Raw genomic sequence first — 115343 nt, 5'->3', positions numbered from 1 at the left:
CGAGCTGCAAAACCGTGTAGATGCCGGGTTTAGTGTACGTATGGGTGCTGGCTGACGTTACGTTGTCTTCGCGCTTACCGTCGTATTCATAGACGTACCGAACGTTTTGCACACCCACCAGGTCGCTGCTAGTGGTAATGGTCAGCGGTACGCAGTTCGTCGTGTTCTTTACCTGAAGCGCCCCAAGGAACGTAGTCGACGTAGTACACTGCGCCCAGACAGCGGTTGATTGAAATGCCACGCGCCCACTCAGCAGTAGCCAAAAAACTACCCAGCCTGTGGGCCTGCACGGTGGCATTCCAATTCTCCGCAGTACCATGATGGGCGAATGCTTCTTCGTTATGTACAAACTTATCGAAGAAGCACCACAATTAACGCGTTTTCGCTTTTTTCGGTTTAGCGTCAACCGACACGGGGTCGGGGGCCGTTGGGATAACCGGGGTCGGTTCTACCGGTACGGGCTCAGGCTGGCGGTTACGTCCTTCCCGAAACAGCACAAAGCCAATCAAGGCGATCAGCAGCACGTTGCAGATCAAATCTATCGTGTCACCCGTTCTCGCCAGGGGTGGGTCAAATTTAAACTCAATTGTGTGCTTCCCGGCCGGGATTCGCATAGCCCGCAAGACGTAGTTCGCCCGAAGATGTTCAGCCGGTTTGCCATCAATAAACGCCTGCCAGTCCTCATTCCCCCGGTAATAAATCTCCGAGAATACAGCCAGGCCGTCACGGGTCGCATTGGCCTGATACGTCAGGCGGTCCGGGCGGTAGCTCGTGAGTTGAATGGTACTGCCGGTATGATCCATCGTGGCGGGCAACGTACCGAGTTGAGCCGCAAACCGCTTGTCAACAACCGCTGAATCGCGTGGATTGAGCGACTTTACAGCGGCAAGCTCTTCATCGGCTGAATTCACCTGCTGCACATGGCCGACGAACCAGGCCGCTCCCAATACGTCTGGATTGGGTACTACGATAGGGCCAGCGGGTTGCTGCGGATTAGCCGGGTCGGGCTGACCTTGCTGAATGACGTACTTGGCATTCAGCATGTTCAGGATATTGAGCGTATTCGACTGAAAGGCGTAGTTAATCAGCTCATTGTACCGCCGTAGTTTGGCCGCATGGTACCCACCAATCGACCGGTGGAAGTACGATGTCCGGTTGCTGCTCATAAAGTCACCGTTCGACTCGAATACACGGTATCCCAGTGACTTATCCTGAAGAATCTGCTGATCGGCCGGTGTGGGCTCAAAAATTTGACTTACCTGTGATTTTGGGACAAAGTCCGAGTTGTTCAGATACCGTTTATCAACTCCGAATAAATCAAACACAACTACGGCCAGCACGAGTGGGTAGAAAACAGCCGGTTTCAGTTTGTTCGTAATGAACGCCCACAACGCACCGGCTACCAGCAGAATCAGAATAAACGAGCGAAACGCATCACTTCGCATCAGACTCTGCCGATCGCTGATCAGCGCCGACTGAAATTCTTTACCGGCCTCCCCAAAATAACTAGCCAGGATGCTGGCGTCTTTGGCCGACTGAAACGAGAAGATTGTGGTACCCAGCACGGCAAACACCAGCGCCAGACCGGCAGTCAGCCCAAAGCTGATAAGCAGCGGTTGCTGTAACTGAGCCCAGGTCAGCTTCCGGCTCACAATGGTCTGAATAGCCAACGCAGCGCCAAGGCCAATGAACAACTGCGCCAAGCCTACCGCCATAGTCATCGCCCGGAACTTGTTCAGATAAGGCAGGTAGTCGAATAAGAAGTAATTGACAGAAGGCAGGTATTTACCCAAGGCTAGAATAAGCATCAGGCCCGTAGCACTTAGCAGCCACCACCGAAACGGTTTCTGAATGATAAACAGGCCCAGCACAAACAGGAACAGCAAGGCCGCCCCCGCATAGGCCGGTCCGCCCACAATGGGCAAATCCCCCCAGTACGTAGGGGCCCCCAGTTCAGCAAACTGTTTCGCCTGGCTTGGGTCGAGTCCCCGGTTGACTAAGGCCTTATAAAACTCAGAGTCCGTAGTTAATCCACCACCGGGACCACCCCCATACAGGTTTGGCACGAGCAGCGTAAACATCTCAGCGACGCTGTAGCTGTAGGTAAAGGCATATTCTTTATCCAACCCGCTAGTCGACTCGTTATTGACCGATTTCCCATCCGGGTTTGTCGTCTTCGCGGTCAGTTCGGAGGTGCCGCGAATGGTCTCTTTGGTGTACTGGTTCAGCACCAGCAAGCGTTTACCAAAGCTGCCAGCGGCCAGCACACTCACAACAGCTAACGTAGCCAGTCCAATCGCCAACTGCCGGGTCTGGCCTTTCCGGAACATCGAAATTCCTTCGATCAGTACGTACAGGCCGACGGTCATGAACAGGTAATACGTAATCTGGATGTGGTTAGCCCCGAACTCCAGGCACATGAATAAACCGGTCAGAGCCGCGCCAACCCAGTAGCGCCCTCGTAACGTCAGGACAATACCCGCCAGTAATCCAGCACCGAATCCCATGGCGTAGAGCTTCGACATGTGACCAGCTTCAAGACTGACCATACCGAACGTACCGAATCCGTAGGCTACGGCACCAAGCGCTGCCAACCAGGCATTACACCCCAGCACAACCAGCAGTAGGTAAGCCCCGAACATGATGGCAAACAGCACCGCAACCGTGGCCGGTACAAGACCCAGCACCGCCATTACGGCTTTATAAACAAAAATATAGGGGTAAACAAAGTCGATCATGTAGCTTGGCATGCCGCTGAACACAGCGTCCGTCCAAAGCGGCTTTTCGCCCGTCTGCTGGGCTATTTCGCGGATTTCCCGAGCCGAAGCGCCAGCCTGCTGCACATCGTACATAGACAGCGTTTTACCGGATAATACGGGCGATAAATAGAGGAATGCCAGCGCGAGAAGTCCCAGCACAGCAATTAGGTGAGGGCGTAGCCGGTGAAAGAGAGTTGGTTGGTTCATAAAGTCTACGGGAACGTAGTCCAAAGATACGGCTTTAGACCAAAACGGATGGGATGGTACGTGGATTGTTCATCTCGTTAAAAGGCATCGCTATTCGCCCCTTTATACAGGCCACATTATTGATGGTTATTATAAATCAGAGCAACCGCAGGAATTGAAACGGGTAGGCAATCAACTAAAAACATAAGAGGGCTGATTAAGACTAGTCTTAATCAGCCCTCCCGCTTTATGCATAATCGTTTATAAATTGACAAACTATACCGACAGAATGTCTTTTTCCTTCGCGACGAACGTCTCGTCGATGCGGGCGATGAAGGCGTCGGTAAGTTTTTGAACGCGCTCTTCACCTTGTTTGACGAGGTCTTCCGATACGCCTTCTTTGGTCAGTTTGCGAATGTCTTCGTTGGTGTCTTTGCGGATGTTACGTACGTTGACCTTCGCGACTTCAACTTCCTGCTTTACTTTCTTGACCAGGTCGCGCCGGCGCTCTTCGGTCAGGGGCGGAACGCTTAACCGGATCAGTTCGCCATCGTTGTTGGGCGCCAAACCGACGTTCGAGTTGCGAATGGCTTTCTCTACTTCGCCGATCAGCTTCTTTTCGAAAGGCTTTACGACAATGGTTCGGGCGTCGGGTGTATTGACGGACGCTACCTGATTCAATGGTGTCATCGTGCCGTAATATTCCACCTGAATACCGTCCAGCATCTGAGCGCTGGCTTTACCAGCCCGAATTTTAGTTAGTTCAATGGACAGGTGCTTGAGTGCCTTTTCCATCGTATCTTTTGCATCGTCGAGGTATAGCTCGATCTCTTCCATTTTTTTATGAAGTTGTTAGTTCCATAGTCATAGCGTTGTACAGGTAACTCCGCTGTCATCCGACAACTTTGCCCTGCTGAACCCTATAACCGCTCCGGCGGCCCCGCCAATAACTCATCGAATAAATGTACCTGTGCTATCGTCACCCTGCACAACCCGCAGTAAACTCCCCGGCTGGTTCATGTTGAACACGATGATGGGCAGGTTGTTTTCCTGACAAAGCGTAAACGCCGTCAGGTCCATTACGTTCAGTTTCTTTTCGTAAACGTCCTGGAAGCTGATGGTCGTATAGCGCGTAGCGGTTTTATCCTTCATCGGGTCGGCCGTATACACCCCATCGACTTTGGTGCCTTTCAGGACTACGTCGGCTTCGACCTCAATGGCCCGCAGACTGGCCGTTGTGTCGGTGGTGAAGTACGGACTGCCGGTACCGGCTCCAAAAATAACGACGCGCCCCTTTTCAAGATGGCGCACCGCCCGACGACGGACGTAGGGTTCGCAGACCTGTTCCATTTTGATGGCCGACATAACACGGGTGTACATCCCTTGCTTTTCGAGTGCACTCTGGATGGCCATGGCGTTGATGACCGTAGCGAGCATACCCATGTAGTCGCCCTGTACCCGGTCGATGCCTGACCGTTCGCCCGATACGCCCCGGAAGATGTTACCTCCACCGATAACGATGGCCACCTGAACGCCCATATCTACGATTTGTTTGACTTCCAGACTGTACTGTTCCAGCACAGCGGGGTCAATATTGTAGCCGGATGGACCAGCCAATGCCTCCCCGCTCAGCTTGAGCAGGATTCGTTTGTACTTGGGTTCTGGTGTCATGAAGTGAAATTTGCGCGGGCAAAGATAGGAAAAAAGGGTTAGGAGAGAGAAGCTAGGAGCTAGGAGTGAGCATAGTTCGACGATAAAGTTTAGTTCAACTCTCGCTCCTCACGCCTATCTCCTCGCTTCTCTTTACATAAATTCCACCAGCACCTGCCCTTTCTCAACCCGGTCACCTTTGGTTACGCGAATGGCTTTCAGCGTACCGTTGCCCGGTGCTTTCAGTACGTTCTCCATTTTCATCGCTTCCAGAATCAACAGGCTATCGCCTTTGGTTACCTCGTCGCCCGGTTGCACGTTAATACCCACAATTAAGCCCGGCATGGGTGCTTTGAGGTCATTTACTTTAGCACCGGCTGCCTGGGACATGCCCATTTTTTCGAGCAGCAAATCGAAGCGGTCCTTGAGCTGAACCTGATGAATATGCCCGTTTATTTTTAAACTTACCGTTTTTTCGGCGGCATTCAATTCCAGCACTTCGGCGGTATAGGAGCGGTCCTGATGAAGAATATGAAACGTCTGGTCCGACAATCGGACGAGATCCCACGCAAAAGGTTCGCCGTTGAGAAGAGGATTGCCAGCTACAAAGTCGATGGTAACAGCAGTTTGTTCGTTGACGGTCGTTTGGTACATGCGATAGCCGTTAAAGTCCGAGGTTATTTTCGGTTCACCAAATATACGCCCAGCAGGCAAACGGCCATGCCAAGGTACTGAACGAAATAAATCCGTTCGTGATCGAACAGCCCCCAGAGTAAGGCTACCATCGGCATCAGGTACGTAACGGATGAAGCAAAAACAGGCGATGTCAGCTGCACTAGCCGGTTGAAGAGTATGGTCATTACGCCCGACCCGAATACGCCCAGCATAACGAGGGTAGCCACGGATGGCCCGGCCCCTGACTGCACAGCGCGCCCGGCAAAATCGGTGGGCAGGAGCGTCAGTAGCGCCAGCGGCCCAATCAGCATGAAAATCCAGCTGCTCGACACCAAAGACGGGAAATGGCTCAGGTAACGACCAATCAGATTAATGTTAATACCGTAACAAAGCGTCGCCAGCACCACGAGCAGCGCGTAGCCGTTGATGGCAAATGTGCCTGTAGCACTGTAGAAAACCAGCAGTAACGACCCACCTAACCCGAGCAGAATGCCAGCCAGCTGGCGTACGTAAATTTGTTTTCCGAAGAAAGCAGTACCAATGAGCAGGGTGAATAAAGGACTCAGCGAGTTGAGTGCTCCTGATAGCGAACTATTGAGGTGCGCCCCGGCAACCGCAAACAGAAAGGCTGGAATCAGATTACCCAGCAGGCCCGCGGCCAGCAGCGCAATCCACCGTTGACGTACCGACGAGCGAATATCCGCCTTCCGGCTCTGGTGCGCGATAAACGGCGAGAAAAACAACCAAGCCAGCACAATGCGGCCAGCCGCAACCTGCTCCGCTGGGAAGACCGCCAGACTGTGCTTCATCAAAATGAAGGAGCTTCCCCATACTAAGGCTAACGTTGCCAGCAGCACCCAGGCTAACAATGGGCGTTTCTGAGTTAGTCCAATAGATTCTGTAGGGCTAGCCGTCATAAGGCAAACAAGGGGTAGACGTACTGAAATATCAGCAAACTGGTCAGGACGTGTAGGTCGCCCGTTACCGGTCGGTGTACTTATACGTATTCTTCCGAATACCGTTCTGCCACTTCGTCCAGTACCGCACTCGTTTCCGCGTAGGAATCCAGGGTTACCAGGCGCATCCGATAGGGTTTAAAGTCGGGCAGTCCCCGGAAATAGTTGGCGTAGTGACGGCGCATCTCGAACAGGCCTGTAATCTCCCCTTTCCAGCGAATCGAAAAATCGAGGTGCTGACGACAGACCGCAACCCGGTCGGCGATGGTCGGTGGGGCCAGGTGCTCACCAGTCTTGACAAAGTGCTTGATCTCGTTAAAAATCCAGGGGTAACCGATGCTGGCACGACCAATCATGACCCCGTCGACTCCGTACCGGTTTTTATATTCCAACGCCTTCTCGGGCGAGTCGATATCGCCGTTACCAAAAATAGGAATCTGAATGCGCTGATTTTCTTTAACCCGCCCAATCAGCGTCCAGTCGGCTTCGCCTTTGTACATCTGCACCCTCGTACGTCCGTGAACCGTTAACGCTTTGATGCCAATATCCTGAAGCCGCTCGGCCACTTCCTCAATATTTTTGGTGCTATCGTCCCAGCCCAGGCGCGTTTTCACCGTAACGGACAGATGCGTAGCTTTTACAACGGCTTCGGTCATCCGCACCATTTTCGGAATATCCTGCAACAAGGCAGCTCCGGCTCCGCGACAGGCTACATTTTTAACCGGGCAGCCGTAATTAATATCAATCAGGTCAGGATTGGCGCGGGTAGCAATCCGGGCGCATTCGCCCATGGTATCAACATCGGAGCCGAATAACTGGATGCCTATGGGCCGCTCGTATTCAAAGATATCAAGCTTCTGGACACTCTTGGCCGCGTCACGAATCAGCCCTTCCGAAGAGATAAATTCGGTGTACATCAAATCGGCACCGTTTGCTTTACAAACCGCCCGAAAAGGAGGATCACTGACATCCTCCATGGGAGCCAGCAGCAGCGGAAAATCCGAGAGTTGTATGTTACCAATTGTGACCATAGTTGAAAATGTCATTTATTAGTCATTACTCGTCAGCACTAACGAATGACAACGTAATGATTCATAAGGGCGATTTAATGACTTAGCCTAAAGTTTTAGCACAATCCGAAGGTGGAAATGGTTCCCGTTAACGGATTATAGTAATGAGTCAGTAAATTTACAGGAAAATGGAGTCAACCTATACATCAAATCGTCCTCTTTCACGGCCACCCACGCTCGGCGGGCTGATTACGCTTGTTGGTTTTGTGCTACTGGGGGGCGTTGTCAGTACGTTGCTGCTCTTTGGGATCTTCATCATTCTGAAAGGGTTTGGCCCCACCGAAGCCCAGGCTTACCTGATTGAGCTGGCCGAGAAACCAACCGCCGTAGCCAATGGCTGGTACGAGCTAATGGCCCTGCAGGCGATAAACCATCTGGGTACGTTCCTCCTTCCCTCGCTCCTGTACTGGTATGCAATCGAACACCGGACGTGGCAACAGTTCAGCGCCCGGCCAACCTGGGCGGTAGCGGGTATAGGTCTGGTCGGGCTGATCGTGATTGCCTTCATGCCGTTCGATGGCCTCATCATCGAGTGGAATCAGGGCATTCATCTGCCTCAGACGCTGGCTCCACTCGAACAGTGGATTCGGGACAAAGAAAAAAGCCTGGAAGGCGTCACCAAGTACCTGACGACGTTCAACACCCTCGACCGACTTCTGCTGGCCATTGTTGTGATTGCTATTATTCCGGGTATTGGCGAAGAGGTGTTGTTTCGGGGTATTCTGCAACGGAACCTGAGCTACTGGACCGGCAATGTCCACGTCGGTATCTGGCTGGCCGCGGCCCTGTTCAGCGCCATTCATGTGCAGTTTCTGGGCTTCTTTCCGCGTATGCTGCTAGGGGCGTTGTTTGGCTACCTGTATCTCTGGTCGGGCAACATCTGGGTACCCATTCTGGCGCATTTCGTCAACAATGGCTTCACCGTACTGATGGTGTATCTGTACCAGCGAAAGCTGACGACGATGGATGTCGAACGTACAGAGTCTGTTTCGGCCGCTGCTGCCTTAGCCTCCCTGGCCTTGACCGTAGGGCTGCTGTATTATTTCAAAAAAAGGAATCAGGCGTCAATTGATACCCGCGAACGGTGAACGCACATGGGTATCTATTAACGTTTATCTGTTTTACTAGAGTTATGACCGAAACCTGGAAAAGTATCTATACCACGCCCATAGCCCACCGGGCTGAGCTGGCTAAAGCCATATTATTGGAGCATGACATTCCGGCCGTGGTCGTGAATCGGCAGAGCAGCAGTTATCCGACCATTGGTTCGGGAAAGAGCGAAGTACACGTGCTCATTAAAGACGAAATTCTGGCTAAAGTAATTCTGGAGAATGAAGCAACATTTAGCTAAGATGTCGAACCTCCAGCAACGGATCATCGCGGCCGTGGTGGGGGTTCCGATTATCATCTTCATGATCTGGTACCAGCCCTGGACATTTGCGTTGCTGTTCTGCGTCATCAGTGCCCTTACCCAGCGCGAGTTTTATCGACTGCTTGGCCTCGACGGCTTTGAGCCCCTGACGGCGTATGGGACGCTGGTCGGAACGATGGTCTGCGTGCTGGCTTATTTTATTGAAACAGGCATGATGGGCACCGGCAATTATTTTCTGATCTGCCCGGCTTCGTCGATGATTTTTCTGATCAAGCTGTACAAAAAGCGAGATATGAAGCCGTTTACTAATATCGGGTTCACGTTCCTGGGCATTATCTACGTAGCAATGCCTTTCGCGTTACTGATTATCCTGGCGTTGCGGGGCGGAACGTATCACCCGATCATTATCACGGGCTGCCTGCTCTTGCTGTGGGCCAGCGACATCGGTGCTTATTTTGCCGGTACGTATTTCGGCCGCCGGAAACTCTTCGAGCGCGTATCACCCAAAAAATCGTGGGAAGGGGCTATTGGAGGGGCCTTCGCAGCCGGGCTGATTGCTATGGGGCTGGCCTCTTTCTCCGATGAACTGCGTCCCTGGCAATGGTACTGCGTGGGCGGTATCATTGTGGTGACGGGTACATACGGGGATCTGGTCGAATCCTTGTTCAAGCGCAGCATCGCGATCAAAGATTCGGGAACGAGCATTCCCGGTCATGGCGGTTTTCTGGATCGTTTCGACGGTCTTCTGCTGGCGGCTCCCTTTATCATTACGTTCTTAAAGCTTTTTGCTTGATGGTATTTACCCCTCCCGGCCTCCCCTTGTAGGGGAGGAGTTAAAGATGATTGCTTACAAAAGCTCCTCCCCTCATAGGAGAGGTTGGGAGGGGTACAGAATACTTAATCTTTCTTAAAATTCCTCGCGGAGAAACCATATCGTACCCTTTACTCGTTTACTTTGTAGTATAGTAAGTATGCCTATGAAAAAGTCATTGACGTTATTGGTGTTGGTTCTGGCGTTGTTTGTGCTGGCAGGTCTGTCTACGACCGTACGAGCACAGGGACAAGACCGGCAGGTGACGTTCACGGGCTTCATCACGGGTGGTAAATCCAACGAACCGCTGCCAGGTGCTTATATCTACATTCCGAAAGCGGGAAAAGGAGTTCTGTCAGCTCCGAACGGCTATTTTGCCTTGCCTGTCTTTCCCGGCGACAGTATTATTTTCAGTTACGTTGGTTTCAGAACGCAGTACCATATTATCCCGAGCCGACTTGCTGACCTGACATATTCAGCGGTGGTGGCCTTGCAGGAGGACGTAAAGACGCTGGCCGAAGTAAAAGTGTATCCGTACGCTACCGAGCAACTGTTTAAAGAAGCGTTTGTCAACCTGAAGCTGCCGGACGAAAAAGAGCGGGAAAATCTGGCGAAAAATACCGATCCGGCTGCGCTGATGCGTTTAGCGGCTACCATGCCGATGGGCGCTGTGGCCAATCACCAGAACTTTGTTAACCAGCAGTTTTTCGGGCGCGAATCCATCACCGGACGTAGCAATATGACTACGTTTGCCTTCACCAATCCCTTTGCCTGGGCTAACTTCATTCGGTCCGTTAAGAAGGGCGATTTCAAGAATAAAGAGTGGCGCAATGAACTCAATAAAGCGCCCCGCGAAAACATCTCGCGTAAAGATATTCTTCAGGAAAATTGATCTTAGCTGTTCTTTGCGGGCGGTTGTTTACTACGTAATAGTCCGCTTGTCTCAGTTAACTGGCCCGTAGTGACTAAGCTGACGACGTTCCCGACCATACATCCAGCTTTAGATCGGTGCCGTCGAAAACGGCGTAGGTTTTGGCCGAGACCCACTCGCCGAGGTTAACGTAACGACTGTCCGTTGAAACGGCTAAATCGAGTGGCAGGTGCCGGTGACCAAATACGTAGTAGTCGTGATGTTGTCTGGCCTCTACCTCGCGGCAGTATTGCATGAGCCATTCGCGGTCTTCGCCCAGAAACTCCTCTCCTTTTTCCTGATTGCTGATCCGGCTCCGACGCGACCACGCATGCGCGAGGCCAATGCCCACATCGGGATGCACCCAACGGAACAGCCGTCGGGCCAGGCCATTTTCAAAAACGGTTTTCAATCGTTTATATACGAAGTCGCCCGGTCCTAATCCATCGCCGTGGCCAATGTAAAACCGTTTGTCGCCAATAACGTAACGCCGTGGCTCCCGATAAACCGGTATGCCCATCTCCTGCGTGAAGTAATCGCTCATCCACATATCGTGGTTTCCCGTGAACAGCACCACGCGCGTTCCGGCATCAGTCAGTTCGGCCAGTTTACCCTGTAGGCGAATGAATCCCTTAGGAATACTGCGCTTGTACTCGAACCAGAAATCGAATATATCGCCGACCAGAAAAACGACTTCAGCATCGGCCCGAATGCGATCAAGCCAGTTAACAACGGCCTGTTCGCGCAGGCGGCTTTGTTGGGGAGAGGGTGTGCCGAGGTGAAAATCAGAAGCAAAATAAGCTTTGCGGCTGGCGGTAAGCGGAATGGTTTCGACGTCAGACATGAATACGACTTATGCAGGCACAAAAGTACACAAGCTTTTGGAGCGGCCCGCACCCTCAAGTCAATCCGACAAATTAACCGTTCAATCAAGAGGCTGTCTGCTGTGTTTTCATTTGTGCTAACTTCCATGACTGTAGCATGACAACTGAACATTCTTTATGAGCAAGCAATGTCTTTTAGGAATAGTAATCGGCCTACTGCCCCTGGCATCCGTGATGGCGCAGGTGCGCATTTATGACCCAGGTCGGGTTGTGGAACGGAATGTAGAATACCGGGCCAACAGTAAAATTGATCAGGGCATTAACAAAGGACTCGATAAGGTCGAGGAAGGCGTCATCGGCATTTTCAAGAAAAAAGAGAAGCCGAAACTCAGTCAGAATAAGCCACAAACCGAGTCAGCTGAAAACGCGGCCGAGGCTGCCCCCACTGGGGAACAGCCCCAGCCAAACCGTCCGGTGACTACCAGGCCAGCAAACGACGGTCCCGTTACGTTGAAATCCTACAGCAAATTCGACTTTGTACCCGGCGACAAAGTTGTGGCAACAGAAGATTTTATGCAGGATGCTGTGGGCGACTTTCCGGCGAAGTGGAACTCCAGCGGCACCGGTGAGGTCGTGACCATCGACGGCAAAACGGGGCATTGGCTCATGCTCGGCAAAAAAGGTGAATACCTGCCCGAATACATCACTAAACTGCCCGACAACGCTACGCTCCAGTTTGATCTGGCGTCTACGACTAATTTTAACTTCTACTCGACCGAGTTATTCATCAACCTGGTTGCGCTGAACAACCCCGCCAAAGACTTCACGAACTGGAGCCGCTTCCCTACGCCAACGGAGGGGGTTCGGGTGTCCCTACACCCAAAAGATGCCGGTGACAAAGCTGGTCGCACTGCGTTCGTGAGTTATACCGCTGGCGATGAACTCGTCAAAAATGAAGCGGTACTGAATCAGTTTTACAGCGAAGGCCGCAACTACGTCCGCGTATCGATGTGGCGGCAAAAACAACGGCTGCGGGTTTATGTCAACGAAGAGAAAATCTGGGACATTCCGCGCGCCTTTCAGCCCAATATCAACTACAACTCGGTCGTATTATCGATGGGTGATATGGAACAGGAGCAGGATCGGTACTACATCAGCAACATCCGCCTGGCCGTTGGCGCCCCCGATACCCGGAACAAATTAATCACCGAGGGCAAATTCGTGACGACGGGCATCTTGTTTGATACCAACTCGGACAAGATCAAACCCGAATCGTACGGCGCGTTGAAAGACATCGCCAACGTCCTCACCGAGAATGCCAGCGTAACGGTTCGGATTATCGGCCATACGGACTCGGATGGCGACGATGCATCGAATCTGGCTTTATCTAAAAAGCGAGCAGCAGCGGTTAAGGCGGCCCTCAGTAGTACGTTCGGTATTGGTGAGAGCCGGATGGAGATCGACGGTAAAGGCGAATCGCAACCGGCAGCGCCGAATACTACCGCTGAAGGCAAGGCCAATAACCGACGCGTAGAGTTTGTCAAATTATAAATCCACCAAACAACTCGACCCGTAATTTGGTATTACAGGAAACCGCTATTCTGTATTTATGAAAACCAAATTGCTCATACTGGCTTTTCCACTTCTCTGTCTGACCTCGTGCTTTACCGGCGACGACTCTACTAATACTGACAACACGAACAATGCCGCCGGTACGGGTGATCCTGATTTAGCCCGTGAGGTGTCGGGGGTGTGGATGCTCAGCGAAGACCACCGCTTTGGCTACGATGAGCCCTGCAACTCGTTAAGCGAAGGGTATATTGAAGACGCATTTGAGATTAAACCGACCGATAAATTCGAAGCGCTCGATAGCCAGGAAGGCTGTCAGTTCCGGTGGGCCAATGGCTCGGTCAGTATCTCGTTTGGAGGACCAAAACCGTATCAGTCGATGTACCAGGCTGAGTACGTATTCAATAAGATGTTCCAGAACAATGCGGGGCCCGTATCTGGTCAGATGGGCGCTACGCAACAGAAGCCTACGTACACCGGCCCTGAACCGGAAGGAACTGGAGCCGAGCGGCCAGCCATTGAACCCAAAGGTGGCGCTACCGCCGACGTTGATGACGACGCGACACCAGCAAACGACTCATCGGAATCAGTATCAGGCATACCACCCGTTGCGGCTCAGTTCACAAAACCCGCCGTTAGCACCGGTCGGTTCGTAGCAATGCCTGGTGTTGGCGACAAAGCCGTTTGGGAACCCGCCAAAAACATGCTGCATGTGCTTTTCAACAATCATATTGTAAACGTCGGCGTGCAGATGAAAGGGACAACAGCACAACGGCAGCAGAAGGCAACGAGTCTCGCCGAAGTTATTCTGGATCGCTTTAGCCACGGTGAAGCTAACTGGAACTAACGGCTAATCAGCTAATTCTTCATGTATTAAAAAAGCCACCGAACTGGTGGCTTTTTTAATGATTATCGTAACTCCATACGCTCTATAAAGGAATTTGCTCAAAGACAACACTAGGCTGATCCTGATTCTTGAAAGCCTTCCGAGGGCGAATGTTTAAAGTCTGGAACAATTGCTGGTCAGCATCTTCGTCAGGGTTAGGCGTTGTCAGCAGCTTATCACCCGCAAAGATTGAGTTAGCGCCTGCCAGAAAGCACAGCGCCTGCTCTTCGGTGTTCATCCGAACGCGCCCGGCCGACAAGCGTACCATCGCCTTTGGCATGATGATACGTGCCGTAGCAATCATCCGGACCATCTCCCAAATCGACACCCGAGGCTGGTCTTCGAGCGGGGTTCCTTCTACCGGCACCAGCGCATTGACGGGTACAGATTCGGGGTGCTCGGGCAGGGTTGCTAGCGTGTGCAGCATACCAATGCGGTCCACCTCCGTTTCACCCATACCGATAATACCGCCGGAACAAACTGAGATACCCGCTTTACGAGCGTGCCCAATGGTACTTAACCGGTCGTCGTAGGTTCGGGTGCTGATAATGTCTCCGTAGTATTCTTCGCTTGTATCGAGGTTATGATTATAGGCGTATAAACCGGCGTCTTTCAACTTCTGCGCCTGACTTTCAGTAAGCATACCCAGCGTGCAGCACACCTCCAGCCCCATTTCGTTAACGCCCTGTACCATTTCCAGCACTTTGTCGAAATCGCGGTTATCGCGCACTTCCCGCCAGGCAGCACCCATACAGAAGCGCGTACTTCCGGTGTCTTTAGCACGTTGGGCGGCCGTCAGCACCTCATCGACTTCCATAAGTTTGTGCACCTTTACGTTGGTGTGGTAACGAGCGGCCTGCGGGCAGTAGGCACAATCTTCGGGGCAGCCGCCCGTCTTCACCGACAAAAGTGTGCACACCTGTACTTCCTGCGGGTCGTGGTGCTGGCGATGAACAGTAGCCGCCTGATAGATCAACTCCAGAACAGGCGAATTATAAATCTCCGCGATTTCAGCGCGTGTCCAGTCGGTACGAATCATATTCCTATACTATATAGCTTAATGAAAGCAGGCAGCACTCGGTCAGTCTGCCTCGTGAACGGGTAAAGTTAAGGGGTCAGGGGGATATGGACAATAAAAATTGGCCAGACTGCTTCGGTTTGCTATTTACGGATGAACTGCAGTCAATTGGCGACGGAGATAGCTGCTTACTGAAAAAGACGCAGCCCCTCCTACTCCAACCTTTTCAGCCTGCATAGGGTCATGCCATAAATGTTATCTGTGTATGAAAATTGGTAGCCAAGTTACTCCGTTTTTGCTGCTGATGGGATTGGTAGCAAGCGCCTGCCGCGAAGAACCTTTCCAAACCGAGCAACGCTACAAACATGATCTGGTGAGCGAAGCCGATTGCCAGAAACGTCAATCCGTTAATCAGGAACTTAACTGTGTGGAATGGATTATGTTTTCAGCCAATGGCCAGGTCAATTTGTTACTGGGTGGTGGAGACATTATCGTGCGCAGTACGTACACTCGGACCAATAACCAGATTAAAATACAACCTGCATCCGGTCTGCCCACACTCGTTAGATTCAAGGTTATCAGCAGCACTGAATTGATTAGAACTGACAACGGCACGAGGTGGATAACATATTAGGTTCGGTAGATGAGCTAGCTCGTTTTACTGGATTAGTAGCCAATAAAAACCGCAGGCCGACGGGTGAGCGTCATGCCTGCGGCAAACCATTATAGGTTGATACATGCCCACTGCGGGCACATCGTCCATACGTAACCCGTGGCGCGATGGTTGCGTTACGTCCTTATTTTACGCCGAAAAACAAGCGGGTTACTTTGAACGGACGAATCAACAGCAGATACAGAGCGACACAAACCACCAGGGTAGAAAAGCTAACAACGAGAAATCCATCGTACACCCCTAAGCTGGTTCTGGTCAGCACGAAATAACCAATGATGACAATAACGGTCTGGTGCAGGATGTAAAACGGGTACACCGCTTCGTTCAGATGACGCAAAATGGGCCGGTTAACGTTTAAATAACGGTATCCATACCCAATCGTAGCCAGTACGGACGCCACCATCAGGCACAACCCATTGGTGAAATACGTAAAGTCAACCCAGAAGATGGTGTCGATTTCCTGGTACGTGAATACGATCCTCATACCGTATAAAACGACAGTAAACACGAGGGTAGCCGCTAAAAAATACCGGCGCTGATCGGTCAAAAGCTGCCAGAACTCCTGACGACTAATCAACACGTAACCGAACCAGAACAGCAGTAAGTTTTCGACAAAATAAGCCCAGTCGTTTATCAGCGCATGAGTCTCGTCAGGATAAAACGGACGTAACATATACTGACTAAGCGCAATTACTACGATCATCAGCCACATGGCTCCTCCCGGTTTGGCAATCAGGCGGCCAATTCGGTCTATGCATCGTTGACCACTCGACTGCTTAAGCCAGCGAAAGACGGTAATGCTAATCAGGGCATACAGAAACAGATACGCGACAAACCAGAGGTGGTGCCAGCTAAACGCGCCACCGGTGCCCCCGTCATGATAAGGCTGAAATTTGAAAACTTCGGGGTAGAACTCACCATAGCTACCCGTAAACCTCCGGGATGCCGTACCACCCCGAAATAGCCACTCGACGTAAATCTGGGGAGGCACAACCACGAATATACCAAACACCAGCGGCAGGAATAAGCGCCGAACGCGCTCACCTGCGTAAGCACCATACGACCGTTTACGCAGGGCAAAAAATGTGCCCGCGCCCGAAATGAAAAAGAGTAATGGCATCCGCCAGCGGTGCAGCCACTGCATCACCCACTCAAACGGCCTGCTGATTTCAGCGCTTTGAATATGCCAGCCCCACGATACGTAGATCATGCCCGTATGGTAAAAGAGCAGGGTCAGAATCGCGATAATTCGCAGCCAGTCGAGATCGTACCGGCGTCCGGTCAGCTGCCGCTCGGCCGGTGTGATACGGGTTAAATCAGCGGTATTGTTCGCTAAGGAGGTTACATTCGGATTCGGTTGCACAGGAAGAGCCATTAGAAACACAGGGTTGGTTCGATGACCCAAAAGTGGGCTCGAAACTCACCGAATGGCCTATTTGCCGACGATTACGAAGTTCATGCCGACCGGGACGAAGTCGCCGTGGCCCGAAATTGGGCCGGTGTCTGGTTGGTCAGGCGCTTAAAAGCGGTGTGAAAGGCGGAGGATGAGTTATAACCAACTCGCTCGGCGATCTCGTCAATTTTCAAATAGGACGTAGCGGGGTCCTGTAAAATCGCCTGAGCTTCGCGAACGCGGTACGTAGCGAGCAGATCAAAAAAACTCTGCTCCAGTCGGTCGTTCAGTAACTGGGATAGATGATGCGGAGTGGTGTTTAACCGACTGGCTAATTTTGGCAGCGATAAATCGCTTTGCAGATACGGCTTTTCAACCGCCATGAGTCGGGTTAGCTTTTGCAGAACAACTTCTTCGACTTCTTCCGACAAGGATGATTTTTCGTATTTCTTTCTGGGTTCGGTCACAGGCTGAGGCAGCTCGACCGGATCGGCTATACTCACTACTGGCTCAACGCTCAGAAAATCAGATCCCCGCATCACCAGAAAACTTATGGCGTAAATAGTGACAGATATGTACGTAGCCAGCAGGTAGTCGCCAAGGTCGTTGTAGAACTGCGGTTTTACCAGCACAATCAGAAAGGGCACCAGGGCGAACAGCCAACTGAGGATACGTAGTACGTTGAGCTTGCCCGACGACCGCAGCGCGGGATTCCGGCGAATTGCGTTTCGAATGGTCAGCAGCGCCAATCCGGAATAAATCAGGCAGCTCAGCAAGGTCATCTCATTGATATACCCGCGCAGGCCCGTGAAATCTTCGTGCAGGTACGGCTTTACGGGTATAAACGGAAGTTCGGGATGCCAGGAATGCAAGTAGGAGTTGTATCTGAACTCAATGGGCTGATAGAACCACGTAACGGCGTTGGCCAGCCAGATACCAAAGGGCAGCAAATGCCAGGCCCAATACTGGGGAGGCCGCTGGTGGATTCGGCTGAACACGTAGAAGTACAACAGCGGGGCCAGCGTGAAGTTGAACGGCTCGGCAAAATCGACCGTCCACAACGCCCGAAACGTGTAGTTGGTGTAGTTGAGGAAGATCTCGCCCTCTACGGCCGATACAGCCAGCGTAAACAAACCCAGACAGCGATTGGCGACGCTTTGGGCTCGCTTGCCCGTCAGGAAGAACACACCCAGGAAAATCGCCTGCGCTACGCCCAGCAGCATGACCAGCGCAAACAGATCGAGATGAACGGGGAGGGTCTGCATCGAACAGGCGTTATGGGTTGCAAGGTAAAAAAAGCCGACAGGCAAAAAAAGACCTACAAGAGTCGTACGTCTTGTAGGTCTAACGATTAGGCAAACCAAACTTACTATCGAATGTCCATTTCAAACGGCAACCGGGCCTGAATGCCCTGCATCGTCTTCAATTTCTTCAGGTATTTTACGTACGGAGCCAACTCACCGAGCTGCGCCTGAACCTGCGTATCTTCGCTGTCGCCGAACGACCGCATCAACTGCTCAAAGAAATCTTTCTTGCGGGGTTGGTACTTCAGCCGGTAGTCACCCTCGTTCAGCTTTGCGGTCTGGGCCGCTAGTTTTATCGCATCATCCAAGCCCCCGAGCTGGTCTACTAACCCAATGGCTTTCCCTTGTGTTCCGGTCCAAACACGACCACCCGCAATGGCCCGCACGCTATCGACCGGAATTTTGCGGCCAGCGGCTACCTTACTGGTAAAGATGGTATAGAACCGGTCGGCACCTTTCTGAATCACCTGCTTCTGAAACGGCGTCATTTCGTGCGTAACCGACGGAAAATCGGAGTTAGCGTTGGTTTTCACCCGGTCATACGTAACGCCGAGCTTTTCTTTAAAAAACCCTTCGGTATTGAACAGCAGCGAGAAGACGCCAATGGAACCCGTAATGGTATTGGGCTGAGCCACAATCTTATTACAGCCCATCAGCATGTAATATCCGCCCGAAGCAGCGTAATCAGACATCGAGCCAATAACGGGCTTCACCTTACGGGCCAGTTCCACCTCCCGGTACATGACGTCCGAAGCGGTACCATCTCCCCCACCTGAGTTGACACGTAACACAATCGCTTTCACTTTGTCGTCGAGCCGGGCCTTCCGAATCTCTTCGGCAATAGTTTCCGAGCCAATACTGTTGTCATCGCCCTTGCCTGAGTTAATATCGCCCGATGCCACGATGACCGCTATACGGTTTTTGCCGCTGCCTTCGCTGCTTCCGTCATCACCTTTTTCCGCTTTCTGGTATTTGCTGAACGAGATGTAGTTGATCTTCTTTTTCTCATCGATACCCAGTTGCTTCTTAATCACGCTTTCGAGTTCATCCTGATAGCCGACGTTCGTCACCAGCTTGGTCCGTAAGGCATCCTGAGGTGTCTGAATGGTCAGGTTATCGGCATACCGTTTCAGGGAGTCGACGCGCAGGCCACGGCTCTGGGCTACTCGTACCAGCATGTGGTCGTTGATTGAACTCAGGAACGACGTCACCTGCCGCTTATTCGGCTCGCTCATGTCCTCACGGATAAACGGCTCGATGGCACTTTTGAATTCGCCCACGCGGAAGATCTCCGCTTTAATTCCCAGCTTATCGAGCGTTCCTTTAAAGAACGTAAGCTCCGCATTCAGGCCATTCCATTCCAGGTCGCCCGTTGGATTGAGGTAGATTTTATCGGCAACCGACGCGAGGTAATAGCCTTTTTCGGTCATCCGCTCGGCGTAGGTATACACAAACTTCTTCGATTGCTTGAAATCGATCAGCGCGTTACGTACCTCTTCGAGCGTGGCCCAGCCCGCATTCGGATTTTCGGTTTGCAGATAAATGCCTTCGATGTTATCGTCTTCTTTGGCTTCCTTCAACGCCTGCTTGATCTCAATCAGGCCCAGCGCATCGCCAGAACTGCCAAATGCTCCATCAAACGGATTATCGGCACCCCGTTCCTGAATAGGCTTGTCGAGGTCAATTTTCAACACAGAATTTTCCTTCACGTCGGTTTTGGAGTCAGCCGATGATGACACAGCCGCCGTAAAACCGATGAGCAGCAAAAAGCCGATGAACGAAAACAATAAAAGCCCAATAATGGTGGCTAGAACGTATTTAAGAAACTGTCGCATGAATCATAAACGAGTTGTGTGCTTACTACACATAATGAACAAAAATACGCCAGGATTTACCCAGTTCGCAGGAAAAATGTTAAGTGTGCCATTGGGCGGATAAGTGGTCGAAAAACAGAAAAAGCCTATGCTTCCGCACAGGCTATCCATGAGTCAGGTTCTTGTCCAGTCGACTAAGCTGGCATCTCGGCGTAATCCTGCATCGAGGTGCGGATCACTTCGAGCGCTTCCTCCCGGCCGTAGATATTGGCCAGTTCCATAACGGCGGGCTCACCAGGCAGGTTTTTATACGTCAGGAAGTAGTGACGAAGGCGTTTTACAACCGCTTCGGGTAAGTCGCTCAGGTCGTCGTACTGACCAAACATCGCATCACCTTTCAGGACCGCAATGATTTTATCGTCCGCTTCACCTTTGTCGATCAGGCGGAATCCACCGATCGGGATGGCTTGCAGCAGAATATCGCCGTGCGTAATCTCGCGCTCGGTCAAAACGCAAATATCCAGTGGGTCACCATCGCCCATCTCAACCAGACGACCCGACCGCTCGGACGCTAAACGAGCAATGCGGTCGCCACAGAAGGTGCGGGGTACAAAGCCGTACAGCGCCGGGATAATGTTGGAATACTGCTGAGGGCGGTCGATCTTGAGATAGCCCGATTCTTTATCAATTTCATATTTAACCGTATCCGTCGGTACGATTTCAATAAAGGCCGTAATGATGTCCGGAGCGTTTTCACCGGGCGAAATACCATGCCAGGGATGTGCTTTTGAAGGAGTTTTTGCCATCGGGTCGAGTTGTGTCGGCTCAAAAAATGCTTGCATACGATTTTAAGAAAAAACTGGAATAATCTGTGTTTGTTGGAGAGCAAAAACAAACATTCCGCCCGCTTTACGTCCTGAATGGCCACTATGGCCTGACATAAAGCGGGCGGAATGCCCTGAATGCGCACAAAAGTACGAAGGGAAACGGATAAGCCGCGTTTTTTCGTTTAAACGGGCCATTCTTTTCCAGGCGGCATCACCTGTTAACTAGACCGGCATTGTCTCCAGAAAGCCAACCCGTTCGGCAACCTGATACTCTCCGGACCGGTTCAGGCTTTGCCGGACCAGCATCTCGCCCAGAAACCCAGCCAGAAATAGTTGAACGCCAAGGATAATGGCGACCAGGCCAAAATAAAACAGCGGATTGTCGGTCGCATTTCGAAACTTCACGCCCTGCGCAATATTGATCAGTTTGTCGACAATAAGCCAGAGCGCGAGTACGGTTCCGATAAAGAACGATAAGGTACCAAACGTACCGAAAAAGTGCATGGGTCGCTTACTAAAACGATGCACGAAGGCAATGACCAGTACGTCCAGAAAGCCGTTCACAAAGCGTTCGAGACCAAACTTGGTGGTTCCGTACTTACGAGCGCGGTGCTGAACAACCTTCTCGCCGATGCGGCTAAACCCGTTCCATTTGGCTACGATGGGCAGATTTCGGTGCATATCGCCGTACAGCGTGGGTGCTATCGACTTCACCACGTTCTGCTTATAGGCTTTCAGGCCGCAGTTAAAATCATGGAGCTGCACCCCCGAAATCCAGCGCGAAACCGCATTGAACAGTTTGGTAGGTAAGGTCTTAGTCAGCGGGTCGTAGCGTTTTTGCTTCCAGCCCGACACCAGATCGTATTTATCGGCAGTAATCATTCGGTACAGCTCCGGAATTTCGTCGGGACTGTCCTGTAAATCGGCATCCATCGTAATAACGACCTGCCCACGAACGGCCTGAAAGCCGGTTTGCAGGGCGGCTGTCTTCCCGTAATTGCGGTTAAAGCGAATGCCGCGCACGTTCGCATTGACGCTCGCCAGCCGCTCGACAACGGCCCATGAATCGTCGGTACTCCCGTCGTCGACAAATAAAATTTCGTACGTATAATTCTGCTCCGTTACTACCCGCACGATCCAGTCGTGTAATTCTGGCAACGATTCCTCTTCGTTGTAGAGCGGAATGAGAACGGTAAGTTGAAGCGATTGGGTCATGTACTGATTTTCGAACGATGCGCCAAAAACGGGTATTGGCGACTGATTTACTCTATAAACGCAAATTACAGCGCATCAATTCACTGGTAAAGGTCGGAAAGAGATTTAAAAAATCAGGTAAAAATCGCGCAGGAGTTCACGAAAGTCGGCCGTGTAGGTTCGCCCGTCCGGTTCGTAAATAGTCAGTGCGTCTTGCGTTACCTGTTGCTGCGCCAATGAGAAGCCCGTAATCACCCGAAAAACAGGCTTTGTTGCTTGGTGACGTAACGACAACTGCAGGTGAGGGCTTAACCCATGAGCCTGGGCTAGCTCCGTCAGCTTTCCGGTCTCGTATGGCGGCAGCAAAACCCACCATTGCCCATCGGTTCGTAGCAGTTGAACAACCGCTTCGAGCAAGTCTGAAAACGGCAATTCGTCGGTATGTAAGGCCCGATTAACGGCGGCATCAGGAGAGCGGAGGTGGTTGGTGTAGAACGGTGGATTGGTCAGGATGCAATCGTAACGCTCATACATATCGGAAAGGGCGAAATCCTGTATTCGGCTGTGCGTTACGTGTATCCGATCTGCAAACGGGCTATTCGTTACGTTCTCGACAGCCTGTCCGTAGGCTGACTCATCGACCTCAACGGCATCAACGACTGCCGTCGTGTTTCGCTGTGCCGCCATCAGCGCCAGCAAGCCAGTTCCCGCACCAATGTCCAGAACACGGGTTCCGGTTACGTTCGCGTAGGCACCCAGTACACAGGCATCGGTGCACACCTTCATGGCCGTGCGATCTTGCTGAATGGTAAATTGCTTGAAGCGAAACACAATCAGATTATTTGCGACCGAAATCAGCCGGATTTTCTCCCCAAACGGTTGTTTCCCACTTCAGCACCGGATTGGCGTACCGATGGGTTTGCAGCCAGGTTTCAGCCCGATCGAGCAGTTCAAACAGTTCGGCGTTACGTGGCGTTTCTTCCAGCTTCGTGTTGGCTTTCTTTTTCTTTACCCAGCCAATGGCCGTTCTGGAATCGGAGTAAACCGGGATGTTACTGCCTTTCTGGTGAAGCAAAGCGAGGGCATGCACAATCGCCAGAAACTCGCCGATGTTATTGGTCCCATCGGAATAAGGGCCTTTCAGAAAGACTTTCTGCTTCGTGGCTAAATAAATGCCCTGATATTCCATATCCCCCGTAGCGGTATTCCAGGCGGCATCTACCACCAGGCTATCTTCGATCGGGTTGCCTACCAAACCCGGAATTTTCTGGCTTGTTGAGCCACCCGCCTTCACCTGGCCGATGTGTACATGGGGCTTCTCTTTATAGGCTTTAAGCGCAGCGGCTTTGGTATCAAATGATTTAAACAGAGCTCCATCGAAGCCCGCGGTTTGTTTCTGACACGCTTCCCACGTATCAAACACGCCAGTCTCCCGACCACGCCAGACAACGTAAAACTTAGGCTTTTTCTGAGCCATATTCACATCAACTTAATCCTACAAAAGTAATGACAAGCCGGTGTTTGTTCTGTTCTATTTACTTAAATTATAGTTTACCAGTTATTACATAAACCAGAAGCAGTTCAACTACGTAGTTGAACTGCTTCTGGTTTATGCCTATTTTACTTTTTTCTAATCGTCGTCTTCGTCGTCCTGGCTACCGCCCGGCCAGAACGTATAGAGCAATAACCCAGCAACAAATCCCCAGCCGAGTGCCCTCGCTACGTTGTACGAGATTGGCGACGGCATATCGACGATACCATTCTCGTCGGTCACCGCGGGTTGTTTTACGTACCGCCCCTCCGAGGGGATCGACATCTCTTCAAAGCTATGTACCAGCCGATTCAGACCCAACTCTAAATCGAGGCCCCGAACGGACACACCATGACCTGTTCCGGCAGCGCGTGGATTCAGCGCAGCCAATTTCTGCACCGACTGTTTCGCGGCCTGCCAGTCGCAGGTAAAGTAAGCAGGTGGGCCGTGAAACTCTTCGCGTTGCGTCGCCACCGCCGAAGCCGCATTCTGATTTGTCGTAACAAAGGCATCGCCGACAATCAGCGTGCGGTCCTTATCTCGAAATAGCGAAATGTGCCCCGGTGCGTGACCTGGTGTGTGAATCACGCGCCAATCTGGCAACTCTGGAATTGTCCCGTTTTCGGGTAAAGGTTTAACTTTATCTCCGTAATCATCGGGGCCAATCGGGAAGATGAAGGAGGTATACGACATCATTCCACCACCAATGGCCGGATCTGGCGGTGGGTAGCTTGACTTACCCGTCAGGTACGGCATTTCCAATGGATGCGCATACACCGGTACGTCCCATTCTTTCAGTAAAGATTTCAGCGAGCCCGTGTGGTCGAAATGTCCATGCGTGAGCACAATGGCATCAGGCTTCGCATTAGGCCCGAATAACTGTTCGGCTTTTTTCTTGATCTGACCGGTATAGCCCGGCAAACCAGCGTCTACCAGCACCCATGGATTACCAGCACCCGGCTGGCCAATAAAGAAGACGTTGACAAACAAGGTTTTCAGACCATGAACGTCGGTTGTTACGTCATAAGGCGACGGTGCACTCGCATCAGCTGGTACATCGAGTTCGACTTGGCTTTCCATATACGTTAAGATTGGTTAGACGTATCAACCCAGTCACTTACTAGATTGTTCAGCTAACTAGGTTACTGGCCCCAGTCTACTTAGATTCTAGCTATAACGGACTGCGAAGGTCGCCTGCAATGGGCGGATGTTACCTCTACCGATACTCCCTATTACCTGCCCGACCGTATCCTTATACGTAACGGATACGATTAAACGCAGTAATCAATTATGATGCCGTAGCGGAATGCTCAGTTTATGCGAAACGGTCAATCCAGCTACTTATCTTCGTCTCGATAATTAGCTTTTGCTAAATCTACCATCAGCTTCCCTTTCAGCCTCAGATAATCCCAAATGAGAATCCTTCTTCTTACCATTGTCAGTCTCCTGACCATACTCGCACAAGCCTTAGCCCAACCAGCTCAGTCGTCTAGCCTTAAGTCTACCTACACAAATCCAGTCATTGCGGGCGACTTTGCCGATCCTTCCGTCATTCGGGTTGGCGACACGTATTTCGCCGTTGGAACCTCCTCGGAGTGGGCACCAGCCTACCCTATTTACACCTCAAAAGATCTTGTGAATTGGAGCTACGTTGGCCCCGTGTTTAATGAGCTTCCCCAGTGGACAATGGGCAGCTACTGGGCTCCAGAGCTGTTCTACCGGAATGGCACGTATTCCGTGTATTACACGGCTCGGCGGAAAAGTGACCAGCGTTCATTTATCGGCGTTGCGACGAGCCGCGACCTGACGAAAGGATTTACTGATCACGGCCTGTTACTGGAATGGACGAGCGAAGCGATTGATCCGTTTATTATCGACGAGGCCGGTAAACTTTTCATTACCTGGAAAGCCTATGGTTTAGATAAAGGCAGGTCCATTGAACTTCTGGGTGCGGAACTGTCGGCCGACGGACTCAAGGTTACGGGTCAGGCGTTTACCCTCATCAAGGCGGAGGCAGACAACTGGGAAAAAGGAGGAGCTGAAGGCCAGGCGATTTTTAAACGGGGTAGCTACTACTACATGCTCTATTCGGGCAACGCCTGTTGCGGAGCGCAATGTAACTATCAGGTTGGTGTAGCCCGCGCCCAGACACTACGTGGACCTTGGGAGAAATACATTAACAACCCGTTATTAATCAGTGACGACGCCTGGAAATGCCCCGGACACGGAACTGTTGTAGTAACGCCCGATCAGCGCTACTTTTACCTACACCACGCCTACGATGGCGTCGATTTTACCTTTACCGGCCGTCAGGGCGTGCTGAGTGAGTTGATCTGGGATGACAAAAGTCAATGGCCCACGTTTCAGTATGGGCACTCAACGCCTACCCAGGCAGCGTCACCGCTGCAGACGATGCAGAAGCGTCAATCAGACCTATCAGTTAACTTTAGCCAGGCTAGGAACGATGTTCCCTGGGTGTGGGATGTGAGTCTTCCCAAGCCAACCTATAGCATCAAGCAGGGTCAGTTGCAACTGGTCAACAAGGGCACAGGCCAGGCTGGCACTTTTCTGGGCCTTGTCATTAAAAAAGGAACCTATACCCTGTCGGCCGACATCGTTCCCCAGGCCGACTTACTCCAAAGCGTGTGCTTATACGGTGATGCCCAGAACCAATTAGGACTCGGTATTCGGCAGGGATCGCTTGAACTCTGGCAGATTAAGGCGGGAACACGTAACGTATTAAAGACACAGCCGTTACCGGAAGGTACCTCTTCGATTACGCTGGAAATTCGGAGTCAACGGGGTCAGTTTTATGAGTTTGGCTGGCGCAATAAAGAAGGCAAGTATACTCGGATAACCGATGCTGCGTTAGATGGATCGTTTCTGCCCCGCTGGGACCGGGCACCCCGTGTAGGTATCGGTCTTAGTGGCAAAGACCAGGCGAATAGCCAGATTAGTGCAATGTCGATTCACTATGACGAGTCCTAAATTAGCTTGTCAGCCAAATATGCTAACACCTGTCCATTGCTTACGCTACAGTCTGGCTACCTTACCTCCTCAGTTTTTATAATCTATCGTTCGTCCTTGCGTCAGCAAACGCCGGTGGTAATCAATCTGGCCGAGGTGATAGTTCAGATGGCCCGCCAGGTGTACCAGGAAGTAGTGAATGGTCATAGGGTAGCCTAGCACCTCATCTGGAAATGGATTTCCCAGCTGGTCGTCAGTAAGTTTCTCTAGACTTGTTGTGATTCGTGTTTTTGTGTCTTGCAGACTGCTCAGAAGCGTCACTTTAAGGATGTGCTTGTCGGAAAACTCGGCGGGCCGGTCCCGTATGTAGCGTATGTTACCCAGGTTATCACCGATGTACGTGTTCAGGTTTCCGATCAGGTGCAGACAGAGGTTACCCGCCGAATTATTGATACCCGGCGCAACCTCCCATAGCATACGCTCGTCTTCATAAGCCTCTATCTGCTGCATGAGACGATTTAAATCCCGTGCGTACAGTGTCACGAACGATTGGGATAGTGATTTAAAGTCGGTTTCCATCTTACGCTTTTTCTTCCCAAACCTGCGCCAGATTGACAATGACGTCAACTGCCTTCTGCATATCCTGTACCGACACCCATTCTAACCGGGAATGGAACGCATGTTCACCCGCGAAGATATTTGGGCACGGCAGTCCCATGAACGACAGCCGCGATCCGTCCGTACCACCCCGAATGCTACGTCGTTCGGCCGATAAACCCGTGCGTCGAATGGCCTCCAGAGCGTTTTCGACCACGGCCGGGTGCTGGTCAAGCACTTCTTTCATGTTGCGGTACTGCTCCTTCACCACAAACTGCGCCGACGAGCCAGCGTAGTGGACTAGTACCTGGTCGAGCTTGCCTTTCAGATACTCTTCCTTTTCATGCAATCCTGCTACGCTAAAATCACGGATGATAAATTCCACAACTGCCGTATCCTGGTTACCCTCAAATCGGGTTGGATGCACAAAGCCTTCTTTTGCTTCGGTTGTTTCAGGTGAAAGCGTATCCTTCGGCAAAGATGCTAACAGGTCGGCGGCAATTTTCAGAGCATTCTCGAGCTTGCCCTTTGCAAAGCCGGGGTGCGTGCTTACGCCCTGGATAGTAATGGTTACTGCGTCGGCAGAGAACGTTTCATCCTCAAGCGTACCCAACGCTTCGCCATCGATGGTATAGCCAAAGTCGGCTCCCAACTTTTGAATATTCACCTTTTCCGTACCCCGACCCACTTCTTCGTCGGGCGTAAACAGCAAGCGAATACGACCGTGCTTTATTTCTGGATGCGAGATTAAATAATGTGCAGCATCCATGATTTCGGCTACTCCCGCCTTATTATCAGCCCCGAGCAACGTAGTGCCACTGGCCGTAATGATGTCGTTACCGATCTGCTGCTCTAAATCGGGATGGTCAGCTATTCGGATTACCTGGGCCGAGTCATCAGGTAACGTAATGCCGGAACCATTCCAGTTGCGGTGAATAATGGGTTTTACACCCGCCCCCGTTACGTCGGGCGAAGTATCGACGTGTGAGCAGAAACAAATCACCGGTACGTTGGCCTTATCGGTACTGGCCGGAATGGTGGCATAGACGTAGCCCCACTCATCAAGTTCAGCATCGGTGACGCCCATGTCCAGCAGCTCCTGCACCAGAACGCGGCTCAGGTCTTTCTGCTTTTCGGTGCTCGGATTCGTCGTTGATTGCGGGTCCGACTGCGTATCGATCTGAGCGTAACGCAGAAACCGGTCAACAACAGTGTATTGATAGTTGTTCATGGTCATTAGTAGTTAACGCGAATTAGGAATGTTGAGTATACTAAATATCTGTACGTCAAATAGATAAATAGAGGCTTTTATCATCCCGACCAAAGGAGGGATCTTCGGACGAGGCTGCTATTTCCTCCGGCTCCCGAAGATCCCTCCTTTGGTCGGGATGACAAAAGTCGTTCATTTGAGGTCAGAGGAGAATCCACAATTCACGTTAGTCAGTGATCATTAGCGGTTATTGGTTATTAAGTCATTGAGAGTTATTCATTCGGTTGACGAAATAACTCTCAATGACTTAATGGTCAACGACAATCAATGACCTTCTACAATCATCTTTAGATCGGCAGGTGAATAGTTTACGCTTTTCAGGGTTTTGTGATCGGCGTCGCGATAGACCAGGAATTTGCCGTCTGACTCAACGTAATGACAGTCGACGCCCTTGGCCTGATACTGGGCAACCGTAGCTTCCGCTTCTTCGACCGTCAAACAGGCTTTGCTCATGTTTGAACGCTGAACCTCATCGAACAACGCTTTGAATTTATCCCCCAGGCCAAACTCCAGAACGGCCCCCGACAATACGTATTGTAAATCGCAAAGGGCATCCGCAGCGGCTACAATATCGCCCTCAGCAATGGCTTCGCGAAATTCGTCGAGTTCTTCCGCCAATAGCGACACCCGCAGTTGAGCTCTGGCCGGTGATGGGATCTGAGGTGTCTCTAAGATTGGTGCGTGAAAGGTACGGTGAAACTCCGCCACCTGGTTCAAAGAATCCGGTTGCTGCATGGTCAGGTTCTGTTGATTCGAGAGATGCTTGTGCCCGCAAAAATAAGCCCGCAAGCCAGATCAACAGAATCTGTCAAGGAATAAAGGTGATTTTCGGATTCTTCAGGCATTTCATCGCCTGCTCCAGGCCATTGAGCGTTAAGGGGAACATGCGATTACCCGACCATTCACGAATGAGCTGGGTGCTGTGCGTATATTCCCAATACGCGGCTATGTTCGGATTAAGCCAGACGATGTGCGGATACTGCGCTTTGAAGCGATCGAGCCAGACAATTCCTGCTTCTTCATTATAGTGCTCAACGCTGCCCTTAGCCATCGTAATCTCGTAAGACGCCATTGCGGCATCGCCCACAAAAATCACTTTGTACTCTTTATTGTACTTGTGTAGCACCTCCCAGGTTGGTACACGTTCTCTTCTGCGTGAGTTGTCTTTCCATAACGTCTCATAAACGCAGTTATGAAAATACATGAACTCAAGGTGCTTAAACTGGTAGCGAGCCGCCGAGAACAAATGCGAACAGAGTTCAATGTATTCGTCCATTGATCCGCCCACATCAAACAGCATCAGCACTTTCACCCGATTCTGGCGCGAGGGTTGCATTTTTATGTCCAGATAGCCGGCGTTTCGGCTTGTGCTGTCGATGGTTCGATCAATATCCAGCTCGTCTTCGGTCCCTTCACGGGTTAATATACGGAGCCGACGTAACGCCATTTTGAGATTGCGGGTATTCAACTCAATGTTGTCATCGAGGTTTTTGTACGCGCGTTGTTCCCAGATCTTCGCAGCAGAACGATTCCCGCGCGATCTTCCGTTTTCATCCGGATTCATAGTAAAGCCTTCGGGAGAGCCTTGTTTGCCATTGGTACCAAACGGCGACGTACCTTCTGTACCAATCCACCGGTTGCCTCCTTCGTGACGATCGTCTTGCTGATCGAGTAAGTCACGCAGTTGCTGCCAAAGCGTGTCTAAGCCGCCCGTTTGTTCGAAAGCCGCCCGTTCTTCTTCCATTAACTGACTGTCGAGGGCATCCCGCAGCCAGTCGGGCGGTACGTTAGGTAAACGTTCCGGAGGAGTGGACTGCTTACCGGATACGTATTCACCAAATAGCCGGTCGAACAGATCGAGGTGCTGCTCGTGCTTAACAAGAGCCGTCTTGCTCAGGTAATAAAAATCCTCGACACTCGTGCCGCCCACATCGCTCCGCAGGGCCGACAACAACGTCAGATACTCCGGCAACGTAACGGGCAAGGCATGTTGCCGTAAAAGCAGAAAGAAGTCGAGAAACATGAGCAACGACGAATGAGAAACGAACCCAAAGTAAAGAGCTTCTTATCGGGATAACAACGACTGCACCGTTTCGTTAGCGCTGAACGCTTTACTCGTAATGGCTACTCCGCGGTCTATGTTATCACAGACCACTTATGCGCTAGCAATTCCAAATCCTCCCGTCGGATGGCCTGTGAGGACACAGGCCATGGACAGTGACTGCCAGCCTGTGGTAGTTGCTGACGCCTAGTCCTTCGACTCCGCTTAGGATGATATTCTCCCTATAACCGTTTGACTAAACACAACTCTGTAAGCTGTCATGCTGAGGGGAGTCGAAGGACTAGGCGTCAGCCTTTTATTAACCTATCGAGTCAAAAGCCCCGCGTCGAGGACGAATTGCGAGCCTGTGATATAGCGGGCGCGATCCGAAACCAGGTACAACACCATACCCGATACGTCCTCCGGTTCGACCCAGGGAACCGGCAACAGGTTTCCTGCTGACCGCTCGGCAATTTCCTGGGTTGTTGTGCCTTCCAGCGCGGCCAGTCCATCGTTCATAGGTGTGTTGACACCCGTTGGGTGAATCGAGTTGACTCGAATGCCATGCGGAGCCAGTTCGATGGCCCACGACTTCGTAAGGCCGACCAGTCCCCATTTGGAAGCTGCGTAATGGCTTAACCGATTCATACCGCGCAAACCGGCAATACTCGAATTGTTGATAATGACGCCGGATTTCTGCTGGATCATAACCGGAATCACGCGCCGAGCCACTAGCCAGGCTCCTTTCAGGTTAATATCGAGCATGGAGTCCCACTCATCCTCGGATAGCTCGTGGGCCAGGCCGTAGGCGCAGATACCGGCGTTGTTGAACAGAATATCAATCCGGCCAAATGTAGCTAAGGCCTGCTCAACGGCTCTGCTGATATCGGCATCCGAACGCACGTCACCCGCTACCGTCAGGCAACCAACGCCACATTGTTCTACGTCGCGCTTTAACGAATCGAGTTCATCGGTTGACCCAAAGGTGTAAGCCGGATAGCTTAGGTTCTTAGCCACATCAAACGCGACAAGGTTAGCGCCCTCTGCAGCCAACGCTAGGGCAACTGCCCGACCTTGTCCGTGAGCCGCTCCAGTTATAAAGGCTACTTTTCCGGCTAGTTCAGGCATGGGTCGTCGCTTGCGTTAAGGAGAGGTACGGATATAAATATTCGTCAATCTTTACGTCCAGCACGTTGTTAAACAGGTTGGTCGCAATCATCTGTCCGGCAAACGCGATCAGCACAACGATCTCGGCCCCGGTAAAGCGCTGTTTGATGGGTTCGTACAATTCGTCGGACACGACGCCCCGATTCTGCGCAATGGCAGCGCCAAAGTCGAGCAGGTGCTGTTCATCGTCGGTAAGGGTCAAGTCCTCGGGCCGTTCGCCATGCTCGATAATAATCTTACGAAAAAAGGTCGTGCAAAGCGGACAGTTGCTGGCTTCCGATATAGCATGAGCAAACAGATAGGCCGACCGATCGCCGACTATCCCGATAACTTCGTGATAAAGCGGATACCATTGCATGTACACCTCAAACGCCAACGGCGAGTGGCTGAGCGTCGCTTTCATATTCGTAATCCGCGAACCGGGGTAGTCAGCAATATGCTGCGCCCAGGCCGCCTTTAAGTTTTCAGAAGCCGCAGTTTCGGGCAACGGATCGATACGGGGCATATTACAGAATTAGTTTATCGACCGAAAGTCGGTCTAAGTAGGGTTCTAACTCGTCGGTGCAAGCCAGCACACGTACTAACGAAACGTCATAACGTCGCTGGCATACCCACATTTCTACAAAAAATGTATCAAGTGCGTACAGATGCAACCAGAAACCCGGAATACGTCGGGTTTCGAGTAATGTCCCGCGTTGCCAGATAACGTTTAACTGATCCGGAAACGGTTGATCCTGAAAATAGGCGGCTTTCGGTCCGCTTTGCATTTGAAGTAAGGGTTTACAAATTCGTTTTCCAACCGGTGGTATTTCGGCAAACAACGTAAGCAAGGGCTCGACTAATCCTGAAAACGTTTGGCAAACCGATGATAGAATGGGGTTTTACTGCCCGCGTGCTTAGGCTGATAGTCTCCCGTGATGATGGGGATATACATCACCCGCCGACGACTGGCGGCTCCCAGGTAAGGCGACTGTTCAACGCGGTGCCACAGACTGCCGTTGTGAATGGTCAGATCACCCGCTTCAATATCGAATCCAACCTCGCGCCGGTCGGGTCGATGGTCAATGAATTGCCGTTTTCGGAAAAGCGTTAGCAGGGTATTTTGCCGGTGAGTGCCGGGCAGCACCCGTAATCCTCCGTTACGTTGTGGGCAATCGTCCAGGTGAAGGCCTACGTTCAGCATCGGTAGGATGCGCTGCCCCAGGAACAGATCGCGTGGGCTATCGGTATGCCAACCCATCCGCGAAAAGTTTGAATCGGGTGTACGGACGTAATGATTGACGACCAGCCCGTCTTTTTCCTCCGGACTAATTCGGCCCTGATACGGAGCCAGCAGTTGGGTTAAACTTTGCAACCGCTCATCCTGCAAAAACTCCCGCAGCACCGGACTATACAGCGATGTAAACGCAAACCGCTGAATGATATGTCGCCCGGTTTCGTCGTGCCCGAATTTTAGGGGGACGCCATTGACTTTATCAACGTTTTCGGCCAGCCAGCGTGATTCAATTCGCTGTATCTCGCGTAGGAACGTATTGACGGTTTCCCGATCAACGAAATTCTTGATATGGAGGTATCCGTTTTTAGAGAAGAAGGCAAGCTCTTCGTTAGAAAGTACACGGGTAAGCTTAGCGGAGGTGTCGGCAATCATTTCTACCATTATTAAATACAATTAAACAGCCTGTATTGACAGGCATTCAATGAAAAAAGTAACGTGGTGTTGTAAACGGTCAGCGCGCATCGGATAGACTGACATGCGGTGTTACCGTTTTTTATCTTTTTTTTAATGATCACTATAGCGTTTTTCGCCAGCCTGGATCGCTATGGCCAGCCGGTTCTGCTTAGGCGGAATCGGGCAAGTTGCGAAGGGTGTAAACGCGCAGGGTGGGTTAATCGCCTGGTTAAAATCCAGGGTAGTCAGGCCGTCGGTGCCGGGCATATCCGCATACAGAAACCGGCCGGAGCCATACGTCTGTGCCGCATTGGTCTGATCACCGAACAGGATAAACAGTTTCGTACTCCCCTCTCCGACCGCATCGAGCCGATACGTTTGCCCAGTCCGTTCAAACACCAGCGTACCTACCAGCGGCTGCTGTGAAATTTGTCCTGTTACGTCAAGAATGGGTATCGTTCGGGGCTGAGTTGGTCGTTCGAGCCGGGCTTTTACGCGCCAGCTTTCATCGGCTGGAAAGCGGTCGATACCGGTAAACTCTTTTAACAATGGGCTATCGAGGTCACGTAACCGCACCGCATATCGATCACCCCGTTTGATCACGAACCAACGTAACGAACCGTGGGCCAGCGTAACGGGCTTCTTCAAACCGGGTGCGAAGATGGTTTTGGTTTCCAGTAACGGCTGTCCATCAGCTTCAACGACTACGCCCGGTGCCGCATCGAATTGCACCACACCGTTGACCAGATGAAAGACGCCCAGGTTGCTCGGTGCCACACCCATCGGGAAGGTCAGGTCATTCCCCAAATCCGTTCCAGCATCGTTGGAGCCTTCTTTCAGCCAGTACAAGCCCGCCAGGTTCAGCCAGCCGTTCTCGCTCTTCAATGCCTCAATCCGTTGCCGGTGCCATCCATCAAGCTGTTCGCGGTAGGCCGGATCATCGGTTCGAAAAGACAACAGTACTAGACAGGACAGGCCACACATCCAGAAAAACGCCTTCGCGTAACTGTTACGTACTCCTTTGTTTAACCTCAATCTGTTCATAGCTCAAGCTGTTTGTTGAACACTGACCAAGCCCCGTATCGCGCGCAGTTGCCGATCAATGAGCAGACGATAGTGCGCGTTACCAACCTGAACCATTAGGCGACCTTCTACCCGAACGCCATCGGCCTCGAACGACAAGCTCATGATCCGACAACATTCATCCTGGGGCACCGCATTGGCGATATCATCAACAAAGTTGAGTCGATCAAAACCAATGATCTGATAGATGGTCGGCTGGTAGGCCAGGGTCTGGCAGGTGCCAGCCCATGAACTGATCGGTTGACGTAGCATGGTCATTGTTGATTAGAAAAGCCGTATAAAAAACCGAAGTAGTAGCGCCGGATGAGCGTCTGGTACGCCCACCAGGATAACCCGCCGATATACGCCAGCACGATGAGCATGGGGCTGGCAGTAACTGCATACAGAAGCATCCAGAGCATAATGAGTCGGGTTAGCTCTACGTGCAGCACCCAACGGCGCTGTTCGAGTAAGGCCCCGCAATTAATAAGGGTAAGCAAAATAGAGCCAGCGATCAGGACCTGCCACACGATCGGTAGCGACCCTTCGAGTAAGATCAAGCCAAACAGCAAAAGCAGTACAACTGCGATTTGTCCAATTACGTACCCCCGAAAACGAGGACGCCTGGTTGGGTAAGGCACTTCGGGCAGAATGCTATCGGGCAGGAATTGAGCCGCCAACTCATCTCGAATCTGTTCGTCCACCCGGTCAGGACGGCCAAACAAGACCTGTAGTTTAGCTCGTAAGCCCGGCGTTCGCCGAACGGCCTGGGCCAGTTCAAGAAAGAAGTGAAAATGTTGCCAGAGAAAGCTGTAACTCTTTAATGGTTTTGTCAATCCGTAAACGGGCTCTTCGGTTTCGGCCACAAACGTACCAAAGAGCTTGTCCCAGATGATTAAGACATCGCCGTAGTTCTTATCTAAATACTGCGGATTACTGGCGTGATGCACCCGATGATGCGAAGGCGTCACCAGAATATATTCCAGCCAGCCTAAGCGGCCAATCGTACGGGTGTGAATGAAAAACGGATACAGGCCATGCACCAGCAATAGCGTCGTAATCATGCCGGCCGGAAAGCCAATAATGGGCAATATCGACCAGAAACCCGTTCGAATGATGGCTTGAAAAACTGTTATTCTTGCCGAAACAGTGTAGTTAAACTCCTCGCTCTGGTGATGCACGACGTGAGCTGCCCAAAACAGATTGACTTCGTGCGCTAACCGATGATACCAGTACCAGACAAAATCAGTAGCTATGAACAGAAATAGCCAGGTCCAGATGGAAGGCTGAATGGTTAGCAGCGCGTAGTGCGAATTCAGGTAGTCATAAAATCCATAAAAGGCACCGACAGTGAAGATGTCTACTAAACGCTCCGCAATACCAACGCTCAAATTTGCCACCGAATCGTTGAAACGGAAGTAGCGTTTCTTCGTCCATCGCGATACGGCATACTCAATGCCCATAACCAATAGGAACAAGGGTATTGCATACACTAACCAACTTTTATCTATAACACTCATAATCTATATAATAAATAGATTTATTAAGGAAATAAATAAGCCAGCGCAAAACTGACTCCTGGCACTCTACCTGACAGTGGCTAATGGCCGATGTCGCAAAGGTGGTCATCGAATAAATACGACGCAATGAAAATTTCAAAAATTTGATTGTCAAGCATTTACATAATAGTCTATCTGGTTTTAGGTGATTTGCCCTCCTAGCTGTTACAGCTCCTATTCCTCAGCTTTGTAACAAATTGTTTCAAGTGCCATACGCTCAATTAGTCTTATAACCGTCGGCTAGAGCGGGTAAAGCAACACATAAAATTTGTAGTTTCAAAATAAGTGCATATACTTGATTGATTTAATAGATTAATACGTTAAGCCTATCGGAAATAAGCACTAACCAACTTGCAACATGATCTCAAAAAAAGCCAAATACGCCATAAAAGCACTTAAGGTGCTGACGGAAGCGTACGGAAAAGGGGCGGTGTTAATAGCTCAGATCGCGGCCCAGGAAGGTATTCCGCAAAAATTTTTGGAGACAATCTTATTAGACCTTCGTAACCACGGGCTGCTGCAAAGTCAGAAAGGGAAAGGAGGAGGTTATCAATTGCGCGTTGAACCCGACCGCATCAATCTGGCCCAGGTCGTACGCATCATCGACGGCCCTATCGCCCCGACACCCTGCGTATCCAAAAACTTTTACGTCAAGTGCGACGATTGCGCCGATGAGGACACCTGCACCATTCGGCCAATTATGTTGAAAGTGCGTGACGCCAACCTGGCGGTGTACGAGCGAACAACCTTGACCATGCTGTTAAGCAAACACGAGCCCCCTACTGAAGTCGCCGGTACACGGTTGAAGCTATCGAGCCTGGAGTGAAGGAAAGATTAATTATGAGCAATGTTTAACGGTACGTTTTCTTGCTCATAATTAATTTCTTAGTACGGTCGACCGCCTTTTCGACGTAACGCGGTCATCAGATCGGTATCCTGTTCGTTTTTGAGTAATGATCCGAGGTACGGCGGAAGTTCATTGAGCGCGTCGAGGTCATTTAAATCGTCGTGGGTTACTCCGGCCGCCAGCAGCAGACGTATCCAGTCGATAAGTTCGCTCGTCGACGGCTTCTTTTTCAGGGCCTTTACGTCGCGAATGCTGTAGAAGACTGACATCGCTTTCGCCATCAGCTCCTGCGGCAGATTGGGGAAGTGAACCGTTACAATCTGTTGCATCGTCTCCCGATCGGGGAAGCGGATGAAATGGAAAAAGCACCGACGCAGAAACGCGTCGGGCAGCTCCTTTTCGTTATTTGAGGTGATGATGACTATAGGGCGGTGCTTCGCCGAAATGGTCTGTTGCAGTTCGTAGCAGTAGAACTCCATCCGATCGAGTTCCTGCAGTAAGTCATTAGGAAACTCAATATCGGCCTTGTCGATCTCATCAATCAACAAAACGGCCTGCTCTTCCGACTCAAAAGCCTCCCAGAGCTTACCTTTCCGGATGTAGTTGGCCAGATCGCTAACCCGTCCGCTGCCATCGCCCAACTGCGAATCCCGCAATCGGGAAACGGCATCGTACTCATACAAACCCTGATGCGCCGAGGTAGTCGATTTAACGTGCCAGGTAAACAACGGTTTACCGAGTGCCTGCGCAATCTCATACGCTAAAAGAGTCTTACCCGTGCCTGGCTCACCCTTGATGAGTAAGGGCTTTTGAAGTTGAATGGCCGCGTTAACGGCCAGGCTCAACTCACGGGTGGCAACGTAGGTGGCGGTGCCCGAAAATAGAGTCATTCGTAGTCGTGGATAGTCATCCGTAGCCATCAATTGCCAGTAGTAGAAGGATTGACACTTAATGACCATCCATGACTACGAATGACAGGTTTTATTCTTCGCTTTCGCTGGTGAACGAATACAGCGTATTGTCTAGCGATAAAGCGTTGGCGTTGAAGCTCCGGATGAAATTTTCGATAACCTCGTCGTTGATCTCTTCGACGTGCAGGCACACATCCAGCGCGATACCATAGTCCGACTGCGTATCCACTTCAACGTGTTCCTGTACCTTAACCGTTTCGGTTTCTTCGATCTCTTCAATGATTTCGGTCAAAGCGGTTTCGGCCTCTTCTTCCATCTCGGGCGCAATTTTATAGCCGGGCTGCCGATCTTCGGGCGGAACGTACTCCGGATAGGTTTTGCGGACCTGCTCAACCGCCATTTCGTAGACAAGGCTGCTGTGGTGCAGCCGGAGGGTATAGACCAGCGTATCGAAGATAACTTCTTCACCCTGATAATGCCCAGGAAACTGAATATGAACGCATTCGCCTGACTCCAGTACGTCCAGGTCGTCGTCTTCGACATAAATAAACGACTTACCCTCCTGCTGACACTCTTCTTTGAGCGCGTTTATTTCTTCCGGGTCATAGCCCTCGTTTCTGTAATTTGCCATACAGCAAAAGTAATGGATATTCCGCTAGGAAGAACGAATAATGAGCCTACGCCGTCGGAGACTGCGCGGACTTTTCCCCGATTAGCCATTTGTTCAGTACGGCCTCCGCCAGATCAACGGCTGCCTCTACGGGCCGCATATCAACCTGGGCCAACGTATCATCGGGCTGGTGGATACGCGGCATACGACCATCAGCGTCTAAGGCACATAAAGCCAGCACCGGTACGCGGGAACGAACAAACCAGACACTGTCAAAATCAGCTGTGTGCCACTGACCAACCTTCACTCGTCCTGAAAAAGCATCGGTTCCTACCAGCGACTTGGCCAATCTGGTTGGCTCGTTGTCGTATTTTATCACCTCTACCGTTCCTGTTTGCTCTACAATAGTCAGTTGGCCCGCGCCGAGCGTATCGAAATTGATAGCCATCGTTTGGCTACGGTTCCATTCTTTTTTGTGCGCCTGGACGTAATAATAAGCGCCAATCATACCCGCTTCTTCGGCGCTGGTCAGCACCACTTCTACGTCGAGGTCGGGCAGGTGACGCAGTCGATCGGCGGTGGCTAACGCAGCCGCAACGCCCGTCGCATTGTCACTAGCCCCGTTGGTATACCCGCTTAGCCAGTAGCCAGCCGTACCAGTTATGGCCTGCACAACGAAATACGCCATCAGGGCGTAACGTAAATACGTTGTGTACGGTAGCGCTGCCCCAAACGCTTCGAACGTAGCGACCATGGCTGCCATGGCCATCAGGCCAAGCGATACAATCAGCGATGTCTGGAATGACGCCTGCCGTTTCGGTCCGTACAGCAGCGAGACCGGCGCGGTATCGTAATGCGCCATCAGGATCACTTTCCGTCCCCTCTCTCCCGCTTTGCTCGCTGGCCAGCGCCCGACAACATTGTAGGCCGTGTGCTGAATTGGAAACCGGGTCGCAAACGAATATTGCCAGTTGAAGTACCGCCAGGCCATGAACGCGAAATACCAGACCAGTCCAATGGCCACGCCGGTTACGGGCACCAGAGCAAGTCCCACCAGCAAGCCACCGAGCAGCCAATAAACAACCGTTACGTATGTCTTTGGCGTCTGAAAGGCTTCGGCATGAACCGTTGCGCCCAAATCAGCTAGGTATGTTTGCAGGAGCCGGGCAGCCTCGCGTTCCTGGGACGTAGCCGCTCCCCGGTGCGGTAACCGGCACAGATCACGCAGGAAAACATCTGGAGCGAACATCAACAATTAATGGATTTAGCCTGAGCAGTTAATACTTAGGTATCAGGCTTTTGCTAAATGAGCGATTAGAAATTGGCACCATCAGGCCAGATGGTGCCAATTGAATTTACTTGATAAATAACAGTTCGCGGTATTTGATCAACGGCCAGTCTTCGTCATCAACGATCTGCTCCAGTTTATCTACTTCGTACCGAATCGTATCGAAATGATCTTTTACCTCTGTTGAATAGAGTCTGGCGCGTTCGACCGTATCTGTTACGTTATTCGCTTTCTTTCGCGCTTCGATCATCGACTCAGTTTGCTTTTTAATGACCACAACGCGGCTGGAGATTTCGCGCAGCAAATCCTTGATCGGTTCAGCTTCGGCAGTCATACCCAGCTCGACGAGATTGCGAGCGGTTTCGGCTAATTTGTTCTGGTATTTCAGCGCCGTCGAGACAACGTGATTCATCGCCAGATCGCCCATGACTCGCGATTCAATCTGCACGTTTTTGATGTATTTTTCGAGTTCGATCTCGTAGCGCGATTCTACTTCGGCATGGTTCATGACGCCGATACGTTCGAAAAGTGCCAGCGACTCGGGCTGCACAAATACCGCTAAGGCCTCCGGCGACGACTTAATGTTCGACAAACCACGCTGAGCAGCCTCTTCGACCCACTCGTCGGAATAGCCGTTTCCTTCGAACAGGATTCGCTTCGTATTGGCGTAGTATTCTTTGAGAATGTCGACAATGGCGAGTTCTTTCTTTTCCCCCCTGGCCAAACGGCTGTCCAACTCGGTTTTGAATTGGTTGAGCTGGTCCGCTACGATCGCGTTGAGTACGGTCATTGTTGAAGCCGAATTGGCGGAGCTACCCACCGCCCGGAATTCAAACTTGTTGCCCGTAAACGCAAACGGTGACGTCCGGTTACGGTCCGTATTGTCACGCATCAGGTTCGGAATGCGGTTCAGCCCCAGTTTGTAATAAACGTTATCGCCTTTATTCAGCGAAATCTCATTCTTTGTTTCCAGATCCTCAAGCGCCCTGGTCAGGGTTTCGCCCAGAAAGATCGACATAATAGCGGGTGGCGCTTCGTTAGCTCCCAGCCGATGTTCGTTACCGGCCGAGGCAATACTGGCACGTAGCAAATCGGCATTATCATGAACCGCTTTGATTACATTGACCAGGAACGTCAGAAAACGCAGAATTTCTTTAGGTTTCGAGGTCGGTGCCAGCAGATTGACGCCCGTATTCGTTCCCAGCGACCAGTTGTTGTGTTTCCCACTGCCGTTGATGCCCGCAAACGGTTTCTCGTGGAAAAGCACTTTGAGGTTATGTTTCTCGGCGATCTTATCCATCAGATCCATGAGCAGGGCGTTGTGGTCGATGGCCAGATTCACTTCTTCAAACGTAGGGGCTACCTCAAACTGACCAGGTGCTACCTCGTTATGCCTGGTCCGTACGGGCATACCCAACTTCATCGACTCAAACTCAAAATCGACCATGAACGCGTTGATCCGGGGCGGAATTGAGCCAAAATAGTGATCTTCCAGTTGCTGCCCCCGCGCGGGTGAGTGCCCAAACACCGTCCGACCCGCCAGTACCAGATCAGGGCGGGCGTAGAATAAGGCCCGATCAACTACAAAGTACTCCTGCTCGGGTCCGAGGGTGGGCGTCACTTTCGAGATGTTCCGGTCGAAATACTGACAAACGGCCGTTGCTGCTTTGTCGATCGCGTTCAGGGCTTTGAGTAAGGGCGTTTTATAATCCAGCGCTTCGCCCGTGTAGGAAATAAAAACGGAAGGAATACACAGCGTTTTACCATCGGCTCCATTGTCCATCAAAAAGGCGGGCGACGAAGGGTCCCAGCCGGTATAGCCCCTGGCTTCAAACGTATTACGTAGCCCACCACTCGGAAACGAAGACGCATCGGGCTCCTGCTGGACCAGCGCACTTCCTTTGAATTTCTCGATGGCTTTTCCATCTACCGTTACGTCGAAGAAAGCGTCGTGTTTTTCCGCAGTTTCGCCCGTCAGCGGCTGAAACCAGTGGGTGTAGTGCGTGGCCCCTCTCGACGTTGCCCACGACTTCATGGCACCTGCTACTTCGTCGGCAATGGTGCGGTCGATGGCTCCGTTGGTTTGAATAGCCTCCGTCACTTTCAGGTACGCTTCGGGAGAAAGCAGCGTCCGCATGACTTCGTTGTTGAATGTATTGCTGCCGAAGAAATCGCCAACGCGCTCGGTAGGGGCCGCGACCGGTATTGCATGACGACTCTGTGCAATTTCCAGCGCCTTAAACCGGAAGTTAGACATGGTACGGTTGGGGTGGTTTTTTAGTTAAAAATTAACCAAACATACACGCCATTGGGCCAGATTACAACGACGTAATAAAAAAAGCCTGACCAGTACGTACTGGTCAGGCTTTTGGTCTATCTGTAGTTTACACTACGTCAATCTATGACTAGGCTGTCTCCAGCACATTTGCCGATTTTACGGTCTTGATGATGCAGGCAGCAACTTTGTATGGATCAGCCGCCGAGTTTGGACGACGATCTTCCAGCCAGCCTTTCCAGCCGCGCTCTACCGTAGCAATTGGGATACGGATCGAAGCACCACGGTCAGAGACACCGTACGAGAACTGGTCGATAGACTGAGTCTCGTGCTTACCGGTCAGGCGCATTTCGTTATCAGCACCATACACAGCGATATGCGCTTTGATAACCTCAGCGGGCGAGAATGCCTGACAGATTGTATCGTAGGTTTCTTTGTTTCCAGCCGTACGCAATACTGAGTTTGAAAAGTTCGCGTGCATACCTGAGCCGTTCCAGTCGGTTGCGCCCAGCGGCTTGCAGTGCCAGTTGATCGAAACGCCGTATTTCTCACCGATACGTTCCAGGATGTACCGAGCTACCCAGATCTGGTCACCGGCATCTTTAGCACCTTTTGCGAAAATCTGGAATTCCCACTGGCCGGTTGCTACTTCAGCGTTGATCCCTTCAACGTTTAAACCTGCATCGAGGCAAGCGTCGAGGTGTTCTTCAACAATCGAGCGACCAAAGGCATTCTGCGCACCGACTGAGCAGTAGTAAGGACCTTGCGGACGGCTTGGGAAGCCTTCAGCCGGGAAGCCCAGTGGTTTGTCGATAGCCATATCCCACAGGAAATACTCCTGCTCGAAACCAAACCAGAAATCGTTGTCATCGTCTTCGATCGTGGCGCGGCCATTCGATTCGTGTGCGGTACCGTCGGCGTTCAATACTTCGCACATAACGAGGTAACCGTTCTTACGCTGCGGGTCAGGGCAAATAAAGACGGGTTTCAACAAACAATCGGAGGAACCGCCGGGCGCCTGCTCAGTCGATGAACCGTCAAATGACCACAGTGGACAATCTTCGAGCTTACCCGAGAAGTCACCTTCAATTTTTGTTTTGGAACGTAGACTTTGGGTGGGCTTGTAGCCATCGAGCCAAATGTACTCTAACTTCGCCTTTGCCATGATGTACAGGTGGATTTAATTGATACGGGTTTTGTTACGATACTTTTAGCAAATATAGTAGGCACAAACAATAAAATACATCTGCCTCTCTACTCTTTAACCGTATTTTTTATTGATTTTATGGAAATATTATAATTAAAATTCGCTTAGTACAGAAAAAGTCCATATTTGGCAGTATAAATCACCTACTTTATAATTTTATTGTTTTCTCAGTCAAATTTGATTATTTCCTGATAACAGGTATCGTTTTTGGATATAATAAGACAAAAAACAGAATTTATTCAAAAATTAGGATTTGTCAGAGTTTAATACGATGATCATTAACTAGGCCTTTATATCTCTATGAATTATGCACAACAGGCGGAGACTCAGGTGTTCTTGGCCACGTACTGCAAGGAGTAAATAAATAAACTAGACCTTCCCGACAACAGCAGTATATCCATCCAGCTCAGTAGGTCAACGGAACCCACCCCGTCGTTTTTTTGTAACTTTGTGGGATAGATTACTGACTGTGAAAAAAGTAGCTTTTTATACACTCGGCTGTAAACTCAATTTTTCTGAAACCTCAACGCTGGCCCGCCTGATGGAACAGCAGGGGTTTGAACGGGTTGAGTTTAGCCAGCAGCCCGACGTCTTTATTATCAATACGTGCTCGGTAACGGACAATGCCGATAAGAAATGTCGTAAAATTGTTCGGGAAGCGCAGAAGATCAATCCCGATGGGTATGTGGCGATTCTGGGCTGTTACGCTCAGTTAAAACCAACTGAAATTGCCGAGATTCCAGGGGTGGATGCGGTGCTGGGAGCAGCCGAAAAATTCCGTTTGCACGAACTTCTTCCCACCTTCGAGAAAGTTAATGCGGGCGAACGCGCCCAGGTTTTCAATTCGCCTATCGAACACGCCATTGAGTACCACGCGTCCTATTCGCTCAATGACCGTACCCGTACGTTTCTGAAAGTACAGGACGGGTGCGATTATCCATGCGCCTACTGCACCATTCCGCTGGCGCGGGGAAAAAGCCGCTCCGATTCCGTCGCAAACGTAGTACAGGCCGCCCGCGAGATCGCCGAGCGTGGGGTCAGGGAAATTGTACTTACAGGTGTTAATATTGGCGATTTTGGTCTGGTGGATGGTGGTGACGGAACATCCCATCGGCAGGAGACATTCCTGGATCTGATCCAAGCGTTAGATGAGGTTGAGGGCATCGAGCGGTTCCGGATTTCGAGTATTGAACCCAACCTGCTGACCGATGAGATTATCGCGTTCGTCGCTCAGTCGAAACGGTTTGTTCCTCATTTTCATATACCGCTTCAGTCGGGTAGTAATCGCGTATTGGGCTTGATGCGCCGTCGGTACAAACGTGAACTCTACGCTGACCGCGTCGCCAGGATTAAAACGCTTATGCCCAACGCCTGTATTGGCGTTGACGTAATTGTAGGTCACCCCGGCGAAACCGATGAGCTGTTCAAGGAAACGTACCTATTTTTAAATGAACTGCCAATTTCGTACCTGCACGTGTTTACGTATTCGGAACGCCCGAACACAACGGCATTGAGCATTAAACCGGTTGTTCCGGGCCATATCCGGGCTGATCGATCGAAAATGTTGCACATTTTGTCCGATAAAAAGCGTCGGGCCTTTTACGATTCGCAGTTAGGTTCGCAGGCGACGGTCTTATTTGAAGAAGACGTTCAGGAGGGGTTGATGCAGGGATTTACGGAAAACTACGTCCGTGTGGTCGCTAAATACGATCCGTTACGTATCAACGAAACAATTCCGGTTCGCCTGATGGCCGTGAATACGGATGGGTTGATGGAAGTTGAGGAGGTCGAGCCCGTTTTCGAGCGACATTAATCTAGAGCTCAAAAAAAAGGCCGGTTTGATCGAACCGGCCTTTTTTTTGAGCTCTGGTTACCACCATTGGTGTACGCTTATACATACAGGAAACCGCCCCCAAGCGGAAGCGGCTCCACGAGTACAACAAAACCACAGTAAAGCTGCCGGACATTTCGGCCAGACAGGGCCTGTGGCTCTGTTGCTATATCAAAGGAAATTTGAGGTATAGTCCACTCCCGGCATCTGCATCAAAAGCGGACTATACACACTATCCTATACATTACGCTTCAATTAAGAATTCGTCGTGCTGGCTGATGTCCAGGCCCGATTTCTCGTCTTCTTCCGATACACGCAGGGGCAGAATCAGATCCGTTACTTTTAACAGCAGCAGCGACATGCCAAATGCGAAAGCCGACACGGCAATAAGGGCAATCATGTGATTGACGAACAGGCCGGTTTCTCCGAAGGCCAGCCCTTCTACCGTTACAGCCGAGTTAACACCTTTGGTGGCGAAGATACCCGTCATGATCATACCGACCATACCGCCCACACCGTGGCAAGGGAATACGTCGAGCGTATCGTCCAGCGTAGATTTCGACCGCAGGTGCGCTACGTAGTTCGAGATTATTGCAGAAATGGTTCCGATAAAAATGGATGTGGGAATCGTAACGAAACCGGCAGCGGGTGTGATGGCAACCAGACCGACTACGGCACCGATACAAAAACCAAGGGCCGAAACTTTCTTACCTTTAGCGGCATCGAACAACACCCAGGCTAAACCAGCAGACGCAGCCGCCGTATTGGTCGTAGCGAACGCTGACGCTGCCAGTGGCGAAGCACCTACCGCCGAACCAGCATTAAAACCGAACCAACCGAACCAAAGTAAGCCCGTTCCTAATAATACGAATGGGATATTAGCTGGTGGGAAATAGCTGGCTTCGAGGTGAGATTTCCGGCGCTTCAGGTAAAGTGCACCCGCCAGAGCGGCCCAACCCGCCGACATGTGCACGACAGTGCCACCGGCGAAATCCAGCACGCCTAATTCAAACAGAAGCCCTTTCGGATGCCAGGTCATGTGCGCTAAAGGGGCATAGACGAACAAGCTAAACAGGATCATGAACAGGACGTACGACCGGAAATTAATCCGCTCCGCCATAGAGCCCGTAACCAGCGCGGGTGTGATAACGGCAAACTTCAGTTGGAAGAACGCAAACACAACCAGTGGAATGGTAGCCGCCAACTCCCAAGGCTTACCGTCCAATACGCCCTTGAACATAAAGTGGTCCATCGGATTTCCGATGATCCCACCGATTGACGTCCCGAAGGCAAGGCTAAAGCCCACTACCACCCATAGAATACTGATAACGCCCATCGCAATAAAGCTCTGTAGCATCGTCGAGATTACGTTTTTGTTGTTCACCATCCCGCCGTAGAAGTACGCCAAGCCCGGCGTCATGAGCAGGACAAGAGCCGTTGCCATCAGCATCCAGGCGGTATCGCCCGAGTTAATACCTTCGGTTACAATCTGTGTGGGCACAGAAGGTGAGAATATGGCAGCTACGCTGATAACCAGCAGAATAAGGAGAGGAATGTAATTGGGCTTTTGCATGACAATTAAGAGGTTTTTGTTGTACTTGATAAAGACGGAGAAGTTAGGTTAAGAAACGAAGAAGCGTTGATTAGAACTTGAAGATGGCGGCCATACCCAGCGTAGCCTGTGATGTCGATAGCGACCCGTCGTTCTTTTCAAATTTGTTCGCCGAATACGTATCGATACGGAACTCGGGTTTCAGCAGCACATGGCCGTCGGCCGCTGTGATATTGCCAGTAAATGTCAGGGAGTTTACGCTGGCTCCGCTGCCCGATGCGTCAGTTAAGCCCCGTACTCCACTTTTGTTGTCGAATACTTCGTAGCGGGCACCCAGCGCAAACTTGTCAGTGAAGGCATAGTTCGAGTATACCGCAACTCCCCCCCAGGTTCTGGCCGAGTTAACTCCCGCTGGCACTTGAAAACCGCCTTTCTGCGAACCCGTCGCAGCATTCAACCCCACGAAGAATTTGGAAGTAACCTGATAGGTTGTGGCCAGGTCAAACAGTGAATAGCTCGCATTGTTATCAACAATACCGTTTGAATCTGGAGACGCTTCGTTGGAGACGATCCCGTTCAGATACACGTTCCAGCCCGATACCGGCGAAATAAACAACTGACCAATCAGGCCTTTCTTTTTGTTGTTGTCATTAAGGTTATCTACGTTGTTAACCACGCCTACCATCAAGGCAACTCTATCGCTGAAGGCGTATTGCGCTTTCAGACCGATGTGGTAGAACGGACCGTTGTTAAATAAGTTCGAGAGCGAATAGTTGAAGTTTACTGGAGCATCGATCACTTCGTAGCCGATGTGCGTTCCAAATTGACCAGCGGTGAACGACAATTTCGACGAAGCTTTCAGGGTAATGTAGGCCTGCTTAATAGCCAGCGCCGTTGATCCTGATCCTAAGGGACCGATGTTATTTCCGTAGTTTGCGATGTCGGCAAAAGGGCCAAACGCTAAATCCATGACGGCATCTACCTTGTCAGAGCTGTAAGCCGCTTTCGCCTGTATGAGACCAAGACCAAACTGCCCGGCACGTTGATCGAACGCCCGTGCATTCCCCACTGATTCTCCGCTTAATCCCAGGTTCGACTGACTTTTGGGGTTATTGAAGTTGCCAAAGTAATAGGTGTCCATGTACCCCGAAAACGTAAACTTACCCTGAGGTACGGCTTCTGCTGGCGCTGCTGCTTCAGTTGGAGCAGCCTTTTTATTCATAGAAACGGCCGTAGAATCCTGCGCTTTCAAGCCTCCTGCTGCAAACAAAGAACTTAGTAGTAAAAATGTTTTTTTCATAGCTTTTATTTGGCCAACAATACAAGGAACCTGTGGTTTGTTCGGGAACAAATTTTAGGATATAATTATTATAATCCAACATATCAGCTTTAAAAACTAGCCTTTTTTAGCAAAAAGTACTAATTTTGTTTAAAAAGTTCTACTAATTAACTTCAAAATACATTAAATATGGTTAATAAATACTAAATCATATTATTCTGCTTAATGCCATTTATTTAAAATTTTATTTGGATAAGTTTCGTGTCTTTTAGAGAGTAGTCAACGTAGATAAATGCAAAAAGCCCGTTCTGTCGACAGAACGGGCTTTCCAGAGCTAAGTAAGTCTAGTTTCTACACTTCAGCGTGTAACCAGGCTTTCTTCGCCAGTAACGTTTCTTCATCTTCTACGTGCTCGGGATCGGGAACGCAGCAGTCTACAGGGCAAACAGCCGCGCACTGTGGTTCTTCGTGGAATCCCATGCACTCAGTGCATTTATCGCTGACAATATAATAGAACTCGTTCGAAACCGGAGCCTGTGGCGATTTTCCGCTTACGATCGTGCCATCGCCGAAATCGACTTCGGTCAATTCAGTTCCTCCGCCCCAGGTCCACTCGACACCACCTTCGTAGATGGCCGTGTTAGGGCATTCGGGTTCGCAGGCACCACAGTTGATGCACTCATCGGTGATCATGATTGCCATGAGCAATACGGATTTATAGGCGGTGAAAATTATCTTCTTACTAGGGACAACAAATATAACTATTTAAAGGTTAGCCCCAAACTAATTTTTTATTCCATCCGTTGATGGAGTATTCCATTTGTTTATAACCTACATGCTTCAATCAGAACGCCTGCAAACGTTCGCGGCTTTGGGCGACTTCTTACGCTCAGCCGACGCTCAATCCGAATTAACCGATCTTGCCTACCGGGCTCACCTCAAAAATAACTGGTTTACACCTGATAACGTCTTAAAGGCGTTAGGCGCCATTGCCAACGAATTCCTGACGGCCGATCGTTTGGCTGCCTGGGCGGGTCGCTATTCGGCCGAACCTCTCTCAGCTTCCCGTACGGTTGGTGTGGTCATGGCTGGCAATATTCCTGCTGTTGGCTTTCATGACCTGCTCTGCGTACTAATGAGCGGCCATAAGTTATTGGCTAAGCTCAGCAATCAAGATTTTGTATTAATTCATTATTTAATACAAAAATTAAAAGAGATCAATCCAGCAATTGGAAATTATCTGGAGGAAGCTGAGCGATTAAACGCGGCAGATGCCTATATCGCTACGGGCAGTAACAACACCGCCCGCTACTTCGAATATTACTTTTCAAAAAAACCGCATATCATCCGAAAGAACCGCACATCGGTAGGCTTGCTGATGGGTGCTGAGAGCGACGAGGAGTTCCTGAAGCTGGGGCATGACCTCTCTGATTATTATGGCCTAGGGTGCCGGAACGTATCGACCTTACTCGTTCCTGAAGACTATGACTTTACTCCATTGTTGCGATCGCTGGAACCGCAGGCACAAACGTTCCTGAATAACCACAAGTATCAGAACAACTACGATTATAACAAGTCTATCTATCTCATCAACGCTGTCCCGCATCTGGACAACGGCTATCTGCTGCTGACCGAACAGCCGGGGTTAGTCTCTCCCATCTCCGTTGTTTATTACCAGACGTACCGATCTCAGGCAGATGCAACGGCATGGCTCACCGAACGGGCCGACCAGATTCAGGTTGTGGCTTCGGCAAAAGCCTGGTATCCGAACAGCGTAGCGTTTGGCCAAACCCAATCCCCCGGGTTGATGGATTACCCTGATGGCGTCGACACGATGGCCTTTTTATCGCAACTGTAAGTCGTCGTTTTTCATACTTTTGGCTCTGTGAACGTAACGAATTGCATCGTTACGTTCACAGAGCTATTTGTTGAATCATTGTATGAGCGGCAGTTGCAGCCACCACTCCTCATGTCATAAAGAATGCCTACATTGCTTCAGCAATTGACAATATGAAACCATATCACTTAGGGCATGAGATTAAACTGACAAAGTGGCTATTAATAATAGTCCTGCTTTACAGTCTTTTTGCCTGCCTGGGTGGTGATTTTTTGGGGCAAGATCGCATAAACCTCGGTACACAAATCGAACTACCTCTTGCTACCAGGCAGCAAGTCGATCAGCTTGCATGCGTAGTAAAGGCGAAGACAAACTCAAAACGGTTTTCCACGGCTTATAAGGCCTTCTCAGTTATAACCCTTAGGTTTTACAACCGCCAGACCAACAGCCGAATAACCTTACTTTGTGATAGAGTATCAGTCTGTAGCTATTCGGGTACGTACCTTCAGTTGAAGACCATTCCTGCCGACTCCGACGAGCCTTTTTCGGTTTAATTTAAGGGCAAACACCTCCCCTTTTAGCCCATCAGGTAGCTTTTCCATCTTCTGGTTTTCCTGCTCGTACTATTCGCTACCAGTCTCAACTCTTTATTTTATGTTGCTCAAACGAATTAAAAAGCTTTTCAGGCTTATTGGATTGGCCTGTCTAATCATATTGGCTTTGTGTGGTATAGGCGTTACTGGCGTGGGACCTGTATCCCCTCAAAGCCGAGAACGCTATCTTGATAATGGGATCAAAACTGAACTTGTCCTGACGAAAGACGAAGAGGGTGATTCAGTGCAGGAAGACGAAGCGAAGCTCAAATCATGATCCAAAACAGATGTAACCATTTTGCTATCTGACTCTTAAAAAGGCTAACAATGAATTTGAGGCTGAAAAGGAAGTTAAGTCTCGTTTATCTTGACGGGATCACACCAATCCTTTCATCCATAACTCACGTCATTGATTATGCCTACTAAGTGTATCGGGCTTTTCCAGTAGCTGAAAATAGTCGCCGAGCGACTTACCGACCGCATCTTTGTAGGTCAGTACCTGCGCCAGTGGAAGGCCGGTTTCCTTGCCGGTAGCTACGTAAATACGTTTGCCCGGCATTTGTACCTTCTCCGATAAGCCGCTGTATTCGTCGTTGGACCAATTCTGGTCGGGGCTATATCGTATACGGCCATCGACCTCCACCTTAATATCGTAGTTCTTGCCTTCCTGTTTGCCCCGGAACGTCCGGACAAAGTCTTGCTGATTGCCGTAGACCAGGCCAATAATCTGGGGAAAGCGATCAGCATCATCCCGGCTGAATTGCTGTTCAATACGTGGCCATTCACTTTTGAGTAACGCTACGTAGTGCTCAAAGGCGGCCTCCGTAAACCGTTCCGGCGACAGATACAGCATCGTGCTGGGATGGCGCTGCGGATCGTCTGGCTCGTTGCTGTACGCCCGGTGGTTTTTATCAATGTACACTCGCCTTGCCTTACCGTATAGATCATCGGCATAAGGTGGTCCCCAGTCCGTAGTCAGGGCGTCGATAACAACCCGCTTCTCCCCATCCATCTTTATAGCGTAATCAATCCGGTTCGTGCTAAACCCTTTCGTTTCCAGAGATTGCAGCTCGTAAGCTACTCCCTTGAACGTATCAGTATGAATAGCTTTCCAGTTGTCACAGGATAGTAAACCCAGCAAAGTAATCAGACTCATCAGTATACAGCGTTTAGCCATGAGTAGCAGTTTCGTTACAGCTTGTAAAAGTAACGAACCGATTTACTTACCTGCCTGCTGGTTCAGGTATTGCGACAGCAAAATGTCAGGCTTGCAATTGGCGGATAAGTCTTCGGAGTACGCAATAGGCCGTTCCGTTTCTTCCGTACCATATTTAGGAACAAAAAGCGTCGACTGACCGTAACGCTCCCGAAAAACAAGGACAACAAACGGTCGGCCGTTGTTCTGAATCGTGAACTCCTGTCGCCCGTCCGCTTTCACGACGCTGGCTTTAAAAATTTTTCCATCCCACGGATGGTCGAAACCGTCCAGCGCAACCAGCGACTCATTTTTCGATTCGGGGCCCACTCGTAAGAGCAGCACTTTCAGGCCTTCACCGGCTCGGTAAACCTTACAATATCGGCCAATCTCCGGCCGAGGAGCTTCTGTTTTACCCCTCTGGGCAACGCTTATGGTAAAAGACGATAGGTAGATGAAACAGGCAATGAGGATCCGGCACATGATACAGCTGAGTCTAGTAAGCAGTCAGATTACCTTCTTTATCGACCGAAAAACTTTTGTGAGCCGAAGGGCTGCGCGTACTTTGTACCGCGACACTTCCCCGCAATCCATTCGGGAAGTACATAAACTGCAATTGATTGACGTAACAGTCCTCGGGTTTGTAGCCCGATTTGGCAATGGCTGCTTGGTAGATGTCTCCGGCTTGGTCGAAATCTACAATCGCCTGTTTGCGGAAAAGGGAATTTTTGAAGCCATCGTACGTATCAATAAACGCTTCCCGGCTTCCAATCCCCGTGGATAGGGTCACTTCCTGCGGTCCCTCAACCTCTTTGTTCTGAAAGTCATACCGGTACGAAACAATCTTGTTTTTATCCGTCGGCGATACCAGCTTCAGCGATAAATCAGCCCGATCTTTTTCCCGTTCTATACTGCTTTTACTAAAGTTGACATACAGCTCCAGCAGTTCGGGATCGTCGACACCAGCCTTTTCCAGAATAGCTTTGTATCCTTCATCAATCTGGTCGCCATCCGGCATCTGAAGCATTACGTCTCCATTACGTTCTGAGTTTGGGGAAGCTGTTGTTTCTTCCGAAGCAGTGGTTTCGGTGGTAGGTCCATCCTGCGTACTGTCGCTGCTGCAACGCACAAACAACAGCCAAAGACCAACCACTACTACAATCTGTTTCATAGTCATTGAATACAAATAAGCGAGTACTTTGCTGACGAACGTAGTTTAGGTACGTGCTGTCAGGAAGAGTTAAGCAGGAATTTCGGTCATGACCCGATAGGCGCTTTCCGGAATCTGAATCCAATACGTAGTGCCGTCTTTCAGGGCTAACTCCACATCAAAGGCTTTTTCCAGTTTGCCCACCCCCGAGGCAGCCCGGTTATTTTCCTGATACAGCCGGGCCACATGCAGAATATCGGCAGGTCGAAATCGTAACGTACCGACATTATCTTCCTTTTTGTTGTCTTTCAGGATAAACACGCCATCTGTAGTCAGCGACAGCGCAAAAGTGTCGTACACCGAAACGACCGTGAAGCCCAGCATCAGCCCCGCTACGTTCCCCGCTGTTACCATTGCGTGTTCCTGATCGCTTATTTTCCGCAACCACAGCAACCCATTGGGCCACATTTGGGCAAGCGTTTCGCCGGGCCTATACCCGTAGAATTCGCGCATCACGGGTGTATCGGTCTCCCGCGGCTTCATCGAGAAAAAATAGAAGAGATAACCGCCAACTCCAGCGATGAGTATGAGTGAAAACAAAGTCATGGTTCGCAATGATTAGAAAGCTGTCGATTCCCTCAGTTTTTAGCGGCCATACCGCTTTTACCGCCTTTGGCGAGCCCGTTCAGGATGGCATCGTTCCAGCCGGGAACTTCCTTACTGGCGGGCCCACTAACCGTGACGGTCTGGCCGTCGGGACTCCAGGCCACCTTCATTCCGGTAGCTTGGTCGGATGGGGACAGAATAATGGTTAGCTTATCTCCTTTCGGACGCCATCCTTCGGTAATGTATCGACTGCGCGCTCCAAAAAAATCGGCAATGGTAGTCATATAGCCCATGGCCAGGTTAAACGACACCGGATTCTTGGCAACGTTCGGCGCATCGAATTTGAACGTAAGCTTACTGGCAAGCCCATCAATCTGTTCTTTACAAGTAGGCTGCCACTCTTTGGCTTTGTCAGTCTGAACGGTATAGCCGCACTTCGCATCCAGCGTAGTATAACCCGCTTTGTCCGAAAAATCGACCAGCGACTGCGCCATCCGTTTGAAACTATCCCGTCCGCGCGGCTGGCTGGGTGCCGCCAGTACAGTTTCCCACATGGTCGGCGACAGGTTGATCGTAAACAGCTTATCGACTATGTAGCCGTTCATCCAGACATTACTCGTTGCGATTAGGTCAACGAGTTTTTCTTTGTTGTCCTGAGCGATGGCCGGTGTGCTCATGGCAAGAGCGAGGGCAAGAAAACGGGTTATTGGTTTCATTGGCTGGCTTGATTTGTTCGGAACAAAGGTCAGCCACCGGATCATCTGACACCATACTACCTAAGTAGTATATTAAAGACCATTTTGGGTTGAATTAATGGGCAAAGAGACCTGATAATCAAACGTCTTCCCTGAAGCTACTACTTTTGTAGTATTTATGTATCCAGTCTCGCGACTCCGTAACAGAAGAATTACATTTGCTTATATACACGCCAGTAACATGCCGCAGGTTTTCTTTTCACTTTTCCTGTTTACAGCCGGAATCGTTTTTACGGTCAGTTGCCAACAGCGAACGGATGCTGTTCGGACTGGTATCTCTGCCGCCGATTCGATCCAGGTGTTTCGGCTCTTTGCTCAGGCGTATCAACTACAGCATACCGACCCCGACAGTGCCTACCGGCTGATTCAGCAGGCCGGAGCGCTGTCACGCGCAAACCGCTTCGATCAGGGTCTGTTCAATTATTATAATCAGGCGATGTATAACCGGGCCGCTTACCGGGGCGACTTTAAGCTGGCCAGGCAACTGAGCGATACGGCGATGATACTGCTCCGCGACCCGGCCCGCCAGCGGTTTCGGATGCTCATGGATTTTTCGCGGGCCATTTTCTATCAGCTTCAGGAACAGAACGACTCGGCCATTGTTTACTACCTTCGGGCTCTGGACAACCAGCGATTTACGAAGGATACGTCCCGGATACCGATGATTCAGAATAACCTGGCAATTCTGTTTCATTTTAAGCAACGCGACGATCTGGCCGTAGACTATCAGTTAAAGTCACTGCACCGAGCCATTGTTGACGGCGACACAGGCGTGATTGTGGGCAACTACGTTAACTTATACGGCTTTGAAACGGCTCGAAAAGACACCGCTAAAGCATTCGGCTATCTGGCGAAAGGCCTTAGGTTAGCGGCTGGTCCTAAGGTGTGGCGCGAGCAAACCGAACTCTATAAAAATGCGGGCGAGTACTACGTAGGGCGTCACCAGGTTGATTCGGCCCGGTATTACTTCGGCCGATATTATAATTTAACCCAGTCTTTGTATCCTTCCGCTTATTTGGCACAACCCCTTATCGGTCTGGCTCAGGCTGACTGGCTCGCGGGCGATTGGCAGGCGACTGAACAGCGGTTAAACGAGGTGGCGAGACTGACGTCCATCGACTCATTGCCCGTACTCGACCGGCAGAATTTTTACCAGACCCAGTATCGGCTCTTCAAAAAAACGGCTCGGCCTGCCCTTGCCTTACGGGCGCTTGAGAAGTATAACGGGGTAGTAGCAGAGTTGGAAAACGGCCGAAAAAATGAGCAGCTTATCCAATACGACACGAAGGTTCGGCAACTACGAGAAGAGAAGCAAACCGCTGAGCGTCAACTAGCAATCACTAAAAAGAATGACATCATAACCGGCTTAGTGGCGGGGTGTCTGGCGGTCATTGTAGTGGCCACGTTGCTGGTCTTATACTGGCGTAAGCGCAAAATGCTGGAATCGGAGAAACTAGCCAAACTTCAACTGGAAGCCGAATGGACTCACCTGAAAAGTCGCGTGGCTGCTCAGTTGGAAGAACGCAGCCGCATTTCGCAGGAGTTGCACGATGAACTGGGGGCTACGCTTACGTCTATTTCGCTGGCGAGTGAGCTACTCCGGCAAAACACCCGCAGCGAGTCTCCCGAAGTACGGATTATTGCCAAAGCCTCATCGGAAATGACAACTAAAATGAACGAGATCGTGTGGAGCCTGAACGCCAATAACGATAACGTACAAAGTTTGGTGTCGTACGTTCGAAAGTTCTGCGCTGATTTTCTGGACGAAGCCGGTATTCAAATGATTTTTCACGAAAACATTACCGACCCGGAGCGAGAACTAAAGGGGTTCATCCGACGTAGCGTTTATCATTCGGTGAAGGAAGCGGTTAACAACATCGTCAAACATGCCGAAGCGTCCAGAGTTGAACTGACCATCGAAACGATCGAGAACGAGTTATGGATTTTGATTAAAGATAACGGCAAAGGCATGCCCGACAATGCTGCCAAACGCTGGAGTAACGGCCTGCGCAACATGAAAAAAAACATCGAGACCATCCGGGGGCAGATCAGTTGGGTTACCGAAAATGGTACTTCGGTGCAGATACAAACACCGATGAGTCTCTGAACCGGCTAAACCCTCCTATTCATGATTTCTGTCCTGATTGTTGAAGATAACGAAGACATTCAGCTGCTGCTCCAAACGGTGGTGAGCCGCACCGACGAGTATATATGCGTAGGGGTTGTTTCGACGGGAGCAGACGCGTTGAAGCGAATTCCGGAGCTACTGCCCGATGTGGTTCTAATGGACATTGGTCTCCCCGACATTAGTGGCATCGACTGCGTCCGGCGGCTGAAGCCCCAGTGCCCAAACGTCGAATTTATCATGTGCACGATTTATGATGAAGACGAAAAGGTGTTTCAGTCACTGGAAGCCGGTGCTAACTCGTACATCCTCAAAAAAAGCAGACCCGAACTACTGTTGACTGCCATTCGCGAAGTGCACGAAGGCGGATCACCTATGAGTAGCGATATTGCGCGCAAAATCGTGGCTAAACTACAACGCAAAGACAAAACCCGGACTGACTACGGCATTACGCCCCGCGAAGAAGACGTACTCGTAAAATTATCGAAAGGCCTCACCTATTCCGAAACCGCCGATCAATTGTTTATCAGCGTAAAAACCTTAAAAAAACACATCTATAACATCTACGAAAAACTGCATGTCGACAACAAAGTCGAAGCCCTCAACAAGTTCTTTGGAAAATACTGAGGGCATGTTGTCACGTATTAGAGTAGTGAGTTATTACATACCCGATTGCTTGACAAATTACGTATCAACCAACACCTTAATCTAGTAGGCATCAGTCTCTCCGATGTCCTATTCATCCTCCATCTTATTTCCCTTCTGAGCGTTGCAACGCTGACACATCGGCTGGTAATTGGACAGGGTATTCCCACCACCTTTTGAGCGGGGCAAAATATGATCAATGGTCATTAGCTGGAAGTCGGCGGTGAACAAATCGACATGATGCCCGCCCCCCGGATCAACCGACGTAATCAGGTGAACCCCTTCCACACCACAACGCACGCAGGCGGTTCCTTTTTTGGCAAATACCTGTAGGCGTCGGTGGGTGCTGTATTTGGTATGCAGCAATTCAAAATCCAGTTCTTTCAAGACCCGATTCCCATTCAGAAGGGGTGGTAGCTCATTCGTAATCACAATAAAATCCGTTTCGTTTCACTTAATACCGCCAGCTCGTTACGTCTGCTCCTTTGGGGGCAGTCGTTTCAATCCGTTTCAGTATCTTATCTACATACATGGTATTGTAACGCAGCCGACTAATGTAGTTGGGCTGCGTTGGGTCGCCATTCCAGCAATGTTCGGCGCGATCACCGTAGGCTATTTCGCTGCTGGCCTTTGGGTTCTGAACGCTCTTCAGAAAATCCTCCATCAAATAGACAGCATTATTGAGATAATAGTTGTCCATATCGCCACAATAAATGTGAATTTTTCCGGCCACTTTCGGTCCCAGCGTCTTCCAGTCGCGACGTAGTATATGCAGTAAGTCAAAATGTTCGCGCCAGTACTCGGCAACCTGATGATCAATTTCTCCGGTACGTTTGTCCCAGATTCGTTTCGGGTATCCGTCGGGACCAGCGGGCGAGTAAACGGCTTCCCATATATCGAACTGATCGCCCGAACGGGAGTGCGTACCCAAAGCTAGCTCCCGGTGGTTGGTTTCTTCGAGTGTGCATTTCACCTGCCCCAGGTAATTGCGCTGGCTGGGGCGGGGTGTGCGTCGCAACGGGCCTTCTGCGTAGTACGCGTTTTTATCCTTGTACAGATTGAAAACAGTATAGGCATCGAAGGCGATGGGGTCGGGACAGGCTGCAAAACAACCATTGAATTCATCCGGGTAAAAAACCTGAGCCGCCAGCGCTTCCCAGCCCCCCGTCGACCCGCCGTACGTAAACCGGGCCCACCCTTGCCCTATGCCCCGGAATCGCTGCTCTATTTCGGGCAGCAGCTCACGCATGATCGCATCGCCGTAGGGCCCCAGGTTGGCCGAATTAACTGCGTAGGAGTCATCATAATACGGATTGGCATGCTGTATTTCTATGATCAGCATCCGCGGAAAGTCTTTGCTCGTCCATTTTTTATAGAAGTCATAAGCTTCCTGCGCCACAATCTTCTTATAGCCATGAATTTTAAACCGCTCCACGTAGTCGGTCGTGTCGATGTCGGCGGGCGGGGGCGTTTCGCTGAACCCGTCTAAATCGGCCGGAAAATGCCCGTGGTTGATACAAAGCGGGTAGCGGGCATTCGGATGTTCATCGAACCCGGCGGGTAGCAGCACGTGCGCGCCCAGGAACATAGGTTTACCCCAGAATTCAGTTAGCAGCTTGCTCTGAATTTTGATGTGCTTAATAAACTTGGTGTCTTTGGGCTCGTCAATGGGCGGATTGACCTGATCTAGCACAACCGCAAACGATTGCTTCGCTCCTGCATTCAGCCTGATTTTAACCGGCTTACTGAATAGGTTACCGGGGGCCGTCCGCCAGTTCTGCCCTTCGCCCCGATCCATGGGCAACTTCACGGTGTTACGTGTCCCGTTCGGCCCGTTTTTGACCTGAAATATTTCGTATTTGTGCAACACCGCCTGAACGTAGTATTCACCCGTCGGCAGATCCTTCAGGCTCTGCTTGGGATACCCAAACGTACTAGCGTTAATAATAGCCGCCTGACCTGGTTTCAGGCCATCAACATCGACGCCAAAAATCTGAGCCGTTTCTACAGCATCACTGACCTGCTCACGCGGTTCGGGCTTATTGGTTTTCGCCAGAATCAGCAGCACCCGCCCATCCAGTGGTTTTGTACTCTGACTAGCCGGAAATGACACGGAAAATACAGACTGAGCAACTGTCGGTTGAGCTAGGGCGAGCAGGGCGCTACCGAGCCAGCAGCGCATTTGTAAATGAAGCATAGAGAGGTGGTTGTATGTGGAAGAACCGTAGACACCAGCAACATACAAAAAAAGCCGTTACCTGAGGCAACGGCGAATTGGTTATAAGGGGTTCGGAATCAATCAGACCAGTAAATGAATCAGATGCTGATACGTAGCATAAGTGGTAGAAAGGCTTTGGGTAGAAACATAAACCATTCGGAGCGCTTACCAGACACTTGGTCGGTTCGCTACTGATAGACCCGTACGTAATCAACTTCCAGACGTTTGGGCCAGATGGTCTCATCGACCCCTTTCTGGCCACCCCAGTTGCCACCAACGGCCAGGTTCAGAATCAAATAGAACGGCTGCTCAAAAGGCCACTGCGCTACGTCGCTGCCCAATACCGCTTTCTGCACAGAGTAATACTTCTGATTGTCGACAAAGAAATCGATCTGATCGGCCGTCCACTCAACGGCATACAGGTGATAAGCCGACGTAGCGTCGTTCACTGTAATCTGCTGGCCTTTCTGGGTGCCTTTGCCGTGATTGTACGCTTCCGTGTGTACAGTTCCATGAACAACGCCCTCGTCGAAACCCACGTGTTCCATAATGTCGATTTCGCCACCACGCGGCCATCCCACCTTGGCGATGTCAGTGCCTAACATCCAGACGGCAGGCCACGTACCCCGTCCGGCGGGCAGTTTGGCGAAGGCTTCAATGCGGCCGTATTTCCACTCCGCTTTTCCTTGTGTAAGCAAGCGGGCCGAGGTATACCCCTTACCCTGGTAGTTTTCTTTTCGTGCTTCAATAATGAGTTTGCCATTCTCAAGCCGGGCGTTTTCGGGACGTTTAGCGGTGTAAAATTGCAGCTCATTATTACCCCAGCCACTACCGCCAACGTCATAGCGCCATTTGGTGGAATCCGGCAAACCTGTCCCCTCAAATTCGTCGGACCAGACCAGCTTCCGATTCGACGGAGCCGTTGTCGTGCTCAATGGGGACGTAACGGGCGCAGGTGTTTGAGCCACTGGAAGAGTGACGTCAGGACTGCTACAGGCCAGCAACAGCGTTATTACAGATAGTACCATAAGGGTTTGCGTATATATAAGCCGTATCAACGTATTAATCTCTTGATCGCTTACCGGCCGAATGCCCATTTGAGAAAGTCGGGCATGATCGCGCTCCAGGTTTCCTGGTTATGCTGACCACCTTTCACCTCTACGTACCGAATGTCGCGTTCGCGGTTGAAGCCCTTGTTCACAAGTTCATCGATCAGGTCGGTTGTATCTTCAATAGCATCAATAATGCCGTTGTTGTTTCGGTCGCTGGTTTCGTCTTCGGTGCCGGTTTCAAACCAGAACTGCAATCCCTTTGTATACTTCCCCTTCCGCACGAGATTATGCATGATCCGGTCGGTATCGTCGGAGTAGCTGCTATCGAATTTCTTGCTCCGCCACCAGAACGATCCGGAAAAAACACCCGCCCGGCTGAATCGCTCCGGGTGATGGAAGACAAGGTCAAAAGCCGACAGACCACCCAGCGAAAAACCCGCAAAAACTGACTCGGTCGGAGACGTACTGACCCGGTAGTGCTTTCTGATATACGGCAGCAGTTCGGTCAGCACAAAATCGGTATACAGAGCCGCTTTACTCCCCCGGTTGAGGTAATCGGCCTGGGCCGCCGTACCATATTCCTGGATTCGATCGCCCGCGTGAATAGCCACCAGCACAAACGGCCGGATAGCCTGAGCTTTGTACAGCGAATCAAGTACGTCGGTCATGTTCAGACGGGCCAGATCCTGCCCATCGTTCAGGTACAGAACCGGGTAAGGCCCGCCAGCAGCCTTATAATCAGGCGGCAAGATAATATCGAGCAGAACAGTACGATTCAGCGGAACCGAATACAACGAATCATCGCGCTGAACCGTTACGGGCGTTGGTTCAGTACGTAAAGAGGCCGGTAGATGGTCAGCCATAAGCGCAAAAATTGTCAGAAGTAACGCAATCACAACCCGCAAAGTAGCTAATTTTTTCGGCTTGGTTATTATTTGGCTTTGCCGTTATCAGCGATTTGCTCTATTTTCAACCGATGTTTCAACGTATTATTTAGATCTCAATCGCCTTGCAGGAAGAATATAGAACCTGGTACTCGCACCACCTGGGCCGCAATATGGAGATGCTCGTTTTTGGCAACTGGGGCTATCCCGTGCTGATGTTCCCGACGTCCATGGGTCACTATTACGAGTACAAAGATTTTGGCTTAACCGAAACGGCCCGCTGGTTCGTTGAGTCGGGCAAAGTCAAATTATACTGTGTCAGCAGCATCGACCGCGATAGCTGGTACGCCAAGCACCTGCATCCCGGCACCCGCATCTGGAACCACGTTCTGTATGATCGGTTTTTGCACGAAGAACTGGTGCCCGGTATCCAGCGCGAGTGTAACGTTCAAAAAATCGGCGTATCGGGCGCTTCGTTTGGTGGCTACCACGCCATGAACTTCGCCTTCAAACACCCCGAGCAGGTAGGGCATCTGCTCACGATGGGCGCAGCTTTCGACATCCGCTCGTTTCTGGATGGTTATTATGACGACAACGTCTATTTCAACAATCCACCCGACTTTATGCCAAACGCGAACAACGATGAATTCCATCGGATGAACATTGTGCTGGGCACGTCGGAGTACGATTTCTGCAAGCCGTCGAATCAGCAGATGTCTGACATTCTCAATCGAAAAGGCATCCGCCATCGGCTCGACGTAACCCCCTGGGGCAATCACGACTGGCCCGTGTGGAAAGATCAGTTTCCGCGGTACTTAAGCATGATTTAACAACGCCAACTATGTGGACGGCTTATGCCCAACCGACCGGCTCCATCACCAACGCGTTGTCGAGGCTTCGGAATCACCTGGCGCAGGTTCCGGAACGTATTGCGCGGTTCTCAGAAACAGAGTTAACCCAGCAGCCGCCGGGTAAATGGTCGAAGAAAGAAATACTAGGACATCTGATCGATTCGGCCCTCAATAATCTCAAACGATTTACCGACGCGCAGGTTGCCGATGGGCAATATACCATTCAGTCGTATAATCAGCATCAACTGGTGATTGTCAATCAGTACCAGCGGCTACCAGTAGCGCATTTATTAACCTTGTGGGCTAGTTTGAATACGCAGATCCTCTACGTAACGGAAGCCCTCCCACCCGACCTGCTAACCAAGCCTATTCAGCCAAAACAGGCTGACGGACAGCAGCTAACACTAGGTTGGCTGATCGAGGATTATGTCGCTCATCTGGAACATCATCTGAAAACGTTGTTATAGTGTACGAACACGTAATGCAGAAAAAACGCCGAACACAAGCCGGTCCGGCGTTTCGCCAACTTCTATGAGAAATCCTTCTGAGGGGATCTGCCCTAAAGAAGCTTGTTGATGAGCCGACGTTGCATGAGGCTCATAAAAAACAGAGCCCGGCCCACCACAGCCGGGCTTTTTTAGTACCTCTCACCTCCACTTGCTAATTCTATACATTTAATTGTATGGTGACTTGTTGAATAGTATACTTCCTTAGTAGTTTTACAAGCAAACCCTTCTTGATTATATAACCCCCTCTCTAGTGAAACACGTTTTTACGCTGCTCTTACTGGTTACGAGCTGGTTGAGTTACTCTACTCAGGCTCAATCTATCTGGACAGGTGCCTCCAGCACCGATTGGAATACGGCTGCTAACTGGGACCCCGTCGGTGTGCCCACTGCAACCAGTGATGTCGTCATCCCTGCTGTTTTCAACGATCCTGTTATTTCAACAGGGACGTCAGCCCTGGCCAAAACCGTAGAAGTACGAAGTTCCGGGTCCCTGACCATCAGTAGTTCAGCTACTCTGACCGTCGGGGGAAATAAGGCCCCTGGTGATTATCCATTTTATAACATTGCCTTTTACAATAATGGTCTCGTCGCCAATAGGGGATTGTTAAGCATTGATCCAAAATCGTCGGACACGTTTGGTCTTTTCAACACCGGTGCTTTTACGAACTATGCGGGAGGAGAAATCCAGACTGACAACACTGGCACTAGCGGATTGGCCAACTGGGATGAGGCCAGCACCTTTATCAACGCAGGCCATATCCTGATTGGGTTCAGAACCTCGGGGGAAGTAGATGGGCTTCTTAACGATGGAACCTTTACCAATGAGCCGGGTGGACTGATTGAAATTGAACGTACATTCAGGGGCATAATTAACCGAATTGGGACCAGCACATTTACCAACGCTGGTCATATCCTCATTGGGGCCAGCGCAGCCTCGGAATCCATTAGCTCTGGCGTTTACAATAGGGCTAACTTTACCAATAACGCAACCGGTGAGATCCAGATTGGCCGGGTCACCTCTGATGGCTTACAAAACGTCGAGGGCACCTTTATCAACGCAGGTCGTATCCTTATTGGCGCTAATGCAGCTGTAGGTCGGTATGGCCTTCAAAACATTGACGGTAGCTTTACCAACAGCATGGGTGGACTGATTCAAATTGACCGCTCTACTATGATGGGATTGTTCAACGGGCAAATAGCGGGCAAACCAGCCAATGACGGCAGCTTCACGAACGCGGGCACGATTACCATCGGGGCTTCAGCCGCCGTTGGCGAGTATGGTCTTTACAACCGAATGACCTTTAATAACAATGCAGGAGGACTCATCCAGATTGACCGGAGCAGCTTGAATGGATTGTACAACGACAAGGGCACCTTTACCAACTCGGCCCGTATCGTTATTGGGGCTAACGCACCGGTAGGCGACAATGGCCTTCGAAACGAAGCTACCTTCAACAATAACGTAGGCGGGCAAATTCAGATTGACCGCTCCACTCAAAGCGGTTTATTGAACCAATATGGCACTTTCACCAATGCAGCCAGCATCAGTATTGGGACCAATGCCTCAGTAGGTGAGTATGGTCTTACCAATCGAAATATCTTTAGCAATACGACAGGTGGGCAAATTCAGATTGACAAGACTAACTTAGATGGTCTGTTAAATATTGGCAACAGCTTTACCAATTCGGCCAATATTGTCATAGGAGCCACTATTGGTCGGGATGGGTTAGCCAATTCATTTGGTACCGTTACGAATACGGCTTGTGCCAGCCTGAGCGTGTTGGCTAGTGTCAGCAACACTGAAACGTTTACAAACCAAGGTTTGCTGACGGTGAGCACTACCCGAGCTAACGTCAACACCGGTACATTTACGAACAACGGCGTTATCGCTTACCCGCAGGGCAACCCCATTCCTAATGTCACGAACAACAAGCTCATTGCCCTGCCTCTGACTACCAACTGTGACTTAATCGCAAGTCCAGCCTTGCAGATCGGAGCCAGCAATGATCTGACTGTAGGAAGCAATTGGTATCAGGACGCAGCCTTAAGTAACCTAGCCGGCACGTATTCCCCTAACTCGTTTATCGCTACTAATCTGACTCCCGGCGCTACGTCCCCTGTTTACTTTCAGGTAAGTGGATTAGGCGATGGCTGCTCACAAACCGTATCCATTCCTGTTACGGTTCAGGCGGCTCCCCAAGCTAAGCTAGATAACTCAGGCATCATCACCTGTACTAATCCAGCCGTGACGCTTACCGCTTCGCCTGCTGAGCAAAGCAGTTACGTCTTCTCCGGCCCTTCATCGTTCACCCAGAGCGGCACCAGTGCAGTAGCTTCTGTCACCGCCAGCGGCACCTACTCTGTAACAGTCACGAACGCCAGTGGCTGTTCAACGACGGCTACCGTTGAGGTTACAGGCAACACTACGGTTCCCCAGAATATAACCTTGACGAATAACGGTCCATTGTCCTGTTCCCAAACCAGCGTGACGTTGACTGCTGCCAGCAGCAGCGGCTCACTGAGCTACAGTTTTACCGGTCCTAGCTCGAGTCCCATTATTCAGAACGGCAGTGCTGTAGCTAGTGTTACCGCTGGAGGAACCTACACAGTCACTGTTACGGGTACTAACGGCTGTTCAACGACGGCTACTACTGAGGTAGCAAGCAACACGATACCACCCAGTCTTTCCCTATCCAACAGTGGCCCCTTGTCCTTTACCAACACCACTGTTACGCTAACGGCTACGGCCACTCCTGGCGCCACCTATAGCTACCGCTTTAGCCCCGGAGCGGCTCAGCAAGGTAGCAGCAACATGGCTACCGTCAACACCACGGGCGTTTACTCAGCGACCGCGACCCGGCTGGACAACGGCTGTTCAGCGACGGCTTCCACGACCGTAACGGGTGGTAACAACCCCACGGTTTGTAGAGGAGGTGCAGCCGTTATCAACGTAACAGTCGATGGCGATCCGGTTAAGTACGAATGGTACAAAAACAGCCTCACTACGCCTAAGATCATGGAGACGCCCCAGCTTTTCCGGGGCACCGCTACGTCCAGTCTAACCCTGATCAACGCCCAAAGCAGCACCCAGGGCAACTTCTTTCTCAAAGTCACAGACCGCTCAGGTACGGTGAAGATCTATGGTCCGTATCGCCTGACAGTCGACGGCAGTTGCCGGGCTAGAGAGGTCGCTCAGTTGGAAACGCCTTTGCAAGTGGAGCTGGCACCAAACCCCATCAGCGGAGAGCGGTTGCGGGCCGTGATCCGTGGTGCAGAAGGTCGCCCGTTAGAGGTGAACCTGGTAGACCTTAGCGGTAAGTCCATTCGGCAGCAACGGTGGAGTGAGGCTCAGCCTGAGCAACCTGTGGAGTGGGACTTACAGACTCAGGGCTCAGGAGTGTATCTCTTGCAGGTCGTCAGCGGAGCTAGTAGTAGTGGGCCTGCCCAGCAGCAAAGTCTGAAAGTGATCAAACCCTAAACTAAAAGCCCGGCTAACCACAGCCGGGCTTTTTTGTTTATACTTGTGTCAGCTTACAGATGGGCTCATGCCCGTAAAAAGCTGTCTGTTCTACTAATGTTTCACTCGGCACCTTACTAATCACCACTCAACAACTTTATTATGAGTATGCAAAAGAAGATAGGCATTTTATTCGGCCAGGAAAATACGTTTCCGCAGGCCTTTGTGGATCGCGTCAACGAAAAACAATCTGATTTCCAAGCCGAGTTTGTAAGCATCGACCAAGTCGAGCAAAGCGTGCCGACAGATTACGCTGTGATCATCGACCGCATCTCACAGGACGTACCCTTCTACAAGGCATATCTGAAAAATGCGGCCCTTACGGGTACAGCGGTTATCAATAACCCATTCTGGTGGGCCGCCGACGAGAAGTTCTTTAACAATGCACTGGCGGTACAGTTGGGCGTTCCGGTGCCGAAAACAATTTTGCTACCCTCCAAAGACCGGCCGGACGATACCAACCATAATTCATTCCGGAACCTGCGCCACATGAACTGGGATGCCATCTTCGGGCACATCGGTTTCCCGGCCTTTATGAAACCACATGCCGGGGGCGGCTGGAAGAGCGTTTACAAAGTCGATAACCCGGAGCAGATGTTCAGGGCGTACGACGAAACCGGGCAGTTGGTGATGCTGTATCAGGAGGCTATCGAATTTGAGGATTACTTCCGGTGTTATTGCATTGGCGGCAAAGACGTACGTATCATGCCGTATGAACCCCGCAATCCGCATCACCTGCGTTACGCATCCGAGATGAAAACAACCGGCGACGCGGGCAAGAAACTCTTAAAAACCATGACGGACTATGTTTTGAAGCTCAATCATGGTCTCGGCTACGACTTCAATACGGTTGAGTTTGCCGTGCGCGATGGCATTCCGATCGCCATTGACTTCTGTAACCCCGCCCCCGATGCCGACGTCCATTCGGTTGGACAAGAGAACTTCGAGTGGGTGGTTGAAGCCGCGGCCACTATGGCGATTGACCGAGCGAAGCGCGCACAAAAAGGCAAAGACAATCTCACATGGGGTACGTTCGTTCGCGGCTCCGTGGACGGAACCGGACTAACTCCGGCGAAAGCTGCAAAAACAGCTCCCGAAGCCACAGTAGGCAAAAGCGTAAAGGAAGAGAAAGCGCCGAAAGCCGAAAAAGGAAAGAAGGACGAACCAAAAGACGATAAGCCGAAAAAGGCTAAAAAGTAGTTTGTTCTTGTATCACCCAAAGCCGTTGCCGAATCTAATTCTGGCAACGGCTTTATCATTCCAACCCTTCGCCAGCGGCTGGAGTCCTAACTGAACGTAATTAGCCTTATCTATGCGCAAACTCCTTGGTTTACTGGTTCTTTGGGCTGCCTTAGTAAGTTGCAGCAGGGAGGACGAACCGATAACGCCTGAAACGCTGACCGGAACCTGGGTAGAAAAGTCGGCCCGCCGGGATACTCTCATTTTCAACCCGGTATTTCAGGGCCAGGTGCTGATGGGTACACTCACCGTAAACCGGGGCAAAGAACTGAACGCTGGCGGTTATCTCTTGCCTAAACTTGGCAGCGGCATCTATTCGTATGAGCTTCGGGGTGATCGCATTTACGTACGTAACAGCCTTTCTAGTTCATCTGTGGGTGCAGAATACAAGCTTGCCCACCGACGTAACGAACTGCTGATTGAAAACTTTTTTGAGCTAGGCTTCAATCAGCCAGCCACCACCCTCCGTACCCTGGTTCGCTTACCGTAACGTAGTATAGGCTAAATACGGTCCGTCGTTATGGGGCGCGCGGCAGCCACTTTACCGACTATTCAAATTCGCTTACAATCCTATTTCTTTGGGATCAATATTCATATCGCGGGCCGATGCCCGAAGAATCGCCAGCATCTCAATATAGCTGAACAAACGGCCATCAATGTAATCCTGCTCCTCCGGATCGGCGAACGCTTTCTTTTCTTCCAGATCCCGAATGTTGGCGTGAATCGTTATTAAAACGTCCTGAATAAACTGTTCAAATTGCTGAGCAGAAGCGGTTGTCATATAATTGTCAGATTCGGGCGATTATTAATAAATACCCCGTGCTTGGGTAATTAACCAGAATATTATTAGGTATTTTCTCGGATAACCCACTTACCATTCGTCACAAATTACGTCTGGGCGACTGATCTATCCACTGTTTTTGACCATATTCGCGTTTTGGGACTATAACGTATCGTGTAAATCATCAACCAACAACCCTGTTAAATTAGTCAACCAGTTCATGAAACGAAGAGATTTTATTCAGTTGTCTGGTTTAGGAGTAGGTGCCCTGATGGGTGCATCGATCCCTGTACTAGGCAACGCCGTTCCGCTCGAATACCTGCTTGAGCCGGGAGCCGACGCAGCTACTAAGAAACGGCTGGCCGACGTTGCGCTGAACGCGGCCAAAAGCAAAGGCGCTACGTATACCGACGTGCGCATTGGCCGTTATTTGCAGCAGTTCATGTTCACGCGTGAAAAGCAGGTGCAGAACATTGTGAACGCAGAGTCGTACGGCATTGGGATTCGGGTTATTGCCAATGGCACTTGGGGATTTGCCGCCACCAGCGACGTAACGCCCGACGCCATTGCCAAATGCGCAGCCACCGCCGTTGCCATCGCTAAAGCCAATGCCAAGCTCCAGTCCGAACCGGTACAGCTAGCTCCCCAGAAAGGCGTTGGAGACGTAACGTGGAAGACGCCCATCAAGAAGAATGCGTTTGAGATCCCGGTTCAGGAAAAAATCGACCTGTTGATGAAGGTGAACGGCGAAGCCATGAAAAATGGAGCGGCCTTCGTAACGTCGAATTTGTTTTTTGTGAATGAGCAGAAATACTTTGCCTCGACCGACGGATCGTATATAGATCAGGACGTTCACCGCGTCTGGCCAACGTTCACCGTATCGGCGGTTGACCGGGCGTCGGGCAAGTTCAAAACCCGCGATGCGATCAGTTCGCCGATGGGCATGGGCTACGAGTACCTCGACGGCTTAGCCTCCGAGAAGATTCCGGGACCCAACGGATTAGTCGGCTATCGCAACTCGTACGATATGGTCGAAGATGCGGTGATGGCCACTAAGCAGGTAAAAGAAAAAATGACCGCTAAGTCGGTGCAGCCCGGTAAGTACGACCTGGTTCTGGACCCGAATCACCTTGGCTTGACGATCCACGAATCGGTAGGCCACCCTACTGAACTCGACCGCGTACTTGGTTACGAAGCCAACTACGCGGGTACGTCGTTCGCGACCCTCGACAAGTGGAAAACCAAAAGCTTCAACTACGGCAGCAAACTCGTCAACATCGTCGCCGATAAGACGCAGCCTTATACGCTCGGCACGGTTGGCTACGACGACGAAGGTGTTCCCTGCAAAGAATGGGATTTAATTAAAGATGGTATTCTGGTGAATTACCAGGCCATTCGCGATCAGGCCGCCATCCTGGGCGAAAAAGAATCGAATGGCTGCTGCTACGCCGATAACTGGAACTCGGTGCAGTTTCAGCGGATGCCGAACGTATCGCTCAAGCCCGGCTCTGAAAAGCGCTCAGTCACTGACATGATCAAAGGCGTTGACAAAGGTATCTACATCATCGGTCGGGGCTCCTACTCCATTGATCAGCAGCGGTATAATTTCCAGTTTGGCGGACAGCTGTTCTACGAAATTAAGAACGGCGAGATCGTTGGCATGCTCGACGACGTAGCGTATCAGTCGAACACGCAGGAATTCTGGAACTCCTGCGCGCAGCTTTGCGACAAAGACGACTACCGTACATTCGGTTCGTTCTTCGACGGCAAAGGGCAGCCCTCACAGGTCAGTGCCGTGTCGCACGGTTCGGCCACTACGCGCTTCAACGGAGTCAATGTCATCAATACTGCCAGGAAGATTTAACTAGTCATTACGTTGTCAATCCAGGTGCAGTAGCAATTGCCACGAACTGACCAGCACTGACAATCAACAACTAAAACAATGGCCATCTTAACCAAAGAAGAAGCAAAGAAAATAATCGATAAAGTGCTCTCCTACTCGAAAGCCGATGAGATGAGCGTCAACCTGTCGGGCGGCCGCACGGGCAACATTCGTTACGCCCGCAACTCGGTCTCCACCAGCGGAGAGAGTTCGAACCTGTCGTTGAGCGTAACGGCAGTCTTCGGTAAAAAATCCGGTACAGCTACCATCAACGAGTTCGATGATGCCTCGCTGGAGAAGACCGTCCGGCGAGCCGAAGAGATTGCCCGACTGGCACCCGAGAACCCCGAGTACATGCCCATGCTGGGACCTCAGACGTACCTGGCCACGGATCCGTACGCTGAAAGCACCGCCAAAATTGACCCCGCTTATCGGGCGCAGGCCACCTTCGACAGCATTGATCCGTGCCGCAAAAAGAACCTAACGGCGGCCGGATACATGGAAGACCGGACCGGTTTCAACGCCATCGGCAACAGCAAAGGATTATCCGCCTACAACCGGGAAACATCGGTTGAGTTTTCGATCACCGTTCGGACGAACGACGGGCTAGGCTCCGGCTATGCCACCAGCGACGTAACCGACGTATCGAAGCTGAGTACCAAAAAAGATACCGAAATAGCCATGCAGAAAGCTATGGCATCGAGCAGCGCCCGGGCGTTGGAACCTGGTAAGTACACCGTTATTTTGGAACCAGCCGCGCTCGTATCCAATGTCGATGCCTCGCTGATGGTGGCGTTGGTACGTTCGATGGATGCCCGGAATGCCGATGAAGGCCGGAGTTTCCTCAGCAAAAAAGGGGGCGGCACTCGTCTCGGTGAAAAACTCTTCGACGAACGCGTCACGATTTACTCCGACCCAACCAATCCGGAAGTACCCAGCGGAGCTTTCAGTGGTGATGGTCGCCCGCAGGAGAAGGTAACGTGGATCGAAAAAGGCGTGGTCAAAAACATGCCGTACACCCGCTACTGGGCCGAGAAAAAAGGGGTAAAGGCCATTCCACCGGGTGGTAACTTCATCATGGAAGGCGGCACCCAGTCGCTGGCTGACATGATCAAAAGCACCGAAAAGGGCATTTTAGTTACCCGGCTCTGGTACATCCGCCCTGTCGACCCGCAAACGTTGCTGTATACGGGCCTAACCCGCGACGGAACGTTCTATATTGAAAATGGGCAGATCAAGTTCCCGGTGAAAAACTTCCGCTTCAACGAAAGCCCGGTGATTATGCTCAACAACCTCGAATCGATGGGCAAACCCGTACGCATTGGCGGCAATCTGGTTCCTCCGTTGAAAATTCGGGACTTTACGTTCACAAGCCTGTCGGACGCTGTATAAACCTGTCATTTGTCGTCGTTCGCTGCGCTGTCGTTAGTCGTCTTACAGCGCAGCGAGTGACTAATCAATAAACTATGAATCGTCGAGATTTTAATCAATTGTTAGGTATGGGCGCGGCTGGGATCGTGATGCCCAGTTTGCCGGCTTTCTCCCGCACCGTTAGTCCTGAAGCGCTACTCGAACCCGGTTTGGACGTAGCCGTTAAGAAGCGTCTGGCCGATGCGGCTTTGAACGCAGCTAAGTCGAAGGGAGCTACTTACGCCGATGTGCGTATCGGCCGCTACCTGAATCAATTCGTGCTCACGCGCGAAAACAAAGTGCAGGGCATTATTAATTCCGAGTCCTACGGTGTAGGCGTACGGGTCATTGCCAACGGTTGCTGGGGATTTGCCTCCGTCGGCGACGCCCGCGACGAAACGGTTGTAGCCAAAGCGGCTGAACAGGCCGTTGCCATTGCTAAAGCTAACGCCCGCCTGCTGACCGAACCCGTTCAGCTTGCTCCCCAGAAAGGCTACGGCGAAGTAAGCTGGAAAGCTCCCATCAAGCGCAACGCGTTCGAAGTGCCGGTTAAGGAAAAAGTCGATCTGCTGCTGGAAGCCAACGCAGCGGCCATGAAAAACGGGGCCAACTTCGTGAACAACGTCTTGTTCCAGGTAAACGAGCAAAAGTATTTTGCCTCGACCGACGGTACGTACGCCGATCAGGATATTCACCGTATTGGACCCAGCTTCACTGTAACGGCCGTTGACCCGCAGAACGGAAAATTCTCGACTCGCAACTCCTTAAGCGCCCCGATGGGCATGGGCTACGAGTATCTGCAAACTAACCCCAGTGATAAACTTTCCGGCGTTACGACCCGCTACAACAAGGGGTACGATATGCTGGAGGACATCACTGCAGCAGCAAAACAAGCCAAAGAGAAACTAAACGCCAAGTCGGTTGAAGCCGGTAAGTACGATCTGGTTCTCGATCCGTCGCACCTGTGGCTCACCATTCACGAATCCGTTGGGCACCCCCTCGAACTGGATCGGGTACTGGGCTACGAAGCCAATTACGCGGGTACCAGTTTCGCTACGTTGGACAAGTGGCAGACCAAGAATTTTAACTACGGCAGTAAACAAGTGAATCTGGTGGCTGACAAGACGCAGGTTGGTTCGCTAGGCGCTGTGGGCTGGGATGACGAAGGCGTGAAGACGAAGAAATGGGACTTGGTCAAAGACGGCATCCTGGTGAACTACCAGGCCATTCGTGATCAGGCGCACATCATTGGCGAAAAAGAATCGCAGGGCTGCTGCTACGCCGATAACTGGAGTTCGGTGCAGTTTCAGCGCATGGCTAACGTATCGCTCGAAGCCGGGAAGACACCTTTGTCGGTAGAGAACATGATCAAGGATGTCAAGAAAGGTATCTATATCATCGGCGATGGTTCGTTCTCGATCGACCAACAGCGCTACAACTTCCAGTTCGGTGGACAACTCTTTTACGAGATCAAAGACGGTCAGATCGTCGGCATGTTAAAAGACGTAGCGTATCAGGCCAATACCCGGGAGTTCTGGAATTCCTGCGTAGCGGTTTGTGACCAGAGTGATTACCGGCTTGGCGGTGCATTCAACGATGGTAAGGGTCAGCCAGCCCAGTCGAGCGCAGTATCGCATGGCAGCGCAACCGCCCGCTTCAACGGGGTCAATGTCATCAATACTGCCCGGAAGATTTAACTAGTCATTACGTTGTCAATCCAGGTGCAGTGGCAATTGCCACGAACTGACCAGTACTGACAATCAACAACTAAAACAATGGCCATCTTAACCAAAGAAGAAGCAAAGAAAATAATTGATAAGGTGCTCTCCTACTCGAAAGCCGACGAGATGAGCGTCAACCTGTCGGGCGGCCGCACGGGCAACATTCGTTACGCCCGAAACTCGGTTTCAACCAGTGGCGAATCCGACAATATTGCGCTGTCGATAACGGCCGTTTTCGGCAAACGTAGTGGAACGGCCACCATCAACGAGTTCGACGATGCCTCGCTGGAGAAAACCGTCCGGCGGGCCGAAGAAATCGCCCGACTGGCGCCCGAGAACCCCGAATACATGCCCATGCTGGGGCCGCAGACGTATCTGGACACGAAAACATACGCCGAAAGCACCGCTAAGATTAATCCGGACTTCCGCGCTCAGGCAGCTTTCGATAGTATCGACCCCTGTCGGCAGAAAAACCTGACCGCAGCGGGGTACATGGAAGACACCACCAGTTTCAACGCCATCGGCAATAGCAAAGGCAACTTCGGCTACAATCGGTCGACGGGCGTCGATTTTTCGATCACCGTCCGTACCGCTGACGGTTTGGGCTCCGGGTATGCGAATCCGGATGTGAACGATGTCAGTAAGCTGAGCACGAAAGCCGCTACCCAGATTGCCATGCAAAAAGCCCTAGCCTCAGCGAGTGCACGCGCGTTAGAGCCGGGTAAGTACACGGTCATTCTGGAGCCGACCGCATCCGTTGAGTTACTGAACAATATGATGCGCAGTATGGACGCCCGTAACGCCGATGAAGGCCGGAGTTTCCTCAGCAAAAAAGGGGGCGGCACGCGACTTGGCGAAAAACTCTTCGACGAGCGCGTCACGATCATTACGGACCCGACGAACGCCGAATTACCGTTGTCGCCCTTTGGCGGAGGAGGTGGCGGTGGCCGCTTCGGTGGCGGAGGTAACGACGGTCTACCTCAGGAGAAACGCACCTGGATCGAGAATGGCGTGGTCAAAAACATGTTCTACTCGCGGTACTGGGCTGACAAGAAAGGTGTTCAACCGATTCCGGCTCCGGGTGGATTCATCATGCAGGGCGGCACCCAATCGCTGGCGGACCTGATCAAAAGTACGGATAAAGGGATTCTCGTCACGCGCTTCTGGTATATCCGTGCCGTTGATCCACAAACTCAACTGTATACGGGCCTGACCCGCGACGGGACCTTCTATATCGAAAACGGGCAAATCAAATTCCCCATCAAGAACTTCCGTTTCAATGAAAGCCCGGTGATTATGCTCAACAACGTCGAAGCGTTGGGCAAGCCAGTTCGGGCGGGCGGCAATCTGATTCCGCCGATGAAAATCCGCGACTTTACGTTTACGAGTTTATCGGATGCGGTATAAACCTGTTATTAATGGTCGTTTGCTTCGCGGTCATTAGTCATTACGTGGTCATTCATAGCCGTAAAACTTGAATGACCACGTAATAACCATACGATGACTAGCTCATAACCAATCCATACACTATGAACCGCCGAAATTTTAACCAGCTTCTGGGCATAAGTACCGCCGGTATTCTACTGCCCAATCTACCCGCCTTCTCCCGAACTGTCAGTCCGGAAGCGCTGCTCGAACCAGGATTAGACGTAACAACCAAGAAGCGCCTGGCCGATGCGGCCATGAACGCAGCCAAAAGCAAAGGCGCTACGTATACCGATGTGCGCATTGGCCGCTACCTCAACCAGTTTGTCGTTACGCGCGAAGACAAAGTTCAGAATATTGTCAACACCGAATCCTACGGCGTAGGTGTACGGGTCATTGCCGATGGCTGCTGGGGCTTTGCCGCGGTAGTCGATGCGAAGAGTGAAGCCGACATGGCTAAGGCTGCTGAACAAGCCGTTGCCATTGCCAAAGCAAACGCCAAGCTGATGAAGCAACCCGTTCAGCTGGCTCTGCAGAAAGGGTATGGCGAGGTTAGCTGGAAAGCGCCGATTCAGAAAAACGCGTTTGAAGTCCCCATCAAAGAGAAAGTTGACCTGCTGCTGGGCGTTAACGGGGCAGCTTTGAAGAACGGAGCCAACTTCGTGAACTCAGTGCTGTTCATGGTCAACGAGCAGAAATACCTGGCCACCACGGACGGTACGTACGCCGACCAGGACATTCACCGCATCTGGCCCTTATCGACCGTAACGGCGATCGACCCAAAGACGGGCAAGTTTGAAACCAGACAGTCGCTGAGCGCCCCGATGGGGATGGGCTATGAATACCTGCAAACCAACCCCGCCGACAAAGTAACGGGCATTACAACGCGTTACAACAAAGGCTATGACATGCTGGAGGACGTAACGGCAGCCGCCAAACAAGCCCGCGACAAGCATAAGGCGAAGTCAGTTGAAGCCGGTAAATACGATCTGATTCTGGACCCTTCCCACCTGTGGCTCACCATTCACGAATCGGTAGGTCACCCTCTCGAACTGGATCGGGTACTCGGGTACGAAGCTAACTTTGCGGGTACCAGCTTTGCTACGTTAGACAAATGGAAGTCGAAGAACTTCAACTACGGCAGCAAACAAGTGAATCTGTTTGCCGATAAAACCCAGGTCGGTTCGCTGGGTGCCGTTGGCTACGACGACGAAGGTGTCAAGACCAAACAGTGGGATCTGGTGAAAGACGGAACACTGGTGAATTACCAGGCCATTCGTGACCAGGCGCACATCATCGGTGAGAACGAATCGCAGGGCTGCTGCTACGCCGACAGCTGGAGTTCGGTGCAGTTTCAGCGCATGGCCAACGTATCGCTGGCGGCCGGGAAAACGCCGTTATCCGTTCAGGATATGATCAAGGATGTTAAGAAAGGCATCTACATCATCGGCGACGGCTCCTTCTCGATTGATCAGCAGCGGTATAACTTCCAGTTTGGCGGACAACTGTTTTACGAGATCAAAGATGGTCAGATTGCCGGGATGCTCAAGGACGTAGCGTATCAGTCGAACACGCAGGAATTCTGGAACTCCTGCGTAGCGGTTTGCGATGAACGTGACTATCGACTTGGCGGCTCCTTCTTCGACGGCAAGGGACAGCCACCCCAGTCGAGCGCGGTCTCGCACGGTAGCTCGACAGCCCGGTTCAACGGCGTTAATGTGATTAATACAGCTCGTAAAATCTAGAACACCACTATGTCTATCCTACTTACCGAAGCAGAAGCGAAGGCCCTGTTGACGAAAGTTCTCAGCTACTCCAAAGCCGACGAGTGTGAGGTTAACCTGTTGGGTGAAGAACGGGGCAACCTGCGCTACGCCCGCAACGAAGTGTCGACCAGTGGTTCGCTTATCAATCAAAACCTACAGGTGCAGTCGGCATTTGGCAAGAAGGTCGGGGTAGCTACGATTGACGAGTTCGACGATGCGTCGCTCGAAAAAGTAGTACGTCGGGCGGAAGAGCTGGCGAAACTGGCACCCGAAAATCCGGAATACGTTGGACTGCTGGGTCCTCAACAGTACATAAAATCGAGCGGTTTTTTTGACTCGACCGCCAACATTACGCCCGACGCCCGTGCTACGGCCGTGGACAAAAGTTTACAGCTAACCCGGAATGCTAACCTAACGGCGGCTGGTTTTTTGCAGGACAATCGGGGTTACTCAGCCATGATGAACTCCAAAGGGCTGTTCGCCTATTACCCCAGCACGAATGTCAACTTTTCGCTGACAGTACGTACCGACGATGGCAAAGGCTCGGGTTACGTAGCGCGGGGGTTCAGCGATTTCTCAAAGCTGAACACGGCCTCAGCCACCAACATCGCCATTCAGAAAGCGCGGGGATCGGCGGAGGCACGCGCGATTGAACCGGGCAAATACACCGTCATTCTGGAGCCAACCGCGGCTGTCGTTTTGCTCGAAAACATCTACTTCAACATGGATGCCCGCTCGGCCGATGAAGGTCGTTCGTATTTCAGTAAAGCCGGCGGCAAGTCGCGTCTGGGCGATAAAGTGGTTGATGAGCGGGTGACAATTTACTCCGACCCAACGCATCCAGAACTCCCCGCGTCGCCCTGGTCGGGCGATGGACGTCCGCAGGAGAAAACCATGTGGATCGAGAAAGGCGTGGTCAAAAACCTGTCGTATTCGCGCTACTGGGCACAAAAGCAAGGAAAGAAAGCCGTTCCCAGTCCCAACAACATGATTATGGCTGGCGGCACTACTTCGCTGGAGGACATGATCAGGAGCACCCAGCGCGGCATTCTGGTCACCAAGCTTTGGTACATCCGCGAAGTCGATCCGCAAACGATTCTGCTCACCGGCCTGACCCGCGACGGAACCTTCTACATCGAAAATGGGAAGATCAAGCACCCCGTTAAGAACTTCCGCTTTAACGAGAGCCCCATCATCATGCTGAACAACCTCGAAGCCTTAGGCAAACCCGAGCGCGTGGTCAGCACCGAAACGGATGGAAACTACCTGGTGCCGCCGATGAAGATCCGGGAATTCACGTTCACAAGCCTGTCGGATGCGGTGTAATACCAAACTTTCCCCGAGCCTGTGCTCGGGGAAAGCACTCAGATACGTCCTAGTACGTCCTTAGTATGCCGGTTATCTCCGTGTTTTACGGGCTGATTATTAGTCTGTATTATTTTGACAACAAGCAGCACAATTTGCCCCATGTTCACGTTCGATATAGTGAGATGGAAGGCGTATTTGCCAACTTAGTTATTCGCTATTTCTAGTACGTTTTGATTACAAACGCCTATGCTCGAATCACGTGTTCATGATCTTCTTGAAGCGCCCGATGCGAAACTAGTCATCGAGCGGGCACAGGCTATTCTGGCCGATGAAGCCGAACGTCGCCGGTCGTTTCGCGAGTGGCTGCGTGACGACGTAAAAGCCGAATTCATCAACGGTGAAGTCATCATGCACTCGCCCGTAAAACGGCGTCATCTGGATGCTACTAAGTATTTACAGAACCTGTTACTGAATTTTGTAATGCTTAACGACCTGGGTGTTGTGGATTCAGAAAAGGCGTTGGTGGGTCTGACACGTAACGATTATGAGCCAGACATCTGCTACTGGAACAGCGAAACAGCCAGTTCGTTCGAGGACGATCAGATGGAACACCCCGCTCCGGATTTAATCGTGGAAGTCCTGTCGAAAAGTACGACCGGTCGCGACAGGGGCGTTAAGTTCGAGGATTATGCCGCTCACGGTGTTCTGGAATACTGGATTATCGATCCGGTCCGCAAATCGGTTGAGCAGTACAAATTAGATGAATCAACCATGGCGTTTGCGTCGGCCGCGACGTTATACAGCAATGATACGTTGGAGGCCTTGACGGTTCCTGGCTTTATCATTCCGGTGCAGGCTATTTTTGACAAAAAACTGAATATGGAAACATTACAGATTCTGATGACAAAACAGACCCCGTAATGTTTTTTAACATCTCAACAGTTTGAAACCCTTCATCTTCACTCGTATTCAATATACCTCCGGCGACTGGGACACCGACCAGCGGATGCCCGTTAATCTGCTGCACTCACTGGTTGAGTATACTACGATTCCGGTTGACCAAAAGGAAAAAGTCGTGCAGTTAAGCAGCCCGGACCTGTTTAAAAGTCCGTTTTGTTACCTCAGTGGTCACAAGCTGGTCGAGTTTTCAGGCCAGGAGCGGGACCACTTCAGACGCTACGTTCAGAATGGCGGCTTCGTGTTCGTTGACGACTGCAACCACGATGTCGACGGCTTATTCGCTAAATCGTTCGAACAGGAAATGGCCCGCACTTTTGGGCCAAAAGCCTTACAGAAAATTCCGAATAACCATCCGCTCTATACCTGTTTTTTCAAGTTTGAGGATGGTCCCCCCACTACGTCGTTCGAGTTAAATGGCTGGGGGGACGATCTGGTACACGACTACCTGAAAGCCGTTACGATCAATGGACGTATCGGCGTTTTATACAGCAATAAAGATTACGGCTGCGAGTGGGATTACGACTTCCGGAATAAACGCTTCCTGGCCGAAGACAACACAAAGTTTGGCATCAACATCGTGACCTACGCCTTAACCGCGTAGTAACAGATGCCAACTGCCTGAAAAGACAACCTGATAAATTGAAAATTTTGGAATCAACAGACTTAACCCACTACAAAACCCTGGTAGCTAAACTGCCACAGTTACGCAAAGAGATTGGAAAGGTCATTATCGGACAACAGGAGGCCATCAGCGAAGTGTTGATTTCGCTCCTGGCGGGTGGTCACTGCCTGCTCGAAGGGGTACCTGGCCTGGCTAAAACGCTCATGGTCAAAACCATGTCCGATGCGCTGGCCATGCGTTTCAAACGCATCCAGTTCACCCCTGACCTGATGCCCGGCGACATCGTCGGTACGGAGATCCTGGAAGATGACCACGAAACAGGCCATAAAGTCTTTGTCTTTAACAAAGGTCCTCTGTTTGCCAACGTAGTGCTGGCCGACGAAATCAACCGGACCCCACCCAAAACGCAGGCGGCCATGCTCGAAGCGATGCAGGAATACAAGGTTACCTACGGCGGTAACGACTACCCACTGCCCCGGCCGTTCCTGATCATTGCCACGCAGAACCCCATTGAGCAGGCCGGTACGTACCCCCTGCCCGAAGCACAGCTCGACCGGTTTCTGCTGTACATCAAGCTCAGTTACCCCTCCGAGCGCGAAGAACTCGACGTATTGAAAAGTACGACGGGAACAAACCGGCCTGAGCTACATACCGTCCTCTCTGACCAGGACATCCTTGATCTGCAAAGCCTGACCCGGCAGGTTCATATCAGCGACGAACTCATTGAGTACATTAACCGGCTTGTACGGGCAACCCGCCCACAAGACAGTCCTTCGGCCTTTGTCAAACAATGGGGCGAGTGGGGCGCGGGTCCTCGGGCTGGTCAGGCCCTGGTGCTTTGCGCCAAAGCACGCGCCGTGCTGAACGAACGGTTTTCGGTAATTCCGGAAGACATCAGAACGTTGGCATTTCCTGTGCTCCGTCATCGGGTCGCGCTGAATTTTCGCGCTGAGGCCGAGGGCGTTACCACGGATAAGGTGATTAGCGAGTTGCTGCAGTCCGTTAAGTAAGCATTGGCGCTTATTACCGGCTTTTACTTACTCATGACACTTCATGTTAACGACTGACCTCATCAAACTGAATAACCTGCAACTGGCCGGAAAACTGGTCAGCGATGAGCTGTTGCTGGGTATTCAGACCAGTCGCCGGTCGGGTATCGGTACCGAGTTTGAGCAATTTCGGCATTACACGCCGGGCGACGACCCGAAACGGATTGACTGGAAGCTATTCGCCAAAACGAGTCAATATCTGGTCCGCGAATCGGCTACGGAAAGTAACCAGCAGGTCCGGCTGCTGCTCGATCTGTCGGGCTCGATGAACTATGCCGAAGCGACTATCAGCCGGTTAAACTACGCCAAACTTTTGCTGGCCTCGCTGGCGTATCTGGCGAACCGCCAGGGCGATCAGTTAAGTCTGTACACCTTGCAACACGGCAGCTTACAAACCCTCGTGCCGGCGGGCAAACAGGCGTTTCAGAAAATTGTGGCTATGCTCGAACAGGCACAGGCATCGGGAAGCTGGCAAAACGAGGGGACATCGTTCCCGGAATTCAGCCGGAAGCAAAGCGAACTGCTGATTATAGCCTCTGACTTTTTGCAGGTGAACGATGAGTGGCTCAGTCTCATTCGGAGCGTAGCCGGGCCGCGTCGGGAGATCGTTATTTTTCAGATTCTGGGCGATCAGGAGCTTGATTTCAACCTCAGCGGCTTTTACCGATTTCAGGACCTGGAAACCGGCAAAGAAGTTGAATTACAGGCCGACACAGTGCGCGAACTGGTACAACAGAAAGCTTCGGACTACATGACCTCGCTGGAAGAAGGCCTGCGTATTCCACACGTCCGGCTCATCCGCACTCGCCTGAGCGACCCGTTAGCCCTGGTACTGAAAAAATTCTTGATTAGTTGACGTAACATGCAGTTTGTCGAGCCGTATTTATTGTGGGGAGCCCTGGCCGTAGCCATTCCGGTGGCCATTCACTTCTGGCACCAGAAGCGAGGAAAGCTATTGCCCTGGGCCGCTACCCAATGGCTTACCGAAAAAGACCAACAACAGAGCCGGGGGTTGCGGCTGGATAACATCGCTTTGCTGCTTGTTCGCTGCCTACTTTTACTGCTGTTGGCTATGCTGCTGAGTCAGCCCGTTCTTCACTGGTTCGATCAATCGAAAGCGAATCAGCGAATCCACCTGGTGCAGCCCAGCGCCCTGGTCGCCAATAATTTTAAGTTCGAGCTGGACGAAGCACAGAAGAAAGGTGAATCCGTTTACTGGATACATGATCAGTTGCCCACTTACACCACGCCCCTTAGCAGCCTCGCCAATCCGACTCCGTTCAACGCGCTGACGTTACAAACGACCATTGATCAGCTCCCTCCTGAAACAACCGAATTACATACGTATCTGGTTAATGATCAGTCGTTAGCGACCTTGCCGGCGATCACGGTTCCGGCAAAATTTCAGTTGCACAGTGTACCGGATTCAACCACTCCAGTACGGCCTTATCTTGCCATTCGAGCCAATAAAAAGCTGTTTATAAACCGGGCCGGAAAGCTCACGAGCAGCGAAACGCTTGACCCATCCCTAAAATTTCGACCGAGTCCGGCGTTTACGAGCAGCGTACGCGTCCTGTTGAGTTACAGCAACCCACGCGAACGACAAACAGTCAGGGCCGCCCTGGCTGCCTTGAGCGATGTGTATGCGCTTGATCTGCTGATTGACGAAAAACCTGCGTCAAACCAGGCGTATAACTGGGTCTTAACCGATCAGACGGCGCTGGCGAATCGACCGGCCCCACAAACGCTTTATATCATATCAGGTCCGGGTCAGGCTGTGGCGACGAACAACGTCATTTTTACAAATGAATCGTTGACGCCACAAACGTCAGAACGGGTGGCATCGGGACAGCTACCGGAATGGCTTGGGCAACAATTCATTCAGCAGTATACCCTCAACCCGACTCACCAGCCCCTGAGCCAATCGGCCCTGAACGCCTTGTTTATTCCATCGCCCAAACGTAACGTAACGCAACAGGCCGGAATCCAACAGGCGCTGTTGCTGCTGATGACCGTTTTACTCGTACTTGAACGCTGGCTTGCTTTGACCAAAAACGCATGAAGGAAATCAACCGCCTTATATCGTCCGTTACGTATCAGCTTTACGCCAATGCGTTGCTGCGGTCTGGATTACTGGCTGTATCCGCTTACCTGCTGACGGCGACCTTTGTTACGTCCCCGATCTGGTCCATTCTGGCCGGATTTATCGGGTTGGGCGTGGGTATTTTTCTGAGTCGGCTTTATCAGGACAAGAAACCCCAGGCGATCCGGCTGATTCACCAAACCGTTGGCGACGTGGAGTATAGTTTACCGCTCCTGACAAAATCACAGTTAAATCTGGCCGAACGGCTACAACTCGAACGCCTGGGTGAGCAGGTGCAGAACGTCCGCCCACCGCAGGTGGTGTTGTCGAAAGCAGGGGTATATGGAGCCGGGCTGCTGGCGGCCCTGGCTATACACATTGGCTATCCTTTGCTCGACAAGAATCCGCAGGAATCGCAAAAACAGACCCATCTGTCGACTGTCGAAAAAACGCGTGAGCCGGTTGCGCCCTCGTTTCGATCAGCCGACCTACGTGTTCAGCCTCCGGCGTATACCCGACTGCCCGAAGTCAATTCCAGTAACCTCAACGTATCAACGATTGTGGAAGCAGTACTGACCTGGCGACTCAGGTTTAGCGATCAACAGCAGGTAGCCGTGCGGTTGGTCAACAGCCGTGGGCAGGAATTACCCTTTCGTCAAACTGGGGACCTGTTTACGTATCAGGACCAGCTGGTGAGTTCGGGCTTGTACGCCATTAAAGCCTACTGGCATGACAAAAAGCGGGATCGGGATTCGTTGATCTATCAGTCCGACTTTTATCGGCTCGAAGCCAAACCCGACTTAGCCCCGAAAATTGAGCCGGAATCGAAAGAATTATACCGTTTTCATTACCTCAAAGATTCGAAAACACTAAACGTAGCCGCTACATTTTCGGACGATTTCAGTGTAGCGCAGGCGTTTATTGTCGCCACCGTTGCCCGTGGCTCGGGCGAGAACGTGAAGTTCCGGGAGGTGCGCATGCCGCTAGGACAGGCAAATTTCAAAAAGGCCCGGCTCAGCAAAACGCTTGACTTGAAAGCCCTGAACTTTGCGCCCGGTGACGAACTGTACTATTACTGGGCCGCGTTCGATAACCGCCAGCCCGAACCAAACTTCACGAAGTCAGACACGTATTTCGTGGTCTATAAAGACACGACGCAGGTGGAAGAAAGTGCCCTGGCTACGATGGCGGTGAACATTATGCCGGAGTATTTCCGGAGTCAGCGGCAAATCATTATCGACACGGAGAAACTGATTGCTGGCCGGAAAAAGATGCCTGTGAAGTCGTTCAACAGTATGTCGAACGAGGTCGGTTTTGATCAGAAAGCCTTACGGCTGCGGTACGGCCAGTTCCTGGGCGAAGAATTTGAAACGTCAATTGGTGGCGGGCACGCTGGCCCGGCCGATGACGATGAAAATCCGCTGGCGGGCTACATGCACGACCACGACAAAGGCGAGGGTGAGCACGGTGCCGAACACCATAAGGACGAGCACGAAGAACACGGCCATGACCACGATCACGGTGGCGGAACCGCCGATGACAGTAAGGACCCGCTGGCCGCGTTGATGGAGCAGTACATGCACTCCCACGACAACGCCGAAACCAATACGTTCCATGAACAATCGACGCGCAGCCTGCTGAAGATGGCCTTGGAGAATATGTGGCAATCGGAACTGCATCTGCGTTTGTACGAACCCGAAAAAGCGCTTCCGTTTGAGAAGAAAGCGTTGGAATACCTGAAATTATCGCAGCAAAAAGCCCGGTCGTACGTGAAGAAAACCGGCTTCGATCCACCCCCAATCAAAGAAAAAGAAACCCGGCTGACGGGCGAGTTGAAGAACGTAACGTCTGCGTTCAAACAAGAACGCGCCTACAGCCAGGAACGTATTGAATCGTTGGTTGCGCAGGTACTGGGCTATATCGACCTAAAATCGCTTACCGTGCAGCAACGTCAGTCCGTACAGCAGTTGGGCAATGCACTGGCTGATCGGGTCGTGAGCAGTGGCCTGCAAAACTGGTCGGTGCTGGCCTCGCTGCAAAGGATGGCGAGCGGAAAGCCGGTTTCTGATCAGGAGCGTATGCAGTTGAAAACAAAACTTTACGCCTTAAGTGGAGCAACTGAACGTACGGGTCCATCGTACGTAAGCGACCAAAGCCTGCGAAAAGCGTTCTGGCGGCACTTAAAGTAATCAGCTGCCGTGTTCTGAATTTTTCCACCGGATGTGGCCGCTGGTACGCCAGCCTGGCCAGGTTACACTGAATGCATACATCAATAAACTGGAGTGAACCCATGAACTGGGTTATTGGACTAGTTCTGCTCGGGCTGCTCATTGGCCAGATCGGGCTGATCGTCCGCAACTTATCCCTGTCGAGGGAACGTAAATGGATTCGGGCGGGGCTGAATCTGCTGCTTTGGCTCGTGCTGGTCGGCTACTTTCTTCAGATTCGCTGGCCGAAATCCCACCCCACCACACATGCGCTGCTGGTCGGGAATGAGGTGCCTGGCGAATTTGTGCGTTACGTTAAAGACAGTCTGCGCATCCGCGACAGTTTCTCGGCCCGAAACCTGAAAGCCTCCTACGACTCCGTTACGTTGGTAGGGCAGGATCTCCCGGCCACTACACTTGCCCAGCTTAGCCAGACGGCCCTGCAATGGGTTCCGTACAACCAGCCCGACCGGGTCAATGACCTCCAGTGGAAAGGTTTTCTCCAGCAGGGCGAGTTACAGCACGTAACGGGCCGGATCTGGTCGTCGGAAAACCAATGGCTTGCCCTTCGCTACGGAAATCGTACGCTGGACAGTGTCAGGTTAAATAAGGGCGACAATACGTTCGCCCTCCAGTTTCCGGCCTTCACTCGTGGTCGAACGCAGGCGGAGTTAACGCTTGGCGGTTCACCCATCGATACCCTGCGCTTTTTCTCCCGGCCAACTCAACCCTTAACCGTTCAGTTCATCGTAAGTGGCCCCGATTTCGAGAGCAAGACCCTGGCGAACTGGCTTGGCAAACAAGGCCATACTGTGCAACTCACCACATCACTTTCGAAGAACATAACCAGCGACGTTCGCATTAATAAGTCGGGCACGGCAACCTCGAAAGCCCCCGACCTCATTGTTACCGAACCAAACGAAGCCGGGAATCCAGCCATCCGGAAAGCCATTGCCGAAGGCAAGTCGGTGCTGTTCATTAGCCTGACCAACCCCGAAGCTGACTGTCGAGTGATCAATCAGGCGGTGGGCAGCCGGTGGCAGGTTCGTAAAACATCCAATGAACCCGTTGTTCCGATCAGCGAGGGCTTAACGGCGCTTCCCTACCGCTTTGCCGATGCGGTCAATCAATTTGCCGTTGCGGGTTACCCAATCGCTATCCAGCAAACGGCGGGTCGGGTTGGGGTTAGCTTACTGAGCGAAACCTTTCCCCTATCGCTCAGTGGCGATACCGTTACGTATCACCGCATCTGGACAGCCGCATTGGCTCGTCTGACAGGCTCTAACCGCAACACCGTTCAGATCGACGCGCCCGTCTATAAGGGTATGCCAAGCCTAGTTTCGGTGAATAATCCCAGCCGAAAGCCATCAATGTTGGTAGCTGGGCACGATACAGTTCAGCTCACGACCGTGCCGGTAAACGAACAATCTACGCAAGGCTTGCTCTTTCCGAGTCAGACAGGTTGGCAAACGGTAGCCGATACCCTGGCGATCTACGTCAATGGGTTAAATTCAGCCGATCAGTTGGCTCAGCGGAAGGTCGTAAGTCAATTTGTGCGTGCCCACGCACGCTACCAGACAGCCTCACCCACGAACGAAGCAACGACAGCCTACGCAGAACTACCGGAATGGGCGTGGCTGGTACTTTTTCTTGTCTGTTTGACAGCGCTATGGGTCGAGCCAAAATTGTCGTAGCAATACGTTACCACCAAATTACTCATTAACAGCGATTACCTGGATGTATCCTTTGGAAGCATCAATCGACCACTTGGCAACAGAGGTGCCACAGGCCGCCAGGTCAGTATCTAACAGTGAATTACACATGAAATGATGACGTACAGTCCTGACATGGCGGACCGTGCATTGGCGATACTTTGGTTATGAAACGGTTGAATTAGGTGCGATCCATAATTCACGTTATTTAGGTAATGGACACTGTTGACCTGGGATTTTGCGTACATTATCGCGGCAAAAGAACAACCCATGAAGCTGTTTATTAAGAGATTACCTCCCTCCCACGCTGCCTATACGGGTCATGATGAGGCTGTAATTATCTCCTGCTTTTTCAACCCCACCCGTTCGGCCTATCGTCTGAAGGTGTTTCATCAGTGGTACGAAACCATAAAGCACCTGAACCACCGGATTATTGAACTGGCGATTGGCAATGCGGCTTATGAGCTCCCCGAATCACCTTGGATTGAGCGACTTAGAACTAGTACGTTGCTCTGGCATAAAGAAACGCTGCTCAACAAGATCATCGAAACGTTGCCCGATCGCTTCAAATACGTCTTCTGGATCGACGCAGACGTTCTATTTACCAACAAAGACTGGCTGGTGGAAAGCGTTCGGCAGTTCGAATTCGGCATAAACCTGTTGCAGCCTTTCGAGTACTGCGTGCACCTGGATCGTGACGAAACCGAGCCTTCTTACTGGCAGGAGGGGATGACAATCTGGTCGTACCTGAAACGGCGGGAAAGAAACGTATGGCGAGCGTACAGTGCTAACTTTGCCGATAAGGGCAGGCAGATTTTCAATCAATTATATAATAAACGAGGGCATGTTGGACTGGCCTGGGGAGCCCGTCGCGAACTGCTCGATAAGCAGCCCTTATTCGACCGGGCGCTGATAGGCGGGGGCGATGGCATTATTGCCTACGCATCGGTGGGCGATATAGTGAACAAGTCGATTCGGGAGTCCTTTAAACATCCAGAGGAACTGGCTTACATTGCTACGTGGCAGACGGAGTGGTTCCGTTTGGTTCAGGGCAAAGTCGGCTATGTTCCCGGCAACTTGTATCACCTTTGGCATGGTGATCTCAAAAAACGCAACTACCTGAAACGGGTCCAGGATTTTACCCCTAAAAGCATTAAGATTCGGGAGCGGGACAAAAACGGTTTTTACCGAAACACCGACCCGGATGCTACAGCATACATACATAATCATTTCAATTGCCGGGAAACAACTGAATCGATTGACACGGGTGCTAGCGAACCTGACGGTGCGGTATCTGACCCCGCTTAAGCCAGTGAGTCGGTCAATTGTACGCTTCTTAGAACAAACAAGCCCGACTGTTACGTAACAGTCGGGCTTGTTTGTTAACGATTATCGAATTACTATGGCTTAACAACTTTTATGTTCAGCCGCTGGGTAGGCAGCCCGGCACTTCCTTCGCTCACCACCTGCAACAAATACATCCCACTCACCTGCCCCTGCATGTCCCAATCAATCAGTTGTTGACTTTGGGCCTGACTCCAACGCTGCTGACGGATCGGCTTACCACTCAGATTAATTAGCTCGACTTGTAGCGAACGTCCCTCAGCCCCTCGAACGATCGCTCGGAGTCGGTCCTGCTGGATAGGGTTAGGCGCTAGCTCGACCTGCAAGAGTGTTTCTAGATTAGCTATCTCTCTAGCCCGGCAGCCAGCGTTTACTGTCAGGCGATACGGGCCGTATACTTTCACACTACCTGAGCGGTCAGTCACTTTCAAGAAGAAATTACCCTGGGTATTGCTCTGGGCGTTGATTAACGTAAGACTAGATGTAGCCGTCCCCCGAAACAGTTGAGGTGTCTCCATGATTTTAGGCGTGGACAGGCTGTTCTTGTACCATTCGTACTTCACAGGATCACCTTCGACCGCTACACTGATCACGGCTGTACCGCCACGGCACACGGTGGGGTTGTTGCCACCTAGTACCGTCGTGGATGCTATCGAGCTACAGCCATTGTCTTGCCGGGTCACGGTCACCGAGTAAACGCCCGCAGTCGTTACCGTAGCCGTGTTGCCACTACCTGGGTAAACGGCTCCATTGCTGAAGCTATAGCTGTAGCCTTGTCCTTCTGTAGCGCTTAGGGTAACGCTGGTGTTGGTAAACGACAAGGGGCCGTTGTTGATTAACGTTACGTTCTCAGGAGCCGTTGTGTTGCTTTCTACAGTGGTGGTTTGGACTGCCGTACAACCGTTGGTTCCTGTTGCTGTGACGGTATAAGTACCGGGCTGGTTGACACTCGTACTTGGTCCATTGTAGTTAAACCCACCTGGTCCAGCTATACTGTAAGTGTCCCCCTCAGTGTTGCTGTCCGCCAACAGGTTAACATTGGTCTGGGCGCAGGTAAGCGTCCCGCTACTGCTTAGAGTAACATTCTGGGGAGCTACCGTATTACTCTCTACAGTCGTGGTGGCCGATGCAGTGCAACCATTGGGTCCTGTCACCGTCACGGTGTAGGTACCTCCGTTGCTAATCGTGGCGAAAGAACTTCCATCCTGAGTAATGGGACTGCCGCCGGTAAAGCTGTAGCTGAGTGAGCCGGTAGTGCTACTAGCAGCAGTAAGCTGGGCAGAGGTCTGGGCACAGGTCAGAGGCCCGTTGTTAGTCAGCGTTACGTTCTCAGGAGCCGTTGTGTTGCTTTCTACAATCGTGGTCTGAACGGCCGTGCAACCATTATTTCGCGTAGCCACTACTGTGTATTCACCTGGTTGATTAACCACGGCCGTACTGGCGTTATAAGTTTGATTGCCCGGCCCGCTAATGACATAACTGACCCCGCCATTACTGCTACTAGCGCTGAGCGTCGCTGTTGTCTGGGCACAAGTCAATTCGTTACTAACGCTTAAGGCCAGGTTTCTGGGCACAGCGGTATTGCTTTCAATAGTTGTCGTGGCGCTGGCTGGGCAACCCAGAGAATTGGTCACCTGCACTGTATAGTTGCCGGGCTGGGTAACTGTAGCCGTGCGGCTGTTAGGCCCTGAAGATTGCACATCACCACCGCTAAAATTATAGCTAGCTCCGGATCCGGCTCCCTGGACAGTCAATCGAACGCTGGTTTGGGAGCAAGTTAGGGGACCGTTGTCATTAATGGTTACTGTATAAGGGGCGCAGGGTATGTAAGTTATAATAACCACACCTGGGCCTGAATTGCCATTAGCGGCTCCGGTTTTACTGTCGAGTAGATTCCCTGCCTGATAATAGGAGCCTCCCCCGCCACCGACACCAGTATTGCCGCCCCCGCCACCACCACCGGAATAGCCACCACCGCCACCACCGCTGGCGTTAGTAGTACCCGTGCCAACTCCCGCCCCACCAAGTGGGGCCGCTCCAGCGGGACCGCTCCCGCCAGCACCGCCATTAATAAAGGCCTTTCCACCCCCGTTCGGTTGTTCTCCCGGAGCACCACCGTCGCCAAGTAGCCCCCCACCGCCACCACCGTTTCTCCCGGAACTGATGGAACCACCGCCACCACCGTTAGTGCCACCTGCACCACCGCTATTTGCTCCCGCACCGCCACTGTTACCCAGCTGACCCTGTTTGGCTGTAGAATTAACATTACCACCGCCACCGCCACCGCCTGCTATCACTAACGGAGTCGGGTTGCCGGGGCTACCAGGCGCTACCACAAAAGAACCACCGCCACCATGGTTAACGCCCAGACTAACTCCACCCACCAAAATACTAATCGATTGGCCCGGCGTGACGCTTGCACGGGCTATTATAATGGCTCCTTTACCAGCAGCGGCCGATGAGACGGCGTTCGTGTTTCCTTCAGCCCCACGAGCTTCGATAGTCAATGACGTAACACCGGTGGGTACAGTCCAGGTCTGATAGCCGGCATTAAAGGTTAACGAGGTCGGTGTTTGGGCTAGGGCAAGTGGGCTACTTGCCCAAAGCGTTAGCCAGGAAAAAAAAGTAAAAATATGTTTCATAAATAAGCAGTTGTTTTAAGTATTAATAAGGTAGACCGTTTGTAAAGCTACTTAGTTAAAATTCTGATCTAAACATCGCTTTTGAATAAAGAGATTGTAGTTACTAAGCGGACGTAAAACCACTAAAAGCGTAACCGATACTTAACGGCAGGATTTTCCAACTAACCTATTCATGTTGACGTATCAACACGTTCTTATCTTGACGGAGCCGGCTTCTGCTCATTGGGCAGGATACACACTAAATTCATTACATAATTGCCCACCCTATACAACTGAGAACCGCTTTAGCAGCCCCTACTTAAGTGTTTAGTCGAATAGGCTAGATCTTCTTCTTTGTCATTCACGAGTCGTCCCAATTCAGGGAAGAACTATGCTTCAGTATATTGAAAAAGAGAATAAAAGTTATAGTACGCCTTAACCACAAATCCCTCTTTTTAGTAGTATTAGTCTAGATTCGCAAAAGACACCCGAAAAGCCAGAACCCATGCCGATATTCACATTAGGGATTGAAGAAGAATTTCAAACGATTGACCCCCATACCGGCGAGCTGCGTTCGCACATGTCGAAGATTGTAGAAGGCGGAAAAATTGTACTTCAGGAGCGCGTTAAAGCCGAAATGCACCAGGCGGTCGTTGAGGTGGGCACGAATATTTGCAACAACATCCACGATGCACGTCAGGAGGTCACGTATCTCCGGAAGATGATTATTGAGCTGGCGGAACAGCAAAACCTGAAGATTGCAGCCGCCGGTACGCACCCCTTCTCCGATTGGCAGGATCAGCTCATAACCCCCAACGAACGCTACGACCAGCTAATCGACGAGTTACGCGACGTAGCGCGGTCAAACCTGATTTTTGGTCTGCACGTGCACGTAGGCATCGAAAGCCGGAACGAGGGCATTCAGATCATGAACGCGGTGCGGTATTTTCTGCCCCACATCTACGCGCTTTCTACCAATTCTCCGTTCTGGCGAGGACGTAACACCGGGTTCAAATCGTATCGCTCGAAGGTGTTCGATAAGTTTCCGAGAACCGGCATTCCCGATTACTTCTCCTCAGCGGCCGAATATGATGAGTATTTGAGTCTGCTCGTTAAAACCGGCTGTATCGATAATGGTAAGAAAATCTGGTGGGACATTCGGCTGCACCCCTTTTTCGACACCATCGAATTCCGCATCTGCGACGTGCCCATGCGGGTGGATGAAACGATCTGTCTGGCAGCTATCATGCAGGCCCTGGTTGCCAAGATTTATAAGCTGCACAAACAGAATCTGAACTTCCGGCCATATCGGCGCATCCTGATCAATGAAAATAAATGGCGGGCCGCTCGCTACGGTATCGAAGGCAAACTGATCGACTTTGGCAAGCAGGAAGAAGTACCAACCCATGCCTTGATTCACGAGCTACTTAATTTTATTGATGATGTTGTGGATGAATTAGGTAACCGAGCGGAGTGTGAATACGTCTTAAAGATTCTGGAAATGGGAACCGGCGCGGATCGCCAGTTAGCCGTTTATCAGCAGACCAACGATCTGAAACGCGTTGTGGATTACATTGTTGACGAAACTTCTTTAGGAATACGGTAGTTATTTTTTCGGCGGCTACCTACTGCAAACGTTACGCCGTAACTTATCATCATGAGCTTAGTGAAAATTGCCGTTCTGGACATGAATAACAGCCACGCCAATGAAGGTATGCGCTGTATTTTACAATTGATTCGGAACGTACAGGGAAATGATCATGCTGAACTGGCATTCGATATTTTTGATGTTCGTACCAACAACGAAATCCCCGATCTGACCTACGATGTGTATATTTCATCGGGTGGTCCGGGAAGCCCGATGGCCTCGGAAGAAGCTTGGGAACAGCCTTATTTTAATCTGATCGACCAGTTGTTCGACTGGAATCTCCGAAATGAACGGAAGAAGTACGTATTTCTGATCTGTCATTCGTTTCAACTGGTGGTTCGCCACCTGGAATTAGGTCTGCTGAGTAAGCGGAAATCCACTTCGTTCGGTATTTTTCCCGTTCACAAAGTAGATGAAGGAATCACCGATTTGCTGCTGGACGAATTACCCGAACCGTTCTTTGCCGTTGATTCCCGCGATTATCAGATCACGGAGCCTAGCAATGAGCGGCTGAACGATTTGGGAGCTTCTATATTGTGTCTGGAAAAAGATCGACCCCATGTTCCGCTGGAACGCGCGGTGATGGCCATTCGTTTCTCGGACGAAATTGTAGGAACGCAGTTCCACCCGGAAGCCGACAATGAGGGGATGCTACGGTATTTCCTTACGGACGAAAAGCGCAATCATATTGTCCTGAATTTCGGTCAGGAGAAATACAACGATATGGTCGCTTACCTTCAGGACCCGACTAAAATAGCGTTGACGTCATCGGTTATTCTGCCCGGTTTCCTACGGCAAGCCATCCGGTCGCTGTCGCAGGAGATTGAAGAAACCGAAGCGGTTTAAATAATTAATCTGGCCCACTAACGACGGACTGGTACCGTCGTTAGTGGGCTGCCCATTGCGGACTGATAAAAGCACGTTATGATTAAACCCGTTCGCCAAGCCTTCAATCAAGCCTTTAGCCCGGACCAGTACCAGGCTTTTTTAGCATCTATCGAAGCCGATTTGCCCGGCCAGCTTGATTTTCGAGTTGCCGAAACGCCGGTTTTTGTTCCCAAAGAACTCACGGGTAAGCTGGTTCAGGCCTGTGACGATATCGTTGACGTAATTACTGGCGACGACTTTAAACGTTTAACCGAGAATGCAATTCCGGGTGATCAGCGCGTGCCCAACGAGGATGCACACCCGCAGTTTCTGGTAATAGACTTTGCAGTCTGCAAAGACGATACCGGCGAACTCGTTCCACAATTGATCGAGCTCCAGGGTTTTCCGTCGCTGTATGGGTTTCAACCATTTCTGGCCGACCGTTTCCGAGCTCACTACCCTATTCCGGATACGTTGTCACACTTATTCAACGTAGCCGACAATCAAGCGTATTGGAAGCGGCTGCGGCAGATTATGGTGGGCGACTGCGATCCCGAAGAGGTGATTTTGCTGGAAATTTACCCCGAGAAGCAGAAAACGCGGATCGACTTCACGCTTACGCAGCAAGCGCTGGGCATTGCGCCGGTCTGTCTGACGAAGATCAAAAAAGACGGTCGGCAGCTGTTTTACGAAAAGGACGGTCGACGGGTACGAATCAAGCGCATTTATAACCGGCTTATCTTCGACGATCTACAAAATTTTCCCGGCCTACAAACCGATTTTCAACTTACCGACGACGTAGATGTCGAATGGATTGGGCATCCGAACTGGTTTTTTCGCATCAGTAAGTACACCTTGCCCCTGCTCAAAGGGCCCTACATTCCAGCCAGTTACTTCCTGTCTGATCTAAGTGAGTACCCGACCGATTTAAAGAATTACGTCTTAAAACCGTTGTTCTCCTTTGCGGGCAGTGGCGTTAAAATAAACATCACTACCGAGGATTTAGACGCCATTCCGGCTCATAAGCGGCATGAGTTTCTGCTTCAGCGCAAGGTAAAGTATGAGCCGGTTATTCAATCGCCGGACGGCTTGGTCAAATGCGAAATTCGGATGCTGTTTATCTGGCCCGAAGCCGATGCTAAACCGACGCTGCTGACAAACCTGAGCCGTTTAAGCCGCGGGGAGATGATCGGTGTTAACTTCAACAAAAATAAAGACTGGGTCGGCGGCACGGTTTGCTTTTTTGAGCAGTAATCAGAAGAGCTGAGCTGCGTCCTGGTATACCCCGAATTTTCATACATGGAATCCAAACCCGCTTCTGTAACCGAGAAAGCCTTGTTTGATCTCACCGGCAAGGTTGCCATTATAACCGGTGCCAGCAAAGGTATTGGTGAAGACATTGCCCGGCTTTACGCCCGCTTCGGTGCTAAAGTGGTAGTAAGCAGCCGTAAACAAGATGCCTGCGATACGTTAGCCAGTGACATACGAGCTGAAGGGGGCGATGCTACGGGCATAGCCGCCCACGTAGGCGACATGAGCCAGCTTCAGCAACTGGTCGACAAAACACTGGAAGTGTATGGCGGCATCGACATTTTAGTCAACAATGCGGCTTCGAACCCGGTGTTCGGCCCCTCGCTCGATTGCGACGGTGCGGCTTTTGACAAGATCATGCAGGCGAACGTAAAAGCTCCGTTCGAACTCAGCAAACTATGTTATCCCAGCATGAAAGCCCGCGGGGGCGGCAGTATCATTATGATGAGCAGCATTGCGGGCCATACACCGGACCCCGGCTTAGGCATGTACAGCGTCAGCAAGGCATCCCTGAACATGCTCACGAAAGTACTGGCGAAAGAGTGGGGACCCGATGGCATTCGCGTCAATGCCATTTGCCCCGGCCTGATTAAAACGAAGTTCAGTCAGGCGCTCTGGCAGAACGAACAAATTCTGGATCACTTTACGAAACGTTTGCCCATCGCCCGTATGGGAACGACCGACGAAATCAGTCCGCTGGCTTTGTTTTTGGCGTCAAATGCATCGTCCTACAGCACGGGTAGTTTGTTTTACGCCGATGGCGGCACGGTTATCTAAGCACTACGACGGATGTCTCCTATCGAAACCCGGGAAGTCTGGCTACGTGGGCCATTGCCAGACATAGCTCCGCTGCTTCAACCCGTGGCGCATGCTCTTCTGCAAGCACGCGAAGAAGTGAACACAGTGCTCGCTGATTTCCCTGATGCCTTACTGTGGGTACGTCCGGCGGGGGTGGCTTCGGTCGGTTTTCATGCACAACACCTCACCGGCGTGCTGGATCGCTTGTTTACTTACGCACGCGGGGAGGCCCTTTCTCCGGATCAGTTGGCGGCTCTAGCGTCGGAAGGAGAAGCGACCGACCCACCCGTTTCGGTACAGCTCTTAGTCGGTCAGTTTAACAGGCAAGTTGATCAGGCAATTGCTCAACTGTGCGAAACGGGTGAACAAACGCTGACCGAGGCCCGGACCGTTGGTCGTGCTCAGCTCCCTTCAACGGTGATCGGCTTGTTTGTACACGCGGCCGAACACACGATGCGTCACCTGGGTCAGCTACTGGTAACCGTACGCGTCGTGCAGGCCGGTTGATATTCCGTCGGTCAAACTTATTTGCTGGACAATCGCCGTTCTTTCTACTCCAACTACTACGTATCGCTAGGGAATACGCCATTTTGTGGCGATACGTAGCTATTTTTCTTCTCAATACGTAGCGCTACAGTCGCAACGAGACGTAACTTCCACTCCCACATCCTGACTGATCTTTGGTTTAACCCGGATAATATAGGCCTATACCAAGAGCTTATTAATAATTGGTCTAAATAATTTTATTCCTATTGATCCAGGTACCATCTTTGCATCTGTTTGTATTAATTCTAAATAGATGCGTTCATTTTACTATAGTACCGCTTGTGTTTTGTTCTTTGTTTTGCTGGTTACCGTACCGGTGGCTGCACAAACACACGGTTCCATTAAAGGCATAGTTACCAGTAACGAAGGCTCACCCGCGGGGTATGTTACTGTCGGACTTCGGGAGATTCGCCGGGGTGCGGTTACCGCCGAAGACGGCTCTTATCAACTTAAGAATGTACCTTCCGGCATTTACACCCTGCGGGTTTCTTCGGTAGGGCTGCAACCGCAGGAAAAAACCATCACTGTACAGGCCGGTCAAGTTAGTGAAGCCAATTTTGCCCTCGTCGAGAACGCGGCTCAACTCACCGAAGTTGAAGTAACCGGCTCAAACAAGGCCGTGCAAATCGGCAAAGCGACTATTGCTCCCTTGGATCTTCCACAGATGACGGGAAAAGTGAGCAGCGTCGTCATTGAAAATCAGCAGATTTCCCGACTGGGCGACGCTATTAGGAACGTAAGTGGCGTTTCGCTGACTCAGCAGCGGGGTGGAGTTGCCGAAACGTTTTCGGCGCGTGGCTATAGCATTGGTATTGCCGGTGCCGGTGGCAGTATCTTTAAAAATGGGGTCATCACCAATACCATGGGCTTTCCGGATGCCAGTACGCTGGAGTCGGTCGAAGTGCTGAAAGGAAGCTCTTCGCTTTTGTACGGAAACGTATCGGGTGGGCTGATTATCAACATGGTCACCAAAAAGCCGAAATTCAATTTTGGTGGCGAAGCGTCGATGCGGGTCGGAAGCTATAATCTGTACAAACCCACCGTCGACGTGTACGGGCCTCTTTCAAAAAACCTGGCGTTCCGGGTGGTCGGTACATACGAAAATGCGAAGAGTTACCGGGATGTGGTAAAAACCAATCGCGTTTACGTTAGCCCATCGCTGCTTTACAAACTCGGCACCAAAACAACGGTGCTGCTTCAGGGCGACTATCTCCAGTCGAACCTAACCCCCGACAATGGCATGGGATCGCTGAATAAAGATCAGGATGCGGTCATTCCGACCTCAATTCCCCGCTCGCGATTTATCAATACGATTTGGGCTTACAACAATGTCGACCAGACCTCAGGTTCGGTAGCGGTTAATCACAGCCTGAACTCCCGCTGGAAACTAAACGTCATTGGCGCTGCCCAAGGCACAAACGTTACTGCATACGGTGCGGGGGTTCCTAATAATAACGTCGCTGCCAACGGCGACTGGAATCGCTCACTAAGTCGGACCAAAACAGCTGAGAATAATTATACGGGCCAGGTTAACCTGAACGGTCGCTTCAATACGGGTTCCATTGGTCACCAGCTCCTGGTCGGCGCTGATCTGGTGAGTATTGTCAGCGTGAGCAATGCGTTTACCATCACCAGCAATGGTGTGGCCGTTACGACTTACGATAAAATTAACATCCTGAATCCCTGCCTGTATGAGCAGCGTACGGACATTCCGGATGCTACCGCCATTTCCCGCACTACGTCGCCCTCGGTTCGGACGGGTTTCTACGCTCAGGATCTGATCAGCCTGACCAACAAAATTAAACTGCTGGCAGGCTTGCGCTGGTCACAGCAAAAAACGGTACAGACGACTATCCTCAATCTGAGAAATCAGGCAGAAACTCGTGGGCCTGCCGAAACGAAAACAGACGCAGCTTTCTCACCTAAAGTCGCATTGATCTACCAGCCAACGCAGTCGACGTCGTTCTTCGGTAGCTACGCCAACAACTTCACCATCAATACGGGCGTTGATATCTACGGGCAGATTTTGAAGCCTTCTCTAGTTGACCAGTTCGAAGCAGGCGTTAAGAACGATTTGTTTGGCGGACGTATCACCGCGAATCTGGGCGTCTATCACATCGTGAATAGTAATTTCGCGCAAATGGCTCCTCTCAAGCTGGACGGTTCGCCGAATACCGATGCAAACGTCAAGGAGTTTACGGGACAAACCACGAGCGATGGGCTGGAAGTCGACATCACCGGTAATCTTTCCAAAAATTTCTTTTTCATTACTGGTTACGGCTACAACTACATGCGCTATACCAGAGCATCGCGGGTAAAAGGGTCGCCGATCGAGGGGGAACGGTTAACGAATAATCCCGCCCATACAGCCAATGCCACGATCTTCTATACGTTTGATCTCCCCCAGCTTCGAGGTTTGAAAGTTGGCGCTACAGCTTTTTACACTGGTGCCCGCTATGGTGGCAACAACAACACGTATGGACAGACGCCTGAGTTCAGCCGCCTGATTCCGCTAACGGGTTACACAACGATCGACTTGTCAGCGGGTTACAGTTTCCGGAAAATCTCGCTGTTGGCGAAGGTATCGAACGTTGCCAATACGCTGAATTACCTGATCCACGACCGGTATAGCATCATGCCGATTCCACCACGCCAATTCGTTACGACCTTATCGTATCGGTTTTAAGGGGAAGATAAGCCATACCGTTTTCAGACACGTATTGCACTACTGTACCCCTCCCGGCCTCCCCTTCTAGGGGAGGAGTTTTGACCGGCTAATTTTGCTCCTCCCCTTCTAGGGGAGGTTAGGAGGGGTACATAGCGGCACAGTTTGGGAAGGGAGGGCAGGAAGCCCGCAACTATCTGAAAAGTCCTTGGCCCTGATACGTTCGAACGTATCAGGGCCAAGGACTTTTAACGTAACAATGGACTGAAAATCAGAAACAACTCCGCTCGTCTATGTAATATCGCTACATCTTGACCGCTAAACAGGCTTCTTCCGATTAGCGACTTTGGCAGCTGTAAACTCCGATGGGGTCTGATGATATTGCTCCCGAAACCGCTTAGTAAAATAAGCCGGACTCTCGAAGCCAACCCGGTATGCGGTTTCGGTGCTGCTAAGCCCCTGTTCGAGTAGTTCAGCCGCCCGCTTAAGTCGGTAAGCACGAATAATCTCTCCGGCCGACATCCCCGTAAGTGCCTTTAGTTTGCGGTGTAAACTCATCCGGCTTAGTCCGCTTTGTTCGATCAGATCATCGGGACGGAAGGAAGAATCGTCGAGATGTTCCTCCAGCAACGCGTAAACTCTATCCAGAAAGGGGTCGTTCGTTTCGGAGCCAGGTTCCAGGCTGGGTAGAGGCTCGTCGGCCTGGGTCAGGCGTGCGTGTATCCACTCCCGCAGTTGTCGACGCTGTTCGAGCAGATTTCGTACCCGCAACTGAAGCTCCTGTACGTGAAACGGTTTGGTCAAATAGTCATCCGCTCCTGCCGACAAGCCCGTAATTCGGCTATCGTAAGACGATTTTGCCGTTAGTATCATAACGGGAATGTGACTGGTTCGCTGATCTTTTTTGACCCGCTCACAAAGCGTATACCCGTTCATGACAGGAATCAGTACGTCGCTGATAATCAAATCGGGAAGGAGACTGCTGGCTTGCTCCCAGCCTTCGGCTCCGTTAGCCGCCCGAATCACCTGATAGCGATCCGACAGACTGTCGGCGATAAACTCGGCAAGCTCGTCATTATCTTCAACCAGCAGGATAACCGGTTGCTCATCCGTGGAGTCAGCGTCGGGCCGCTGCGCCGGGGCAGCGTCAACAGGCGTTTCAACCGCAGCCGGTGCTGTGCCCAGCGTAACGGGCTGATACGGCAGGTGCACGATGAACGAACTTCCGTGTCCGACATCGCTCACTACGTTAATGGTGCCTTTTTGCAAATCAACCAGTTCTTTCACCAGGGCCAGGCCAATACCAGTCCCCTCCTGCGGCCGGGTACTCGAGTCGTCGATCTGATAAAAGCGGTCAAAAATTCGGCCCAGCTTATAAGCGGGAATCCCCGTTCCGGTATCGGTGACGGTCAACGTAACGCCCGGTGTCAGGCCCACATCCACCTGCCCACCGGCCGACGTAAATTTAAGGGCATTCGACACCAGATTGTATACGATACGTTCGAGTTTACGCGCATCGAAATAATACTCAGCATGCAGATCTTCGTGATGGAAGCTGAGCTGAATCGAGCGGGCTTCGGCCTGAGCTTCGAACGACAGGATTACCTGTTCGACAAACGAAACCAGATTACCCCGCACCTCTTCGACCTGGAGAGCATGCGCTTCCAGCTTAGCCAGGTCCATCAGCTGGTTGATTAGCCCCAGTAGCTGGTGCGCATTCCGTTCGATCACACCCAGCCAGCGGGCGTCGTCCGGGTCGCGCCACTTTTGCTTCAGCTTCTCAGTTGGGGCCAGAATCAGGGTGAGCGGAGTCCGGAATTCGTGCGTAATGTTCGAAAACAATCGGGTCTTCAACTCGTCGATGAGTTTGAGCTGCTGGGCTTGTTTATGCTTCAGATACACACGGAATAAGCCAACCGCTCCCCCGCCCAAGGCTAACGCATACAGTACATACGCCCACCAGGTGGCCCACAGTGGCGGATGGATGGTGATCGTCAGGGTTCTGACGTGCGTACTCCAACGTCCCGAGGTGTTGGTCGCATTCAGTTGTAAGGTGTACGTACCGGGGCTGAGGTTGGTATAGGTAGCCTCCGGCCGATTGGTCACAATCCAGTTTTTACTGACCGGGCTCAGCTTATAGCGGTACCGCAGTTGGTCGCGCCCGTTGAACTGCAAGGCCGCAAAACTTACCGTCAGGAAGTTCTGGTCGTGGGCTAGATCCAGGTGATGAACCATCTGCACGGGCAACGTATCGATTGGAGAGCCAGGGCCGGGAACAACCGGCTGATTGTTAATCGCAATATCGGTTACCTCAGTAACGGGCTGGTACGTATCTTCCCGCAACTGAGTCGGTCTGAACGAAATAAGTCCTTTCAGGCCACCCAGAATTAGTCGTCCGTCGGGAAGAACCAAGAAGTGAAACCGGTTAAACTCGTCGCCTGGCAGGCCATCGTCGTGGGTGAACGTACGCACTTCAAACGTCCGTCGATTCAGTCGGCACAGTCCCTGATTAGTAGCGATCCAGAGAAAACCCTGCCGGTCGGGAATAGCGGTGTAAATGACGTTGTTCGGCAGACCATTCTGCTTGGTCAGGCGTTGAGACTTACCCGTTCGCTTGTCGAAGCGGCACAGTCCATTACCGAACGTACCAATCCAGAGAATCTGTTTATCGATTGGATCGTCGGTCAGACAAAGCAGCTTGTTACTGCTGAGCGAAGTGGGATTACCCGTCTGGAACGAATAATTTCGAATCTGGCCGCTGGACCGGTCGACGCGAAACAGACCTTTGGTACTGGTTGCCATCCAGAGCGCCTGATTGTCAGCGACCATTTCGACAATGCGGGCCTGAATGGTGGGACGTAACGCAACGGGCAACAAATGCCAGGCTCCCTGCTCGTACCACCTGGCCTCACCGTCATGCACAACCCACACGCGCCCCTGCGGGTCAGTGGCCATTGGCGCTATCTGATCGTCCCAAGTGCGCTTTCCCCGAACCGGAAACGGAATTTTCGTTAAGGTCTTCGTCTTCAGGTCAAACTGGTAGAAAGGCGAAATACCAACGTTGAACCATAATTTACCCTGCCCATCGGTCGTGTACCGAAAATTATACGGCCATTGCCCTTCCTGCGGGTCAAAATAGGGTGCTTCGGCTTCGGGTATGCCCAACTGATTCCGGAGTATATCGTTGACGAAATTAGACTGATAAAGGGCAGCATTGAACTGACTAACCTTCAGGTTATACTTACGAACGCCCTGCCCATTCGTACCCAGCCACAATACGTCTGAACGGTCGACAAATGTGCTTTGAACCCGATCTAAGCCGCTGGCCCGATCAATCAATTGAACACCATGCTGATCATTGAAGCGAAATAGAAACTCACTGTAATTGAAATAATAATTCCCCTGACTATCAACGGCACCAGAAGGCCTGAGCCACCAGGGAACATTGGGCCTATCCACCGGCAACGGATACGCTCTGCTCTGTTCCGTACGGGGATTGAATACGGTGAGATGCTGGCTCGACAACAAGAGCAGATCCCCGTTTTGCCGAAGAAAAATACTTTTAAGTCCATTCTCTGGAATGGCACTCGGCTGCCCAGGTTGCTGCCGAAAATGCGTAAACTTACCTGTACGACTGTCGAGCCGGTCGAGGCCATTGGAAGTAGCCAACCACATACTACCCCGCCGATCTTCAACAAAGGCAACCACAGTATCGCTGCTCAACGAATTGGGATCGCCAGCGCGGTGGCGGTACCGTTCCACCCGACGCGTAACCGGGTCAACGCGGGCCAGTCCGTGCCGTTCGAAACTCAACCACAGCCGTCCCTGGCTGTCCAGCGTGTGCATAAAGATTGTATCGTGATCGAACGCCCGTCGGTACCAGGCCTGGTTGGAAAAATTAATGAATGTTTCCTGACGTGGGTCAAACACATCAATGTCACCCTGGTCACTACTGATCCAGATACGCCCCGCCGGATCGAGCTTTAGGGCCAGCACTGCCGACGACGACAGCGCGGGCCGCCCGTCGGAACCGGGCTGAAAGACTTTGAAATTCTGGCCATCGTAGCGGCACAGGCCCTCGCGGGTCGCCATCCAGATGAAGCCTTGTTTATCCTGAATAATAGAAGGAACGAAAGCCTGCGGAAGTCCCTGCCGATCGGTGATGATCTGAGGTTCGGGCAGTTTAAACGGCTGGGCCGATAGGGTGAGTACGTTCAACAGACACCAAAAGCCGATCCAGAGAGACCAATGTCTGTTACTTCGATAGCAACAGGCTATTTCTCGCTCTTCGGTCAACGCACAGCCGCGTTGAAGAGACCTTTCTACAGAACCACAAATTACAATTGGCCGTAGCACGTTCAAGAAATATAACTGGCTCGTAAACAGTTTTTCAACAGCTTATACTCAACGTAAGTAACCGAACATACGACTACTAACGCAAAACCGATTTATTGAGAAACAAGTTATTAGTTTCCCTTCAGTATTTACGAACAAAGGTCACATTCTTACTAAATAGCCTGTTTTTCAGACAGATGCAATAACGTAAGTAAATAAACTAAAACATTTTGTTGAGTAAAGGCTTTTTTTATATCGTCTGTCTGCCATTTTCTCGCTTGCTGATTAAGTAAGAGGATATAAAGAAGGGTATTGGGAAAGTTGTTATACAGTTTGGTATAAATGAGATAGTGTTTGTTTAAAGCCCCCGCTAAGTTGCGGCCTGATTTTAGTCTGTATATACTACAGCTTCCCATAAACACGGTTTTGTTCAATTAATCATTTCATACGCTCGGTATCTGGCGTTAATGTCTTCACAACTTCAGTTAATATTCATCAATAGTTGCTAAGTGTCTATGAAGAAGGTCCTAACCGATGAAGAGCTTATCCGAAAACATCTTCCGCTTAATCCCACCGATTGCTTTGAAGAACTTTATAGTCGTTACGTAACGAAAGTCTACCATCGCTGCCTTTCCCTAACCCGCGACAGTGAGCAGGCTCAGGATTTCACCCACGACATTTTTCTGAAAGTGTTTGCCAAGCTGGAGTCCTTTCAGGGCCGATCAAGTTTTTCAACCTGGCTTTATTCCATCTCCCATAACTACTGCATGGATCAGTTGCGCTGGTCGAAACGCTCAGCCACGGAAGCGATGGAAGCCAACGATGGTCACGACCTTGCCGATGCAAACGAAAATAGCGCCATCGAAGAAGCGCTGGGGCTCCTGAAAGAAGTAGTGGATCAACTGGCACCCGATGAGAAGATATTACTTCGGCTAAAGTATGAGGAAGAGCTGAGCGTCGGGCAGATCGCGATGCAGTACGGTATTAGCGAAAGTGCCGTGAAGATGCGACTGAAGCGAACCCGGGATAAAATCTATAACCGCTACCCCCGTTACTGATTTAGCCTTTGTTTTTTTGGCTACGTAAGGCACTGACGATGCCTCACATTGGTGATTGCTGGTTCTGGTTATCTGGCTACGCGATTTGCCTGGAGATCGTTTACGCATTTCTGGTCATAAGCAGCGTGGAATTTTCGGCTCAATAGCCTAAGAGAGCTTATTTGATTAAACGGAAATAACGTTATTTCCCTGGTTTTGTACGTAAAGAGTAAATTTTGGTAAGCGTAAAACTGATAATTTAGGGGCTGGCAAATCCTAAAAACGCTTACTGATGCCTTGTTTTCCAAAACTGGTCTGGTTTACGGCCTTCCTCTGTACACTCACACCAGCCGCTGTCCCGGCGCAATCGCCTTCCTCTACAACCCGTTTTGCCTTTGCCGAACCGAGCCTGTCACCCGACGGCTCCGAAATCGCGTTCGTCTCCGGTGGCGACATCTGGACCGTCTCCGCAGCGGGTGGTGAAGCTCGCCTACTCATATCGCACCCCGACAACGAATCCCGTCCGCTGTATTCGCCCGACGGAAAGTACCTGGCCTTTACGTCCTCGCGTACCGGAAACGGCGACGTCTATCTGCTGACGCTGGAAACAGGCGAGGTAAAGCGCTTAACCTACGACGATGGCAACGAAGTGCTGACAGCCTGGTCGCGCGATAGCCGAATGGTATACGTTCAGGCTACCAGCCGCGACATTGCCGGCATGAACGACATCTATCGCGTGCGGATCACAGGCGGCACGCCGATGCCCGTCACGGCCGATCGGTACGCGAATGAGTTTTACGGCTCCCCCTCACCTGATGGCACGACGTTGGCCTTCTCCGCGCGAGGCATTGCTTCCAGCCAATGGTGGCGCAAAGGCCGCAGCCACCTGGACGAAAGCGAAATCTGGCTGCTTCGTAATATTGATAAAAAGGGCCAGAATCCGACGTATCACCGCTTCACAGAATCAGGAGCCAGAGAACTGTGGCCTATGTGGAGTGCTGACGGCAAATCGTTGTATTACGTATCCGACCGCAACGGTATTCAAAATTTATATGCTCATCCGCTCAGTGGGAATCCAACAGCTCTAACCACGTTTAAAAATGGCCGTGTTCTGTGGCCGATGGTCAGCTACGATAGCCGTACCATTGTCTTCGAACGGGATTTCCAGATCTGGAAACTCGACCTCGCCAGCAAACAGGCGGCTCCGCTGGCGATTCGGCTCAGGGGCGCATCGGCTAGCCCAGCCGTAGATCGGTTAAGACTCACAGCGCAGTTTCGGGAGTTAGCTTTATCGCCCGACGGCAAGAAAGTGGCTTTTGTTGCGCATGGCGAAGTCTTTGCAGCTTCGGCCAAAGACGGGGGCGATGCGGTCCGAATTAGCAACAGCCCCGCCGTTGAATCCCAGCCGACCTGGTTGCCGAACAGCCGCAGTCTGGTGTATGCATCGGATCGGGATGGCGTAAGTCACCTGTTCCAATACGACTTTTCGACACGCGTTGAAACGCGGCTGACTGACGACAATACGGATGATGGCTCACCCGTTACTTCGCCGGACGGCAAATCCCTGGCGTTTGTGCGCAATGCGCAGGAACTGCGCGTGCTCGATCTGGCTACTAAAAAAGAGCGCGTGTTGTATAAAGGCTACTTGGGGCGCCCACCGTTTGCCAATGGGGGTTCGGTTGTCTGGTCGCCCGACAGCAAATGGATCGCTTTCGCCAGCTACGGGGCTAAGACGTTTCGTAACGTATCGGTCGTTCCGGCGCAGGGTGGTGACAGCAAAGCCATAAGCTTCGTCGCCAATACGTTCGGGGGAGACATCAACTGGAGTCCCGATGGAAAATACATTCTGTTCGAGACCGCCCAACGTACCGAACTGGCGCAGATTGCCCGCATCGACCTCGTACCCCGCACGCCCAAGTTCCGCGAAGATCAGTTTCGCGATTTGTTCAACGAGGAAGTCCCGAAGACGATAATCTCCACAACGCCAACTCCTGCGCCCAAAAAGTCGGCTACCAGCGATACAACTGCCCTTTCGGCTTCGGCCGATACGACCCAGAAATCGGCGGGGAAACAGCCGTTACGTATCGTGTTCGAGGGCATCCGCCAGCGACTGAGTTTATTGCCTGTGGGGGTCGACGTAGATGCGCACACCATCAGCAAAGATGGTAAAACCTTACTGCTCGTGGCTACCGTGGCCGGTCAGCAGAACCTGTACACGTATTCGCTCGATGAGCTGGCCCGCGACCAGCCCGTTGCCCGGCAGCTCACCTCTACCTTCGGCTCAAAAAGCGGGGCTCAGTTCTCGCCCGATGGCAAAGAGGTGTACTATTTAGAGCAGGGACGTATCCAGACCATCAGCCTCGACCGGCGCGATTCAAAACCATTGGCTATTACGGCTGAGTTGGACGTTGACTTTTCGACCGAAAAAGTGCAGGTATTTCGTCAGGCGTGGGATGTGCAGAACAAAGGGTTCTACGACCCTGAGTTTCATGGTGCCGACTGGAACGCCGTAAAAGCAGAATACGAACCATTGGCATCCAGCGCCCGTACGCCCGATGAGTTACGTCGCCTGCTCAGCCTGATGGTGGGTGAACTTAATGCGTCGCACTCGGGTGTTTCGGGTCCGCCGAGCGCGGTTCAGACTACGACGGGACGTATTGGTCTACGTTTCGACCGGGCTGAATACGAGCGCTCCGGTAAGCTACGTATCACCGAAGTCATTGCGTTGAGTCCGGCAGCTCTGACGGGCACCATCAAACCGGGCGATTACCTGCTGGCGGTCGATGGAGCACCAGTCGATGCCCAGACGAACCTGGATCAACTGCTCGAAAATAAGATCAGCCGACGCGTAACGCTCTCCGTAGCAACATCGGCTAATGCAGCTCCCCGCGAAGTCATCATTCGGCCTGTAAATCTGACTACCGAAAAGGGTTTACTTTATAAACAGTGGGTCCAGCAACAGCGTGATTACGTAGCGAAAGCCAGTAATGGCCGCCTGGGGTACGTACACATGTTCGATATGTCGGCGGAGTCGTTAGCTCAGTTGTATGTTGACCTTGACGCTGAAAACCACGCCCGCGAGGGTGTTGTAGTTGACGTACGGAACAACAATGGTGGGTTCGTGAACGCGTACGCCCTCGATGTGTTTGCCCGCAAAGGGTATATGACGATGACGCCCCGTGGCCTGCCCTCGGCTCCGGCCCGTACGCAGTTAGGGCAACGGGCGCTGGAAACACCCACGATTCTGGTTACCAATCAACACTCACTATCCGATGCGGAGGATTTCACGGAAGGCTACCGCGCGTTGAAACTCGGCAAAGTGGTGGGCGAACCCACGGCCGGCTGGATTATTTATACGTCGGCAGCCCAGTTGATCGACGGCTCAACGATCCGCCTGCCTTTTATCAAGATCACTGATAATAATGGCAAGAACATGGAATTGGCCCCGCGGCCGGTTGATGTTCCCGTTTCGCGCCCCATCGGCGAAAGCTACACCGATCAGAATGTTCAGCTCGATGTAGCGGTGAAGGAACTGTTAAAACAGTTGGATCAAACCAAGCCCAACCGAGTGCTGACAGAGAAGGAATAAACAGAGCAAGGCCCGCCTAAAATTAATTGGGCGGGCCTTGTTCGTTTTTGAAGTTGATGCGGCCATTGTTACTTCATTCTTGAAGGCCGAATCAACGAATTTTACGTACAAAGTGCGTTACCGCGGTACGCCGACCATGTACAGATCGAAGCCGCCTTTACCGCCGGGTCGGTTTGAGGAGAAGATCATGAGTTGATTCAGAAAATTTGCCTGACTGTTCAGGATCGGCCGATATTCGTCGTACGACGTATTGATGGTCGGGCCGAAGTTGACCGGATCAGACCATCGGCTTCCGTCCCATTTGCTGTAGTACAAGTCATAGCCTCCGTAGCCACCGGGTCGGTTTGAGGTAAAAACCAGTGTACTTCCGTCAATGAATGGGCATTTGTCGTCGGCCGTTGATGATAATTCCGCTACGCGCTCGACTGTTACGTTCGTCAGCGACGGCAAGCGGCTGTGCAACTCCGTACGAGGAACGTCGGGCAGTATCGCTTTGTAGACGTCGAACGTACCACCCCGGTTTGAGGTGAAATAGATCGAGCTGTAGGTTTTATCGAATGTCGGATACCCGTCGTCGGCCGACGAGTTCAGAAAGGGTACGGGGACCGGTTTGCCGAAGGTCTTTCCATCCAGTGTATTGCTGGTTGTCGACGTAGTGGTTGCAGTAGGTTTGTAGTTATGCGTTAGGTAAACGTCCAGATCGCCCGTCCGGTCCGAGGCAAACAGCATCAGGTATTCGCCATAGTGTCGGCGACTGCCATCACTCAACAAGTCGTGATCGTACGAGCGGATATAAGGCCCTAATTCATTAGCCGTCGAGTTGGCGATGTCAGTAGCCCAGTAGACCGGTCTCTGCTCCTGTACAACGTCTAACCCTCCGTACGGCTGATTGTCGAAAGTGAAGGTTCCCTTTTTCAGATCAAAGGCATAATTAAAGGACTCCTGTACAAAATTAAAATCGGACCGACCACCCCGTTTCGACGAGAAAGTCAACGCCATCACCCCACCGACTACACTCAGATTGGAGTTATAATCGTCATCAATAGAGTTGATAGCCCCCAGATTCACCGGCGTTTCCGAAAGTACAGGTGGATACGAACGCTGTTCATCCTTTTCACAACCAGCTAAAAGTGCCAGCAGGCAGGCCATAGGTACCAGGCGTTTCATACGGTAAGAAGTTTAGGAAAGGGTTTGAATCAATGACCCGAATGTATGGATAACCGTTGTAACGAAAAAAGCCGAAACGTTATACATTCGGCTTTTTAATGCACCTATTTTACTCGCCAAAATAATCATTATCCATGCGTTTGATCTCATACGTCTGCTGAAGCGTGACGCCTAAGTTATAATCAATCATGAGCTGAGCGAGCTGCTCACCATCAATTAAGGCAATTTTGGTTTCATTACGTGGTACATACTCCAAGGCATCTTTTGAGAAGCTTGATGTCGTAATAAACACGCCTTTCTTTGCGCCTTGCCCAGCTAATGCCCCGACGAATTTGTGCAACTCAGGCCGACCAACTACGTTTCCCGGTGCCCAACGCTTAGCTTGGATGTAAATGATATCCAAACCTAGCTTATCTTCTTTGATGGTACCATCAATACCTTCGTCACCACTTTTCCCAATCGCTTTACCCGCGTCGGCTATAGATCCACCATATCCCATTTTTACCAGTAGCTCGACAACAAGCCGTTCGAAAAAGGCAGGAGGTAACGAAATCACCTTATTTAGTAGGTCTTGCGCTAGTGTTTTACGAATACGCTGATACGAGCCTTCAAGCGTTTCCTCTGGCGTCTGTTGAGAGCTCTCATCGATCATTGTGGATAATGGCTCAACAACAAACTCATCTTTTTTAGGCGTTTGAAATTCGACGAATTCTGGAAATTGCTTTAAAAACTTGACATTTATTTCTGCCGGATTCTTATGCAGCACTTCCTTACCCCGATCAGTGATAATAATCACCGCTCGCCTTGGCGAGTCTAGTAAGCCGGCTTTCTTCAAGTACGTCCTTGCCCAGCCTATTCTATTACCAAACAGGAACGTTTGACCACTTGGTAGAAGCTCATTCTTTTCTTCTTCGGTTAGTTTAAATTGATCACTAAGCGTTTCAACTAAGTCGTTGAATTTGTACTCACGTCCATCAGCTACCGCCTTCAATAGAGGTAGCATAGCACTTTGATAATCAGGGATAGGCATAAAAAAAGGTGTCAGAAGTCTTGCTCCCGACACCAAATCTATATTAAAAATGACAAGGAATTTAAATAATAGTTTACTTAATCTCTCCAACCATATCTTCCGGCTTCACCCACTCGTTGAACTCTTCTTCGGTTAGGTACCCGAGTTGAAGAGCGGTTTCTTTAAGTGTAGAACCGTTTTTATGAGCGGTTTGGGCAATCTCAGCGGCTTTGTAGTAGCCAATCTTGGTATTCAGAGCCGTTACCAGCATCAGCGACGAATCGACGTGCTTTTTGATGTTGGCTTCGATCGGTTCGATGCCTTCCGCGCACTTATCGTTGAACGACACGCAGACATCACCAATCAAACGAGCCGAGTGCAGGAAGTTGTAGATCATGACCGGCTTGAATACGTTCAGTTCAAAGTGGCCATTCATGCCTCCGATGTTGATGGCTACGTCGTTCCCCATCACCTGCGCAGCTACCATTGTCATCGCTTCGCACTGCGTTGGGTTTACTTTGCCCGGCATAATCGACGAACCGGGTTCGTTGTCAGGAATATACAGCTCGCCGATACCCGCCCGTGGACCGCTCGACAGCATCCGAATATCGTTACCAATCTTCATCAGGCTGGCCGCAACGGTTTTCAGAGCGCCGTGCGCTTCGACAATGGCATCGTGCGCAGCCAGAGCCTCGAACTTGTTTTCAGCCGTAATGAAGGGCAAACCCGTTACGTTGGCAATGTGCTTCGCTACGTTCTCCGAGTAGTTCGGGGGGGTGTTAATGCCGGTTCCAACGGCGGTTCCACCAAGGGCTAGTTCGCTCAGGTGCGCCAGTGAGTTGTTGATCGCGCGCAGGCCATGATCGAGTTGCGATACGTAGCCCGAAAACTCCTGCCCTACTGTCAACGGTGTGGCATCCATAAAGTGCGTCCGGCCGATCTTGACGACATTCATGAACTGCTTCGACTTAGCCGCCAACGTATCGCGCAGCTTTGTAATGCCCGGAATCGTTACGTCCAGCAAAATCTTATAGGCCGCAATGTGCATGGCCGTCGGGAACGTATCGTTGCTCGACTGCGACTTGTTCACATCGTCGTTCGGGTGCAGAAACTTCTTCTCGTCGGTTAGCTGTCCGCCATGCAGAACGTGCGCGCGGTAGGCAATCACCTCGTTCACGTTCATGTTCGACTGGGTTCCCGAACCCGTCTGCCAGACGACCAGCGGAAACTGATCATCGAGCTTACCATCCAGAATCTCGTCGCAGGCCTGACCAATCAAATCACTTTTTTCCTGCGGCAAAACGCCCGCGTTGAGGTTCGTTAGTGCGGCTGCTTTTTTGAGGTACGCAAACGCCCGGATGATCTCGCGGGGCATTTTATTGATGTCCTGAGCAATTTTAAAGTTCTCGATGGAACGCTGGGTTTGTGCGCCCCAATAAACGTTGGCCGGCACCTGTACCTGGCCCATCGTGTCTTTCTCGATGCGGTATTCCATAGTTAATGAGCGAAAGAATAAATGAGTGAAATCGGACCGCCGAAGCGGAGCGAACGCTGGATGCACGAATGATACGATACACTCTTCCTCTCATTCGCTCCGCTTCGGCGGTCCGATTTCACTCGTTGATTGAGCCGCAAAGGTAGAACGGGGCTTGTGTTTTCCCATACGATTCAGCAGTTTTACGCGCATCAACGAGGGTTTATAAATGGAGTCTCCAAAAGAAATCACCGCGAAAATCCTTTACCAAAAAGGTTTAGAAGTATTTCAGTCTACCGAAGCCTACAATGACTGGCTTAATAGCTACATTCCCAATCTGGGTGGATGTAAGCCGAGCCATTTAATTCATTCGGAGTCAGGGCGTCGGCGGTGTCATCATGTTCTGAACGCAATTTTATGGGGTACCTTTTTTAGAGAAAAGAATCAAAAAACGCGCACAAACGGTTAGCGTAGTTAGTACCAGCTTTATAGAACCTGGTAACCGCCATGACAACGTATAAACTTCCCCAGAAAATAGCCGCCCGGCAGCACGAAATAACGGCCGACTTTCTGGCTATCATCGACCGGCACCTGGCCGACCTGGTGGCCGGACGTGTAACAGAAATGTATGAAATTCGGGATATTGCTGGTGAGATGAATATTCACCCGACACACCTCAGCAACACCATCAAACTGACTACCGGAAAGGCACCCTGCTTCTTTTTTGAAGAGAAAATTCTGGATGTTGCCCGGACGCTGCTGCGGGATACCCAGCAGCCCATTGCCGAAATTGCGGGTACGCTCACCTACGATCCGTCGAACTTTACGAAGTTCTTTAAACGATTTCAGGGCGTAACACCGAAGCAGTACCGGGAAGAGCAGTGGCAGGCCAACTGGGAAAAAACTGAACTACTCACCATTTAATCTGAAACTGTCACCATAGCCCGCCCGGCTGCGCAGCCCAACTTTGTGCCATTATTAAATCCAGCAAACGATGGCAACTGAAAACAAAATAGCGTTGGTGACCGGTGGTAGCCGGGGGTTAGGCAAAAACATGGCCTTAAGTCTGGCCAGAAAAGGCATCAACGTCTTGCTGACGTATAACAGCAAACAGGAAGAGGCCGAGGCTGTAGTAACAGAGATCAAGACCCTCGGTCAAAATGCCGTTGCCGTACAGCTCGACAGCAGTCGTGTGCAAGGTTTCGACGCATTTTATGAGCAGGTCAGCACGGCACTGCGCGACACCTTCAATACTGACCGCTTCGATTTTCTGATCAACAATGCAGGCACGGGCTTGTACGTGCCCTTTGCAACGACTACCGAAGATCAGTTCGACGAGATGATGAATATTCATTTGAAAGGCGTGTTTTTTCTGACGCAGAAAGCCCTTCCTCTGCTCAACGATGGCGGACGTATCATCAACATCTCGTCGGGTCTGGCCCGTTTCTCTAATCCCGGCTCGTCGGCCTATGCCAGCATGAAGGGCGGCATAGAAGTGCTCACCCGCTACCTGGCCAAAGAGTTGGGTGAACGCGGCATCGCAGCGAACGTAGTAGCTCCTGGTGCAATTGAAACCGACTTCGGCGGAGGACGGGTGCGCGACAACGCGGAAATGAATAGTCACATAGCGTCGATTACCGCACTGGGCCGGGTTGGCCTGCCCGACGACATTGGCGGGGTCGTTGCGTTCCTGTGCAGCGAGGAGGCCCGTTGGATCAACGCCCAACGGATCGAGGTTTCGGGCGGTATGTTTTTGTAGTGCCCGTACGTGCCCGCTGATTTCAACAAAAAGGGCCTTCCGCAGTGGAAGGCCCTTTTTGTTGAAGTATGTTGTCTACTACGTATCACTCAGACACTGGCTATAAAGGAGTTACCAGTACAGGCTATAGCTAGGTTCAATCGAACAATATTGTGGAGGTTACATTATACACGCTTTTATACTTATCGAATAATAAGAATAAACCCATAAATTCTATAATTTTTATATTAATCGTTGTTTTTCAGCTACTTATATTGAAAAAAAATTTTGCCAAGACATTTTTCAATCGTAATTTAGTGTACTATTCTAATATTCCTCATTCAGACCGTTATGATTTCAGCCCTCAAAACAACGCTATCCACCCGGCTTGACCGAAATCAGTCGTCCACCCATCGCCAGGAATTAGTTTGTTTCGATTGCTTGTCGCAAGCGCTTGACTACCGGGAATCGGTTGAAGAGCAGGGTGGTCAGCATCACAGCATCCTGCGGCTGGAAAAACACATGTTTGGCGTGGCTCCCTTACCCCTGGTTAACGTCTTAAAAGGAGCTGGGTTCCAGATTATGGTTCAGTAGTCAGAACTTCTATAGTTATATTACCAGGCCCTACAACTGAAGACATGCTGTAGGGCATTTTTGTAGGCTACCCCCAGACCTACTTATGCTACTCGATTTAACAGGTATTACCACCAAAACGGCCCTTCACCAGTTTTTCAAACGTGAACTCCAGTTTCCCGACTGGTATGGTGTAAGCTGGGATGCCTTCTGGGATTGTATCGTTGCCGTTGTTGAAATGCCTCACCAATTGACACTGACCCACTGGGATGAGTTCGCCCAACATTGCCCGCGCGACATGCAGATTTTAAGGCAGGTTGTTCAGGATTATAACCAAGAAATGGCTCCCAAATCTATAGTGCTTGCCTGACACTCTGGTCGGGACTGAGGCCATTCACCCCAACTTAGAATTATAGTACAACGCAGAGACAGCCATTCTAAGCTGCCCTATTCTCATTGCTAAGCACAAATCCGTACGCGTGAGAGCCGAATATCCGTTCGGTTAAATTGGCGTTGCATTTGGGTAAACACCCAATCAATCGCTTCATCTGGGTCCGAAGCCGTAACGGATAAATCCCCGTTGAGCCATAGGTTGTGTTTAGCTTCATCAAGCACATCAAAAACGATCCGGATCACTTGCTTCTTGTGGGCAGCCATAAAGAGTTCAATTAATGAAAGAAGAGAATCAAAGCCAATGACCGTTGCCTCGCTAATAACAAGCTAGACTTGGGGTAGCTCTGAAACGACAGACAAAAGTAGCAACTAACTATTTTAGTTGTATTGTAATTATAGCAAAATAATATTCTAGTGTCTATTTTTCGAAGATAACTGTAGCGCATTTATTCGTTGCGGGAAGTAAAAATTTTCATTGCTTCTCTCCTATTTCATCAAAAAAGGCGTCGGATTCCTCAGCCTGAGTGGTCCGACGCCTTTCTATATTGTATTGTTGTGATCTATTTTGGACTAGTCTCAAAGAGCTTCAGGGCTTCGTCATCCTTGTTCTTAATGATATCTGCTCTGAGCTGTGCCTTCAGGCTAGCCGTTATTTTTTCGTAACCCTTCTGACCGTAGAGGTTCTTCAGGTTATGAGGGTCTTTCTGAATATCATACAACTCCCAGAAGTTATCAGGACCGTAGAACCGCGCAATCGTGTAGCGTTCGGTCCGCAGTCCGAAATGGGGCGCTACGTGGTGCGGCTCCGGATACTCATAGTAGTGATAGTAAGCCTGATCCTGCCAGTTGGTTTTGGGACTGGTCAGTACTGGCAGAAACGATTTGCCCTGGAATTCCTTCGGAATGCTGGTCCCCGTAATGTTCAATAGTGTAGGCGCCCAATCGACGTTCGATACCACGTTACGTACCTGGGTACCGGGTTTGATTACCCCCGGATAACGAATCACAAACGGCGTCTTGAGCGACTCTTCATAGATCCACCGCTTGTCGAACCAGCCGTGTTCGCCCAGGTAAAAGCCCTGATCGGAGGTGTAAACGACGACTGTGTTTTTAGCCAGACCAGTTTTGTCCAGGTAGTCCAGCAATTTACCGATGTTGCGGTCCAGCGAATTGGCCGTTGCCAGATAATCCCGCATATAGCGCTGGTATTTCCACTCGACCAGAGCTTTGCCAGTCAGTTTCTTCTGCTCAAATTCGCGGCTAATCCGGTTATAGTAAGCAGAGAACGCTTTCTTCTGCTCGGGGGAGAGTCGCTTGTAGGAGCCGTTCCGCACAAAGTTTTCCAGTTGTTTATCCCGCTCGGGGGTGATGGGCTGATTGCCGAAATAGGCTGCGTTCAACTCCGCTTTTTCTTTGGCAACGTTGGCTTCGTCCAGTTCATAGGCCACATTGATCTTGAGGTCTTCCTTTAAGCGCATTGTTTTATCAATGGTCATATCCTGCTTTTGGGCCGCCAGTCGACCCTCATACTTATCGTAAAAGGTCGGAGGTATCGGGAAGGTAACGTTGTCGTAAGCCCCCAGGTCTTCGAGGGCGGGCATCCACTCGCGGTGGGTGGCTTTATGCCCCACCACCAGAAAGAACGGCTTGTCGGGAGCGCGCTTCTCGAGCCACTCGGTCGAGAGCTGGGTAACTACGTCCGTTACGTAACCGGGATATCGTTTGGTCTGATTCTGCGAATTGACAAAATCCGAGTTGTAGTAGCTCCCGTGACCGGGCAGAATATTGAGGTAATCGAACCCATGCGGCAGGCTGCCTAAGTGCATTTTACCGACCCAGGCCGTTTGGTAGCCGTTTTTTTGAAGTTCTTCGGGAAAGACCGGCTGATTGATATCGAATACTTTCTCGTTGAGTTTATAGCCATTGGTGTGACTGTATTTACCGGTTAACAACGTCGCCCGGCTAGGTCCGCAGATCGAGTTCGAGATCACGTTATTGTAGAGGATGGCACCTTCGCGGGCGATACGGTCGATGTTGGGTGTTTTGGCCAGCCGACTGCCGTAGGCGCTGATGGCCTGCGAGGTATGGTCGTCGGAGATGATAAAAATCACATTGGGCCGGGCGGGCGGAGACTGCTTCGGGGAGGCTTTGTCCTCCTCGATGCCTACATAACTGGGCAGAGCCAGTACTAAACTCCCCAGGGCCAGGGCGACTGCAAAGGAGCGGTAGATAAACGGTCGAGTCATGGTTTTACGATTAAACTGGATACTACGGGTTCAACATGAGTTTGTGAGTGGGTTTGTCTGCCTGAGTTAGCGGGATGTTACGCACCGAAATCCGAGGTTGTTGCTGGCGCTGCTCACTTCGCCTTTGCCCCGGCTTCCGGCTTTATACCGGTTACAGTACTGATCGCTACACAGGAACGACCCTCCGCGCTGAACCCGCTTTATTGCAGTAGGTTCCTGGGGATCATAGCTGTCTGAAGGCCCCTGGGGATTATTCTTGGGAGAGTGCTGATAATAATCGGGTCGGTAATAATCCTGGCACCACTCCCAGACATTGCCTTCCATAT

Annotated in this window: 101 protein-coding genes (2 of these 101 cut by a window edge); 47 read left to right on the top strand and 54 right to left on the bottom strand. The window is 51.2% G+C overall.

Annotated elements, in window-relative coordinates; translation table 11 throughout:
* The 7 genes from ACYVIY_RS06610 to dusB all read right to left on the bottom strand — a co-directional run.
* On the bottom strand, positions 1-241 hold the beginning of the coding sequence (locus ACYVIY_RS06610; protein WP_460975509.1) for a gliding motility-associated C-terminal domain-containing protein. Its footprint begins 872 nt before the window's first position; the window shows 241 of its 1113 coding nt (coding positions 1-241); the start codon lies at positions 239-241; the stop codon falls past the left edge of the window.
* Between the two features lie 130 nt (positions 242-371).
* Entirely contained in the window at positions 372-2966 is a 2595-nt protein-coding gene (locus tag ACYVIY_RS06605; RefSeq protein ID WP_460975508.1) for a hypothetical protein, read from the bottom strand.
* Between the two features lie 255 nt (positions 2967-3221).
* A complete protein-coding gene (frr, locus tag ACYVIY_RS06600; RefSeq protein ID WP_460975507.1) occupies positions 3222-3782 on the bottom strand; it encodes a ribosome recycling factor in 561 nt (186 codons plus the stop codon).
* 114 nt (positions 3783-3896) lie between these two features.
* Positions 3897-4616, bottom strand: a complete 720-nt coding sequence (gene pyrH / locus ACYVIY_RS06595) for a UMP kinase (RefSeq protein ID WP_460975506.1) — start codon at positions 4614-4616, stop codon at positions 3897-3899.
* A gap of 132 nt (positions 4617-4748) precedes the next feature.
* Positions 4749-5249, bottom strand: a complete 501-nt coding sequence (locus tag ACYVIY_RS06590; RefSeq protein WP_460975505.1) for an acyl-CoA carboxylase biotin carboxyl carrier protein subunit — start codon at positions 5247-5249, stop codon at positions 4749-4751.
* Between the two features lie 23 nt (positions 5250-5272).
* Positions 5273-6187: a DMT family transporter gene (locus ACYVIY_RS06585; protein ID WP_460975504.1), complete on the bottom strand. Its 915-nt coding sequence runs from the start codon at positions 6185-6187 to the stop codon at positions 5273-5275.
* Positions 6188-6267: 80 nt separating this feature from the next.
* Entirely contained in the window at positions 6268-7257 is a 990-nt protein-coding gene (dusB, locus tag ACYVIY_RS06580; RefSeq protein ID WP_460975503.1) for a tRNA dihydrouridine synthase DusB, read from the bottom strand.
* Positions 7258-7424: 167 nt separating this feature from the next.
* Here dusB and ACYVIY_RS06575 point away from each other — a divergent pair, with 167 nt between their 5' ends.
* From ACYVIY_RS06575 to ACYVIY_RS06560, 4 genes are all read left to right on the top strand, one after another.
* Positions 7425-8384 (top strand): lysostaphin resistance A-like protein, encoded by a 960-nt coding sequence (locus ACYVIY_RS06575; protein WP_460975502.1) that lies wholly within the window; start codon positions 7425-7427, stop codon positions 8382-8384.
* Positions 8385-8428: 44 nt separating this feature from the next.
* Positions 8429-8647, top strand: a complete 219-nt coding sequence (locus ACYVIY_RS06570; protein WP_460975501.1) for a putative signal transducing protein — start codon at positions 8429-8431, stop codon at positions 8645-8647.
* Complete coding sequence (locus ACYVIY_RS06565) at positions 8628-9461, top strand: phosphatidate cytidylyltransferase (RefSeq protein WP_460975500.1); 834 nt, start codon at positions 8628-8630, stop codon at positions 9459-9461. Before ACYVIY_RS06570 ends, ACYVIY_RS06565 begins: the two co-directional genes overlap by 20 nt.
* 184 nt (positions 9462-9645) lie before the next feature.
* Positions 9646-10371 carry a carboxypeptidase-like regulatory domain-containing protein gene (locus tag ACYVIY_RS06560; protein WP_460975499.1) on the top strand — a complete coding sequence of 242 codons (726 nt, stop codon included), beginning with the start codon at positions 9646-9648 and terminating at the stop codon, positions 10369-10371.
* A 73-nt stretch (positions 10372-10444) separates the two neighbouring features.
* Here ACYVIY_RS06560 and ACYVIY_RS06555 read toward each other — a convergent pair whose 3' ends face one another.
* Complete coding sequence (locus tag ACYVIY_RS06555) at positions 10445-11233, bottom strand: UDP-2,3-diacylglucosamine diphosphatase (protein WP_460975498.1); 789 nt, start codon at positions 11231-11233, stop codon at positions 10445-10447.
* A gap of 157 nt (positions 11234-11390) precedes the next feature.
* Here ACYVIY_RS06555 and ACYVIY_RS06550 point away from each other — a divergent pair, with 157 nt between their 5' ends.
* Together ACYVIY_RS06550 and ACYVIY_RS06545 are read left to right on the top strand one after the other, a co-directional pair.
* Positions 11391-12764 carry an OmpA family protein gene (locus ACYVIY_RS06550; RefSeq protein ID WP_460975497.1) on the top strand — a complete coding sequence of 458 codons (1374 nt, stop codon included), beginning with the start codon at positions 11391-11393 and terminating at the stop codon, positions 12762-12764.
* A 58-nt stretch (positions 12765-12822) separates the two neighbouring features.
* Positions 12823-13629, top strand: coding sequence for a hypothetical protein (locus ACYVIY_RS06545; protein ID WP_460975496.1), 807 nt, complete (start codon positions 12823-12825; stop codon positions 13627-13629).
* An 82-nt stretch (positions 13630-13711) separates the two neighbouring features.
* Here the strand turns inward: ACYVIY_RS06545 and bioB are convergent, their stop codons facing one another.
* The gene (gene bioB / locus ACYVIY_RS06540; protein WP_460975495.1) at positions 13712-14707 is read right to left on the bottom strand and encodes a biotin synthase BioB; all 996 of its coding nucleotides are present in this window, start codon (positions 14705-14707) and stop codon (positions 13712-13714) included.
* A gap of 244 nt (positions 14708-14951) precedes the next feature.
* On the opposite strand from bioB, the gene ACYVIY_RS06535 reads away from it, so the two are divergent.
* Positions 14952-15320: a hypothetical protein gene (locus tag ACYVIY_RS06535; RefSeq protein WP_460975494.1), complete on the top strand. Its 369-nt coding sequence runs from the start codon at positions 14952-14954 to the stop codon at positions 15318-15320.
* A 163-nt stretch (positions 15321-15483) separates the two neighbouring features.
* On the opposite strand, the gene ACYVIY_RS06530 is transcribed toward ACYVIY_RS06535, so the two are convergent.
* From ACYVIY_RS06530 to ACYVIY_RS06495, 8 genes are all read right to left on the bottom strand, one after another.
* The gene (locus ACYVIY_RS06530; RefSeq protein ID WP_460975493.1) at positions 15484-16734 is read right to left on the bottom strand and encodes an acyltransferase family protein; all 1251 of its coding nucleotides are present in this window, start codon (positions 16732-16734) and stop codon (positions 15484-15486) included.
* 80 nt (positions 16735-16814) lie between these two features.
* On the bottom strand, positions 16815-18017 hold the full coding sequence (locus ACYVIY_RS06525) for a helix-turn-helix transcriptional regulator (protein ID WP_460975492.1): 1203 nt from the start codon (positions 18015-18017) through the stop codon (positions 16815-16817).
* Positions 18018-18121: 104 nt separating this feature from the next.
* The gene (gene sppA, locus ACYVIY_RS06520; protein ID WP_460975491.1) at positions 18122-19891 is read right to left on the bottom strand and encodes a signal peptide peptidase SppA; all 1770 of its coding nucleotides are present in this window, start codon (positions 19889-19891) and stop codon (positions 18122-18124) included.
* Between the two features lie 173 nt (positions 19892-20064).
* Positions 20065-20712 (bottom strand): inorganic pyrophosphatase, encoded by a 648-nt coding sequence (locus ACYVIY_RS06515; RefSeq protein ID WP_460975490.1) that lies wholly within the window; start codon positions 20710-20712, stop codon positions 20065-20067.
* A 207-nt stretch (positions 20713-20919) separates the two neighbouring features.
* On the bottom strand, positions 20920-21912 hold the full coding sequence (locus ACYVIY_RS06510) for a glycosyltransferase family 2 protein (RefSeq protein WP_460975489.1): 993 nt from the start codon (positions 21910-21912) through the stop codon (positions 20920-20922).
* A 105-nt stretch (positions 21913-22017) separates the two neighbouring features.
* Complete coding sequence (locus ACYVIY_RS06505) at positions 22018-22677, bottom strand: tRNA1(Val) (adenine(37)-N6)-methyltransferase (RefSeq protein ID WP_460975919.1); 660 nt, start codon at positions 22675-22677, stop codon at positions 22018-22020.
* Between the two features lie 52 nt (positions 22678-22729).
* Positions 22730-23368: a ribonuclease H1 domain-containing protein gene (locus ACYVIY_RS06500; protein ID WP_460975488.1), complete on the bottom strand. Its 639-nt coding sequence runs from the start codon at positions 23366-23368 to the stop codon at positions 22730-22732.
* 153 nt (positions 23369-23521) lie between these two features.
* A complete protein-coding gene (locus ACYVIY_RS06495; RefSeq protein ID WP_460975487.1) occupies positions 23522-24502 on the bottom strand; it encodes an MBL fold metallo-hydrolase in 981 nt (326 codons plus the stop codon).
* Between the two features lie 333 nt (positions 24503-24835).
* Here ACYVIY_RS06495 and ACYVIY_RS06490 point away from each other — a divergent pair, with 333 nt between their 5' ends.
* On the top strand, positions 24836-26410 hold the full coding sequence (locus tag ACYVIY_RS06490; RefSeq protein WP_460975486.1) for a glycoside hydrolase family 43 protein: 1575 nt from the start codon (positions 24836-24838) through the stop codon (positions 26408-26410).
* Positions 26411-26479: 69 nt separating this feature from the next.
* On the opposite strand, the gene ACYVIY_RS06485 is transcribed toward ACYVIY_RS06490, so the two are convergent.
* The 11 genes from ACYVIY_RS06485 to ACYVIY_RS06435 all read right to left on the bottom strand — a co-directional run bounded on the left by ACYVIY_RS06485 (position 26480) and on the right by ACYVIY_RS06435 (position 35715).
* Entirely contained in the window at positions 26480-26899 is a 420-nt protein-coding gene (locus tag ACYVIY_RS06485; RefSeq protein ID WP_460975485.1) for a DinB family protein, read from the bottom strand.
* A 70-nt stretch (positions 26900-26969) separates the two neighbouring features.
* Entirely contained in the window at positions 26970-28217 is a 1248-nt protein-coding gene (pepT, locus tag ACYVIY_RS06480) for a peptidase T (protein WP_460975484.1), read from the bottom strand.
* A 303-nt stretch (positions 28218-28520) separates the two neighbouring features.
* Positions 28521-28991: a pyrophosphohydrolase domain-containing protein gene (locus ACYVIY_RS06475; protein WP_460975483.1), complete on the bottom strand. Its 471-nt coding sequence runs from the start codon at positions 28989-28991 to the stop codon at positions 28521-28523.
* Positions 28992-29064: 73 nt separating this feature from the next.
* Positions 29065-30279 carry a vWA domain-containing protein gene (locus tag ACYVIY_RS06470; RefSeq protein ID WP_460975482.1) on the bottom strand — a complete coding sequence of 405 codons (1215 nt, stop codon included), beginning with the start codon at positions 30277-30279 and terminating at the stop codon, positions 29065-29067.
* 342 nt (positions 30280-30621) lie between these two features.
* A complete protein-coding gene (locus ACYVIY_RS06465; protein ID WP_460975481.1) occupies positions 30622-31425 on the bottom strand; it encodes a mycofactocin-coupled SDR family oxidoreductase in 804 nt (267 codons plus the stop codon).
* On the bottom strand, positions 31418-31969 hold the full coding sequence (locus tag ACYVIY_RS06460; RefSeq protein WP_460975480.1) for a carboxymuconolactone decarboxylase family protein: 552 nt from the start codon (positions 31967-31969) through the stop codon (positions 31418-31420). The genes ACYVIY_RS06465 and ACYVIY_RS06460 overlap by 8 nt, the downstream gene beginning before the upstream one ends.
* A gap of 1 nt (position 31970) precedes the next feature.
* A complete protein-coding gene (locus ACYVIY_RS06455; protein WP_460975479.1) occupies positions 31971-32231 on the bottom strand; it encodes a hypothetical protein in 261 nt (86 codons plus the stop codon).
* A gap of 71 nt (positions 32232-32302) precedes the next feature.
* Positions 32303-33121, bottom strand: a complete 819-nt coding sequence (locus ACYVIY_RS06450) for a phytanoyl-CoA dioxygenase family protein (RefSeq protein ID WP_460975478.1) — start codon at positions 33119-33121, stop codon at positions 32303-32305.
* 123 nt (positions 33122-33244) lie between these two features.
* Positions 33245-34177, bottom strand: a complete 933-nt coding sequence (locus ACYVIY_RS06445; RefSeq protein WP_460975477.1) for a DUF1684 domain-containing protein — start codon at positions 34175-34177, stop codon at positions 33245-33247.
* Between the two features lie 3 nt (positions 34178-34180).
* Entirely contained in the window at positions 34181-34468 is a 288-nt protein-coding gene (locus tag ACYVIY_RS06440; RefSeq protein ID WP_460975476.1) for a hypothetical protein, read from the bottom strand.
* Positions 34469-34470: 2 nt separating this feature from the next.
* Positions 34471-35715 carry a sterol desaturase family protein gene (locus ACYVIY_RS06435; protein WP_460975475.1) on the bottom strand — a complete coding sequence of 415 codons (1245 nt, stop codon included), beginning with the start codon at positions 35713-35715 and terminating at the stop codon, positions 34471-34473.
* A 397-nt stretch (positions 35716-36112) separates the two neighbouring features.
* On the opposite strand from ACYVIY_RS06435, the gene ACYVIY_RS06430 reads away from it, so the two are divergent.
* A complete protein-coding gene (locus ACYVIY_RS06430; RefSeq protein ID WP_460975474.1) occupies positions 36113-36580 on the top strand; it encodes an RrF2 family transcriptional regulator in 468 nt (155 codons plus the stop codon).
* A 59-nt stretch (positions 36581-36639) separates the two neighbouring features.
* On the opposite strand, the gene ACYVIY_RS06425 is transcribed toward ACYVIY_RS06430, so the two are convergent.
* From ACYVIY_RS06425 to ACYVIY_RS06405, 5 genes are all read right to left on the bottom strand, one after another.
* The gene (locus tag ACYVIY_RS06425; protein ID WP_460975473.1) at positions 36640-37491 is read right to left on the bottom strand and encodes an AAA family ATPase; all 852 of its coding nucleotides are present in this window, start codon (positions 37489-37491) and stop codon (positions 36640-36642) included.
* A gap of 91 nt (positions 37492-37582) precedes the next feature.
* The gene (locus ACYVIY_RS06420; protein ID WP_460975472.1) at positions 37583-38143 is read right to left on the bottom strand and encodes a hypothetical protein; all 561 of its coding nucleotides are present in this window, start codon (positions 38141-38143) and stop codon (positions 37583-37585) included.
* A gap of 46 nt (positions 38144-38189) precedes the next feature.
* Positions 38190-39371: a M20/M25/M40 family metallo-hydrolase gene (locus tag ACYVIY_RS06415; RefSeq protein ID WP_460975471.1), complete on the bottom strand. Its 1182-nt coding sequence runs from the start codon at positions 39369-39371 to the stop codon at positions 38190-38192.
* A gap of 106 nt (positions 39372-39477) precedes the next feature.
* Positions 39478-41667, bottom strand: coding sequence for a glutamine synthetase III family protein (locus tag ACYVIY_RS06410; protein WP_460975470.1), 2190 nt, complete (start codon positions 41665-41667; stop codon positions 39478-39480).
* Between the two features lie 148 nt (positions 41668-41815).
* Positions 41816-42850, bottom strand: a complete 1035-nt coding sequence (locus tag ACYVIY_RS06405; RefSeq protein WP_460975469.1) for a glutamine synthetase beta-grasp domain-containing protein — start codon at positions 42848-42850, stop codon at positions 41816-41818.
* A 511-nt stretch (positions 42851-43361) separates the two neighbouring features.
* On the opposite strand from ACYVIY_RS06405, the gene mtaB reads away from it, so the two are divergent.
* Entirely contained in the window at positions 43362-44705 is a 1344-nt protein-coding gene (mtaB, locus tag ACYVIY_RS06400; protein WP_460975468.1) for a tRNA (N(6)-L-threonylcarbamoyladenosine(37)-C(2))-methylthiotransferase MtaB, read from the top strand.
* A gap of 262 nt (positions 44706-44967) precedes the next feature.
* Here the strand turns inward: mtaB and ACYVIY_RS06395 are convergent, their stop codons facing one another.
* From ACYVIY_RS06395 to ACYVIY_RS06385, 3 genes are all read right to left on the bottom strand, one after another.
* Positions 44968-46296: an ammonium transporter gene (locus ACYVIY_RS06395; RefSeq protein WP_460975467.1), complete on the bottom strand. Its 1329-nt coding sequence runs from the start codon at positions 46294-46296 to the stop codon at positions 44968-44970.
* A gap of 70 nt (positions 46297-46366) precedes the next feature.
* Positions 46367-47575, bottom strand: coding sequence for a porin (locus ACYVIY_RS06390; RefSeq protein WP_460975466.1), 1209 nt, complete (start codon positions 47573-47575; stop codon positions 46367-46369).
* Between the two features lie 330 nt (positions 47576-47905).
* Positions 47906-48256 (bottom strand): 4Fe-4S dicluster domain-containing protein, encoded by a 351-nt coding sequence (locus ACYVIY_RS06385; RefSeq protein WP_460975465.1) that lies wholly within the window; start codon positions 48254-48256, stop codon positions 47906-47908.
* Positions 48257-48389: 133 nt separating this feature from the next.
* Between ACYVIY_RS06385 and ACYVIY_RS06380 the strand changes: the two genes are divergently transcribed.
* Positions 48390-49412: an acyl-CoA reductase gene (locus ACYVIY_RS06380; RefSeq protein ID WP_460975464.1), complete on the top strand. Its 1023-nt coding sequence runs from the start codon at positions 48390-48392 to the stop codon at positions 49410-49412.
* A gap of 633 nt (positions 49413-50045) precedes the next feature.
* The gene (locus ACYVIY_RS06375) at positions 50046-50261 is read left to right on the top strand and encodes a hypothetical protein (protein ID WP_460975463.1); all 216 of its coding nucleotides are present in this window, start codon (positions 50046-50048) and stop codon (positions 50259-50261) included.
* A 129-nt stretch (positions 50262-50390) separates the two neighbouring features.
* Here the strand turns inward: ACYVIY_RS06375 and ACYVIY_RS06370 are convergent, their stop codons facing one another.
* The 5 genes from ACYVIY_RS06370 to ACYVIY_RS06350 all read right to left on the bottom strand — a co-directional run bounded on the left by ACYVIY_RS06370 (position 50391) and on the right by ACYVIY_RS06350 (position 53651).
* Positions 50391-51140, bottom strand: a complete 750-nt coding sequence (locus tag ACYVIY_RS06370) for a hypothetical protein (protein WP_460975462.1) — start codon at positions 51138-51140, stop codon at positions 50391-50393.
* 63 nt (positions 51141-51203) lie between these two features.
* Positions 51204-51662, bottom strand: coding sequence for a hypothetical protein (locus ACYVIY_RS06365; protein ID WP_460975461.1), 459 nt, complete (start codon positions 51660-51662; stop codon positions 51204-51206).
* 13 nt (positions 51663-51675) lie between these two features.
* Positions 51676-52350, bottom strand: a complete 675-nt coding sequence (locus tag ACYVIY_RS06360) for a hypothetical protein (protein WP_460975460.1) — start codon at positions 52348-52350, stop codon at positions 51676-51678.
* Positions 52351-52419: 69 nt separating this feature from the next.
* Positions 52420-52935: a hypothetical protein gene (locus ACYVIY_RS06355; protein WP_460975459.1), complete on the bottom strand. Its 516-nt coding sequence runs from the start codon at positions 52933-52935 to the stop codon at positions 52420-52422.
* A gap of 32 nt (positions 52936-52967) precedes the next feature.
* Positions 52968-53651: a hypothetical protein gene (locus ACYVIY_RS06350; RefSeq protein WP_460975458.1), complete on the bottom strand. Its 684-nt coding sequence runs from the start codon at positions 53649-53651 to the stop codon at positions 52968-52970.
* A gap of 220 nt (positions 53652-53871) precedes the next feature.
* On the opposite strand from ACYVIY_RS06350, the gene ACYVIY_RS06345 reads away from it, so the two are divergent.
* Both ACYVIY_RS06345 and ACYVIY_RS06340 read left to right on the top strand, forming a co-directional pair.
* Positions 53872-55797, top strand: coding sequence for a tetratricopeptide repeat-containing sensor histidine kinase (locus tag ACYVIY_RS06345; RefSeq protein ID WP_460975457.1), 1926 nt, complete (start codon positions 53872-53874; stop codon positions 55795-55797).
* Between the two features lie 21 nt (positions 55798-55818).
* Complete coding sequence (locus ACYVIY_RS06340) at positions 55819-56442, top strand: response regulator transcription factor (RefSeq protein WP_460975456.1); 624 nt, start codon at positions 55819-55821, stop codon at positions 56440-56442.
* A 108-nt stretch (positions 56443-56550) separates the two neighbouring features.
* On the opposite strand, the gene ACYVIY_RS06335 is transcribed toward ACYVIY_RS06340, so the two are convergent.
* From ACYVIY_RS06335 to ACYVIY_RS06320, 4 genes are all read right to left on the bottom strand, one after another.
* On the bottom strand, positions 56551-56892 hold the full coding sequence (locus ACYVIY_RS06335; RefSeq protein WP_460975455.1) for an HNH endonuclease: 342 nt from the start codon (positions 56890-56892) through the stop codon (positions 56551-56553).
* A gap of 22 nt (positions 56893-56914) precedes the next feature.
* Positions 56915-58642 carry an alpha/beta hydrolase gene (locus ACYVIY_RS06330; RefSeq protein WP_460975918.1) on the bottom strand — a complete coding sequence of 576 codons (1728 nt, stop codon included), beginning with the start codon at positions 58640-58642 and terminating at the stop codon, positions 56915-56917.
* A 224-nt stretch (positions 58643-58866) separates the two neighbouring features.
* Positions 58867-59706 carry a glycoside hydrolase family 16 protein gene (locus ACYVIY_RS06325; protein ID WP_460975454.1) on the bottom strand — a complete coding sequence of 280 codons (840 nt, stop codon included), beginning with the start codon at positions 59704-59706 and terminating at the stop codon, positions 58867-58869.
* A gap of 50 nt (positions 59707-59756) precedes the next feature.
* The gene (locus tag ACYVIY_RS06320; protein WP_460975453.1) at positions 59757-60593 is read right to left on the bottom strand and encodes an alpha/beta hydrolase; all 837 of its coding nucleotides are present in this window, start codon (positions 60591-60593) and stop codon (positions 59757-59759) included.
* Positions 60594-60739: 146 nt separating this feature from the next.
* Here ACYVIY_RS06320 and ACYVIY_RS06315 point away from each other — a divergent pair, with 146 nt between their 5' ends.
* From ACYVIY_RS06315 to ACYVIY_RS06295, 5 genes are all read left to right on the top strand, one after another.
* The gene (locus tag ACYVIY_RS06315; RefSeq protein ID WP_460975452.1) at positions 60740-61444 is read left to right on the top strand and encodes an esterase family protein; all 705 of its coding nucleotides are present in this window, start codon (positions 60740-60742) and stop codon (positions 61442-61444) included.
* 11 nt (positions 61445-61455) lie between these two features.
* Complete coding sequence (locus tag ACYVIY_RS06310; protein ID WP_460975451.1) at positions 61456-61932, top strand: DinB family protein; 477 nt, start codon at positions 61456-61458, stop codon at positions 61930-61932.
* A 292-nt stretch (positions 61933-62224) separates the two neighbouring features.
* Complete coding sequence (locus tag ACYVIY_RS06305; RefSeq protein WP_460975450.1) at positions 62225-65452, top strand: hypothetical protein; 3228 nt, start codon at positions 62225-62227, stop codon at positions 65450-65452.
* A gap of 141 nt (positions 65453-65593) precedes the next feature.
* Positions 65594-66691 carry an ATP-grasp domain-containing protein gene (locus ACYVIY_RS06300; RefSeq protein WP_460975449.1) on the top strand — a complete coding sequence of 366 codons (1098 nt, stop codon included), beginning with the start codon at positions 65594-65596 and terminating at the stop codon, positions 66689-66691.
* 112 nt (positions 66692-66803) lie between these two features.
* On the top strand, positions 66804-67220 hold the full coding sequence (locus ACYVIY_RS06295) for a hypothetical protein (protein WP_460975448.1): 417 nt from the start codon (positions 66804-66806) through the stop codon (positions 67218-67220).
* Positions 67221-67292: 72 nt separating this feature from the next.
* On the opposite strand, the gene ACYVIY_RS06290 is transcribed toward ACYVIY_RS06295, so the two are convergent.
* Complete coding sequence (locus ACYVIY_RS06290; RefSeq protein ID WP_460975447.1) at positions 67293-67511, bottom strand: hypothetical protein; 219 nt, start codon at positions 67509-67511, stop codon at positions 67293-67295.
* Between the two features lie 220 nt (positions 67512-67731).
* Between ACYVIY_RS06290 and ACYVIY_RS06285 the strand changes: the two genes are divergently transcribed.
* The 15 genes from ACYVIY_RS06285 to ACYVIY_RS06215 all read left to right on the top strand — a co-directional run bounded on the left by ACYVIY_RS06285 (position 67732) and on the right by ACYVIY_RS06215 (position 86964).
* Positions 67732-69375 carry a TldD/PmbA family protein gene (locus ACYVIY_RS06285; RefSeq protein WP_460975446.1) on the top strand — a complete coding sequence of 548 codons (1644 nt, stop codon included), beginning with the start codon at positions 67732-67734 and terminating at the stop codon, positions 69373-69375.
* Between the two features lie 78 nt (positions 69376-69453).
* Complete coding sequence (locus ACYVIY_RS06280) at positions 69454-70785, top strand: TldD/PmbA family protein (RefSeq protein ID WP_460975445.1); 1332 nt, start codon at positions 69454-69456, stop codon at positions 70783-70785.
* Positions 70786-70859: 74 nt separating this feature from the next.
* Positions 70860-72500 (top strand): TldD/PmbA family protein, encoded by a 1641-nt coding sequence (locus tag ACYVIY_RS06275; RefSeq protein WP_460975444.1) that lies wholly within the window; start codon positions 70860-70862, stop codon positions 72498-72500.
* 78 nt (positions 72501-72578) lie between these two features.
* On the top strand, positions 72579-73931 hold the full coding sequence (locus ACYVIY_RS06270) for a TldD/PmbA family protein (RefSeq protein WP_460975443.1): 1353 nt from the start codon (positions 72579-72581) through the stop codon (positions 73929-73931).
* A 122-nt stretch (positions 73932-74053) separates the two neighbouring features.
* Positions 74054-75694 carry a TldD/PmbA family protein gene (locus ACYVIY_RS06265; RefSeq protein WP_460975442.1) on the top strand — a complete coding sequence of 547 codons (1641 nt, stop codon included), beginning with the start codon at positions 74054-74056 and terminating at the stop codon, positions 75692-75694.
* Between the two features lie 9 nt (positions 75695-75703).
* On the top strand, positions 75704-77041 hold the full coding sequence (locus tag ACYVIY_RS06260; protein ID WP_460975441.1) for a TldD/PmbA family protein: 1338 nt from the start codon (positions 75704-75706) through the stop codon (positions 77039-77041).
* 65 nt (positions 77042-77106) lie between these two features.
* Positions 77107-77247 (top strand): DUF4160 domain-containing protein, encoded by a 141-nt coding sequence (locus tag ACYVIY_RS06255; RefSeq protein ID WP_460975440.1) that lies wholly within the window; start codon positions 77107-77109, stop codon positions 77245-77247.
* A 22-nt stretch (positions 77248-77269) separates the two neighbouring features.
* Complete coding sequence (locus ACYVIY_RS06250; protein WP_460975439.1) at positions 77270-77944, top strand: Uma2 family endonuclease; 675 nt, start codon at positions 77270-77272, stop codon at positions 77942-77944.
* A gap of 22 nt (positions 77945-77966) precedes the next feature.
* A complete protein-coding gene (locus ACYVIY_RS06245; protein WP_460975438.1) occupies positions 77967-78584 on the top strand; it encodes a DUF4159 domain-containing protein in 618 nt (205 codons plus the stop codon).
* 47 nt (positions 78585-78631) lie between these two features.
* Complete coding sequence (locus tag ACYVIY_RS06240; protein WP_460975437.1) at positions 78632-79615, top strand: AAA family ATPase; 984 nt, start codon at positions 78632-78634, stop codon at positions 79613-79615.
* Positions 79616-79658: 43 nt separating this feature from the next.
* Positions 79659-80510, top strand: coding sequence for a DUF58 domain-containing protein (locus tag ACYVIY_RS06235; RefSeq protein ID WP_460975436.1), 852 nt, complete (start codon positions 79659-79661; stop codon positions 80508-80510).
* 6 nt (positions 80511-80516) lie between these two features.
* A complete protein-coding gene (locus ACYVIY_RS06230) occupies positions 80517-81716 on the top strand; it encodes a BatA domain-containing protein (RefSeq protein ID WP_460975435.1) in 1200 nt (399 codons plus the stop codon).
* Positions 81713-83926, top strand: coding sequence for a hypothetical protein (locus ACYVIY_RS06225; RefSeq protein ID WP_460975434.1), 2214 nt, complete (start codon positions 81713-81715; stop codon positions 83924-83926). The genes ACYVIY_RS06230 and ACYVIY_RS06225 overlap by 4 nt, the downstream gene beginning before the upstream one ends.
* A gap of 71 nt (positions 83927-83997) precedes the next feature.
* Positions 83998-85638 (top strand): hypothetical protein, encoded by a 1641-nt coding sequence (locus ACYVIY_RS06220; protein WP_460975433.1) that lies wholly within the window; start codon positions 83998-84000, stop codon positions 85636-85638.
* Positions 85639-85926: 288 nt separating this feature from the next.
* A complete protein-coding gene (locus ACYVIY_RS06215) occupies positions 85927-86964 on the top strand; it encodes a hypothetical protein (RefSeq protein WP_460975432.1) in 1038 nt (345 codons plus the stop codon).
* A gap of 92 nt (positions 86965-87056) precedes the next feature.
* On the opposite strand, the gene ACYVIY_RS06210 is transcribed toward ACYVIY_RS06215, so the two are convergent.
* Positions 87057-89642: a T9SS type A sorting domain-containing protein gene (locus ACYVIY_RS06210; protein ID WP_460975431.1), complete on the bottom strand. Its 2586-nt coding sequence runs from the start codon at positions 89640-89642 to the stop codon at positions 87057-87059.
* Positions 89643-90126: 484 nt separating this feature from the next.
* On the opposite strand from ACYVIY_RS06210, the gene ACYVIY_RS06205 reads away from it, so the two are divergent.
* The 6 genes from ACYVIY_RS06205 (at position 90127) to ACYVIY_RS06180 (ending at position 97477) form a co-directional block, all read left to right on the top strand.
* Positions 90127-91227 carry a carboxylate-amine ligase gene (locus tag ACYVIY_RS06205; RefSeq protein ID WP_460975430.1) on the top strand — a complete coding sequence of 367 codons (1101 nt, stop codon included), beginning with the start codon at positions 90127-90129 and terminating at the stop codon, positions 91225-91227.
* 51 nt (positions 91228-91278) lie between these two features.
* Entirely contained in the window at positions 91279-92115 is an 837-nt protein-coding gene (locus ACYVIY_RS06200) for a type 1 glutamine amidotransferase (RefSeq protein ID WP_460975429.1), read from the top strand.
* 78 nt (positions 92116-92193) lie between these two features.
* Positions 92194-93390 carry a hypothetical protein gene (locus tag ACYVIY_RS06195; RefSeq protein ID WP_460975428.1) on the top strand — a complete coding sequence of 399 codons (1197 nt, stop codon included), beginning with the start codon at positions 92194-92196 and terminating at the stop codon, positions 93388-93390.
* A gap of 45 nt (positions 93391-93435) precedes the next feature.
* Complete coding sequence (locus tag ACYVIY_RS06190) at positions 93436-94224, top strand: glucose 1-dehydrogenase (RefSeq protein ID WP_460975427.1); 789 nt, start codon at positions 93436-93438, stop codon at positions 94222-94224.
* Between the two features lie 12 nt (positions 94225-94236).
* Positions 94237-94752 carry a DinB family protein gene (locus ACYVIY_RS06185; protein ID WP_460975426.1) on the top strand — a complete coding sequence of 172 codons (516 nt, stop codon included), beginning with the start codon at positions 94237-94239 and terminating at the stop codon, positions 94750-94752.
* Between the two features lie 292 nt (positions 94753-95044).
* A complete protein-coding gene (locus tag ACYVIY_RS06180; protein ID WP_460975425.1) occupies positions 95045-97477 on the top strand; it encodes a TonB-dependent siderophore receptor in 2433 nt (810 codons plus the stop codon).
* Positions 97478-97774: 297 nt separating this feature from the next.
* On the opposite strand, the gene ACYVIY_RS06175 is transcribed toward ACYVIY_RS06180, so the two are convergent.
* Positions 97775-101674, bottom strand: coding sequence for a hybrid sensor histidine kinase/response regulator transcription factor (locus ACYVIY_RS06175; RefSeq protein WP_460975424.1), 3900 nt, complete (start codon positions 101672-101674; stop codon positions 97775-97777).
* A gap of 632 nt (positions 101675-102306) precedes the next feature.
* On the opposite strand from ACYVIY_RS06175, the gene ACYVIY_RS06170 reads away from it, so the two are divergent.
* Together ACYVIY_RS06170 and ACYVIY_RS06165 are read left to right on the top strand one after the other, a co-directional pair.
* Complete coding sequence (locus ACYVIY_RS06170; protein WP_460975423.1) at positions 102307-102849, top strand: RNA polymerase sigma factor; 543 nt, start codon at positions 102307-102309, stop codon at positions 102847-102849.
* A gap of 271 nt (positions 102850-103120) precedes the next feature.
* Complete coding sequence (locus ACYVIY_RS06165; RefSeq protein ID WP_460975422.1) at positions 103121-106417, top strand: S41 family peptidase; 3297 nt, start codon at positions 103121-103123, stop codon at positions 106415-106417.
* Positions 106418-106534: 117 nt separating this feature from the next.
* On the opposite strand, the gene ACYVIY_RS06160 is transcribed toward ACYVIY_RS06165, so the two are convergent.
* The 3 genes from ACYVIY_RS06160 to fumC all read right to left on the bottom strand — a co-directional run bounded on the left by ACYVIY_RS06160 (position 106535) and on the right by fumC (position 110088).
* Positions 106535-107584: a TolB-like translocation protein gene (locus tag ACYVIY_RS06160; protein ID WP_460975421.1), complete on the bottom strand. Its 1050-nt coding sequence runs from the start codon at positions 107582-107584 to the stop codon at positions 106535-106537.
* 109 nt (positions 107585-107693) lie between these two features.
* The gene (locus ACYVIY_RS06155; RefSeq protein ID WP_460975420.1) at positions 107694-108614 is read right to left on the bottom strand and encodes a restriction endonuclease; all 921 of its coding nucleotides are present in this window, start codon (positions 108612-108614) and stop codon (positions 107694-107696) included.
* 73 nt (positions 108615-108687) lie between these two features.
* The gene (gene fumC / locus ACYVIY_RS06150; protein ID WP_460975419.1) at positions 108688-110088 is read right to left on the bottom strand and encodes a class II fumarate hydratase; all 1401 of its coding nucleotides are present in this window, start codon (positions 110086-110088) and stop codon (positions 108688-108690) included.
* A gap of 208 nt (positions 110089-110296) precedes the next feature.
* Here fumC and ACYVIY_RS06145 point away from each other — a divergent pair, with 208 nt between their 5' ends.
* From ACYVIY_RS06145 to ACYVIY_RS06125, 5 genes are all read left to right on the top strand, one after another.
* Positions 110297-110536: an antitoxin Xre/MbcA/ParS toxin-binding domain-containing protein gene (locus ACYVIY_RS06145; protein WP_460975418.1), complete on the top strand. Its 240-nt coding sequence runs from the start codon at positions 110297-110299 to the stop codon at positions 110534-110536.
* Positions 110537-110574: 38 nt separating this feature from the next.
* Entirely contained in the window at positions 110575-110991 is a 417-nt protein-coding gene (locus ACYVIY_RS06140; protein WP_460975417.1) for a helix-turn-helix domain-containing protein, read from the top strand.
* Between the two features lie 70 nt (positions 110992-111061).
* On the top strand, positions 111062-111826 hold the full coding sequence (locus tag ACYVIY_RS06135; RefSeq protein WP_460975416.1) for an SDR family NAD(P)-dependent oxidoreductase: 765 nt from the start codon (positions 111062-111064) through the stop codon (positions 111824-111826).
* A 330-nt stretch (positions 111827-112156) separates the two neighbouring features.
* The gene (locus ACYVIY_RS06130; protein ID WP_460975415.1) at positions 112157-112399 is read left to right on the top strand and encodes a hypothetical protein; all 243 of its coding nucleotides are present in this window, start codon (positions 112157-112159) and stop codon (positions 112397-112399) included.
* Between the two features lie 85 nt (positions 112400-112484).
* Entirely contained in the window at positions 112485-112748 is a 264-nt protein-coding gene (locus ACYVIY_RS06125; RefSeq protein WP_460975414.1) for a barstar family protein, read from the top strand.
* Positions 112749-112837: 89 nt separating this feature from the next.
* On the opposite strand, the gene ACYVIY_RS06120 is transcribed toward ACYVIY_RS06125, so the two are convergent.
* The 3 genes from ACYVIY_RS06120 to ACYVIY_RS06110 form a co-directional block, all read right to left on the bottom strand.
* Positions 112838-113035, bottom strand: a complete 198-nt coding sequence (locus ACYVIY_RS06120) for a hypothetical protein (protein ID WP_460975413.1) — start codon at positions 113033-113035, stop codon at positions 112838-112840.
* 296 nt (positions 113036-113331) lie between these two features.
* On the bottom strand, positions 113332-115017 hold the full coding sequence (locus tag ACYVIY_RS06115) for a sulfatase family protein (RefSeq protein WP_460975412.1): 1686 nt from the start codon (positions 115015-115017) through the stop codon (positions 113332-113334).
* A gap of 66 nt (positions 115018-115083) precedes the next feature.
* Positions 115084-115343, bottom strand: partial view of a formylglycine-generating enzyme family protein gene (locus tag ACYVIY_RS06110; protein ID WP_460975917.1) — the 3' end only. The gene runs 622 nt beyond the window's last position; the window shows 260 of its 882 coding nt (coding positions 623-882); the start codon falls outside the window, past its right edge — the gene reads right to left on this strand; the stop codon is at positions 115084-115086.

The organism is Spirosoma knui (assembly GCF_054780635.1).
The sequence above is the reverse complement of the archived record's forward strand: the minus strand, read 5'-3'. Positions and strand labels throughout refer to the sequence as shown.

Coding starts and splice junctions, on each gene's coding strand:
- pepT (WP_460975484.1), bottom strand. CDS start 28,217: ATGAACAACTATCAATACACTGTTGTTGACCGGTTTCTGCGTTACGCT.
- ACYVIY_RS06235 (WP_460975436.1), top strand. CDS start 79,659: ATGTTAACGACTGACCTCATCAAACTGAATAACCTGCAACTGGCCGGA.
- ACYVIY_RS06250 (WP_460975439.1), top strand. CDS start 77,270: ATGCTCGAATCACGTGTTCATGATCTTCTTGAAGCGCCCGATGCGAAA.
- ACYVIY_RS06115 (WP_460975412.1), bottom strand. CDS start 115,017: ATGACTCGACCGTTTATCTACCGCTCCTTTGCAGTCGCCCTGGCCCTG.
- ACYVIY_RS06590 (WP_460975505.1), bottom strand. CDS start 5,249: ATGTACCAAACGACCGTCAACGAACAAACTGCTGTTACCATCGACTTT.
- ACYVIY_RS06270 (WP_460975443.1), top strand. CDS start 72,579: ATGGCCATCTTAACCAAAGAAGAAGCAAAGAAAATAATTGATAAGGTG.
- ACYVIY_RS06535 (WP_460975494.1), top strand. CDS start 14,952: ATGAAAATTGGTAGCCAAGTTACTCCGTTTTTGCTGCTGATGGGATTG.
- ACYVIY_RS06195 (WP_460975428.1), top strand. CDS start 92,194: ATGATTAAACCCGTTCGCCAAGCCTTCAATCAAGCCTTTAGCCCGGAC.
- ACYVIY_RS06280 (WP_460975445.1), top strand. CDS start 69,454: ATGGCCATCTTAACCAAAGAAGAAGCAAAGAAAATAATCGATAAAGTG.
- ACYVIY_RS06340 (WP_460975456.1), top strand. CDS start 55,819: ATGATTTCTGTCCTGATTGTTGAAGATAACGAAGACATTCAGCTGCTG.
- ACYVIY_RS06415 (WP_460975471.1), bottom strand. CDS start 39,371: ATGTTCGCTCCAGATGTTTTCCTGCGTGATCTGTGCCGGTTACCGCAC.
- ACYVIY_RS06530 (WP_460975493.1), bottom strand. CDS start 16,734: ATGGCTCTTCCTGTGCAACCGAATCCGAATGTAACCTCCTTAGCGAAC.
- ACYVIY_RS06405 (WP_460975469.1), bottom strand. CDS start 42,850: ATGGCAAAGGCGAAGTTAGAGTACATTTGGCTCGATGGCTACAAGCCC.
- ACYVIY_RS06365 (WP_460975461.1), bottom strand. CDS start 51,662: ATGTGCCGGATCCTCATTGCCTGTTTCATCTACCTATCGTCTTTTACC.
- dusB (WP_460975503.1), bottom strand. CDS start 7,257: ATGGTCACAATTGGTAACATACAACTCTCGGATTTTCCGCTGCTGCTG.
- ACYVIY_RS06410 (WP_460975470.1), bottom strand. CDS start 41,667: ATGTCTAACTTCCGGTTTAAGGCGCTGGAAATTGCACAGAGTCGTCAT.
- ACYVIY_RS06225 (WP_460975434.1), top strand. CDS start 81,713: ATGAAGGAAATCAACCGCCTTATATCGTCCGTTACGTATCAGCTTTAC.
- bioB (WP_460975495.1), bottom strand. CDS start 14,707: ATGATTCGTACCGACTGGACACGCGCTGAAATCGCGGAGATTTATAAT.
- ACYVIY_RS06165 (WP_460975422.1), top strand. CDS start 103,121: ATGCCTTGTTTTCCAAAACTGGTCTGGTTTACGGCCTTCCTCTGTACA.
- ACYVIY_RS06395 (WP_460975467.1), bottom strand. CDS start 46,296: ATGCAAAAGCCCAATTACATTCCTCTCCTTATTCTGCTGGTTATCAGC.
- ACYVIY_RS06255 (WP_460975440.1), top strand. CDS start 77,107: ATGCCGGTTATCTCCGTGTTTTACGGGCTGATTATTAGTCTGTATTAT.
- ACYVIY_RS06120 (WP_460975413.1), bottom strand. CDS start 113,035: ATGGCTGCCCACAAGAAGCAAGTGATCCGGATCGTTTTTGATGTGCTT.
- ACYVIY_RS06170 (WP_460975423.1), top strand. CDS start 102,307: ATGAAGAAGGTCCTAACCGATGAAGAGCTTATCCGAAAACATCTTCCG.
- ACYVIY_RS06310 (WP_460975451.1), top strand. CDS start 61,456: ATGTGGACGGCTTATGCCCAACCGACCGGCTCCATCACCAACGCGTTG.
- ACYVIY_RS06440 (WP_460975476.1), bottom strand. CDS start 34,468: ATGCTACGTCAACCGATCAGTTCATGGGCTGGCACCTGCCAGACCCTG.
- ACYVIY_RS06290 (WP_460975447.1), bottom strand. CDS start 67,511: ATGACAACCGCTTCTGCTCAGCAATTTGAACAGTTTATTCAGGACGTT.
- ACYVIY_RS06265 (WP_460975442.1), top strand. CDS start 74,054: ATGAACCGCCGAAATTTTAACCAGCTTCTGGGCATAAGTACCGCCGGT.
- ACYVIY_RS06555 (WP_460975498.1), bottom strand. CDS start 11,233: ATGTCTGACGTCGAAACCATTCCGCTTACCGCCAGCCGCAAAGCTTAT.
- ACYVIY_RS06160 (WP_460975421.1), bottom strand. CDS start 107,584: ATGAAACGCCTGGTACCTATGGCCTGCCTGCTGGCACTTTTAGCTGGT.
- ACYVIY_RS06325 (WP_460975454.1), bottom strand. CDS start 59,706: ATGGTACTATCTGTAATAACGCTGTTGCTGGCCTGTAGCAGTCCTGAC.
- ACYVIY_RS06285 (WP_460975446.1), top strand. CDS start 67,732: ATGAAACGAAGAGATTTTATTCAGTTGTCTGGTTTAGGAGTAGGTGCC.
- ACYVIY_RS06370 (WP_460975462.1), bottom strand. CDS start 51,140: ATGAGTCTGATTACTTTGCTGGGTTTACTATCCTGTGACAACTGGAAA.
- ACYVIY_RS06125 (WP_460975414.1), top strand. CDS start 112,485: ATGCTACTCGATTTAACAGGTATTACCACCAAAACGGCCCTTCACCAG.
- ACYVIY_RS06275 (WP_460975444.1), top strand. CDS start 70,860: ATGAATCGTCGAGATTTTAATCAATTGTTAGGTATGGGCGCGGCTGGG.
- ACYVIY_RS06215 (WP_460975432.1), top strand. CDS start 85,927: ATGAAGCTGTTTATTAAGAGATTACCTCCCTCCCACGCTGCCTATACG.
- ACYVIY_RS06515 (WP_460975490.1), bottom strand. CDS start 20,712: ATGCAAGCATTTTTTGAGCCGACACAACTCGACCCGATGGCAAAAACT.
- fumC (WP_460975419.1), bottom strand. CDS start 110,088: ATGGAATACCGCATCGAGAAAGACACGATGGGCCAGGTACAGGTGCCG.
- ACYVIY_RS06470 (WP_460975482.1), bottom strand. CDS start 30,279: ATGTTTCTCGACTTCTTTCTGCTTTTACGGCAACATGCCTTGCCCGTT.
- ACYVIY_RS06260 (WP_460975441.1), top strand. CDS start 75,704: ATGTCTATCCTACTTACCGAAGCAGAAGCGAAGGCCCTGTTGACGAAA.
- ACYVIY_RS06375 (WP_460975463.1), top strand. CDS start 50,046: ATGTTGCTCAAACGAATTAAAAAGCTTTTCAGGCTTATTGGATTGGCC.
- ACYVIY_RS06545 (WP_460975496.1), top strand. CDS start 12,823: ATGAAAACCAAATTGCTCATACTGGCTTTTCCACTTCTCTGTCTGACC.
- ACYVIY_RS06190 (WP_460975427.1), top strand. CDS start 93,436: ATGGAATCCAAACCCGCTTCTGTAACCGAGAAAGCCTTGTTTGATCTC.
- ACYVIY_RS06210 (WP_460975431.1), bottom strand. CDS start 89,642: ATGAAACATATTTTTACTTTTTTTTCCTGGCTAACGCTTTGGGCAAGT.
- ACYVIY_RS06455 (WP_460975479.1), bottom strand. CDS start 32,231: ATGCAAAGCGGACCGAAAGCCGCCTATTTTCAGGATCAACCGTTTCCG.
- ACYVIY_RS06565 (WP_460975500.1), top strand. CDS start 8,628: ATGAAGCAACATTTAGCTAAGATGTCGAACCTCCAGCAACGGATCATC.
- ACYVIY_RS06380 (WP_460975464.1), top strand. CDS start 48,390: ATGCTTCAATCAGAACGCCTGCAAACGTTCGCGGCTTTGGGCGACTTC.
- ACYVIY_RS06350 (WP_460975458.1), bottom strand. CDS start 53,651: ATGAAACCAATAACCCGTTTTCTTGCCCTCGCTCTTGCCATGAGCACA.
- ACYVIY_RS06155 (WP_460975420.1), bottom strand. CDS start 108,614: ATGCCTATCCCTGATTATCAAAGTGCTATGCTACCTCTATTGAAGGCG.
- ACYVIY_RS06460 (WP_460975480.1), bottom strand. CDS start 31,969: ATGCCCCGTATCGATCCGTTGCCCGAAACTGCGGCTTCTGAAAACTTA.
- ACYVIY_RS06385 (WP_460975465.1), bottom strand. CDS start 48,256: ATGGCAATCATGATCACCGATGAGTGCATCAACTGTGGTGCCTGCGAA.
- ACYVIY_RS06135 (WP_460975416.1), top strand. CDS start 111,062: ATGGCAACTGAAAACAAAATAGCGTTGGTGACCGGTGGTAGCCGGGGG.
- ACYVIY_RS06490 (WP_460975486.1), top strand. CDS start 24,836: ATGAGAATCCTTCTTCTTACCATTGTCAGTCTCCTGACCATACTCGCA.
- ACYVIY_RS06575 (WP_460975502.1), top strand. CDS start 7,425: ATGGAGTCAACCTATACATCAAATCGTCCTCTTTCACGGCCACCCACG.
- ACYVIY_RS06430 (WP_460975474.1), top strand. CDS start 36,113: ATGATCTCAAAAAAAGCCAAATACGCCATAAAAGCACTTAAGGTGCTG.
- ACYVIY_RS06550 (WP_460975497.1), top strand. CDS start 11,391: ATGAGCAAGCAATGTCTTTTAGGAATAGTAATCGGCCTACTGCCCCTG.
- ACYVIY_RS06485 (WP_460975485.1), bottom strand. CDS start 26,899: ATGCAGCAGATAGAGGCTTATGAAGACGAGCGTATGCTATGGGAGGTT.
- ACYVIY_RS06495 (WP_460975487.1), bottom strand. CDS start 24,502: ATGGAAAGCCAAGTCGAACTCGATGTACCAGCTGATGCGAGTGCACCG.
- ACYVIY_RS06445 (WP_460975477.1), bottom strand. CDS start 34,177: ATGAACAGATTGAGGTTAAACAAAGGAGTACGTAACAGTTACGCGAAG.
- ACYVIY_RS06140 (WP_460975417.1), top strand. CDS start 110,575: ATGACAACGTATAAACTTCCCCAGAAAATAGCCGCCCGGCAGCACGAA.
- ACYVIY_RS06220 (WP_460975433.1), top strand. CDS start 83,998: ATGCATACATCAATAAACTGGAGTGAACCCATGAACTGGGTTATTGGA.
- ACYVIY_RS06465 (WP_460975481.1), bottom strand. CDS start 31,425: ATGCCTGAACTAGCCGGAAAAGTAGCCTTTATAACTGGAGCGGCTCAC.
- ACYVIY_RS06510 (WP_460975489.1), bottom strand. CDS start 21,912: ATGACCCAATCGCTTCAACTTACCGTTCTCATTCCGCTCTACAACGAA.
- ACYVIY_RS06420 (WP_460975472.1), bottom strand. CDS start 38,143: ATGGCAAATTACAGAAACGAGGGCTATGACCCGGAAGAAATAAACGCG.
- ACYVIY_RS06200 (WP_460975429.1), top strand. CDS start 91,279: ATGAGCTTAGTGAAAATTGCCGTTCTGGACATGAATAACAGCCACGCC.
- ACYVIY_RS06345 (WP_460975457.1), top strand. CDS start 53,872: ATGCCGCAGGTTTTCTTTTCACTTTTCCTGTTTACAGCCGGAATCGTT.
- ACYVIY_RS06425 (WP_460975473.1), bottom strand. CDS start 37,491: ATGACTCTATTTTCGGGCACCGCCACCTACGTTGCCACCCGTGAGTTG.
- ACYVIY_RS06450 (WP_460975478.1), bottom strand. CDS start 33,121: ATGGTAGAAATGATTGCCGACACCTCCGCTAAGCTTACCCGTGTACTT.
- ACYVIY_RS06360 (WP_460975460.1), bottom strand. CDS start 52,350: ATGAAACAGATTGTAGTAGTGGTTGGTCTTTGGCTGTTGTTTGTGCGT.
- frr (WP_460975507.1), bottom strand. CDS start 3,782: ATGGAAGAGATCGAGCTATACCTCGACGATGCAAAAGATACGATGGAA.
- ACYVIY_RS06570 (WP_460975501.1), top strand. CDS start 8,429: ATGACCGAAACCTGGAAAAGTATCTATACCACGCCCATAGCCCACCGG.
- ACYVIY_RS06205 (WP_460975430.1), top strand. CDS start 90,127: ATGCCGATATTCACATTAGGGATTGAAGAAGAATTTCAAACGATTGAC.
- ACYVIY_RS06300 (WP_460975449.1), top strand. CDS start 65,594: ATGAGTATGCAAAAGAAGATAGGCATTTTATTCGGCCAGGAAAATACG.
- ACYVIY_RS06230 (WP_460975435.1), top strand. CDS start 80,517: ATGCAGTTTGTCGAGCCGTATTTATTGTGGGGAGCCCTGGCCGTAGCC.
- ACYVIY_RS06390 (WP_460975466.1), bottom strand. CDS start 47,575: ATGAAAAAAACATTTTTACTACTAAGTTCTTTGTTTGCAGCAGGAGGC.
- pyrH (WP_460975506.1), bottom strand. CDS start 4,616: ATGACACCAGAACCCAAGTACAAACGAATCCTGCTCAAGCTGAGCGGG.
- ACYVIY_RS06560 (WP_460975499.1), top strand. CDS start 9,646: ATGAAAAAGTCATTGACGTTATTGGTGTTGGTTCTGGCGTTGTTTGTG.
- ACYVIY_RS06180 (WP_460975425.1), top strand. CDS start 95,045: ATGCGTTCATTTTACTATAGTACCGCTTGTGTTTTGTTCTTTGTTTTG.
- ACYVIY_RS06475 (WP_460975483.1), bottom strand. CDS start 28,991: ATGCAGCAACCGGATTCTTTGAACCAGGTGGCGGAGTTTCACCGTACC.
- ACYVIY_RS06320 (WP_460975453.1), bottom strand. CDS start 60,593: ATGGCTGACCATCTACCGGCCTCTTTACGTACTGAACCAACGCCCGTA.
- ACYVIY_RS06585 (WP_460975504.1), bottom strand. CDS start 6,187: ATGACGGCTAGCCCTACAGAATCTATTGGACTAACTCAGAAACGCCCA.
- ACYVIY_RS06525 (WP_460975492.1), bottom strand. CDS start 18,017: ATGCAGACCCTCCCCGTTCATCTCGATCTGTTTGCGCTGGTCATGCTG.
- ACYVIY_RS06435 (WP_460975475.1), bottom strand. CDS start 35,715: ATGAGTGTTATAGATAAAAGTTGGTTAGTGTATGCAATACCCTTGTTC.
- ACYVIY_RS06505 (WP_460975919.1), bottom strand. CDS start 22,677: ATGAAGGTGTGCACCGATGCCTGTGTACTGGGTGCCTACGCGAACGTA.
- sppA (WP_460975491.1), bottom strand. CDS start 19,891: ATGCGACAGTTTCTTAAATACGTTCTAGCCACCATTATTGGGCTTTTA.
- ACYVIY_RS06330 (WP_460975918.1), bottom strand. CDS start 58,642: ATGCGCTGCTGGCTCGGTAGCGCCCTGCTCGCCCTAGCTCAACCGACA.
- ACYVIY_RS06185 (WP_460975426.1), top strand. CDS start 94,237: ATGTCTCCTATCGAAACCCGGGAAGTCTGGCTACGTGGGCCATTGCCA.
- ACYVIY_RS06605 (WP_460975508.1), bottom strand. CDS start 2,966: ATGAACCAACCAACTCTCTTTCACCGGCTACGCCCTCACCTAATTGCT.
- ACYVIY_RS06295 (WP_460975448.1), top strand. CDS start 66,804: ATGCGCAAACTCCTTGGTTTACTGGTTCTTTGGGCTGCCTTAGTAAGT.
- ACYVIY_RS06500 (WP_460975488.1), bottom strand. CDS start 23,368: ATGGCTCAGAAAAAGCCTAAGTTTTACGTTGTCTGGCGTGGTCGGGAG.
- ACYVIY_RS06145 (WP_460975418.1), top strand. CDS start 110,297: ATGGAGTCTCCAAAAGAAATCACCGCGAAAATCCTTTACCAAAAAGGT.
- ACYVIY_RS06130 (WP_460975415.1), top strand. CDS start 112,157: ATGATTTCAGCCCTCAAAACAACGCTATCCACCCGGCTTGACCGAAAT.
- ACYVIY_RS06355 (WP_460975459.1), bottom strand. CDS start 52,935: ATGACTTTGTTTTCACTCATACTCATCGCTGGAGTTGGCGGTTATCTC.